The 115,343-nt window shown below is 51.6% G+C and carries 102 protein-coding genes, 1 tRNA gene, 4 pseudogenes and 1 CRISPR repeat array (1 of these 108 cut by a window edge); of the genes and pseudogenes, 47 read left to right on the top strand and 60 right to left on the bottom strand.

Annotated features, from left to right (window positions below; genetic code table 11):
* Both EO763_RS02335 and EO763_RS02330 read right to left on the bottom strand, forming a co-directional pair.
* Positions 1-485: the 5' portion of a nucleotidyltransferase domain-containing protein gene (locus EO763_RS02335; protein WP_161527962.1), read on the bottom strand. It extends 307 nt beyond the left edge of the window; the window shows 485 of its 792 coding nt (coding positions 1-485); it begins with the start codon at positions 483-485; its stop codon lies beyond the left edge, outside the window.
* Between the two features lie 4 nt (positions 486-489).
* Positions 490-1,725 (bottom strand): RtcB family protein, encoded by a 1,236-nt coding sequence (locus tag EO763_RS02330; protein WP_161527961.1) that lies wholly within the window; start codon positions 1,723-1,725, stop codon positions 490-492.
* Positions 1,726-1,916: 191 nt separating this feature from the next.
* Between EO763_RS02330 and rtcR the strand changes: the two genes are divergently transcribed.
* From rtcR to EO763_RS02310, 4 genes and pseudogenes are all read left to right on the top strand, one after another.
* Entirely contained in the window at positions 1,917-3,503 is a 1,587-nt protein-coding gene (gene rtcR, locus EO763_RS02325; protein WP_161527960.1) for an RNA repair transcriptional activator RtcR, read from the top strand.
* Positions 3,504-3,669: 166 nt separating this feature from the next.
* A pseudogene (locus EO763_RS02320) lies at positions 3,670-3,938 on the top strand (hypothetical protein).
* A 14-nt stretch (positions 3,939-3,952) separates the two neighbouring features.
* On the top strand, positions 3,953-4,297 hold the full coding sequence (locus tag EO763_RS02315) for a type II toxin-antitoxin system RelE/ParE family toxin (protein ID WP_161527959.1): 345 nt from the start codon (positions 3,953-3,955) through the stop codon (positions 4,295-4,297).
* A 515-nt stretch (positions 4,298-4,812) separates the two neighbouring features.
* Entirely contained in the window at positions 4,813-5,127 is a 315-nt protein-coding gene (locus tag EO763_RS02310) for a hypothetical protein (protein WP_039491796.1), read from the top strand.
* A 216-nt stretch (positions 5,128-5,343) separates the two neighbouring features.
* On the opposite strand, the gene EO763_RS02305 is transcribed toward EO763_RS02310, so the two are convergent.
* The 3 genes from EO763_RS02305 to EO763_RS02295 are packed head-to-tail and all read right to left on the bottom strand — an operon-like array spanning position 5,344 to position 9,354.
* Positions 5,344-6,174, bottom strand: coding sequence for a hypothetical protein (locus EO763_RS02305; RefSeq protein ID WP_040031915.1), 831 nt, complete (start codon positions 6,172-6,174; stop codon positions 5,344-5,346).
* Complete coding sequence (locus tag EO763_RS02300) at positions 6,171-7,817, bottom strand: hypothetical protein (RefSeq protein ID WP_161527958.1); 1,647 nt, start codon at positions 7,815-7,817, stop codon at positions 6,171-6,173. Before EO763_RS02300 ends, EO763_RS02305 begins: the two co-directional genes overlap by 4 nt.
* Positions 7,818-7,833: 16 nt before the next feature.
* A complete protein-coding gene (locus EO763_RS02295; protein ID WP_161527957.1) occupies positions 7,834-9,354 on the bottom strand; it encodes an OmpA family protein in 1,521 nt (506 codons plus the stop codon).
* A gap of 725 nt (positions 9,355-10,079) precedes the next feature.
* On the opposite strand from EO763_RS02295, the gene EO763_RS02290 reads away from it, so the two are divergent.
* The 6 genes from EO763_RS02290 to EO763_RS02265 all read left to right on the top strand — a co-directional run bounded on the left by EO763_RS02290 (position 10,080) and on the right by EO763_RS02265 (position 18,114).
* Positions 10,080-11,075, top strand: a complete 996-nt coding sequence (locus tag EO763_RS02290; protein ID WP_039491652.1) for a LysR family transcriptional regulator — start codon at positions 10,080-10,082, stop codon at positions 11,073-11,075.
* Positions 11,076-11,592: 517 nt separating this feature from the next.
* A complete protein-coding gene (aspA, locus tag EO763_RS02285) occupies positions 11,593-13,032 on the top strand; it encodes an aspartate ammonia-lyase (RefSeq protein ID WP_103161878.1) in 1,440 nt (479 codons plus the stop codon).
* A gap of 366 nt (positions 13,033-13,398) precedes the next feature.
* Positions 13,399-14,820 (top strand): TolC family protein, encoded by a 1,422-nt coding sequence (locus EO763_RS02280; RefSeq protein WP_039491657.1) that lies wholly within the window; start codon positions 13,399-13,401, stop codon positions 14,818-14,820.
* A complete protein-coding gene (locus EO763_RS02275; protein WP_161527956.1) occupies positions 14,817-15,815 on the top strand; it encodes an HlyD family secretion protein in 999 nt (332 codons plus the stop codon). Before EO763_RS02280 ends, EO763_RS02275 begins: the two co-directional genes overlap by 4 nt.
* Positions 15,815-16,930: an ABC transporter permease gene (locus tag EO763_RS02270; protein WP_161530324.1), complete on the top strand. Its 1,116-nt coding sequence runs from the start codon at positions 15,815-15,817 to the stop codon at positions 16,928-16,930. The genes EO763_RS02275 and EO763_RS02270 overlap by 1 nt, the downstream gene beginning before the upstream one ends.
* Positions 16,924-18,114, top strand: a complete 1,191-nt coding sequence (locus tag EO763_RS02265; RefSeq protein ID WP_161527955.1) for an ABC transporter permease — start codon at positions 16,924-16,926, stop codon at positions 18,112-18,114. Before EO763_RS02270 ends, EO763_RS02265 begins: the two co-directional genes overlap by 7 nt.
* A gap of 30 nt (positions 18,115-18,144) precedes the next feature.
* Here EO763_RS02265 and EO763_RS02260 read toward each other — a convergent pair whose 3' ends face one another.
* The 3 genes from EO763_RS02260 to EO763_RS02250 form a co-directional block, all read right to left on the bottom strand.
* On the bottom strand, positions 18,145-19,281 hold the full coding sequence (locus EO763_RS02260; protein ID WP_167521833.1) for an alpha/beta hydrolase: 1,137 nt from the start codon (positions 19,279-19,281) through the stop codon (positions 18,145-18,147).
* Positions 19,282-19,578: 297 nt separating this feature from the next.
* A complete protein-coding gene (locus EO763_RS02255; protein WP_161527954.1) occupies positions 19,579-20,700 on the bottom strand; it encodes a ribosomal protein uL16 3-hydroxylase in 1,122 nt (373 codons plus the stop codon).
* Positions 20,701-20,799: 99 nt separating this feature from the next.
* Positions 20,800-21,219, bottom strand: a complete 420-nt coding sequence (locus tag EO763_RS02250) for a GNAT family N-acetyltransferase (protein WP_161527953.1) — start codon at positions 21,217-21,219, stop codon at positions 20,800-20,802.
* Positions 21,220-22,312: 1,093 nt separating this feature from the next.
* On the opposite strand from EO763_RS02250, the gene EO763_RS02245 reads away from it, so the two are divergent.
* Both EO763_RS02245 and EO763_RS02240 read left to right on the top strand, forming a co-directional pair.
* Positions 22,313-22,633 carry a type II toxin-antitoxin system RelE/ParE family toxin gene (locus tag EO763_RS02245; protein ID WP_005971241.1) on the top strand — a complete coding sequence of 107 codons (321 nt, stop codon included), beginning with the start codon at positions 22,313-22,315 and terminating at the stop codon, positions 22,631-22,633.
* Entirely contained in the window at positions 22,623-22,907 is a 285-nt protein-coding gene (locus EO763_RS02240; protein ID WP_161527952.1) for a helix-turn-helix domain-containing protein, read from the top strand. Before EO763_RS02245 ends, EO763_RS02240 begins: the two co-directional genes overlap by 11 nt.
* 247 nt (positions 22,908-23,154) lie before the next feature.
* Here the strand turns inward: EO763_RS02240 and EO763_RS02235 are convergent, their stop codons facing one another.
* From EO763_RS02235 to EO763_RS02185, 11 genes and pseudogenes are all read right to left on the bottom strand, one after another.
* Positions 23,155-23,316 (bottom strand): CopG family transcriptional regulator, encoded by a 162-nt coding sequence (locus tag EO763_RS02235; protein ID WP_161527951.1) that lies wholly within the window; start codon positions 23,314-23,316, stop codon positions 23,155-23,157.
* Positions 23,317-23,334: 18 nt separating this feature from the next.
* Positions 23,335-24,452 (bottom strand): annotated as a pseudogene (locus tag EO763_RS02230) (tyrosine-type recombinase/integrase).
* Positions 24,453-24,851: 399 nt separating this feature from the next.
* Entirely contained in the window at positions 24,852-25,859 is a 1,008-nt protein-coding gene (locus tag EO763_RS02225; RefSeq protein WP_161527950.1) for a restriction endonuclease, read from the bottom strand.
* A gap of 75 nt (positions 25,860-25,934) precedes the next feature.
* Positions 25,935-26,765, bottom strand: a complete 831-nt coding sequence (locus tag EO763_RS02220) for a DUF4942 domain-containing protein (protein WP_161527949.1) — start codon at positions 26,763-26,765, stop codon at positions 25,935-25,937.
* A gap of 113 nt (positions 26,766-26,878) precedes the next feature.
* Complete coding sequence (locus tag EO763_RS02215) at positions 26,879-27,199, bottom strand: TA system toxin CbtA family protein (protein WP_161527948.1); 321 nt, start codon at positions 27,197-27,199, stop codon at positions 26,879-26,881.
* A gap of 35 nt (positions 27,200-27,234) precedes the next feature.
* Entirely contained in the window at positions 27,235-27,558 is a 324-nt protein-coding gene (locus tag EO763_RS02210) for a type IV toxin-antitoxin system YeeU family antitoxin (RefSeq protein WP_161527947.1), read from the bottom strand.
* A 32-nt stretch (positions 27,559-27,590) separates the two neighbouring features.
* A complete protein-coding gene (radC, locus tag EO763_RS02205; protein WP_161527946.1) occupies positions 27,591-28,061 on the bottom strand; it encodes a RadC family protein in 471 nt (156 codons plus the stop codon).
* A gap of 70 nt (positions 28,062-28,131) precedes the next feature.
* On the bottom strand, positions 28,132-28,950 hold the full coding sequence (locus EO763_RS02200; protein WP_161527945.1) for a DUF932 domain-containing protein: 819 nt from the start codon (positions 28,948-28,950) through the stop codon (positions 28,132-28,134).
* Between the two features lie 151 nt (positions 28,951-29,101).
* Positions 29,102-29,899 (bottom strand): hypothetical protein, encoded by a 798-nt coding sequence (locus tag EO763_RS02195; RefSeq protein ID WP_161527944.1) that lies wholly within the window; start codon positions 29,897-29,899, stop codon positions 29,102-29,104.
* A 443-nt stretch (positions 29,900-30,342) separates the two neighbouring features.
* Positions 30,343-31,227: a GTPase family protein gene (locus EO763_RS02190; RefSeq protein WP_161527943.1), complete on the bottom strand. Its 885-nt coding sequence runs from the start codon at positions 31,225-31,227 to the stop codon at positions 30,343-30,345.
* 203 nt (positions 31,228-31,430) lie between these two features.
* Positions 31,431-32,285: a hypothetical protein gene (locus tag EO763_RS02185; RefSeq protein WP_161527942.1), complete on the bottom strand. Its 855-nt coding sequence runs from the start codon at positions 32,283-32,285 to the stop codon at positions 31,431-31,433.
* A 481-nt stretch (positions 32,286-32,766) separates the two neighbouring features.
* Here EO763_RS02185 and EO763_RS23475 point away from each other — a divergent pair.
* Positions 32,767-33,512: pseudogene (locus tag EO763_RS23475) on the top strand (transposase); the annotation flags it as partial.
* 153 nt (positions 33,513-33,665) lie between these two features.
* Here the strand turns inward: EO763_RS23475 and EO763_RS02170 are convergent.
* The 12 genes from EO763_RS02170 to lptF all read right to left on the bottom strand — a co-directional run bounded on the left by EO763_RS02170 (position 33,666) and on the right by lptF (position 47,426).
* A complete protein-coding gene (locus EO763_RS02170) occupies positions 33,666-34,295 on the bottom strand; it encodes a hypothetical protein (RefSeq protein ID WP_161527939.1) in 630 nt (209 codons plus the stop codon).
* 57 nt (positions 34,296-34,352) lie between these two features.
* The gene (locus tag EO763_RS02165; RefSeq protein ID WP_161527938.1) at positions 34,353-35,087 is read right to left on the bottom strand and encodes a M48 family metallopeptidase; all 735 of its coding nucleotides are present in this window, start codon (positions 35,085-35,087) and stop codon (positions 34,353-34,355) included.
* Positions 35,088-35,090: 3 nt separating this feature from the next.
* Positions 35,091-38,369 (bottom strand): type I restriction endonuclease subunit R, encoded by a 3,279-nt coding sequence (locus EO763_RS02160; RefSeq protein WP_161527937.1) that lies wholly within the window; start codon positions 38,367-38,369, stop codon positions 35,091-35,093.
* On the bottom strand, positions 38,366-39,412 hold the full coding sequence (locus tag EO763_RS02155) for a virulence RhuM family protein (RefSeq protein ID WP_161527936.1): 1,047 nt from the start codon (positions 39,410-39,412) through the stop codon (positions 38,366-38,368). The genes EO763_RS02160 and EO763_RS02155 overlap by 4 nt, the downstream gene beginning before the upstream one ends.
* A complete protein-coding gene (locus tag EO763_RS02150; protein ID WP_161527935.1) occupies positions 39,409-40,566 on the bottom strand; it encodes a restriction endonuclease subunit S in 1,158 nt (385 codons plus the stop codon). The genes EO763_RS02155 and EO763_RS02150 overlap by 4 nt, the downstream gene beginning before the upstream one ends.
* The gene (locus EO763_RS02145) at positions 40,556-42,079 is read right to left on the bottom strand and encodes a type I restriction-modification system subunit M (RefSeq protein WP_161527934.1); all 1,524 of its coding nucleotides are present in this window, start codon (positions 42,077-42,079) and stop codon (positions 40,556-40,558) included. Before EO763_RS02145 ends, EO763_RS02150 begins: the two co-directional genes overlap by 11 nt.
* A 6-nt stretch (positions 42,080-42,085) precedes the next feature.
* Positions 42,086-42,664, bottom strand: a complete 579-nt coding sequence (locus EO763_RS02140) for a restriction endonuclease subunit S (protein ID WP_161527933.1) — start codon at positions 42,662-42,664, stop codon at positions 42,086-42,088.
* Positions 42,665-42,719: 55 nt separating this feature from the next.
* Entirely contained in the window at positions 42,720-42,986 is a 267-nt protein-coding gene (locus EO763_RS02135) for a hypothetical protein (protein WP_161527932.1), read from the bottom strand.
* Between the two features lie 474 nt (positions 42,987-43,460).
* Positions 43,461-44,720, bottom strand: a complete 1,260-nt coding sequence (locus EO763_RS02130) for a tyrosine-type recombinase/integrase (RefSeq protein WP_161527931.1) — start codon at positions 44,718-44,720, stop codon at positions 43,461-43,463.
* Positions 44,721-44,918: 198 nt separating this feature from the next.
* A tRNA-Leu gene (locus EO763_RS02125) sits at positions 44,919-45,003 on the bottom strand.
* Between the two features lie 231 nt (positions 45,004-45,234).
* Positions 45,235-46,311, bottom strand: coding sequence for an LPS export ABC transporter permease LptG (gene lptG / locus EO763_RS02120; protein WP_161527930.1), 1,077 nt, complete (start codon positions 46,309-46,311; stop codon positions 45,235-45,237).
* A complete protein-coding gene (lptF, locus tag EO763_RS02115; RefSeq protein ID WP_039546859.1) occupies positions 46,311-47,426 on the bottom strand; it encodes an LPS export ABC transporter permease LptF in 1,116 nt (371 codons plus the stop codon). The genes lptG and lptF overlap by 1 nt, the downstream gene beginning before the upstream one ends.
* 282 nt (positions 47,427-47,708) lie before the next feature.
* On the opposite strand from lptF, the gene pepA reads away from it, so the two are divergent.
* The 4 genes from pepA to EO763_RS02095 all read left to right on the top strand — a co-directional run bounded on the left by pepA (position 47,709) and on the right by EO763_RS02095 (position 53,499).
* Entirely contained in the window at positions 47,709-49,220 is a 1,512-nt protein-coding gene (gene pepA / locus EO763_RS02110) for a leucyl aminopeptidase (protein WP_010284628.1), read from the top strand.
* A gap of 295 nt (positions 49,221-49,515) precedes the next feature.
* Positions 49,516-49,965, top strand: a complete 450-nt coding sequence (locus EO763_RS02105) for a DNA polymerase III subunit chi (RefSeq protein ID WP_010284626.1) — start codon at positions 49,516-49,518, stop codon at positions 49,963-49,965.
* 12 nt (positions 49,966-49,977) lie between these two features.
* Positions 49,978-52,833 carry a valine--tRNA ligase gene (locus tag EO763_RS02100; protein WP_161527929.1) on the top strand — a complete coding sequence of 952 codons (2,856 nt, stop codon included), beginning with the start codon at positions 49,978-49,980 and terminating at the stop codon, positions 52,831-52,833.
* 120 nt (positions 52,834-52,953) lie between these two features.
* A complete protein-coding gene (locus EO763_RS02095; RefSeq protein ID WP_161527928.1) occupies positions 52,954-53,499 on the top strand; it encodes an RNA 2'-phosphotransferase in 546 nt (181 codons plus the stop codon).
* A gap of 73 nt (positions 53,500-53,572) precedes the next feature.
* Here EO763_RS02095 and EO763_RS02090 read toward each other — a convergent pair whose 3' ends face one another.
* The 4 genes from EO763_RS02090 to EO763_RS02075 form a co-directional block, all read right to left on the bottom strand.
* Positions 53,573-55,192, bottom strand: coding sequence for a methyl-accepting chemotaxis protein (locus EO763_RS02090; RefSeq protein WP_161527927.1), 1,620 nt, complete (start codon positions 55,190-55,192; stop codon positions 53,573-53,575).
* A gap of 409 nt (positions 55,193-55,601) precedes the next feature.
* Positions 55,602-56,681 (bottom strand): alpha/beta fold hydrolase, encoded by a 1,080-nt coding sequence (locus EO763_RS02085; protein WP_167521832.1) that lies wholly within the window; start codon positions 56,679-56,681, stop codon positions 55,602-55,604.
* Positions 56,682-57,029: 348 nt separating this feature from the next.
* On the bottom strand, positions 57,030-58,067 hold the full coding sequence (locus EO763_RS02080) for a M48 family metallopeptidase (RefSeq protein ID WP_161527925.1): 1,038 nt from the start codon (positions 58,065-58,067) through the stop codon (positions 57,030-57,032).
* A gap of 16 nt (positions 58,068-58,083) precedes the next feature.
* Positions 58,084-59,265, bottom strand: coding sequence for a YjgN family protein (locus EO763_RS02075; protein ID WP_161527924.1), 1,182 nt, complete (start codon positions 59,263-59,265; stop codon positions 58,084-58,086).
* 294 nt (positions 59,266-59,559) lie between these two features.
* Between EO763_RS02075 and EO763_RS02070 the strand changes: the two genes are divergently transcribed.
* Positions 59,560-60,063: a GNAT family N-acetyltransferase gene (locus EO763_RS02070; RefSeq protein ID WP_161527923.1), complete on the top strand. Its 504-nt coding sequence runs from the start codon at positions 59,560-59,562 to the stop codon at positions 60,061-60,063.
* Between the two features lie 95 nt (positions 60,064-60,158).
* On the opposite strand, the gene rraB is transcribed toward EO763_RS02070, so the two are convergent.
* Complete coding sequence (gene rraB, locus EO763_RS02065; RefSeq protein WP_010298271.1) at positions 60,159-60,584, bottom strand: ribonuclease E inhibitor RraB; 426 nt, start codon at positions 60,582-60,584, stop codon at positions 60,159-60,161.
* Positions 60,585-60,675: 91 nt separating this feature from the next.
* Between rraB and argL the strand changes: the two are divergent.
* Both argL and argF read left to right on the top strand, forming a co-directional pair.
* Positions 60,676-60,723: pseudogene (gene argL / locus EO763_RS23840) on the top strand (putative translational regulatory protein ArgL); the annotation flags it as partial.
* 22 nt (positions 60,724-60,745) lie between these two features.
* Positions 60,746-61,753 (top strand): ornithine carbamoyltransferase, encoded by a 1,008-nt coding sequence (argF, locus tag EO763_RS02060; RefSeq protein WP_161527922.1) that lies wholly within the window; start codon positions 60,746-60,748, stop codon positions 61,751-61,753.
* Between the two features lie 47 nt (positions 61,754-61,800).
* On the opposite strand, the gene EO763_RS02055 is transcribed toward argF, so the two are convergent.
* Complete coding sequence (locus tag EO763_RS02055; RefSeq protein ID WP_010298260.1) at positions 61,801-62,268, bottom strand: NanQ anomerase/TabA/YiaL family protein; 468 nt, start codon at positions 62,266-62,268, stop codon at positions 61,801-61,803.
* Between the two features lie 522 nt (positions 62,269-62,790).
* Here EO763_RS02055 and pyrB point away from each other — a divergent pair.
* The 9 genes from pyrB (at position 62,791) to nrdG (ending at position 71,938) form a co-directional block, all read left to right on the top strand.
* Complete coding sequence (pyrB, locus tag EO763_RS02050; RefSeq protein ID WP_039491701.1) at positions 62,791-63,726, top strand: aspartate carbamoyltransferase; 936 nt, start codon at positions 62,791-62,793, stop codon at positions 63,724-63,726.
* Positions 63,727-63,741: 15 nt separating this feature from the next.
* Positions 63,742-64,206, top strand: coding sequence for an aspartate carbamoyltransferase regulatory subunit (pyrI, locus tag EO763_RS02045; protein ID WP_161527921.1), 465 nt, complete (start codon positions 63,742-63,744; stop codon positions 64,204-64,206).
* A gap of 98 nt (positions 64,207-64,304) precedes the next feature.
* Positions 64,305-64,691, top strand: a complete 387-nt coding sequence (gene ridA, locus EO763_RS02040; protein ID WP_039491705.1) for a 2-iminobutanoate/2-iminopropanoate deaminase — start codon at positions 64,305-64,307, stop codon at positions 64,689-64,691.
* Positions 64,692-64,909: 218 nt separating this feature from the next.
* Positions 64,910-66,349 carry a circularly permuted type 2 ATP-grasp protein gene (locus tag EO763_RS02035; protein WP_039491707.1) on the top strand — a complete coding sequence of 480 codons (1,440 nt, stop codon included), beginning with the start codon at positions 64,910-64,912 and terminating at the stop codon, positions 66,347-66,349.
* On the top strand, positions 66,343-67,272 hold the full coding sequence (locus tag EO763_RS02030; RefSeq protein WP_161527920.1) for an alpha-E domain-containing protein: 930 nt from the start codon (positions 66,343-66,345) through the stop codon (positions 67,270-67,272). Before EO763_RS02035 ends, EO763_RS02030 begins: the two co-directional genes overlap by 7 nt.
* Positions 67,269-68,090 carry a transglutaminase family protein gene (locus tag EO763_RS02025; protein WP_161527919.1) on the top strand — a complete coding sequence of 274 codons (822 nt, stop codon included), beginning with the start codon at positions 67,269-67,271 and terminating at the stop codon, positions 68,088-68,090. Before EO763_RS02030 ends, EO763_RS02025 begins: the two co-directional genes overlap by 4 nt.
* Before the next feature lie 23 nt (positions 68,091-68,113).
* Positions 68,114-68,851, top strand: coding sequence for a proteasome-type protease (locus tag EO763_RS02020; protein ID WP_039491712.1), 738 nt, complete (start codon positions 68,114-68,116; stop codon positions 68,849-68,851).
* Between the two features lie 402 nt (positions 68,852-69,253).
* Positions 69,254-71,392: an anaerobic ribonucleoside-triphosphate reductase gene (gene nrdD, locus EO763_RS02015; protein WP_161527918.1), complete on the top strand. Its 2,139-nt coding sequence runs from the start codon at positions 69,254-69,256 to the stop codon at positions 71,390-71,392.
* Between the two features lie 81 nt (positions 71,393-71,473).
* The gene (gene nrdG / locus EO763_RS02010; RefSeq protein WP_161527917.1) at positions 71,474-71,938 is read left to right on the top strand and encodes an anaerobic ribonucleoside-triphosphate reductase-activating protein; all 465 of its coding nucleotides are present in this window, start codon (positions 71,474-71,476) and stop codon (positions 71,936-71,938) included.
* Between the two features lie 11 nt (positions 71,939-71,949).
* Here the strand turns inward: nrdG and EO763_RS02005 are convergent, their stop codons facing one another.
* The 3 genes from EO763_RS02005 to EO763_RS01995 all read right to left on the bottom strand — a co-directional run bounded on the left by EO763_RS02005 (position 71,950) and on the right by EO763_RS01995 (position 73,615).
* Positions 71,950-72,603: a Rossmann-fold NAD(P)-binding domain-containing protein gene (locus EO763_RS02005; protein WP_161527916.1), complete on the bottom strand. Its 654-nt coding sequence runs from the start codon at positions 72,601-72,603 to the stop codon at positions 71,950-71,952.
* Positions 72,604-72,691: 88 nt separating this feature from the next.
* Entirely contained in the window at positions 72,692-73,159 is a 468-nt protein-coding gene (locus EO763_RS02000) for a YhbP family protein (RefSeq protein ID WP_039491719.1), read from the bottom strand.
* 9 nt (positions 73,160-73,168) lie between these two features.
* Positions 73,169-73,615 carry a winged helix-turn-helix transcriptional regulator gene (locus tag EO763_RS01995; protein ID WP_161527915.1) on the bottom strand — a complete coding sequence of 149 codons (447 nt, stop codon included), beginning with the start codon at positions 73,613-73,615 and terminating at the stop codon, positions 73,169-73,171.
* 152 nt (positions 73,616-73,767) lie between these two features.
* Between EO763_RS01995 and EO763_RS01990 the strand changes: the two genes are divergently transcribed.
* The 3 genes from EO763_RS01990 to EO763_RS23720 are packed head-to-tail and all read left to right on the top strand — an operon-like array spanning position 73,768 to position 75,849.
* Complete coding sequence (locus EO763_RS01990; RefSeq protein ID WP_161527914.1) at positions 73,768-75,024, top strand: MFS transporter; 1,257 nt, start codon at positions 73,768-73,770, stop codon at positions 75,022-75,024.
* Entirely contained in the window at positions 74,984-75,421 is a 438-nt protein-coding gene (locus EO763_RS23725) for an aminotransferase class V-fold PLP-dependent enzyme (RefSeq protein ID WP_280117247.1), read from the top strand. Before EO763_RS01990 ends, EO763_RS23725 begins: the two co-directional genes overlap by 41 nt.
* On the top strand, positions 75,352-75,849 hold the full coding sequence (locus tag EO763_RS23720) for a pyridoxal-dependent decarboxylase (protein ID WP_280117246.1): 498 nt from the start codon (positions 75,352-75,354) through the stop codon (positions 75,847-75,849). The genes EO763_RS23725 and EO763_RS23720 overlap by 70 nt, the downstream gene beginning before the upstream one ends.
* Positions 75,850-75,946: 97 nt before the next feature.
* Here the strand turns inward: EO763_RS23720 and EO763_RS01980 are convergent, their stop codons facing one another.
* The 8 genes from EO763_RS01980 to casA form a co-directional block, all read right to left on the bottom strand.
* Positions 75,947-76,405, bottom strand: coding sequence for a hypothetical protein (locus EO763_RS01980; RefSeq protein WP_161527913.1), 459 nt, complete (start codon positions 76,403-76,405; stop codon positions 75,947-75,949).
* A gap of 181 nt (positions 76,406-76,586) precedes the next feature.
* Positions 76,587-77,897: a CRISPR direct-repeat array (repeat unit 29 nt; unit sequence CGGTTTATCCCCGCTGGCGCGGGGAACAC).
* An 84-nt stretch (positions 77,898-77,981) separates the two neighbouring features.
* Complete coding sequence (gene cas2e / locus EO763_RS01975; RefSeq protein ID WP_005973730.1) at positions 77,982-78,275, bottom strand: type I-E CRISPR-associated endoribonuclease Cas2e; 294 nt, start codon at positions 78,273-78,275, stop codon at positions 77,982-77,984.
* Positions 78,276-79,193, bottom strand: a complete 918-nt coding sequence (gene cas1e / locus EO763_RS01970) for a type I-E CRISPR-associated endonuclease Cas1e (protein WP_161527912.1) — start codon at positions 79,191-79,193, stop codon at positions 78,276-78,278.
* Between the two features lie 27 nt (positions 79,194-79,220).
* A complete protein-coding gene (cas6e, locus tag EO763_RS01965; RefSeq protein ID WP_161530322.1) occupies positions 79,221-79,868 on the bottom strand; it encodes a type I-E CRISPR-associated protein Cas6/Cse3/CasE in 648 nt (215 codons plus the stop codon).
* Positions 79,868-80,602, bottom strand: coding sequence for a type I-E CRISPR-associated protein Cas5/CasD (cas5e, locus tag EO763_RS01960; RefSeq protein ID WP_103183095.1), 735 nt, complete (start codon positions 80,600-80,602; stop codon positions 79,868-79,870). Before cas5e ends, cas6e begins: the two co-directional genes overlap by 1 nt.
* Before the next feature lie 9 nt (positions 80,603-80,611).
* Positions 80,612-81,679, bottom strand: a complete 1,068-nt coding sequence (cas7e, locus tag EO763_RS01955) for a type I-E CRISPR-associated protein Cas7/Cse4/CasC (protein ID WP_161527911.1) — start codon at positions 81,677-81,679, stop codon at positions 80,612-80,614.
* 3 nt (positions 81,680-81,682) lie between these two features.
* Positions 81,683-82,330 carry a type I-E CRISPR-associated protein Cse2/CasB gene (gene casB, locus EO763_RS01950; RefSeq protein ID WP_161527910.1) on the bottom strand — a complete coding sequence of 216 codons (648 nt, stop codon included), beginning with the start codon at positions 82,328-82,330 and terminating at the stop codon, positions 81,683-81,685.
* Positions 82,314-83,882 (bottom strand): type I-E CRISPR-associated protein Cse1/CasA, encoded by a 1,569-nt coding sequence (casA, locus tag EO763_RS01945; RefSeq protein ID WP_161527909.1) that lies wholly within the window; start codon positions 83,880-83,882, stop codon positions 82,314-82,316. Before casA ends, casB begins: the two co-directional genes overlap by 17 nt.
* A gap of 613 nt (positions 83,883-84,495) precedes the next feature.
* Here casA and EO763_RS01940 point away from each other — a divergent pair.
* A complete protein-coding gene (locus tag EO763_RS01940; protein WP_039535732.1) occupies positions 84,496-84,858 on the top strand; it encodes a type II toxin-antitoxin system HigB family toxin in 363 nt (120 codons plus the stop codon).
* Positions 84,859-84,861: 3 nt separating this feature from the next.
* On the top strand, positions 84,862-85,335 hold the full coding sequence (locus EO763_RS01935; protein ID WP_161527908.1) for a helix-turn-helix domain-containing protein: 474 nt from the start codon (positions 84,862-84,864) through the stop codon (positions 85,333-85,335).
* Here the strand turns inward: EO763_RS01935 and cas3 are convergent.
* The 3 genes from cas3 to EO763_RS01920 all read right to left on the bottom strand — a co-directional run bounded on the left by cas3 (position 85,325) and on the right by EO763_RS01920 (position 88,983).
* Positions 85,325-88,042 (bottom strand): CRISPR-associated helicase Cas3', encoded by a 2,718-nt coding sequence (gene cas3 / locus EO763_RS01930; protein WP_161527907.1) that lies wholly within the window; start codon positions 88,040-88,042, stop codon positions 85,325-85,327. The two genes, EO763_RS01935 and cas3, sit on opposite strands and share 11 nt — an antisense overlap.
* A 31-nt stretch (positions 88,043-88,073) precedes the next feature.
* Complete coding sequence (locus EO763_RS01925; RefSeq protein ID WP_161527906.1) at positions 88,074-88,625, bottom strand: bactofilin family protein; 552 nt, start codon at positions 88,623-88,625, stop codon at positions 88,074-88,076.
* 169 nt (positions 88,626-88,794) lie between these two features.
* Positions 88,795-88,983, bottom strand: coding sequence for a hypothetical protein (locus tag EO763_RS01920; protein WP_039470389.1), 189 nt, complete (start codon positions 88,981-88,983; stop codon positions 88,795-88,797).
* 323 nt (positions 88,984-89,306) lie between these two features.
* On the opposite strand from EO763_RS01920, the gene EO763_RS01915 reads away from it, so the two are divergent.
* The 5 genes from EO763_RS01915 to EO763_RS01895 all read left to right on the top strand — a co-directional run bounded on the left by EO763_RS01915 (position 89,307) and on the right by EO763_RS01895 (position 95,867).
* Positions 89,307-90,230 (top strand): aminoimidazole riboside kinase, encoded by a 924-nt coding sequence (locus EO763_RS01915; protein ID WP_161527905.1) that lies wholly within the window; start codon positions 89,307-89,309, stop codon positions 90,228-90,230.
* A 199-nt stretch (positions 90,231-90,429) separates the two neighbouring features.
* Positions 90,430-91,965, top strand: coding sequence for a carbohydrate porin (locus tag EO763_RS01910; RefSeq protein WP_161527904.1), 1,536 nt, complete (start codon positions 90,430-90,432; stop codon positions 91,963-91,965).
* 72 nt (positions 91,966-92,037) lie between these two features.
* The gene (locus tag EO763_RS01905) at positions 92,038-93,408 is read left to right on the top strand and encodes a sucrose-specific PTS transporter subunit IIBC (RefSeq protein ID WP_161527903.1); all 1,371 of its coding nucleotides are present in this window, start codon (positions 92,038-92,040) and stop codon (positions 93,406-93,408) included.
* Positions 93,408-94,817, top strand: coding sequence for a glycoside hydrolase family 32 protein (locus tag EO763_RS01900; protein ID WP_161527902.1), 1,410 nt, complete (start codon positions 93,408-93,410; stop codon positions 94,815-94,817). Before EO763_RS01905 ends, EO763_RS01900 begins: the two co-directional genes overlap by 1 nt.
* A gap of 30 nt (positions 94,818-94,847) precedes the next feature.
* The gene (locus EO763_RS01895; protein WP_161527901.1) at positions 94,848-95,867 is read left to right on the top strand and encodes a LacI family DNA-binding transcriptional regulator; all 1,020 of its coding nucleotides are present in this window, start codon (positions 94,848-94,850) and stop codon (positions 95,865-95,867) included.
* A gap of 112 nt (positions 95,868-95,979) precedes the next feature.
* Here the strand turns inward: EO763_RS01895 and exbD are convergent, their stop codons facing one another.
* Together exbD and exbB are read right to left on the bottom strand one after the other, a co-directional pair.
* Complete coding sequence (gene exbD, locus EO763_RS01890; protein ID WP_039354753.1) at positions 95,980-96,405, bottom strand: TonB system transport protein ExbD; 426 nt, start codon at positions 96,403-96,405, stop codon at positions 95,980-95,982.
* A gap of 2 nt (positions 96,406-96,407) precedes the next feature.
* A complete protein-coding gene (gene exbB / locus EO763_RS01885) occupies positions 96,408-97,418 on the bottom strand; it encodes a tol-pal system-associated acyl-CoA thioesterase (protein WP_161527900.1) in 1,011 nt (336 codons plus the stop codon).
* Positions 97,419-98,104: 686 nt separating this feature from the next.
* Here exbB and EO763_RS01880 point away from each other — a divergent pair.
* The 5 genes from EO763_RS01880 (at position 98,105) to EO763_RS01860 (ending at position 103,838) form a co-directional block, all read left to right on the top strand.
* Positions 98,105-99,082 (top strand): TRAP transporter substrate-binding protein, encoded by a 978-nt coding sequence (locus tag EO763_RS01880; RefSeq protein WP_044206194.1) that lies wholly within the window; start codon positions 98,105-98,107, stop codon positions 99,080-99,082.
* A 489-nt stretch (positions 99,083-99,571) separates the two neighbouring features.
* Positions 99,572-100,078, top strand: coding sequence for a TRAP transporter small permease (locus EO763_RS01875; protein WP_039491741.1), 507 nt, complete (start codon positions 99,572-99,574; stop codon positions 100,076-100,078).
* A gap of 15 nt (positions 100,079-100,093) precedes the next feature.
* Positions 100,094-101,386, top strand: a complete 1,293-nt coding sequence (locus EO763_RS01870; RefSeq protein WP_039491743.1) for a TRAP transporter large permease — start codon at positions 100,094-100,096, stop codon at positions 101,384-101,386.
* Between the two features lie 262 nt (positions 101,387-101,648).
* Complete coding sequence (gene metC / locus EO763_RS01865) at positions 101,649-102,839, top strand: cystathionine beta-lyase (protein WP_161527899.1); 1,191 nt, start codon at positions 101,649-101,651, stop codon at positions 102,837-102,839.
* A 339-nt stretch (positions 102,840-103,178) separates the two neighbouring features.
* Complete coding sequence (locus EO763_RS01860; RefSeq protein ID WP_103861613.1) at positions 103,179-103,838, top strand: DedA family protein; 660 nt, start codon at positions 103,179-103,181, stop codon at positions 103,836-103,838.
* 30 nt (positions 103,839-103,868) lie between these two features.
* On the opposite strand, the gene EO763_RS01855 is transcribed toward EO763_RS01860, so the two are convergent.
* A complete protein-coding gene (locus EO763_RS01855; RefSeq protein ID WP_161530321.1) occupies positions 103,869-104,864 on the bottom strand; it encodes an AraC family transcriptional regulator in 996 nt (331 codons plus the stop codon).
* 232 nt (positions 104,865-105,096) lie between these two features.
* Between EO763_RS01855 and EO763_RS01850 the strand changes: the two genes are divergently transcribed.
* The 3 genes from EO763_RS01850 to dkgA all read left to right on the top strand — a co-directional run bounded on the left by EO763_RS01850 (position 105,097) and on the right by dkgA (position 108,113).
* Positions 105,097-105,837, top strand: a complete 741-nt coding sequence (locus EO763_RS01850; protein ID WP_161527898.1) for an NADPH-dependent oxidoreductase — start codon at positions 105,097-105,099, stop codon at positions 105,835-105,837.
* Between the two features lie 3 nt (positions 105,838-105,840).
* Positions 105,841-107,004: an alcohol dehydrogenase gene (gene yqhD / locus EO763_RS01845; protein WP_161527897.1), complete on the top strand. Its 1,164-nt coding sequence runs from the start codon at positions 105,841-105,843 to the stop codon at positions 107,002-107,004.
* 281 nt (positions 107,005-107,285) lie between these two features.
* The gene (dkgA, locus tag EO763_RS01840) at positions 107,286-108,113 is read left to right on the top strand and encodes a 2,5-didehydrogluconate reductase DkgA (RefSeq protein ID WP_161527896.1); all 828 of its coding nucleotides are present in this window, start codon (positions 107,286-107,288) and stop codon (positions 108,111-108,113) included.
* Between the two features lie 49 nt (positions 108,114-108,162).
* Here dkgA and EO763_RS01835 read toward each other — a convergent pair whose 3' ends face one another.
* From EO763_RS01835 to EO763_RS01810, 6 genes are all read right to left on the bottom strand, one after another.
* The gene (locus tag EO763_RS01835; RefSeq protein WP_116362396.1) at positions 108,163-108,900 is read right to left on the bottom strand and encodes a GntR family transcriptional regulator; all 738 of its coding nucleotides are present in this window, start codon (positions 108,898-108,900) and stop codon (positions 108,163-108,165) included.
* 340 nt (positions 108,901-109,240) lie between these two features.
* On the bottom strand, positions 109,241-110,656 hold the full coding sequence (gene ftsP / locus EO763_RS01830) for a cell division protein FtsP (protein WP_161527895.1): 1,416 nt from the start codon (positions 110,654-110,656) through the stop codon (positions 109,241-109,243).
* A gap of 100 nt (positions 110,657-110,756) precedes the next feature.
* Positions 110,757-111,494 carry a 1-acylglycerol-3-phosphate O-acyltransferase gene (locus EO763_RS01825; RefSeq protein ID WP_161527894.1) on the bottom strand — a complete coding sequence of 246 codons (738 nt, stop codon included), beginning with the start codon at positions 111,492-111,494 and terminating at the stop codon, positions 110,757-110,759.
* Between the two features lie 150 nt (positions 111,495-111,644).
* Positions 111,645-113,915 carry a DNA topoisomerase IV subunit A gene (parC, locus tag EO763_RS01820; protein WP_161527893.1) on the bottom strand — a complete coding sequence of 757 codons (2,271 nt, stop codon included), beginning with the start codon at positions 113,913-113,915 and terminating at the stop codon, positions 111,645-111,647.
* Positions 113,916-114,127: 212 nt separating this feature from the next.
* Entirely contained in the window at positions 114,128-114,631 is a 504-nt protein-coding gene (locus tag EO763_RS01815; protein ID WP_161527892.1) for an SUKH-3 domain-containing protein, read from the bottom strand.
* 35 nt (positions 114,632-114,666) lie between these two features.
* Positions 114,667-115,317 (bottom strand): hypothetical protein, encoded by a 651-nt coding sequence (locus EO763_RS01810; protein ID WP_161527891.1) that lies wholly within the window; start codon positions 115,315-115,317, stop codon positions 114,667-114,669.
* Positions 115,318-115,343: the final 26 nt, after the last annotated feature.

Below are 115,343 nucleotides of genomic sequence, written 5' to 3'. Positions count from 1 at the left end.
TACTTTTTGAGACGTACCGTTTCATCTTGCAGGTAACCGCGAAAGTTTTTACGCGCCATCGACAGGTAGTGCCAGCGAGCCTTGGACGGAGAGAACCACGTCGGCACTGCCGCTCGCAGTGCGGACGTCGCTTCCCGATCCTCCTGATAGACCACGGGCGAATCCAGCCACTCGATCAGCGTCGGGTTAGCCCGCTTGAGCAGGCCGAGCGCTTTACGCCATTCCCAACCGCAGACGTCCAGCTCATCGTCGATGGGCAGTTCTATCACATCGCGCTGTGCTTCAACGCGCAGATACCACTCCGGCCGATGCACATAGAGGAAGCGTACGTCGTAGTCACTATCTGGGGACGCAAATCCCCAGCCACGGCTACCCGATTCACAGGCATAGAGCACTTTTACCTGATAACGTTCTTCTACATCCTGTAGGACTAATTTTATCCGCGTCCGCATAGCAGCATCGACGCGATAATCGTTTTCTATCATGATCTTATCCTTTCACACACACCACCTGACGCAGCGTATGTACTATTTCCACCAGCGATGACTGTGCCGCCATCACCTTATCGATATCTTTGTACGCCATCGGGATTTCATCGATAACGTCGCTGTCTTTTCTGCATTCAACGTGCGCAGTCGCACGGATCTGATCTTCCACGGTGAAGCGTTTTTTCGCGGCGGTACGGCTCATGGTTCTCCCCGCTCCGTGGCTACAGGAACAGAAGCTCTCTTCGTTCCCTAATCCGCGCACGATGAAACTCTTCGCTCCCATCGACCCCGGAATGATCCCCATCTGGCCTTTCTGCGCCGACACCGCGCCTTTACGAGTAATCAGCACCGACTCACCAAAGTGTGTTTCGCGCTGCACGTAGTTATGGTGGCAGTTCACGCCTTCCTGCTGCGTCGTAAACGGCTTCGTCACAATACGAGACAGCGCCGCCAGCGTATGCGACATCATCACTTCACGGTTATGACGGGCAAAATCCTGCGCCCACTCAACTGCTTCCATGTAATCGTCAAAATGCAGGCTTCCTTCCTCGAAGTACGCCAGATTACGGTCCGGCAGATTCGCAATGTGCTGCTGCATATCTTCCTGCGCCAGCTTGATGAACAGCGATCCAATCGCGTTCCCTACACCACGCGACCCGCTGTGTAACATCACCCATACACGATCCACCTCATCCAGACAGATTTCGATAAAGTGGTTACCCGTCCCCAAGGTTCCCAGATGCTGATAGTTGTTAGTGTTCAGCAGCCGTGGATACTTATCCGTCAAACGTTTGAAACGCGGTTCCAGCAGCGCCCAATGCGCATCCACCGTCTGCGGCGGATTCTGCCAGGAACCGACATCGCGTTTGGAGCGCGACACGCTACGTCCGTGCGGCACTGCCTGTTCAATCGCGCTACGCAGCCCCATCAGGTTATCCGGCAGGTCGCTGGCCACCAGTGACGTACGCACCGCGATCATCCCACAGCCGATATCCACCCCTACCGCAGCGGGAATAATTGCGCCACGCGTGGGGATCACGCTACCAATCGTCGACCCTTTTCCCAGATGCACATCCGGCATTACCGCCAGATGTTTAAAAATGAATGGCATTTTGGCCGTATTCAGCAGTTGGTTACGGGCTTCCGGCTCCACGGGCACCCCCTGTGTCCACATTTTTACTGGCGCGCTATTCACTGGTGACATCATGTCGTAAGCCTGCGTTTTCATCTCTTCCATTTTTCATTCTCTTTGTTTGTCATTGTTCACCAGCAATATTGCGAAAGGCGTACCAATTTTCTTTTTCAATCCCCAAAAAAACATAATACTTTGATAATTAACAAATAAAAAACACATCACTGAAACTGGAAACGAAACAAAAGAACAGGTAAATTTATCCTATAGGATAATAATTTATATAAAGGAATAGCATGAAGCGTCGCGTCGTTATTGGTGTGTTGGGCACCACGCTGGACAAACGGGGTAAACGGGAGAATCGCTGGACGAAATGGCGGCCTACCGTCGGCCTGTGTCAGCAGCCGGATTTTCCCGTCAATCGTCTGGAACTGTTGCACCAATCACGCAATGAAGGAATGGCACAGCAGGTGGCGGAGGATATCGCCGTGGTGTCACCGACTACGCAGGTCACGCTTCAGGCCGTTGAACTGCGCGACCCGTGGAATCTTGAAGAGGTCTACAGCGCCTTTCTGGACTTTGCGAGCCGCTACCCGTTCGATATCGAAAACGAAGAGTATTTCGTCCACATCACTACCGGTACTCACGTCGTACAGATTTGCTGGTTCCTGCTGACCGAAGCACGCTATCTGCCCGCCAAGTTGCTACAAACCGCACCGGGGGAAAAAGCAGATCGCCCAGCACCGCAAGGGATCTACTCCATCATCGATCTGGATCTCAGTCGTTACGCGACTCTCACCAGCCGCTTCCAACATGAGCAGGAGCGCTCTGTCTCGTTCCTGAAATCCGGCATTGAGACGCGCAACGCGACATTCAACACACTGATCGATCAGATTGAACGCGTCGCACTGCGATCCACCGCGCCGATGCTCCTGACTGGCCCGACCGGTGCGGGGAAATCCTTTCTGGCGCAGCGTATCTACCAACTACGTCAGTCTCGCCATCTGGTCAGTGGCCGTTTTGTTGCGGTTAACTGTGCCACGCTGCGCGGCGACAACGCGATGTCGACGCTGTTCGGCCACGTAAAAGGCGCGTTTACCGGCGCGTTGCAGGCGAGAAGCGGGCTGCTGCGTGAAGCGGACGGCGGGATGCTATTTCTGGATGAAATCGCCGAACTGGGGCTGGATGAACAAGCGATGCTGCTAAAAGCCATTGAAGAAAAACGCTTTTTTCCGTTTGGCTCGGATAAAGAGGTCAGTAGCGATTTCCAATTGATTGCTGGCACACACCGCAACCTCAGCGAGTGGATCGCACAGGGAAAATTCCGTGAAGACCTCTATGCGCGTATCAACATGTGGACCTTTCCTCTACCGGGACTGGCAGAACGTCGGGAAGATATCGAACCCAACATTGACTACGAAATCCAGCGCTTCACACGCGATCACCAAGCGCAGGTCCGCTTCGATAAAGACGCGCGACAGCGCTACCTCGCCTTCGCCTGCTCATCGCAGGCGGCGTGGCGCGGCAACTTCCGTGAACTCGGTTCATCCATCGCTCGCATGGCAACGCTGGCGGAACAAGGGCGCATCACCGTGGCACTGGTAGAGGAAGAAATCACGCGCCTGCGGGCCAGTTGGCAGAGCGACGCCCCGACAACCGCACTATCCGAGCTACCGCCCGAACTCGCCAGCATCGACCTCTTCGAACAGCGCCAGCTTGAAACCGTGCTTGATGTCTGCCGCACTTCCCATTCGCTTTCCGAAGCTGGCCGTCGCCTGTTCGCCGTCTCACGCCAGCAAAAACAAAAGCCCAACGACGCCGACCGACTGCGTAAATATCTGGCACGTTTTGGGCTGAATTGGGAGGGATTGAAGCGGGTATAAATTTATCATAAATTTATACCTTAACGGGTAGACCACGATATAATTACCCTGTTGTCCTCCGACAACGAAAGAGAGAGGATGCAAGGGTCAGCTATCGCGATCAGCAAAAGTCTATCGCTTATAGCCAAATTCTCTGTAATCAGCTGTTTTAATTAAGGTAGATGATATGAAAACCACAATGTCTCAGAAGTCGGCCCGTGAAGGCCTTGGCAACCCTGAACTGTTCCAGGGGGGGTTTATGTAACAAAAAACGGCTCCGCAGAACTCTTCGTGCAAACAGCAGCAGAACGGGAAGCTGAACTGTTGGAGAGAGAAAGAGAAAGACAATCTAACGCACTCTTGAAGCTGGTGATGACGGCTAAAAAAGAAATTAAAAATGGTCAGGGAATGTCCGCAGAAGAAGCCTTACAAAAATTACGTGAAGCACGAACGTAGAATAAGGAGTCAACTTGGCCAGTTCGTACACTATTAAAGTCGCACCTGCGGCTGTCTGGTCTTTGCAGGATGCCGAATCTTATAAATCTCACTATATCGGTATTGAACAAGCCGCTATGTGGTCTGAGTCACTGTTCTTATCCTCTATGCAGGCCATTTCTCAAGATCCTTTCCGTTACAGGCACAACGCCATACTATCCGATAAGGGAATCGCGCTCCGTGAACGTCTCTCAGTAGAAGATGACTTTCGCTGTTTGTATGATGTTGATGAAGAGAATGGGGTCATCGAAATCCTGCTTTTTGTCAGCATGAAACAGGATCTTGAGAAAATGCTTTATCGCTATTATGTGTTGAGCTGATTTCCCCCGATGAATGATGAATAACGAGCGGTAAACAGAACGTGTTCTGTGCAGTAAGAGTCATCTTATCCTCCCCTACAGGCAGCACATTTTCCTCATTTTAGGGGAAACACAGGGGGAGGTTCCCGCAGGGACGCCTCACCCCTGTGGTCGCCCCATGTATCTCGATCTGCCAGCGATGGGGCTTTCAGCCCATTTCTGCGAGTTTCATTCCAAAACGCGCTGTAATTCTACTGTAAATCCATCCACCCTCTTTCACGTTTTTCGCCGTTGGAATACAGTCACTGTGCTGCGGCAACATCCGTAGCCGGGCTTGGAACCCCGAACCTCTCAAGACTGAAAAACACTTTGTTTTTTCAGGGGCTGCGTGCACACTCTTTACGGTGACGCAGGCAGGGCAACCGCAAGGTTGACCGGTCTTCTTGAGAGCCGGGGTTCCAATCCTGTCTGTGTCACCACCCGAATTTGGAACCTTGTGTGGTGGCGGACGTAATTATCTCAAGGAAAAAATGACCATGACGGACACTCACGCCACACCCGCTAACAGTACCATTACCATTTTCCGCGATCTGATAGCCAGCCTGCCTTTCGCGCAATTGGATGACGTTCAGCTCTGCGACCTCGGCGCAATTGCCGCTGAATCGGTCGAAGGCCTGTGCCACGGCCTGCATTACCTCGGCGATACGCTGCAAAATGACGTTGAACTGCCGCAGGAAAGCCTCAGTCAACTCGGCGCGTGCCTCAACGCCACCGCACACCTGATTCCGGCACTACTGGAAATGTGTGAACAGGCAGAACGTCACGTGCGAACAGTAACACCAGTAGCATGACTTGCTTTTTACTATGCAGTAAAAACAATATGTTATGCTAAATAAGGGGACAATCACTCTCTCCCCTTACTCTCTCTTTCTCAAGGAGAGGAAGTAAGCACAGCACTTACCATTAACTGAATAAAAAAAGTAACTCATGTCGGTGATGCTGGTCAGTTGAAAATAAAAAAAGCGCTAATGTCGTTCATACATTAGCGCTTTTCTGCCAGATAAAAACTATTTCAGATCGACCGTGAGTTCAGGTGCGCCAAAGCTCACTACCGTGGCTTTCGAAGCCGCAAAATATTGCCGCCAGAAGGCTTCAAGCTGCTGCATGATCTTGCCGGATCGATAATTGTTTTTCGAATCCGTATCAATCAGCCCTGCGCCCGCGATATACACATTCGCCCCGCCAAAATCTGCCACCAGATTTTGTTTGCTGGCGCGCGCCAGCTCTTTTTCCGGCTCAAGCAAACGAATACTGTTATTGCTGTAAAAGCTGCCAAATGCGCTGTTTTCCAGCATGTCGGACACCAACAAGACCGTTTTACTGCTTGCTGGCGTTTCTTTCAGATCGTCACCAATGCGCTTAAGACTATCCATGATTTCGCTTTTGGCGATGTTATCACCGCGATCGGCGAAGCTTTCCGCCATCTTCTTCCCAATGGTTTGTGCAAAGAACTGCGTTTGTTGTACCAAACACCCATCCAGTGATTTCAGACTATCCATGCCCAGACTATTGCGCACCTTCTGGTCGGTGAACGGCATTTCCAACTTGCCGTCGAAAACACGCTTCATGTAGTTATCCTGCAACAACGCCGAGAACTGATACATCACCACATGATCGCCAGGCTGCACGTAACGTACGACTTGATTCCAGATCGATTTTTTCAGGTCAACAGGCACCTTGACCGTCTGATCGACAATCACCACCAGTTCCCGACCGCTGTCATTTGGGCGATGTTGCTCCAGCTTGGCAAAATTGTAGCAACTAGGGATATCGTTACGTTCCGCGGCCTGCGACATACAGGCGACCCCCAGCAACAGCAGCGAGAGTATCGTCCTCATACATTCTCCTTCGGACGCGCCTTATTCAGCAACGCCTGCACGCGCTGACGCTTCTGCAAGGACGCCAACGGCAGATCCAAATCGTCGGCAATTAGCTGTAGCTCTTCCTCGCTAAACAACGTCAAATCACCCAGTTCATGAATGCGCTGCTTCTCGTCATCCGTCTCTGCCGTGCTGGCTGGCGCAGCCACAGGCTGAGCTACCGAGACAACGTCAACGACAGGAGGCGTCTGTACAGGTGCCACGGGTTGGCTAACGGCCTCAACCGGCACGGACTCAATGGGCTGAACGACAGGTTGAGCAATGGATGCCTTCGGCTGTACGGGTTCACTTGTCGCCTGTAAATGTGCATTCAACTCCGCATTAGAGCGCGCTTTATCACGCAGCTTTCCGCTGATGTAATCATCAAACGTCGGCAACGTAGTAAGCGGTTCACTCTGGCCATTGGTGCGCTTCATCATCAGGCGATTTTGCAACGCAGTCAGCTTTTCTTGCCCATCGCGCTCCACACGTTCACGCCGCATTGCGTGCCATGATGCAAATTCTTCAGAGCCGCTAAAATTACCGATATATTTCGCCGCGGCTTTGGATTCAATCCCAGCAAACGAACGATAAATACCAATCAAAATACCAATCAGCTGCACACCAACAAAAATGACGGACAGAATGATGAACGTCAATTTGGAGGCGAATACACGGTTGTCCGTGATTTCTTGTGACGCTTGCGTATCCGCTCTGGCATTATCCGCCGCCGCACCAGCTGGGAGGTCAAACGGGGAGGCATCACTCGCTTGAACGACTTGTGAGAACGGCGAACCATTCACCGCCTGCGTATCCATCGCATTGATGGTCGCCGCACGAACCAGATAGGCACCAACAGAGAAGAAAATAATCAGCGCCAATGCAACCGCCGTTGCCCAGTACTGCGGCTTAACGTGAACATTGTGCGTTACGCGGTTCAACATCTGGATGTAGTTCGGATCGTTGTCATCCAGACGGGTATTTTCCAGCGAGATTTCGTGGTTCTTGCTCAACCCTTTCGCAGAGCCGCTATGACGCGCTTCTGAATACCAGTAACGGATCTTTTTCAGCAGCGTGTTTTTATGCAGTTCGGATCCCATCAGGTGGGTAGCAGGCACCAGCACCACACCAATCAGAACGGAGATGACAATCGCCGAGAACTCTGCCTGATTGGCAGAAATGTTACTCGCGATAAACGGCGAGAGCACCAAAGCGAAAATAAAGGCTTCGAGCAGAACTAACACCACACTGCAACCCCACAAGATGACGCCTGTCGGTTTGCGACCTCGCTCATCCACCTTATTCAGGTAGTTGACACAACGCAGGTAAAAATCGGCATCCAGATTAGAGGTTTTATAATACTGCCAATATTTGGCGCAAATAGCCTCTTCCGCCGGATACCAAGCCAGTTTACCCGTGCCTTGACGACGCGGTTCATTCGCACGGGACAAACGGGACACGTGGCCAATCAGCGGCAAGCTGCTCATCAGGTTAAGGAAAAAGTAGCTGACCTGATCCCACCAGCGAATAAAGACCAGTACCAACGTCATTAGTGCCAATAATGGCCAGAAGATGTAGCGATAAAGCGAAATCGCCTCGGCGATGCTTTGAAATAATTCCATGCTCAATACCTTTTAATTAACTACGCGTTGGGGTGTAGCTCGCGATGTATTCTTTGTTGTGATTGCTGTAGAACAGTTGCCCTTGCTGCGCCTTACTGGCCTTTTTCGGCACCAGTAAATCTACACAGGAAAGCGCCTGTTGTGTTTCATCTTGCAGATAAACCCGATACAGAATGCTGTCTTCGCCTTCCCACGCGTTCGCCATCGCATTTAATGGCGCATCAGCTTTACGGTTGCCTTTGGACTGGTAATCGCGTGTGACATACACCTTCGGATTTTCCACCACCGTGGCGTTATCACTCAGTACCTTAACGGGCGAGAGCGTAACCAGATGATTATTCACTAACCCTGCCCAGGCTCGACCATTCATGCCCGGCAGATATTCTCGGGTTTCGTGGGTTTCAACCGCTTTCCCGCTAGCCAGATTTTTGGCTTGCCCACTGACGCGCACATGATCTGCTACACAGCTTTTTAGCATGCTGCTGGCATTCGCTTCTGGAATCAGGCTGAACCCGCTGCTGCGTGGCTTGAGGCTCGCCGCCAGAACGGGTGTGGAGGAATTGACTGGCTGCCCGCCAAAATCAACAAAGCGCTGGCTGTTGGCTGGCTCGGCGGTTTTCTTCATGGCCGGCGCACCTGACGGCGATGGTGGGACTGATGGTGTTACCGCCGCCGTCTGCGTTTCTACTTTACGAGTTGGTTCTGCTTTACGATTTGAAGATGATGTGGCTGGTTTCGGCTTACGGCTTGATGTAGAGGAAGCACTAGCGGTCGACGTAGCCTGCTCAGCCGTGCCATAACGCAGATAAGCAAGATTACTGCCTTCCTGCTCAAGCCTCTGTTTTAACAGAATTTCATTTGCCAGGCCTACAATCTCGACCCGACGATTGGCAGTCCGCCCCGTTACCGTAGTGTTATCGGCCACCGGACGCGCGGAACCCGCCCCCTGGAAGTAAAGTTTCTGCGCACTCAGGCCAGCTTGTTCAAGCACTCGGCCGACATTCTGCGCGCGCTGTTCTGAAAGACGCTGGTTCCATTCTGCACTCCCAGTGGCATCCGTATGCCCCACAACCAGAATGACACCGCTTTGGTCTCCCTCTTTCATCGCTGTAGCAATCTTTTTGACCTGTCGTAATCCGTCCGTAGAAAGCTGCGCACTATTGGTATCGAACATGCCACTATCTTGGACCTGAGCCACCAGCCCTACGGTTGCCGTACCGCTTTTTTCCTGAGATTGCAGAGAACGCGTTGTCATCGCGATATTCTCTTCCCTAGCGATTTTTGCCAGCGCTTCCTCACGGTTCTGCCAAACGTTCCCTAATGCACAACCAGCAGCACCGCCTAACAGCCCTCCCGCCACGGCTTTCTTGGCATCACCAGTCACCAGATAGGTAATGCCGCCACCTAACGCAGCGCCACCAATACAGCCAATCGCCGTACCATAGCTGCGGCCAGCATCATGCAAGGTGGCACAGCTCGTTGTCAGAGTTACAATGGCAGTAAGCAGGCTAATTCTTCTGACTTGATAATGCTTCACTCCATACCCCTCATACTTAACCATCCCGAAACGCGAAAAATCCCGGCAAGCGGAATTTTTATCCCTTAATTAACAAATTCTTATGTCATTTTTTGAGAAAAACCGCCAAGCGCAGTGAAATATCCCACCGTAGAGTTTTCTCAATAATCAGAACGATTAATTAATTCGGCATTATTTTTTCCACACCTAACCGCCACTCAATGTGAACAAAGCAGGCAAGGTACGAAATCAGTTTTTATATTTATCTTATTGAATCAGCGTAAAAAATTAAGAAACTCACGCCTATGGATGTAAATCCGTGAGAGAGTATTTCGTATCGTAACAAAGGTGTCAACAAACTGTTAAAGGGGTACATCCCAACTTAGCTCCTTGAAATACAGGCGCATTTTTCGTCATCTTAAAAAAACATGCTTTTGTTGCCCATCACATTTCACTTACTCATTTTTTCTCAATAACAGTATCTATCCACTAAAAATACGACCCCATTTTTGTTGGGATCCTCTGCACTTCTCTATGCAATTTCATGCAGTAAAATCCCTATCAGCCATATCTTCAGATCCGCTAAAGCTAGAAATAAGAAAAAATTAATCAGTGACGCGACCTGTATTTTTTCTGAAGTTAGCCGACTATTCTGACATCAGTTAGCGAGGTCGTAGTCAGCGAGATGAGATAGACTAACGCTTCATATTTCGACGACATTCACCTTGCAGCGTAGGCAAACTCACATGGTTAAACGCACAGTGTCCGCCAATAAATCGATCGATATGTACGCCGTCTATGTTTTCGTGACGATGGCGGAAGCAGGAAGCATGACGGCAGCCGCCGCGCGGTTAGGCCTGACGCCCTCTGCCATTTCGCAAACGATCCGGTTATTGGAAGAAGATTTCGGCGTCAAATTGGTAAACCGGGCTCGTCGCCCCTTTGTTCTGACGCCCTACGGCATTGCGTTGAAAAACCGCGGAGAGATCCTGACGGAGGAGATCGCAAACCTCAAGGCACAGGTGCTGGAAGCGGGAAAAGGAATCAAACCCGACTTGCGTATCGGCCTGGTAGATTCGTTTGCCATCACCTGCGGTTCGGTGTTTACCAAGAGTTTGATGAAGAGTTCATCGCAGTTGCTGATTCGTACCGGGCTCAGCCCGCAGCAGGGTGAAGCGTTAATGCGCCGCGAGCTGGATTTGATCGTGACCAGCGACCCGTTGATCGACAGCGATAGTGTGGTGCGTCATCAGCTGTTTTCCGAAGGCTATTTCATTATCACGCCACCGGATTACCGCAAACGCATCAAAACGGTTGAGGATATCCGTGAGCTTTCCTCAGCGCTGCCGCTGGTGCGCTTTAACCGGAACTCGCAGATTGGAATGCAGATTGAGCGCTACCTGCGCCGCATCGATGTCCGCGTGCCGAACATGCTCGAATTTGATAATGCGGATACCTTAACGTCGATGGTAGCGGCAGGTATCGGTTGGGCGGTAACCACCCCGCTCAGTTTCCTGCAATCCGTTGCACATTCCCGCGAGGTGCTGACGCATATGCCGGAACCAGTGAATATCAAGCGCTCGCTTTATATTGTCGGGCACCGTGATGAATACAGCGCCTTCTTTGAAGAAGCGTGCGATGTCACACATGACATTATTAAAACCGTATTTATTCCGAAATTGAAAACGCTGAACCGTGGAATAGAAAAACTGGTTGAGATTAACCCGGATAATACGGAATAGCCATTAGGGGTATACCCTAAATAATTCGAGTTGCAGGACAAAACGTTAGCGTTTTGAACAACGCAAAGCGTTGACCCCGAAGGGGTGAGGCCACAAGGCCGAATAACGCGGCAAGAGAGAGAATCCCGATGAGCTTACTCAGGTAAGTGATTCGGGTGACTGACAAACCTGCCATAGGCAGGTTTGAACGCTGCTTGCAGCGGCCCCAACGGGGCGAGGCACACGCAAGTGTGCCGAGTAGCGTAGCCAACGCACATGCAGCTTGAAGTATGACGGGTATAACTATTAACGATTGGGAGACAGAATAATGGAGGAATATATCCACCACTAGCCATTTAACGATGCTAATTCAATGTTCGTCTCCCCGAGAACGCTTTTTAGTCATGATTTTATAAAAATCGTGATGGGTTGGTGTTACCTGAAAATTAAAAAACAGGAAAGACAAACCCTAAAAAATCATAGTCTTAATATTGAAAACGATGCTATGTACATCGAACAAGAAAAAGGAAGAAGATCCATGTCAACGAATATCCGTATTGAAGAAGATCTGTTAGGTACCCGTGAAGTCCCTGCTGATGCCTATTATGGTATCCATACGCTGCGTGCAATTGAGAACTTTTATATCAGCAATAGCACCATCAGCGATATTCCAGAATTTGTCCGCGCTATGGTAATGGTAAAAAAAGCAGCCGCGCTGGCGAATAAAGAACTGCAAACCATCCCACGTAAAATTGCCGACACTATTCTGCAAGCCTGTGATGAAGTACTAAATAACGGCAAATGTCTGGACCAATTCCCTGTCGATGTCTATCAGGGCGGTGCGGGTACGTCAGTCAACATGAACACCAACGAAGTGCTGGCGAATATCGGTCTGGAACTGATGGGTCATCAGAAAGGTGAATACCAATACCTGAACCCGAACGACCACCTGAACAAATGCCAGTCCACCAACGATGCTTACCCGACTGGCTTCCGTATCGCGGTGTACACCTCTATTCTGAAACTGGTCGAAGCGATTACCCAGTTGAGCGATGGCTTTGAGCGCAAAGCGAAAGAGTTCGAAAACATCCTGAAAATGGGCCGTACCCAGTTGCAGGACGCCGTGCCGATGACCCTCGGTCAGGAATTCCACGCGTTCAACGTGCTGCTGAAAGAAGAAAACCGTAACCTGCTGCGCACCGCCGAGCTGCTGCTGGAAGTGAACCTTGGCGCAACCGCCATCGGTACGCGCCTGAACACGCCAGATGAGTACCAGAAGCTGGCCGTTCAACATCTGGCAAAAGTCAGCGGCCTGCCTTGCGTACCGGCTGAAGACCTGATCGAAGCCACCTCCGACTGCGGTGCTTACGTGATGATGCACAGCGCCCTGAAACGCGTTGCGGTAAAACTGTCAAAGATCTGTAACGACCTGCGCCTGCTGTCTTCCGGTCCGCGCACTGGCCTGAACGAAATCAACCTGCCGGAACTGCAGGCAGGCTCATCCATCATGCCAGCCAAAGTGAACCCAGTGGTACCAGAAGTGGTCAATCAGGTGTGCTTCAAAGTCATCGGCAACGATACCTGCGTCACCATGGCGGCAGAAGCGGGTCAATTGCAGCTGAACGTGATGGAACCGGTTATCGGACAAGCGATGTTCGAATCCATCCAGATTCTGTCTAATGCCTGCTACAACTTGCTGGAAAAATGCGTCGACGGCATCACCGCCAACAAAGACGTGTGTGAAGCTTACGTCTTCAATTCCATCGGTATCGTGACCTACCTGAACCCGTTCATCGGCCACCACAACGGTGATATCGTTGGGAAAATCTGTGCCGAAACCGGTAAGAGCGTGCGTGAAGTCGTGCTGGAGCGCGGCCTGCTCACCGAAGAACAACTGGACGACATTTTCTCCATCCAGAACCTGATGCACCCAGCCTATAAAGCCAAACGCTACACCGACGAAAACGAAGCCGTTTAATTCTCGTTTGCTGTCACGCTGGCCCGGGGACAACCTGGGCCTTTGCCGACTCATTATTTATTAGAAAATAATCATCGTTATTTACATCATAAAGTCCGGCACCACAGGTACGATTCCCCTTCCAATAATTTTTCCAATTTAACCCCTTATATTATTTGAATAATTGGGGATTTAGACCAACACTAAATCATCTCCGAAAATAATACGGAATACATCACCCCCAATACGCGGTTTGTTTACCTGACGTTAGACACATTTTTTACAGCCATTCTCACGATATGCAAACAGACAAGCCTTGTGCTTTTTGCCGCGGGCTTATTTTTATCAATTTGGCGGCATTTGGGTAAAAGGATGATTTCACTTGGCATGCCTCGATTAACATACGGCAATACTCGGCTTCTGGCTTATTTCCCCGTAGCACTGCTGCTGTTGCAGTGCTGGTCGTCCACGGCATTTGGGCAAACCATCTCGTTTAATCAGGCCTGGGTCCGCCTGCTGCAAAGCGATGACAGTATTGCCGCCGAACATGCCGGGGTCGATCGCGCGCAGTTCTTGCAGGAATCCGCCAAAGGTCTCTATTGGCCGCAGGTCAACGTGGGCGCAAGCTATACGCGCCTCGATAAACCTGTCGAACTGGACGCACGCGACTTAAACCCGCTGTCGAATCACCGGGACATCTTCGCCGCGCTAAATCAGCTGATTAATATTAGCGGCAATCCCTTCGTCACCCGCTTCACAGAACAAAATGTCGTTACCAGTTCCGTTCAGGTCGTCTGGCCGTTATTTACCGGAGGCCGGATTGATGCTGCACAGTCTATCCGTGCTGCGCAGGTCAATGAGGCTGAGCAGATGCTGATCGTCCGCACGCTGGCGCAGTTTGAGGCGCTGGCACAGACTTACTACGGCGTGGTGATGGCACATCAGGTGATGAAGACGCGTCAGGATATAGAGAAAGGCATGGCGCAGCACTATGACCACGCTCGCAAGCTGGAAGCGCAAGGCCAAATAGCCCGAGTCGAGGTGCTGTCCGCCCAATCTGCTTATGACATGGCGCGTATCGAAACACAAAAGGCGCGGCGCAGTATGGAGACGACCGAAATGGTCTTCGCAAAGCTGATCAAGACCGAAGGCGCAACGCCCTCTTCTTCGCTGTTCGTCAACAAGACGCTCCCCGAACTGCCTGCGTTGGTGAAAAAAACGCTCAACACGCATCCCGGCTTAAAGGTGCTTTCTGCCAAGCGCGATCAGGCTAAAGATCTTATCCGTATTGAACGCGCCAAATACGCCCCTGACGTGTTTCTTTTCGGCAACTATCAACTCTATGAACAGGATACGCTAGCGGCAAGAACCACGCCGGACTGGATGGTGGGCGTCGGCGTTTCTGTGCCGCTCATCAGCCGTGAAGGCCGTTCAGATAATATCGCCGCCGCAAAAAGCGCAGAAATGCAGGTTAACCATCTGGAAGCTGATATGCGGCAAAACCTTGAGATAGTGGTCGAGAGCACGTGGCGAGAAGCCCAACTGGCGCTGGAAGAGTTCAATTCCCTGTCTTCGACAGAAAAGCTGGCCGAGGAGAATGTCCAGCTACGCAACAAGGCGTTTATGCAAGGCATGTCTACCTCGCTGGACGTCGTGGATGCACTAAACCAGCTAGCCGGAGCCAAGACGCAACGCGCCTCCGCCGCCTATCGTTACGTGGTTTCCATCGCCAGATTGATGGCGATTTCCGGCCAGATAAACCGCTTCTCTGACTACCAGACTCAGTACGCCATACAGGTGACGCCATGACACAGTCCTCCTCTTCTTCGCGTTCGAAACGCAAATGGATCCTTCAGGTCGTCCTGTTGATTGTGATTGTCTGGATAGCCTATCGCTTCTGGCTCGCCTATCAGCCCGAACCGATACGGCTACAGGGACAAATCGAAGCGCAGCAGTATTCGGTGTCTTCCAAAGTGCCGGGCCGTATTGCTGATGTACGGGTAGAAAAAGGCCAGCAGCTCGACGTTGGCGATCTCGTCTTTACGCTCTTGACGCCGGAACTGGACGCGAAGCTGGAACAGGCGAAAGCGGGTGAAGCTGCGGCAGGCGCAGTGGCGCTGGAGGCCAAAAAAGGCGCACGTGAGCAGCAGATCGCTGCGGCAAAAGATCAGTGGCAAAAAGCCAAAGCCGGTTCGGAGCTAAGCCATAAGACCTATCTGCGCGTGCAAAATCTCTATCAGGAAGGCGTGTTACCGCTGCAAAAGCGGGATGAAGCCAAAGCCTCATGGGATGCCGCACGCTATACCGAGGGGATGGCGTGGCAGGAATATCAAATGGCGCTGGAGGGCACACGCAAAGAAACACAGGCAGCGGCAGAGGAGAAAGTCCGTATGGCTGCCGGCTCCGTGGCAGAAGTGGAAGCCTATCTGGCAGAGGCGCGCGTCGTCAGCCCGCACACGGGCGAAGTCAGCAATGTGCTGCTGCGCAACGGCGAAATTGCGCCACAGGGCTTTCCCGTGGTTACGCTACTGGACATGAGTGACATCTGGATTCAGTTGGCGGTACGCGAAGATCTCCTTGAGCGCTTTGCGATGGGTACCGAGTTTGAGGCGCGCATTCCAGCGCTGAACAACCAGACATTCCGGTTTAAGGTGTCTTACGTTTCCGTCATGGGGGATTTCGCCACGTGGCGCGCAACAGATACCCGACAAGGATTCGATATGCGGACATTCGAAGTGGAGGCGCGTCCGATTCAACCAATTAGCGGGCTGCGCGTTGGCATGAGCGCACTGGTAGAACTGTGATGATACGCGAATGGAGAGCGCTGTGGCGTGACCGCTGGGGGATGGCTTTAGCGCTCTGGTTGCCGCTTATCACCATGCTGATTGCCTGGTGGACGCTATCCGGCGCGATTGTCCGCGAACTCCCTATCGGCCTGATCGATCTGGATAACAGCACGATGTCGCGCCAGTTTGCCAGAGAGCTACATGCTTCACCCTTTTTCAACCTGAACCATCAATTCTCGACAGTCGCGGAAGGCGCAACGTCATTGCGCGGCGGCGAGATCTACGCGCTGGTGGTGATCCCACGTCATTTTGAGCGTGATATCCGTCTGGGAACATCACCCACTCTCACTGCCTGGAATAACGGGCAGTTTGTGCTGATTGCCAAAGTCATTAACAGCTCACTAGCGTTGGTAGCGGGGACGTTCAACGGGCAGATCGCCGTGGTGCAGGCGCTGGCTCAGGGAGCAGCCATTCCCGAGGCCAAAGGGCTGGCAGTGCCGATTGGTGGACAGATTACCGCGCTGTTTAATCAAAACTCCAACTACGCCCAGTTCTTGCTGAACGCGATTATCCCCTCGATCTGGTCGATTCTGCTTGCGCTATACGGCCTGAATACGCTGGTTCGAGAGGATCGACGCGGAACACGCTGGGAACCGGAGAACCGCGCCGCCATCGGATCTAAATTCCTGACGCACTGGCTGATCGGCTGGGCATGGGGTGGCGTCTGGAGCTATGCGCTGTATAGCCTGCTTAATTACCCGCTCAACGGTTCAGCGCTGCTGCTATTTGTCTCGATCGGCGTGACCGCTGGCGCCTGCGTCGCGCTGGGCATGGCCTTCTATGCGCTGATCCGCGATCCGGCACGCGCCGTTTCCATCGTCGGGGCGTTAATGGCCCCCGGACTGGCGTTCATGGGCATCACCTTTCCGGCCGCGGCAATGGAGACCTTCGCCACGTTCTGGCGACAGCTGCTGCCCGTCGCCCACTACGGTGATATCGCGATTGCCATCACCAGCTACGGTGCCGGACTCATTCAGATCGCACCTGCGCTGGCGGCGCTCGCCCTATTCTGGCTGCTGCTACCGCTCACGCTGTGGTGCTATCGGCCAGGTGACAAGGAGGCAGCATGCTGACCTTCGCTAAACTCATCCGGTTTGAGTTGCGCAGTTTACTACGCGATCCGACGATCTTACTCACCCTGTTCGGTGGGATTCTGCTCTATTCCTTTCTCTATCCGCGCCCTTACCTCGCCCAGACGCCACGTGAACTGCCGGTGGTGCTGGTTGATGAAGATGGCACCCAGCTCTCGCGTCGTCTGGCGTTTATGGCCGATTCCACACCGGAAGTACATCTGGTAGCACAGCGCAATACGCTGGATGAAGCAAAAACGCTGCTTCTGCATGGCGAGGCAAAAGGGATCCTCTATATTCCACGCCACTTCTACCGCGATATCATGCAAGGGAAAAGCGTCACGGTCAGCTACTCGGCAGATGCCAGCTACTTCCTGATCTACGGCGCGATCGCGCAGTCTCTGGCGACAGCCGGCAGCACCGCGGGTGCACAGGTTAAAATCGCACGGCTGCTTGCTCAGGGAAAAGGCATCCCCGCCGCCAGCTCACAGTGGCAGGCAGCCTCGCTGAATGTTGTGCCGGTATTTAATCCCACCATGGGCTATGTCGATTACGTGGTTCCCGGTGTTTTCATGCTGATACTGCACCAGATTTTGCTAATGGGATGCGGCCTGCTCGGGGCCGGACAAAATCAGCGCACGCGATCTGGCGAGGTTCGCTACTGGCAATACGCGACACCGTGGCGTTTGCTGCTGGCCCGCACGCTGGTCGTTGGCGGTGCCTACCTGCTCTCACTGCTCTACATGCTCGGTTTTTGTCTTGATGCCTACGGCATTGCACGCGAAGCCAGCATGAGCCAACTACTGCTGTTTGCGCTGCCCTTTCTGCTCTCAACGCTGTGGCTCGGCGTAGTACTAGGAGCGGCTTTTACACGTAAAGATCTTCCCAGTCAGGCAGTGCTGCTGTCTTCTATCCCTATCGTCTTTCTTTCTGGCTTCATCTGGCCCGTTGAAATGATTCCCGCGCCTCTGAACTGGCTTGCGCAGTGGGTGCCCGCCGTCTTCACGATTCAGGGAATATTGCGCCTTAATCAGATGGGCGCTGACTTTGCCCAGATCGGCGCATTTTGGTGGCATTTGTGGATGTTGGCTGCACTGTACGGTCTGCTGGCGTGGGGGATGTTAGGGTATCGACAGCGGCAATACCGCCGAGAAAATCAGGCTGCATGTCGATGGTTGGGAAATTAAGGTCCCGGCAGACATGCCGGGACAAGAGGCTTACGGTTTTGCCGACCACACAAAAGGGGCCGAATTACGCAGCGAAACGTTAACCGTTTCGCTGTGATTCATGCCTTTATATTCATGTACCTCTGCTGACGTCCCTGCACTAATGACATCTTCCGCAAAGTGACGCTGCATCTTTGTAGGTACGTTAATGTCACTGGTCCCAATCCCGATGAAGACAGGTTGATTAATCTTGAGTGTGTTATAGCGCAAACTCGCGGTTTGGCTGTCCAGCAATCCCTGGATCGCAGGCTTCAGGCTATTCTTCGCATTCAGCCCCTCGGCCATCACCTTTTGCGTCAGCTCACCAATACACATCTTACGCGCGTCAGCGACAATGGCCGCCGCTTTCGGTGTGAAATAATCATCAACCTTAAGCTCTTTATTTACATCGGCCGCCGAGAGATAGATATACATCACATAAGGTATTTTTGGATCGCCGCCCTCTCCACTTTCCCCAGCAAAAAGATCTGCCGCAGAGGTCTTGTCATCAAAATAGGGCGTACCGGTCAATACTGTCGATACGATATGCAAGTTCGGCGCATAATCCGGTTGGTAGCCCGCTGTCGCAAAGGCCGCGTGCGCCCCCTGTGACTGGCCGACAAGCGTTAACTGATTACGCAACGGGAATGTACCCAGCGATGCTTTTACGCTATCCAACACACTCCATGCCTCGCCTCGTGAATTGAGGTAGTGATGCAGCCCGGCAGACCCAAGCCCCGCGTAGTCCGGTGCCACAATGGCAAACCCCAACGACAACCAGGTATTTAAATACTGCGCATCCCGCGCTGAACGTGGATTGAGAGACGGTGCGCAGGCAGCCGCCACACCTATCGTTCCATGCGTCCAGACCACGACTGGCCAACCACCTTCAGGTGTCTCACCTTTAGGGATGAAAACAGCGCCGGTGTCGTCCCGTGGACTTTTACCATCCACACCACTTCGAGAGTGATACTGGATCCGATACTGCTCAGCGGCCTCCAATAAGCCATACTCCTCACCCAACTGCACTTTTTTTACTAGCGTGCCTGGTGCCTTCGTATCTGCGGAAGAAAACGGGGCCACCACACAGGCTGATATAATGAGACTTAACGCTAAAGGATAGGGCTTTATTTTAGGCAAATGAAACATGACATCTCTCCAGAGTTATTTAATTCAGTATCACTCTAAAAGATAGTCCAATTATGGATTTACGGACGTGATAATTTTATTTTTTATCAATAAATTCAATAGCTAACTGATTATTAGGCAGAATAAGTTAACACCATAATCATCTTTATGTTGGCGTGACCGACATCAAGCTAATAGTCGAATGTTAGTAACGTGAACCTATACGCTTTTGATACAGCGAACCATGCGAATAGTAATGTGCGGCTCCCTAAGCACGTCATGTAACACGTGTTCGGAAGCCACTAAAGAGAAGGGAGTTTATTCGTCGAAGAACCAATAGCCCTGATTAACTAGCCCGGTTAGTTCAGCCACAAAAGCCGGATTCTTCAGCGCTTCCCCTAGCTCTTTTTTACCGAGAACGGTATAACGACACAGCGCATCCGCCGCTTTCGGATCGACCGTGTCCAGCGGTTCGCTGTTAATGAAGTAGCTACCGCCTACTTCCAGAACGCGCAGCCCACTCAGACGCGTCAACATACCGCCGTCCGTCAACGCGCCCACAATCTCATCCTGCTCGTAAGGCGGTTCCGCCGGAGCGATATCCAGCTCGTGGCGCGGCGTCGTCACAAAACGACCGAACCACGCTTTCAGTGCTTCCGGCTGATTAATTACGTCGATCATCATCTCGCGCAGACGGTCAAACTCATACGCTTCAACCCGGCCAGGATGCTCCCAACAGGTCAAGTCAGGATCGCTATAGTGCTCACCGCCGAGGTCGTTCTCCAGCACGTAGTCAGCGAAGCTGCTGATTAAGTCTCTGCCGTTCGGCCCACGGAACCCTACCGAGTAGTTGAGCGCGGTTTCATGAGTGAAGCCGTCGTGCGGGAAGCCTGGCGGAATATAGAGAATGTCGCCCGGCTCAAGATCTTCATCAATAATCGGTGGGAAGGGATCGACATGCAGCAGTGCTGGATGCGGGCAGAACTGACGCATCGGCAGCTTGTCACCCACGCGCCAACGACGACTGCCCATCCCCTGAATGATGAAGACATCATACTGATCGATATGCGGACCCACGCCGCCGCCCGGTACGGAAAAGGAGATCATCAGGTCGTCCAAACGCCAGTCTGGCAACACGCGGAACGGACTCACGAGTTCAGCAGACGGCGCATGCCAGTGGTTCACCGCCTGAGCCAGCAGCGACCAACCGGTTTCACCCAAATTATCAAAATGCTCAAACGGCCCGTTGCTGGCCTGCCACTGACCATTTTTATGGCTGACCAAACGACTATCGACTTCCGGTTCCATCGCCAGACCCGCCAGCTCATCCGGCGTAATTGGATCGACAAAATTCGGGAAAGCGTTCTTCAATACAACAGGTTGTTTTTGCCAGTATTTTTCTAAGAATTCGGGCCAATTAAGGTTGAGTTGGTAAGCCATGCGTCCACACCAGTGAGAAGAGAAACGGGCCTGATTATAAGGAAGATGGTGCCAGCACGACTTTGTCATTGGTCAATGGGTGGATAACTATCATGCAGCCTACATATTTTTCTTGATTAGATAGTGCCTTAACATGCCTTCCTCAGGAAAATCCGGTAAAGACATTTGCAACTGGTAACCTTGTTTTTCATAGAAAGGAAGTGCTTGAAAACTAAACGTATCTACAAGCGCATGACGGCACCCAAGACGCATTGCCTCCTGTTCCGCTCCCTTCACTAGCGCGCTGCCGAGCTTCAGACCTCTGGATTCCTCACCCACCCATAAATAATCAATGCACAGCCATAGTCCCTTACGCGTGGCAATCAGCCCGCCGGTCATGGTTCCAGCACTATTGCGGTGAAAAATACCGATTTGCCCAAAAGAGGCCGGATTAATAAACTGGCAGTTGTAGCTCCGAAGACCCGCAAAAAGTTCTTCCCGATCGCTATCGATAATGTCATGCGTCACGATTAATTCCACTCGTCTTCCCCCAGTTCCTGTTTATTAAAAATCATAAGGTTGCATGAACAACGCGCCGCTGAAAATGTGGTTTCAGGGATTCCCGAGTTTCGACACGTTGCCCAACGCAGGCACTGCGTTTCAGCATAAGCACAATCCGCATTTTGGTATATGATTCTTTTTCATGGCGATTGTTCTGATTCGTGTGGTTAAGGGAAGGTTGGATTCCTTGGTGCTGCTTGGTGCAGTTTTGAGGAAAAAGATCGGGAATCAGGTAGTTTGAACGCCGCTACGAGCGTGACGATGAAGGCCACGTTGAACTTTACTTCAAGCCCAACATTGCCGTGGGCTTACTATACACAGCCAGAGCGCTGCTTCCATGCCGTAGGAGACTGGCCGTAGCTGCAACGTTTATCGTTGTGGTGATTTCACTTCATAGGCGGCTTAAACAGCGCTTATCCACGTAAGTTCGCGTTATCACGCAGCTTCTATTTTACTCGTCTCAATGATTTGCGTCTGCGCGTGTGAACGTGCTGGCTGCGCGTTGCTATGCCGTCAGGCATCTGCTACGCGCCTGCCGGCAACGTCTGCACCGGCGTCACTTTTTCCGTGTCAACGGATGAAAGTGACGCCGAAGACCCTATCAGCCCCTGAGACATGCACCTCAACCGCCGCGTCATGAATCTGACACACCCGTTTGTGCCGGACTGATCGCTTTTTTTTTACAGGAGATTGAACCGATACCGAGGCAGGCCTAACCGCCTGAGAGGAAATCCTGCAACCGCAGGCGGCCGCACCGAGTGCCTAGCCGACACCTCCCAAGACCTCAACTGCTGTTCGCTCTGGCGCACAGGTATCGTTCAAGGCAGGTCAATTGCGATTGTTTCTGCCCTTTCCCATGCGCCAGAGAAAAGCATCCAGTTAAATTATGAGAGGTAAGTTGCATGAGTAAATTAAGTCGTGAAAATCAGGTGGGGGAAGCCGTGCTCCCTGAGTAAATGGGGGAAAGGTGGGAGATGCCTTGCTAATGTTTTACTCTGCCGATACACGCCAAATATAACTTTTGAGTTATTATAACTCATGAGTTATATTTCCCCTTAATAAGGGGCTTGACATGTATGAATTGATTTTTCACCCCGAAGCTGCAAGCGAAATTTATGACCTCGAACCGGTCATGCAAGCAAAAGCGCTTAAAGGACTTGAAAAGCTTGAAGCTAAAGGGCCCGAGCTAAGATATCCAGACACGGACATCATCGAAGGTGGGTTGTTTGAGCTACGGGTTGGTAGAAAAGACATCAGCAGAACGTTTTTTGCTTACGCAAAAGGACGTAAGATCTATATTTTAAGGACATTCGTAAAGAAAACCCCTAAGACCCCGAAAGCTGAAATAGCGCTGGCAAAGTCAAGATGGGAGGAATTGAAAGATGGCAGTTAAAGGTATCAGCTTCTCTGAAGTTAAAGCGAAAGCGATTTCTAATCATGAAGTTAAAAAAGCGTATGAGGACGAAACTCAAGAAGAAGCGCTTCGCGCTGTTCTGATCGAAATGAAGTCCAAGTCAGGTCTGACAAGTACAGAGATCGCCGCTCGCATGGGGGTAAGCCAACCTGCGGTGAGCCGCCTTGAAAGAAATGTTTCCAGTGCGAGTATCTCAACCTTACAACGGTATGCCGCTGCTTGCGGAATGCAGCTTAAGCTGTCACTGGGTTAAGATTAACGCTGTATTTATAAGCAGGATTTTGCACTGGCTTGTCGGCTAGCATCGGTGCTACAGGTTCCGGCTTGCTACTTCTATACGGTGGAAAACGATCTGGTGGAAATGATACTTGGGTATGATGAACAGCAGGAAAAATCATCTACATAAGAACAATGAGCGCCAGCCCCTCCCAAAAAAGGGGCTAGCGCGGCGCTTAATGCATAGGATTTCGATACAGGATACGGCCCTGTATTTCTATTGATTATGCTTGCTTCAGTCTGGTGATGAATGCCTGCATATCAGCGTGATTCACAACACGCCCTGCATCAACATCAGCAAGTCCCTGTAAGACTCTCTGATGACGCCGTCCTGCCTCTTCAATCAAAGAAGTAAGCGCCACCGTTGATTTTTTTGTTTTTTTCATCGTTAACTCACTAATGAATCAGATCTTTTTAAACTCATATGGCACCACATACTCTTCCCGATTGGCATCCAGATAATCCGCCCACCAGTGCGCTACAGGCCATCGTGCGAAAGCCGTGTCCGCAAACTTCAGTGGTGGTGTCATAGCCCATGGTTCGTAATGCGTTGTTGACGGTGTTTTCACTCATCGGTTTGGTTGGCCGACGATCGCCGGGGAAGATCAGTTCATGAGCGCCACTGATGACCTTAATCTCTTCCAGCAACGCTAAAGCCTGTCGGGATAACGGCACCAGATGTTCAGAGCGCATCTTTGCGCCGCGCTGTGAGTGCTTCACGCCAGGAATGGCTTCACGTTCAGCCGGTATCGTCCACATGGCACGTTTAAAATCGATTTCCGGCACGTAGCTCGCTGGAGCGGATAAAAACGCACAGCGTGAGTTTTAAGGCCAGTCTGGTTAGCGCCCGCCCTTTGTGGCGTTCAATCCTTGCCAGAAAATCCGGTAGCTTGTTCAGCTTCAGGGCTGGCCGATGGGTAGCTTTTGGTGCGGCTATCGCCCCGGAGAGGTCTTGCGCGGGGTTGCGCTCTATCAGATCGTTTTGCACCGCATAACGCATAATATCGGTGACGCGCTGGCGCAGCCGTGACGCCAAATCAAGATGACCGTTCTGTTCGACGACTTTCAGCGGCTCCAGCAGGTCTTTAGTTTTTAGGTCAGCAATATGGCGATGCCCGATAGCAGGCAGGAGATTTCGTTCCATATCACGCCATACCCGTCCGGCGTGCGTTTCTGACCATCTGTTTTGGCTAATGTTTCGGTGCCAGTCCTGCGCGACCTTCGCAAAAGTATTCAACGCCTCTTGCGCCTGCTCTTTTTCTTCTTCACGCTTTTCCGTTGGGTGGATGCCCTCCAACAACAGCAACCGTATCTCATCACGCTTCTCTCTGGCCTTCGCCAGCGAGATCAGCGGATAGGCACCGAACGCAATCCGGCTTTCCTTACCTTCAAAGCGGTACTTGAGATACCAGCGCTTAGAGCCGTTAGGACTCACCAAAAGATACAGGCCGTGCGCGTCAGCGAGCTTATAGGCTTTTTCGCGAGGCTTGGCAGTACGGGCAACAACGTCGGTCAGCGCCATAATTTGGGGGGCAACTCATAATCGAAGTGAATTGACCCTCACCTTGCCCCCCAAATAATCTGGATGTCAATGGACGAAGAAAGACCACTGTGGATAAAACAGACAAAAACGCAGAGAGGGAAATTAAATTAAAATCTTTATTTTACAGATAGATATGGACGTTACTGGACGATTTTGGACATAAAAAAAGCCACCATAAGGTGACTTAATTTTCATACAATGGTGAAGGCCGGACTCGAATTTAAAACCTAATAGACTGATATAAATGTAGTTTATAAGCAGGAATAAATAGTTATACCCGCACTTGTACCCACAAGTTAAAATCCGTATAAAAATAGACATCACGAGTGGGTATAAAGCCATACCAGTAGAACACCGATATGGCTATCAAAGCAAGATTCAGGCAGGTAGGAAAGTTTTCTTCAGAGGCACCAAAAGTTTGGTCTCGATATCGACTTGCTCGTAGTTCTCAATAAGCGCACGGACGAGATCATCAAGCGTCCAGAGCGTCAGTGGTATCGTCGAACGATCGGCCTCATAGCGAGCATCTTTTGTAAAACCACCGGTACTGACATAAAGCCCGCGATCGTCTTTATGGCGACCGCCGATAAAGCTGCGTATCTGTTGGCTTCCCATCTGTTCTCTACGATGTTTTACCTCAACGACAATACGTGGATTCTCAAATCCAAATCCATCAGGTGAAGCAATGATATCCTTCCCACGATCTGGACCCACAGGAGACACCTGTGTTTTATATCCCATGCTGCGTAAAACACCTGCAACCAGATACTCCATCTCCTTCGGCTCGAGCCCATTAACTCGATCTTTAATACCTTCACGCGCCAGCGACTCCACATCGCGAAGCGGATCAGAAACGACCTCATCTTCATCTGTCGCTGTTGGATTATGAGTAATAGCGTCTACAGTGGGTTTCTTATCCTGCAAAAGCTCCTCTAGAGCATATTCTGGAAGCTGGAAGACCGTCAGCGTAGAACCCAATGTGTTTTTGGTAGCAACAGACAGTCGATCGCGGTCGATTTCTTGAGTATTCCATTTAACCTGCCGAGCGATACCCATCCCCTCTTCCACCCATTCAGGATGATATTGGAAGTCTGAAGTAACTTTGCCTAACAAATAAGTACGGTTGGCTGGCGAATAGGTAATAACCCAATCACCCTTTTGGATCTCATTCACAAAACGCCAGACCTGCGATGCACCAGAACGCGCAGTTCCCAGCTTTGTTAAGGGATCTGCCTCCTGGTATAAGGCAAGTAACTGGGCTCGGGACAGGCCAGGTTTAACTAATGGGGCTAGTAGAGACCAACCGATGCCTACAATTTGCTTATCGCGAAAATCGTCATAGAGCTTGCCGCCGTCACCGCGAATCATCCACATTCTGTTGCCCATACTCGTCCCTTCATGAGGAAAGAAATTATGCTGAATCATAAGCTTGTTAGGCGTAGGCGTCAAAACTCTCCAAAATTACTTCACTAACATTCCTGGGTAGTGTTTAGCGATAATATCGTTCATCTTCTCGACCAAATCCAGGCGCTTAAAAGTCAAGTGCGCAGTACCCTTCTGAAAGTAGCGAACGCGGAATAACTCATCCTCATAAACATCCTTATCCGGGTTATCTCGAATATGCGCCATCAACCGAGTAGTTATATCGCTACGGTTGTCAGGTATTGATTTACCACTCAGTAAAAACAGCATTCGCTCCAAGTCAGCCAACTGATCCCTACGCCAACCCCAGTTAAGGCCAAAGCCCCAGCGGTTGTGAGTTACCAAATTATTAATGATTATCTTCTTACCAAAGCTGCAGGGACTATTGGTTTTGTAATCCCACGACAGTCCTTTGAAGACGTTAATGATCCCGCGCTCAAAGACTTCCATTTTGTTCAGATGTAACTGTTCAAAAGTACTGAGAATATTCGCCTCACTGATAGCAGGAAGATCGCCCTCCTCCAAGTTCTTGTGCCACTGGTCTCGAGCCTGCGCATCCATCAAGGCCATCATGCCGGACTTCAGCATCAAATCGCGCCAGATACAGCTGTCAATATTGCGGGTGATGGCAGGCATCGCTTTATCAGCCTTCTCAGTCAGCCAACTATCGTAGCGGTGTCCTGACTTCATAGCCCAGTCTTGCGCCGTACCACCACCAATTTCTGAGGTTAGCCTTGAAATGGCATCAAGCTGCTGGATGAGCAGTTCAATCTGCAGCAGTGCTGCATCGCGGCCAGAAACTACTCGTTCGATATTGGTCGAAAGGATGAGTTCATTGTGTTCCGTTAACACGTCAGGTTCTGTTTGCATCGTTTATCTTCCATAAAAGCAAACACGCCTGCCGGGAGTGGCAGGCGCATTATGCGATGAATAAAAAAGGTGGAAAATTCAGAGGTAAAAATCAGGAATGAGGCTCGAAGAATTCAAGTATTTATTAATCCAGTAGCTCGCCTGGCTCTAAGAATGTCGGTGGCGGTCAAGAACGGTGTCTGCTCCTGCCAGGTGAACCCCTTACGGTCAGTGCGCACCAGTTCATAACGCTCCACGAGGAAATTAACCGCATCGGCAAGCGTTATTCCCGCCTCGATATGTTCCAGAATGGCCGCATCGTCGTGGAATGGCGTATCGTTAAGTGTCAGGCCGTAATGGTGCTCAAGCAGATACGTTAACAGTTGCTGCCAGACCTGTACGGGCGACAGGCGTGACGAAACCGGCACCGTGGCCGGTACAGTTGAAATGTGCATGTGTAGAATCCTGAGAAAAAAGAAGAGAGAAGGTGTTACGGGGTTGGATAAATAGAAATGTAAACGTAACCGCAGCTTCCACGGGGATCAGCTATACAGGTTAAACTCGCAAGTTGAATGTTCACCTGACGTTGCTGATGTGGATTTAGTTCGCCAGCACGCAGCATATCTTCCAGTTGTTCTACAAACAGCGGGAAATCTTGGTCCAATTTCTGTAGTTGCTCTGGGGTAAAACACCCCGTCAATCCAGCCCTGTCAGCCAGGTAATGCAGACGCTTGCCCTCCTGTACCAGCCTTGCGCCAAAGCGGGGGGTAATATCACTTTGCAGTCCCCATTGGGGAGAATCAGATAACGACATAACAGTTTCCTTTTGTTGATATTTTGCCGGACCTACAGCCAACCACGCTCTGCAAATGACATCACGTCATCCCCTACCACGAGGTGATCCAGCACACGCACTTCGACCAAGGCCAGTGCATTCACTACCCGCTTTGTGATGTGCCGATCTGCCTGGCTGGGCTCCGTTTCGCCGGATGGATGATTGTGGGCCAGAATGACCGCAGCGGCGTTATGGCGTAGAGCCGCTTTGACCACTTCGCGGGGATGTACCTCCGTATGGCTGAGCGTGCCGGTAAACAGCGTTTCACGCTCCAGCAAACGAAGCTGGTTATCGAGGTACAGGACGATAAAAAATTCCCGCTCAAGGCCCGCCATTTGCAGCTGCAGCCAGGTTTTAGTGAAGCTGGTTGAGGTAAACGACTCTCCCGGCAGGCGCTGATATTTCTCCAGCAGACGCAGGGCTCGACGGATAATGCGTTGTTCGTTAACCGGAAAAACGGGAGATAATGCAATTTCGGACATCACAGTTCCTTAAAACAAAAAGCCTCGCCGGTTTATTGGCAAGGCCTGAGGGAAGGGATAATAAAAAGGTTCATGAAGCAAGCTGCAGCATATTCTCGGCCATCACCCAGAGGGCGCGATTAAGCTTCACATCACCGTCGATACCTTTTACAGCACGGGTTTGGGCACGTTTGCCTTTAGTCGTTCGTCCAGACAGACCGCCTTTAATCAGGTTTTCCTGAATACGCTGGTAAGTGGTCCACAGGTCGTTGCTCTCATCCTGCCAGCGGCGCGGGGAAAGGATTTGCGATTCCGTCACCGGCTGATGCTCTTCTCCAAAGCGATAGGTTAATGCCCCTTTCGCCATTGCCTGCTGAGCAGGTGGCGGCAACAAAAGCGACTGCATGGCATCGCGTTTCTCTTCGACGCGGTCAAATATCCCCAATACTTCGTATGCCCCTTCGATTACTTTCTCTACTACGTTGCCTTTATGTGGAACACGTACCTCCCCAAAGCTTTCGCCACAGACAAGGCCATTCTGACAAACAAAGCGAAACAGGCCCGGCAGCATCTGGTATGAACTTGAGCCGTCGTGGCTGTTCAGCAGAATAATTTCCGGTACCTGCTTGCCTGTAATTTGTCCCTCACGGCGCAGGCGAAGCATGTGTTTGGTGTGTTCACGTTTGCTTTGATCGCGCACGCGGGTTTGACAGGCAAAGAAAGGCTGAAAACCCTCACGCTGCAGATTCTCCAGCAAGGTAATGGTGGGGATGTATGTGTAGCGGTCTGAACGTGACGCATGTTTATCTTCCCCGAACACGCTGGGGACAACCTGCATCATCTCCTCACGAGTTAACGGACGGTCGCGGCGTATCTGGTTGATTTGCCCAAAACGGCTGGCTAATTTCATTAAAAAATTCCTTATAAAAAAAACAAAAGGCCATGCCCTTACGGGTCATGACCTTTTCGTTTTCTGGCGTAGTTATATCAAAGAGTTAATGATAGTGCTGATACCGAAATCACTTGCTCAGTAAATGAGTGAAACAACAGATACGATGGCATCATTCAGGTTTAAATGTGAACGTACCTTTGTTTGTCTCCACAACCAGTTCAAGTAATTGACATTTCGTAAAATTTTCATCCGTTGTCACATTAAACTTAAGCGTATCACCAAATTTCAGTGGAATATTAAAGCGGTCACCATTCCCGTTCGGGCGAAGAGTGCAATTACCGCGATTCATAACTGCATTTTTTACAATGATATTATTACCAACACTGGTCAATGTAATACGCCAGTTCGGGAACTGGTTAACAAGATAGAAATGCTCTGTTGAAACTTTAATGACAGGCTGATCACTCACATCTTCATCTGGCGTATCATTCGTCGTATCCCCGGTATGTGACACCTGTTTCTCCATGCCGGTAATGCCGCTCGTTAATAATCCGTTCGCTACTTTAATGGTGCCCGGCTTACAGGCGATATTTTTGGTTTCATTACCCAGTAAATTTATCTCCGTATAGCCTGCCGATTTAACCCCCTTATGTTCGGTATAAGATACGGCAATAGCCCCTTCAATCTCTTCTCCGGTACCACGGAGGTTGAAAAACTGATCGTGAAAAACAGGCCGGGAGCCAACGGTTTGAACTGCTTCTCCCGATGGCACATCTAACTTAATGACTGCTCCTTCACTTTCTACATCTCCTGGATTTGTAAATCCGATATAGACAGTCTGAGCACTGTGTGAAAGCGTCATGACACTGTTATCAGCCAGCGTACATTTCAGATCAAAATCAGCGGCAGCACAGGCAGTGGTAAACAGAGTAGACAGGGTAAAAACTACTGTAGGTAGGGTTTTCACAGGGAAATTCCTTGTTTGATTAAAAGCCATCTTGTTCAACAACATCGTCATTCTGAAGGTCATAACTGATTACATTGACGACACGACAGGCCCGAGAGGAATATCAGCTTTGCGATGGCCGAATTAAGACTCTCCCCGTTATACGGTGAGGCTGGCAATGAATAGCCACCTCATTACTGATTTCCGCTCAAACCTGGTAGCGGACATGTATGTCTCCTCATAAAGGTGAGTCAAAATGCGTATCTGGTGACCAGACACATCAGTCAAATTTAATTATTTACAGATAAAACAGTAAGTTGCACTTACCTCGTTAAATCTTATATCCCTTCGGATTGAAGGTATAATGAGATAATCAGATCGTATCGATCGACAAAATCGATCATTGATAAACAAACTTGTAAGTAAGAAGAGGGACTAGCGAAGAAAAATGTCACAGGAAGGCATTAGAAGAACCAGTGCCAGAGTGTTGAAGCAGCGCTGGTCAGACTTTCACGGATAGCGTGGAGTCGGTCCTTTAGTGCTTCTGGTAATGGCACCGCGTCAATAATGCGGCTAAATAACTCCCCCACCAGTTCACCAAAGTCCTGTCGAACCACCTGCTCGGCTTCAGATGTACGATGAATTTCTTTAATCTGGCAGAACACACCGCTGCTGGCTGATGCTGGCAGGGCACTGACAAGGGTTTCGACCAGAAGGGGCAGGTTATAACCGGTGCTGGCGGAAACGGGATGCACCGGATGAGGGGGGCGAAATTGTTGTGATACTGCATTGCACCTGACGGCAAGAGTCAGTAATTGCTCAGCCGAGGGAGTGGCTGTTTCACGACACCACTCCAAAGAGGGTTCAGCCTTATCGGCCTGATTGATTACAAACACAATGCAGTCTGGAGAGACGCCGCATTCCAGCAGAAACTGATAAAACGCTTCGTCAGTGGAGCAGGCCCGATCATCGGCTTTCATTACCCAGAGAATAAGGTTGAGGTCCGGTAATATCGACTGATAGAGCGTACGATATTCTTTGTCATACGCGATGCTTTCCCCAGCCCCTGGTAAATCAATCAATGTCATCTTCCGCTCTCCAACTTCAAATTTGAAATGGAGAGCCTCGCGCGTGCAGCCAGTACTATTGCTGACCGTGCTCAGTGGGTGCTGAAAAAGGGCATTAACCAGACTGGATTTACCAGTACCCGTTTTGCCCATAATGCCAATGACAGGTTCATAATCGATAACGTGCTGCAAACGATCGATAAAAGCTTGAGTAATATAATCTGGGATTACAGAGAAATGTTGTTTCATGGTATTAAAACCATTCCTAATATTTTTTGGCATAAAGCCTCCGCATGGGAATGTAAAGGATCAGACATCAGAATCTGATATAACCACACAGATATTAAAGGGCTATAAATAAATATATTTTAACAAAAAAACCTCATCATTTAAAAAAGATAATAAACATCTCATCTGGCCCATTTAAAATGAAGCCAGATTCTTTAAGAGTTATCAAATAAAAACCCACCCAATAACACCTGTTCCTATTGCGTTTTTTTCTGGCGAAGGTTTTTTATTTTTTTAATCCTAGTTTCGTTCATAGGTCTAATGTCAACGCGGTTTTTAATTTGGTCAATGAAACCACCAACAATCAGCGGTCCTTTACGGGAAATAAAGCCAGAGGGGAATTTTAATGTGTTAGAACTCACAGGTATAAAGTACGCACCGGTATTATCCCTGGTTGTAACCTCATTTACTTTACATAGACCTTGCCCTCCATAAAACTCGGTCACCTCAGCATATTTCATGTATTTTATTTTTCTGAAGTCATATTTTCCATCATATTTATCCCATAACTTACGATCGACACGTATAAGCTTCCACTCTGCCAGAAACTCACCATCAAGAGTTACATTCCCACCGATGAAATCATGATAGTTACACTTTATATATTTTATTATTATAATCGAGAAGGAATCCACATTTGATCTAATCGCCGAAGCGTCAGGTAAATTCCGGTAATCAAGAATAATTTGATCAAGAATACCCTCACGAATCATTTTCAATCGCTTTCTTTTTTCAGAGATGATTTTCTCTTCCCCAGACGCTTCTCGCATATACTCCTTTACTAAATCCAGGGAACTGAAAGATATATCCCCTTTAGTTATATAATCTGTCCCACCTAAAAATTTTGGATAGAACATTGCTGATGGTTTGGATATTTCACTGGCACATTTGTCATCAGCATCATTGTTTATACGTTGCCTTTCACGACTCACAAGAGTGTATAGATAATTTGAGCCTGAATTTTTCCCACCATACAGACTAATTTGTTCTTCTAAAAATAACCGGGTGCTTTCATCCGCATAGTACATCGTTAACTTATTCGGACTTGCCATTGTGAATCCCTCCTTATGAACCCTTCAAGAGATGAATAGATTTGGACTTATGGTAACAAACTATCGCCATTTTACAGCAACGTTCCTGTACCTTACATGTGGACAATTAATAACCACTCAATCCTAAAGTGACCTACTTTTACACCGAGCTAACTGGCATAATGGAACGAACATATGGTAGGTCACTTTTCTCCCGATGACCATTCATCAAGCAACTAAGGATACTTAAAAACCATTCAACTTGTCTGTACGCTGGAACACGCTCATGGTTTCTTCTAATCAGTAAAAAAAAACTGGCATACCTATTATGCGTAAGACAGATCACCCACACCCTTCCGGATTAGCCATAAGAAATGATGGAGTTAGGCATGAACAAGTTGTGAACCCAGTTCAGGCGAGGATGTGACTGTAGTAGCCCCCATTTAAACCGGACACTTCATCAATAAGACATAGGCATAGACCTATGTTTAAGGAGTGTCTTGTGCAAAGAATCGAAGTGATCACTGGCGAGCAGAAGCGACGCCGTTATACTGCCGAAGAAAAATCCCGTTTTGTTGCGCTGTCCATGCAACCCGGCTATTCCGTTTCTCTGGTTGCCCGGCAATATGGCATTACACCCAGTCTGCTTTTTAAATGGAAACGACTTATGAACGAAGGTGGCCAATCTGCGATCGCTGCTGGCGATGACGTTGTCAGTGTTGCTGAAGTTAAGGCACTGGAAAAAAAGGTAAAACAGCTTGAGCAGATGCTGGGACGTAAAACAATGGAAGCCGAAATCCTCCGCGATGCGCTGGAGATAGCGCAGTCAAAAAAGTTGATATCGCGCATGCCATTGCTGCCACCGGACGATATCCCCTAATCCGGATAACACAGGTACTGCAGGTATCACGCTCTAATCTTTATGAACGCCTGAGTGGGCAGCGACTGCCCCGTATGGCGCGTTACAGCAAAGAAGCGGATGAGGAATTATTGCCATCAATCAGACAGATATGCAGCCAGCGCTCGACAAATGGCTATCGCAGGGTCACCGCACATCTGAATCGCAGGTTAAAGGAAGACGGTCGCCGGGTAAATCCAAAGCGGATATACCGGATCATGAAACACCATAACCTGCTGCTGGCAAAATCGGGTCATGAGAAAAAACACCGCAACCATACCGGTAGTGTGATCACACTGAAACCGGATACCCGGTGGTGCTCTGACGGCTTTGAAATCCGCTGCTGGAACTAAAATTAAGATAAAATTCACACACCATTAAAGCGAGCAGCTCAGTCAGATTAGTTCTAGCCCTGTATCGTGACGGTATCAGGTCTAAGCTAATACATCAAAACACAGTGTTTTTGGCCTGCTTCGCTTTTTGAACATAGTGCGCACGGTATATTATCTTTTTCCTAGGGAAGGTAAACCGCCGGATACAACAATCCTACGCCCGCCAATGTATTGGTCCATAATGTCTCGTGAACTGACATTTCTGGTCTTTTTCCCCTTCGCCGTTACTTTCTTGTTTTTGCTAGATTTGCTTTTTGCAGCAAGCCTTTTCTTGGCATGGGCAAGCAGAATGAGCCGCCCTGACATCAAACTCTGTCTGGAAGTATCCGCCGCATCATAGCCATTCACGATGGCCATTATTTCTTTTTCGATTTCAGATAACGTTTTTTCAGCAACGAATTTCTCTACTACAGCGGAGTATTTTTTATCGAGCGGTTGAGTTATCGCCCATTGATAGGAAATCGTCGTTACACTGTTTTTCTTTGAAGGATTACTACTGATGGAAGAAGAGCTTCGTCTTTCTGAATGGGCTTTATTTATATGCTTTTCTAATCTTTTCGCGTCTTTGAGAGAAACGTTACATACTGGACATTTGCAGGTTTGACGGGCAATAAGCGGTGCCTCAGCTACCGGCTTAGCAAGATGAGGTGCCATCTTCCAGCCATGATTGGTTAGCAAATGACTGGACAGCACCGTCACCTCAACTGCAGTATTACACAGAGCACATATGATTTTTTCCATATTCTCCTCCCTCAAGCGATGGATGTTGCAGGACAGAAGCATCGCACGCCATTATGTTTAGCTTGTCATTATCATCCCAGCCATCCCATCCAAACGCTTCTTGATCTTCTCCCAGTCAGGCATTACCTGCCCCATGAGCCGGTAGAAACGTTCACTATGGTTATGCTCCGCCAGATGACATAGCTCATGCAAAATAACGTAATCGATGCACTCACGCGGGGCCTTTACCAGATTGGGATTCAGGGTCACCCTTCCATTGGGGGAACAACTCCCCCACTGAGTCTGCATGGTAAGAATACGCAATGGCGGTGAGTCACTGACCCATAACGCTTGCTCCAGCATAGCGCTCAGCCTTTTGGCGAAGACTTCGCGGGCCCGAGCCTTATACCAGTCAGTCAGCAACTGCAGAACCTTTTCAGCGCTCTTATGGCGTAAGGTGACTTCCAGCTTGCCACGCAACATTTTTACGCCCTGAGCCTCAGAGGGAGCCACTATCACCTTAAGCATGTATTGTTTACCCAGGTAATAGTGGCTCTCGCCGCTGATATACTGTCGTGGGGTGACATATTCCAACTGCTTGCGGAAATCCCGCAGCTGCTGATAGATCCAACGACCGCGCTTTTCAACAGCGTTCAGAACCTGTTGATCATCGGTATCCTGCGGCGCGGAGACCACAACCCGGCAGTCAGGATGAACTTTTATCAGAATGCGCCCATTCACCAACGGTCGGGGTTTACGCTCGAAGGTAATGCGTTCATCACCGTAGATGAAGCTAATGGATCTTTCGCCCATGCTTTAAACTCCGCTCAGCCCTACACGAGTTATCTGGACAATCATTTCCACAATCTTTTTCGCCTGGTCCATTCCGCCACCTATTGCCTTACACTCTTTAAACATCATCGGTAAAAGCTTCTTGCGAATATCAGCCTCGATATTTTGCGGATTGATCGAGTTCTCAGCCACTGAGATATCAACAGCCTGGTCTACTTCAAAAGCAAGCTTCACCCACTTATCGATAACCTGAGAATCGGTAATGGCAAAAACCTCCGGCAGTACTTTTTTGTACACGCCGAAGTAAGCCTGTGCATGGTGGTTACCAGCAAATACGTCGGGTATTTCGTTCAGCCGCCGTTCCTGTACTTGCTCCTCAAACTCACGAAATAGCATGTACTGCTTGAGAGGGTGATCAAACAGTTTTTCGGCCTCTTCAATAGCCAGACGCAGTAACTTCGAGAAGGCTTCCTGGGCATAAGGATCATCACGTAAATCCTGCTCAATCATCCGGGTTACGCGGGTTTTAATAATATCCGTTTCGTTGCGAGTTTTATCCTCACTCCACTCTTCGGGCCGTTGTCCCATTTTGCTGACTTCATACACTCCATCAGGCTCGCGGACTTCTACACCAACAACGTGTTTATCCAGCAGCTTTTTAACCTGTTCTGTGTACTGATCATAATCTACCGTCTCACCGGCATCCTGCTTCACCAGCTGGCGTAAGCTGGTAAATTGCCTCAGCGTCTCTTTGTAGTGCTGGCGATCATCTTCGCTGAAACTCTTATCCTCAAAGAAGGTAGCTGACTGCAACGCCACTTTCAGGCAGCTGGCAAATTGCGTGAGTGCCTCATAAAAGTCCTCACGGACTTTAAGATGAACATCAACCATTTCGCCATACTTTTCTTCCGTGCGCGGCACCAGCACCTGACGAAGCTGCTCAATATCGTTTTTGTTTTTTACACCGGCGAAAATTGCCCACAGATTTTTATACAGCTGGGGAAGCCGCTTGTACTCTGTACTCATCTGACCATATAACCCGGCCAGATCGTCAATATCAAAACCACCCTGCGTGCGGGATGCCAGCTTCTGATAATCCTCAATGGTGGTATCCAGATCTCTAAGGATGCCCCGATAATCAATTAACAGACCAAATTTTTTCTTAGGGTGGAGGCGGTTAACACGAGCTATGGCCTGAATCAGATTATGCCCTTTAAGAGGTTTATCGATGTAAAGCACGACATTTTTGGGTTCATCAAAGCCGGTAAGTAACTTATCGACAACAATCAGTAGCTTCAGCGAATCATCTTTATCAAAACGATCAATGACATTGCGTGTGTAAACCTGTTCATCCTGAGAGCCAACATTATCTTTCCACCATTTGGTCACCTCAGGGATGCTGGATTCATCCACCTCGGTATTCCCTTCCCGCGTGTCAGGCGAACTGATCACCACCGCAGACTCAAATAGCCCGGCTTCATCAAGATACTTTTTGTATTTGATTGCAGCTACTTTGCTGTCACAGGCGAGTTGCCCCTTCAAACCATCGTCGATATTTTTGACAAAATGGTTGGCGATATCCAGTGCAATTAGGTGAATACGATCGTCAGCATTATAGACCTGCCCTTTGTTAGCTGACTTACGCTTCAAATCGGCTTTTTGTTTTTCCGTTAACCCCTCGGTGATACGGTCAAACCAACTATCTATCGCTCGTTCATTCACGTTCAACTCGGGTCGTCGCTCCTCATAGAGAAGCGGAGTGACGGTCTTGTCCTCCACCGCCCGCTGCATGGTGTAAGCATGAATAATGGGGCCAAATTTATTCGTGGTCTTATCATCTTTCAGCAACGGTGTACCGGTGAAAGCAACAAAAGCTGCGTTGGGTAGAGCCAGCTTCATACGTTGATGACTCTCACCGCCATGGCTACGGTGGCCTTCATCAATCAACACTATGATATCAGAGCTGGTATTCACGCACTCGGGCAGGCGGGTGGCCGTGTTAAATTTCTGAATCAACGAGAAGAGAATGCGCTCAGTCCCCTTGCCTATCTGTTCGGCTAAACGTCTGCCTGAGGTGGCAATGGCATCGGCTTTATCCCTTTTACCTGCCAGTTCCCCGGTTGAGATAAAGGTGCGACTGAGCTGGTTTTCCAAATCGACGCGATCGGTTACCACGATGATGCGGCACTGCTTGAGAGTTTCACTCAGAATCAGCGCCTTGCTGAGGAAAACCATCGTCAGCGACTTACCAGAACCCGTGGTATGCCAGATAACCCCACCATTGCGGCTGCCATCAGGGTTCTTCGTTTCTATCCGCTGTAGCAGCCGTTTGATACTGAATACCTGCTGATATCGGGCAATAACCTTACCGGCTCTCTTATCAAACAATGTGAAGAAGCGAGCCATATCCAGCATGCGCTCGGGTAACAGCAGGCTTATAAGCAACTGATCCTGGCCCGTTAAAGCTAGCTCGCTCCCTGCGATCAGGTTCTGATACCATTCCAGGCATGTAACCGGGCGGTGGCTGAAGATTGAATCCATCTGCTGCGCGGTAAGCTTACGGTTTTTGATGGCAAGCATCTCTAGGTCGGAGATATCTTCTTCCCGCCATGTCGCCCAAAACTTAGTCGGTGTTCCGCAAGTCCCGTATCGCCCATCATGACCATTTATCGACAGTAAGACCTGGCTATAGGCAAACAGTCGCGGAATTTCATCATGACGCTGGTTCCGCAGGCTTTGTGAGATCCCCTCGTCAATAGTCGGTCCTTTTTTAGCATTGCCGTCCGGGCGCTTAGCCTCAATGACTACCAATGGAATACCATTCACAAAGCAGACAATATCTGGCCTGCGCACCTCAATGCCGTTAGCGCGTGTCACACTGAATTCTTCGGTGAAAACAAAGCTGTTGTTTTGCGGGTTGTTCCAGTCAATCAACGAGATTGTTGGGTTCACCCGCTTACCATCGATAAATTCCGTCACTGAAATGCCGTACAACAAGTGGTTGTACAAATGTTCATTGGCGGTAATTAATCCCTGGTTCAATGCAGGGCTGTTAACTTCGGCGATAAGGCTCTCAATCGCTTTGTCGGAAATGACATGCTCTTTACCGGCATAGATAAACGTTCTCTTGGCTAACTGTTCACGCAAAATCTGGTTTAAAACCACCTGATCTGCCTTGCCTGCTCGCGCAGACATGGCTTGCTGAGGTGAAATATACGTCCAGCCTAAATTGCTCAAGAGAGCCAGCGCCGGGAGCTTAGCACTGTACTCTTCCTGGAATTTTGGCGCGATTTGCATGCTCATGATGTTCCCTTATCTTTATCGGCTTTCCAGTGCAGTAGCTCGGTAATATCCTTTTCACCCTCGGCCTCTTTTAATAAACGCCGTTGCTCTGCAAATCTTGCATATTCACCCTGAGCTTTTTCATCTGCCATTTTCTTACTGACAGTGCCAGCACCCTGTAGCACATTGCGGTCGTTGAACTGCAGGAATTGATCCAGCTTCTCCTGCCAGTCCTGTAAAAAAACCTGCTGACGTCGCAGCGCCTGATCTTCGGCATAGTCCAGCCACATATTCACTACACGGTTCAGCTCACTGACCTCTTTTTGGGTCAGGTAATTCTTAGCAACCGTGACATCGCCTTTTCGCACGTCACTGCCTTTATAGCTGGTGAGCCCCATATGAGGCTGGCTGGCATCTGCCCGCTGGTGGATCAGCTCAGCGGCTGTACGCCCAGTGCAGGCAAAATGCAGTTTGTTCTGGATGGTTTGAAAGAAGAGGGTGGTCTCTTTCAGAGTCGGCTGATAATCAGCAGCCAGCGCGAAAATCTCCCGCACACGCAGATAGACGCGCCGCTCGCTGGCACGAATATCTCGGATACGTTCCAGCATCTCGTCAAAGTAGTCGGGCACCACAGAAGAGCCAACGGGCGGATTCTTCAGCCGCTCGTCATCCATCACAAACCCTTTAATCAGATATTCCTGTAGGGTTTGCGTGGCCCACTGGCGGAACTGAGTCCCCCGAACTGAGCGAACACGATAGCCTACGGCCAATATGGCTTCGAGACTGTAGTGCTCTATCTCTCTGGAAACCTGACGTTTTCCTTCCTGGCGAACTATCCGGAATTTCCGGATAGTTGAATTTTGACCAAGTTCACCTTCAGAGAAGATATTGATCAAATGTTCGTTGATAGTACGAACATCTTTATCGTATAGCTCAGCCATGGATGCCTGAGTAAGCCAAAGCGTATCTGACTGAAAGCGACATTCAACGCGTGCGCGACCATCCTCGCTTTGAAATAGCAGGAATTCACCTGCTGGTGGTTGAGGTAAGTTTTTATCAGTCATGCAACCTCCATATTCACCCGGCGTTTACCGGTGAGCAGTTGCTGCATCAGGGCTTTCTTTTCTTGTTTAAGATGGTGGAGTTTTTGTTGTAAGAGTTCAATTTCCTGATCTGCACACGAAAGGATGGAAGCGATCTTTTTTTGTTCCGCTAATGTTGGCAAATGCAACTTCATCTTTTGAAACATAGGCAAACGTAGAGATTTTACCGTTGAACCTACCGCTTGAGATAAAAAGTGAGCCCTGAAGTAGTGAATAGCATAGAAAAGATATTTCCCGTCACAGGTTGGAAAATCCATAATTGCGTATGTTCGCTGGTGAAGATCAAATTTACCAACGAAATATTTTGGAATAAAATCCTGACCTTCACCAGGAACGATGATAGCTTCACCATCGAACAAATATCTGTCACTAGAGCGTATATCTTCTGAGCGATCGAAAAATGTATACTCGCCTTCCAGGGTAGAGTCCTGCCGATTAGAGCTACCAGTTGTAATTTTTGCTATATCACCTAAGAAAACCATCTCCCATTTCTTACTACAGTTTTGAAATCGTCTTTGACCTGTGAGTAATTGTTGCATCAACACTCTCTTCTGCTTCTCGCTAATGGTCAGAAGTTTTTTGGTAGTAGCTATTACCTTATCCCAAGCATAAAGAACTTTGGCTATTTTTTTTTGTTCTTCTAAAGGTGGAAGTAATAAAGGTGTTTTTTCTAAAGATTTTTTATTAATTTTCACCATCGAGCGACTACTTCCAGCGGCGCTGTTTCTGAGATAATTCCTGACATCATAGCTTTTTAATTTTTGTTCAATAAAAAGTGGGTCAACTTTATTCTCATCAACTCGAAATCGCATCATCAGATCTGGATATGAACAGTTTTCTATCTCCCCTTTAAATAGTATTGAACGGCCAACTTTTTCGGGGGTGTTAGAACGACTAACTAAAAAATCCCCTGGTTTAAGAAGTGTTTGCATCACTTTTACATTAGGTTCAACTGGTTTAACACCTAAGAGATTAATACCATCATCACCTAATGCAGCAAGGCTAAGAATCCAATAACCAGTATCGACTCCTGCGGGTAGAGGTGAGTATCCATTTCTGATCGGCCCAAATAAAATATCTTCAAGATGTCTCTTTTCCCACCCATTAGGCACCATAGCCAAGCTCCTCTAAACACTTAGCCATTTCAATCTCCAATTCTACAAGTTGAGCATTCAGTTGTTCTCGCTCGACTCTTAAAACTTGCAAATCAATTATTTCTTCTGGCTCAGAAACGTCGACATAGCGTGAAACATTAATGTTGTAATCGTTATCTCGGATTTCTTGCAGACTGGCAAGATAAGCATATTTATCAATGCTATCTCCATTTTGATAAGCTTTAACAATATCTTTAATGTTGTCACTAGTAAGCTGATTCTGATTCTTACCCGGTTTAAACTCACGGCTAGCATCTATAAACAGTACCTTATCGTCGATCTTTTGCTTTTTGAAAATCAAAATTGCTGCGGGGATACCAGTACCAAAAAACAGTTTTTCGGGTAACCCAATCACCGCATCAAGCAAGTTTTCTTCAATTAACTTCTGACGGATTTTGCCTTCGCTAGAGCCACGGAATAGCACACCATGAGAAACCACTACGCCCATACGCCCAGTCTTTGGCTTCATGGTTTCGATCATATGCAGAATGAACGCATAATCGCCCTTAGTTTTAGGTGGCAGGCCACGGCGGAATCGTCCAAAATGATCGTCAGAAACATCCTCAACCCCCCACTTCTCCAGTGAGAATGGTGGGTTGGCAGTAACCACATCAAACAGTATCAGATTGGCATTTTTATCAAGTAACTTGGGGTTACGGATCGTATCCCCCCACTCAATTTTATGATTATCCTCGCCGTGCAGAAACATATTCATTTTAGCCAAAGACCAAGTTGAACCTATTGCTTCCTGCCCGTAGAGCTCATAATTCTTGCTATGGTACTGTTGAGTTATCCACTTTCCACACTTCATTAGTAGTGAAGCAGATCCACATGCCGGATCGCAGATGGACTCCCCAGGCTTCGGATCAAGCAAAGCAGCAAGCAAATCTGAAACCTCAGGTGGTGTGTAGTATTCTCCAGCTTTTTGTCCACTGTTCGCAGCAAATCTACCGATGAGATATTCGTAAGCATTACCAATCACATCCAGACCACCAACACGGCTTGGTTTTAAATTCAGCTCTGGATCAGTGAAATCCTCAAGAAGTTGTTTAAGAATAGAGTTCTTTTGTTTCTCTTCACCTAATTTATCGGTGTTAAAAGAGATATCTTGGAACACGCTTTTTCCGCCATCTTTTAGTTTGGTTCCGTTGGCTTCCTCAATAGCGTGTAATGCTTGATCGATGCGTTCACCGTTTTTGGGTTCATTTCGACGCTTAAGAAGCTCATAAAAATTAGCTTCTTGTGGGAGAACGAAACGCTCCGTCTTCATCATTTCTGCAATTAACTCAGACTCATTCTGATACTGAGACTCGTATTCATCATAGTGATCCTGCCAAACATCCGAGATGTACTTCAGAAACAGCATAGTAAGAATAAAATCTTTATAAGTATCAGGGCTGATAGTGCCACGGAAAGTGTCACATACGCCCCATAGCACGCGGTTGATGCGGTCCTGATCGATCATATTGCTCATAACAAGTTAATCCTTAAGTAATTTTTGCAAAATACCAAGCTCAAGCTGATGGCGATTTTTCTGTAACTTATTGATAAGTTCATCTTCTTTCTGCCATATCCGTTGGAGCTCGATAAGCTGTAATTGAGTTTCAAGAGGGGGAACCGGGATAGCTACATCCAGCAGCGCTGATTTAGTTATTAACTGAATGTTGGTGCCACTCCGATGAAACCATTGCTGGATCGTCGGATGGTTTAGCAACCAACACAGGTATTCGGGGACAATCTCACGCTCTTGTCTTCTGAGGCTAACAATCAGGAACTGGCTGGTAGCAACCACAGGAACCGGGCCACGATATACAACTGCCAGATTACGATTCCCTCTGGCGGCAACAACAATCTCCCCCTGTTCAAGAAATGGGGGAGAGATGCGTTGTTCCCATACAACAGTAGGTAGTGCTTTGTGATTGAACTGCCAGTCCTGATCGAGGTCTTTAATCTGTAACAGACGCACATCTCCTTCAGGGTCAGGCGTGATTGCTCCCCTTAGAGTGTGGCCTGAACGGATGCCTGCAATTTGGCCTAACTTTTTTAAAGATGTTGGCATACGGGCCCCTGATTCATTGCACCATCCCTGGCGCATCTATTCTTAAGCGTGGCGATTATAAGTTGTTTTTAAGCCATTGAGATATCTTGTCGGGAAGCCCATACCACGCACCGTCTCCCCGCAAACCAGTGACGAGTAAACCATCATCGTTATCTATAACGGCTTTGAGATAATCGCGAACTTGAGTTGCCGTTTGCTCGGTGACAATAATCCAGGTTGATTCCAGAGGATGACACCAGGTCCCATAAGACTTGATGCGCTCAATGAGCGAGGCATAATCTTTCTGCTTTCGCAGATCGTAAGAAATTTGATAAGCTGGCATAGATTTGATCTCCTAATTTAGACGTTTGGGTTTGAGTCAACGCGACAGATTGCAGTCTGTCGCACCTCATCACTCAAATCTGTAGATCTCGTACAGAGTTAAAAGTGATTTGGTAAAGCTATGATTGAGCAAAAAGAACAGAATGTAAACTAAAAAATAATGCAGTAGCAGGTCTACAGATAAGCGTCATCATAATTTATGTGCAAAAAAACCGTTCTTTCGCGGCTTAACTAATTGATTTTATATAAATTAAAAAAAACCAAACAAGAATGAAATATGCGCAAATATTTTTAAAGACTGGGCACTTTTATGCAATTTTGTTAAATAATCTGTGTGATATCACTTAACATTGACGCAAGCTTGTCTCATACACGTGCACCATCTCCCTTCTTACCTCCAGATAGAGCGCATATTTATACATGCCACAAATGGCTTTCCGTTTGGTGGATACCAAATCGTTCTCGTTTGCTAAATTTACACAGTCTTCAACTTAGCAAAGTCAAACGGACTAATTGATTTTTCTCGATTAATATCCAGATAATCCGCCCACCACTGCAACATCAACCTCCTCTCCCCCAAATGCTCCGCCTTATGAATGTAAGCCGCACGCACTGAGTTACGTTCCTGGTGACTCATCTGCCGCTCTACCGCATCTCTTGACCACAATCCCGACTCAATTAATGAACTACAAGCCATTGTTCTAAAACCATGACCACATACTTCAACCTTCGTATCGTAGCCCATGACTCGTAGTGATTTATTAACTGTGTTTTCACTCATCGGCTTACGCGGATCATGATCACCAACGAAGATCAGCTCACGGTTTCCACTCATGCTTTTGATCTTTTCCAAAATGGCGAGAGCTTGACGCGACAAGGGAACAAGATGAGGCGTACGCATCTTCGAACCACGCTGAGAATGCTTGACTCCTTCCAGTGGCTCACGCTCGCCTGGAATCGTCCACATGGCCGTTTCAAAGTCTACTTCTGACCAACGGGCAAAATGCAGCTCACTTGAACGGATGAAGACCAACAAAGTGAGTTCAACAGCCAATCGAGTTAAGGGTCTGCCAGAATAGTGATCTATGCGATGAAGTAATTCTGGAATACGGTTCAGTTCAAGAGCAGCACGATGCTGTCTTTTCGCCGTAGCAACCGCACCGGCAATATCTTGAGCGGGGTTGTAGTCGATTAACCCACTCTGCACAGCAAAGCGCATAATCGCGGTAGTACGCTGTTGTAAACGGGCGGCGACTTCAAGGCGTCCGGATGACTCGACTGCTTTGATGGGTACAAGTAGGTCTCGCGTTTTCAGTTCTGCTATGTTCCGCTTACCAATGGCAGCAAAGAGATTATCTTCGAGACTTTTTAATACACGAGCGCTATGCGATGCAGACCACTTTTGATTGCTGGCGTGCCAGTCTCTGGCAACCACTTCAAACGTTATTGCCTCTTGCTCCTCCTCTACCTTAACGGCTTTCTTATTCTCACTGGGATCGACACCATTAGCTAACAGCTTACGGGCTTCATCCCTGCGTGCTCTGGCATCCGCCAGCGAAACTTCAGGGTATTTCCCCAGCGCCAGCATCTTCTCCTTACCGCCAAAGCGATAACGAAGCCGCCAATATTTGGAACCGTTAGGGTGAACCAGCAAAACCATGCCTTCACCGTCAGTCAGTTTATAGGCTTTTGCTTCAGGCTTAGCCGAACGAACCTTCACATCACTCAGAGCCATAGTGAGTATCCTTTCAAGGATTCTGTGTGGGTACAAACATTATCGAACCGGGAAATACCCGCAGTTGTACCCGCATCAGTAAGTTGATGTAGATTGAATCAGGTTGACTTAGGTTGAGTGAAAAAGCGAGGAAAGCCTTGCGGATACTGGATTTCAGGCACAAAAAAAGACGTCCGTTGACGTCTATTGATGTTCCGATGGTGCCGAAGGCCGGACTCGAACCGGCACATCTTTCGATGGTTGATTTTGAATCAACTGCGTCTACCGATTTCGCCACTTCGGCACAGAAGTCGTATGCGGAAAACGGGTGCATTATACCGTTTGACAGCCCACGCGCAACGTTAATCCACTCCGTGTTCGGTTAAGTGATGAAAAAATCATCTCTAGCAACGTGTTATGACTTTTTTACCTTCAAGATTGTGCGGTAATGGATGTTGCCGAGGGCAATTTTTCACGACCAATAAAAAAGCGCCGAGGGGTAATCCACTCGGCGCTTTCTCTGATTTATTGGGTGCTATCGGCGTTTAAGCAGCAGCGCGACGCTGATGAACAGAAACACCGAGCTCGGCAAGATCGCGCCCAGGATCGGCGGGATGCCATAGACCAGGCTGAGTGGGCGGAAAATCTCATTCAATAGGTAGAAGAGGAAGCCGAAGCTGATACCTATCACGATACGTGAACCTGCCGACACGCTGCGCAGCGGGCCGAAGATGAAAGAAACTGCCATGAGCATCATCACCGCCACTGAGACTGGTGCAAAGATTTTGCTCCACATGTTCAGTTGGTAGCGATTCGACTCTTGCCCGCTTTGTTTCAGGTATTTGGCGTAATTATGTAGCCCACGGATCGACAGCGCATCTGGCTCCAGTGCCACCACACCCAGCTTATCGGGCGTCAGGTTGGTTTTCCATTCGCCGCTGAGCGTCTGGCTGCCGCCAATCTGTTTGCCGTCGCTCAAATCGGATTCATCAACCTGTGAGAGCTTCCAAACATTCCGATCCTCTTCAAACTCGGCGGAGGCCGCATAGCGCACAGATAGCAGCTTGTTCTTATCGTCGAAGTGGTAGATGTTGACGCCAGACAGTTCTTTATCGCCCGTCACCCGTTCAATATAAATAAAGTCATTGCCGTCTTTTGCCCACAGTCCGCCCTGCGTAGAGATCATCGACCCACCGGAGATCATCTGAGAACGGTAATTACGCGCCATCTGTTCCCCTTGCGGAGAAACCCATTCGCCAATCGCCATCGTCAGCAGCACCAGCGGGATCGCGGTTTTCATCACCGCCGTCGCAATCTGCAAGCGGGTAAAGCCAGAAGCCTGCATCACCACCAGTTCGCTGCGGGTCGCAAGCTGGCCCAGCCCGAGCAATGCGCCGAGCAGCGCCGCCATTGGGAAGAAGATCTCAATATCTTTAGGTACGCTGAGCAGCGTGTACAACCCAGCGCCCAGCGCCGAATACTCGCCTTGCCCAACTTTACGCAGTTGGTCGACAAACTTGATGATGCCGGAGAGCGACACCAGCATGAACAGCGTCGTCATGATGGTGGTAAAAATCGTTTTGCCGATATAGCGGTCTAATACACCAAACATCAGGCCGCTCCTTGTGTTCTAAGCGTACGAGGCTTAAAGCGGGCACGCACTTTCCGCATCGGCACGGTATCCCATAGGTTAAGCATCACAGCAATACCGAAGTACGTCAGGTTGGTCAGCCAGACCCATACCATCGGATCGATCTTGCCTTTACTGGCGTTAGAACGCAGCGAGCTTTGCAGCAGGAAGAAAATCAGATACAGCAGCATAGCGGGCAGCATACTCAGCACCCTCCCCTGACGTGGATTCACCACACTCAGCGGCACCACCATCAGCGCCATGATCAATACCGAAATAATCAACGTCAGCCGCCAGTGGAACTCTGCACGTGCATCGTGCGCATCCGAATGCCACAGAGTCTGCATATCCATTTGCTGCACGTCACTATTATTTAGCGTCACGCTCTGGTGACCAATCACGGCCTGATAGTTGGTGAAATCCGTGATACGAAAATCACGCAGCAGCGCCGTACCTTCATAACGCGAACCGTTATCCAGTGTCACGACCTGCGCACCGTCTTCGTTTTGCTTGATATGACCGCGATCGGCCACGACGACAGAAGGCCGTGCGTTACCGCTGGGGCGCAACTGTGCCAGAAAAACGTGCTCAAACTCCGAGCCTTTGACATTGCCGACAAACAGCACCGCGTTGCCGCCCTGTGCGGACTGGAACTGCCCTTCTACCAATGCCGCCATGCCGGGGTTCGCCTTCGCTTCCGCCAACACTTCTTCCTGATGCCGGGACGACCACGGGCTGAGCCACATGACGTTAATGGTTGCGACAATGGCAGTGAACACCGCCAGGACCAGCGCGGCTTTCAGCAACACGCGTTTGCCTAGCCCACAGGCGTGCATGACGGTGATCTCGCTTTCCGCATAGAGGCGGCCAAACGTCATCAATACGCCAAGAAACAGACTTAATGGCAGGATGAGCTGCACCATTTCTGGCACGCCCAATCCCAACAGGGAGATAACCAAATTTGTCGGGATTTCACCATCAACAGCGGCACCCAGTATCCGTACCAATTTCTGACAAAAGAAAATCAGTAACAGAATGAAAAGGATGGCCAGTTGGCTCTTAAAGGTTTCCCGTACCAGATATCGAATGATGATCACGCTTAATTACGCCTGTGAAAACTTGTCTTTTTGCAGGAAAATCGATAGTTTCTTCGCTAACGCGCCATTTATACTCATTTTTGGCTGCCCTCTTAGCTAAAACTGTATTACAACACACTGCGTTTGAGCTGTTGTATCAGAACCTGCTTATTAGTCACTAAAACAGGTTCGTTACGTCGTTAAGATTAACACAGGTTATGTTAACGCAACGGCGGGAAGTATTACGGAGTGTCACATTCTAGCCGTTGCCCCCGTCGTTGTCTTTAAGATTCAGGAGAGTACATGGAGTTCAGCGTAAAAAGCGGTAGCCCGGAAAAACAACGCAGTGCCTGCATTGTCGTCGGCGTGTTTGAACCGCGTCGTCTGTCCCCTATTGCCGAACAACTCGATAAAATCAGCGACGGCTACATCAGCGCGTTGCTTCGCCGTGGTGAATTAGAAGGCAAAGTGGGGCAATCACTGCTCTTGCACCATGTACCTAACATTCTTTCCGAGCGCATTCTGCTGATTGGTTGCGGTAAAGAGCGCGAACTTGATGAACGCCAGTACAAACAGGTAATTCAGAAGACGATCAACGCCCTGAACGAAACCGGCTCTATGGAAGCCGTCTGCTTCCTGACCGAGCTGCATGTGAAAGGCCGTAACACGTACTGGAAAGTGCGTCAGGCGGTCGAAACGGCAAAAGAGACGCTATATACCTTCGATCAGCTTAAGAGCAATAAAGTCGAGCTGCGCCGTCCACTGCGCAAAATGGTATTCAACGTACCGACACGCCGTGAGCTGACCAGCGGTGAGCGCGCTATTCAGCACGGTCTGGCGATTGCAGCGGGCATCAAAGCCGCGAAAGATCTCGGCAACATGCCACCGAATATCTGTAATGCCGCGTATCTGGCTTCGCAAGCGCGTCAACTGGCCGATACCTACAGCCAGAACATCATCACGCGTGTGATTGGCGAACAGCAGATGAAAGAGCTGGGCATGAATGCCTATCTGGCCGTGGGTCAGGGCTCGCAGAATGAATCGCTGATGTCCGTGATCGAATATAAAGGCGATCCGAACCCGGAAACCCGCCCGATTGTGCTGGTAGGTAAAGGCCTGACGTTCGATTCAGGCGGCATCTCCATCAAACCTGCCGACAGCATGGACGAAATGAAGTACGACATGTGCGGCGCGGCCACGGTCTACGGCGTGATGCGCATGGCGGCCGAACTGGCGCTGCCATTGAATATCATCGGCGTGCTGGCGGGCTGTGAAAACATGGTCGATGGCCGTGCATACCGTCCGGGTGACGTGCTGACCACGATGTCCGGCCAAACGGTAGAAGTGCTGAACACCGATGCAGAAGGCCGTCTGGTCTTGTGTGATACGCTGACCTACGTTGAGCGTTATGAGCCGGACGTCGTCATTGACGTCGCGACGCTGACCGGCGCGTGCGTGATTGCGCTGGGGCACCACATCACTGGGCTGATGGCGAACCACAATCCGCTGGCGCACGAACTGTTGAGCGCGTCCGAGCAGTCTGGCGACCGCGCATGGCGTCTGCCGCTGACCGACGAATTCCAGGAACAGCTGGAATCCAATTTTGCCGATATGGCGAATATTGGTGGTCGTCCGGGCGGTGCGATTACCGCAGGCTGCTTCCTGTCGCGCTTTACGCGTAAGTACAGCTGGGCGCATCTGGATATCGCGGGCACCGCCTGGCGTTCTGGTAAAGCCAAAGGCGCAACGGGTCGCCCGGTCGCGCTGTTATCACAGTTCCTGCTTAACCGCGCCGGACAGAACGACGTAGAATAAGACTTTCACGTCAACGGCGATGACCAAAGCCAGCGATTGCCTTTGTTCTTATATACTCTAAATAATTCAAGTTTCAGGCAGGCGGCAAGAGAAGGAGTCCCGATGAGCTTACTCAGGTAAGTGATTCGGGTGACTGACAAACCTGCCATAGGCAGGTTTGAACGCTGCTTGCAGCGGCCCCAACGGGGCGAGGCACACGCAAGTGTGCCGAGTAGCGCAGCCAACGCACATGCAACTTGAAGTATGACGAGTATAATCGGGCCGGATATTCCGGCCCTTATCAATAGTGTAAACAATGAAAAACGCAACGTTCTATCTTCTCGAACACGACAGCAAAAGCGGTGAGCTCAGCGCCCATGAGGCACTGGCATGCGATCTGGCGGCAGAACGTTGGCGAGCAGGAAAGCGCGTGCTGATTGCCTGTGAAGACGAGCAACAGGCCATCAGACTGGATGAAGCATTATGGCAGCGCGATCCCAACGCATTCGTGCCGCATAATCTGGCAGGCGAAGGGCCGCGTCACGGCGCGCCGGTCGAACTGGCCTGGCCGCAGCGGCGTGGCAACGCGCCACGGGATCTGCTGATCAGCCTATTGCCACAGTTCGCAGATTTTGCCACCGCTTTCCATGAAGTGATAGACTTTGTCCCTTACGAAGACTCCTTGAAACAGTTGGCGCGCGACCGCTATAAAACCTATCGCAGCGTCGGCTTCCAATTGACCACGGCTACGCCGCCAACTCACTGAATTTTGAGCATAATGGAAACGAAATATAACCCGCAAGATATCGAGCAGCCGCTCTACGAACACTGGGAAAAGCAAGGCTACTTCAAGCCGCACGGCGACACGAGTAAAGAAAGCTTCAGCATCATGATCCCGCCGCCCAACGTCACCGGCAGCTTGCATATGGGTCACGCTTTCCAGCAAACCATTATGGATACGTTGATCCGCTATCAGCGCATGCAGGGCAAGAATACCCTGTGGCAGGCGGGTACTGACCACGCGGGTATCGCCACGCAAATGGTCGTTGAGCGCAAGATCGCCGCAGAAGAAGGCAAAACTCGCCACGATTACGGCCGCGAAGCGTTCATCGACAAAATCTGGCAGTGGAAAGGCGAATCCGGTGGCAACATTACCAATCAGATGCGCCGTCTGGGCAACTCCGTTGACTGGGAACGCGAGCGTTTCACCATGGATGAAGGCCTGTCCAACGCGGTGAAAGAAGTGTTCGTCCGTCTGTATAAAGAAGACCTGATTTACCGCGGCAAGCGTCTGGTGAACTGGGATCCGAAACTGCGCACCGCGATTTCCGATCTGGAAGTAGAAAACCGCGAAGTGAAAGGGTCGATGTGGCACCTGCGCTACCCGCTGGCCGATGGCGTGAAAACCGCCGACGGGAAAGACTATCTGGTCGTCGCGACCACCCGCCCGGAAACCGTGCTGGGTGATACCGGTGTCGCCGTTAACCCGGAAGATCCGCGTTATAAAGATCTGATCGGCAAAGAAGTGATCCTGCCGCTGATTGGCCGTCGAATTCCGATCGTTGGCGACGAACACGCCGATATGGAAAAAGGCACTGGCTGCGTGAAGATCACGCCAGCGCACGACTTCAACGACTACGAAGTCGGTAAACGCCACGAGTTACCAATGGTGAACATCCTGACGTTCGACGGTGATATCCGCCAGAGCGCTGAGATTTTTGATACCAATGGCGAAGCCAGCACCGCTTACAGCAGCGATATTCCCGAAGCCTTCCGGGGTCTGGAGCGTTTTGCCGCACGTAAAGCGCTGGTAGCCGCATTCGATGAGCTCGGCCTGCTGGAAGAGATCAAAGCGCACGATCTGACCGTTCCTTACGGTGACCGTGGCGGTGTTGTGATTGAGCCGATGCTGACCGACCAGTGGTACGTGCGTGCTGCCGTGCTGGCTAAACCGGCAGTGGAAGCGGTGGAAGATGGCCGCATTCAGTTCGTACCAAAACAGTACGAAAACATGTACTTCAGCTGGATGCGCGACATTCAGGACTGGTGTATTTCCCGTCAGCTGTGGTGGGGTCACCGCATTCCGGCCTGGTACGATGCCAATGGTAACGTCTACGTCGGTCGCACCGAAGCGGAAGTACGCAGTGAAAACAACCTCGCTGACGATGTCGTTCTGAATCAGGATGAAGACGTACTGGATACCTGGTTCTCATCCGGGCTGTGGACATTCTCTACGCTGGGTTGGCCAGAGCAAACGCCCGATCTGAAAGCTTTCCACCCAAGCAGCGTGATGGTCAGCGGCTTCGACATCATCTTCTTCTGGATTGCCCGCATGATCATGCTGACCATGCACTTCATCAAAGATGAAGACGGCAAATCGCAGGTGCCATTCCACACCGTTTACATGACCGGCCTGATCCGTGATGAGGAAGGCCAGAAGATGTCTAAATCCAAAGGGAACGTCATCGACCCGCTGGATATGGTGGACGGTATTTCGCTGGAAGCCCTGCTGGAAAAACGTACCGGCAATATGATGCAGCCGCAGCTGGCGGAAAAAATCCGCAAGCGCACCGAGAAACAGTTCCCGAACGGCATCGAACCTCACGGTACAGATGCCCTGCGCTTCACGCTGGCGGCACTGGCCTCTACCGGTCGCGACATCAACTGGGACATGAAGCGTCTGGAAGGTTACCGCAACTTCTGTAACAAGCTGTGGAACGCCAGCCGTTTTGTGCTGATGAACACCGAAGATCAGGATTGCGGCTTTGGCGCCGGCGAGAAAGTGCTGTCGCTGGCCGACCGCTGGATTCTGGCAGAATTCAACCGCACGGTGAAAGCCTACCGCGAGGCGCTGGACGGCTATCGCTTTGATATTGCGGCCAACATTCTGTACGAATTCACCTGGAACCAGTTCTGCGACTGGTACCTGGAACTGACGAAGCCCGTCATGAATGGCGGTTCAGAAGCGGAACTGCGCGGTACGCGCAATACGCTGGTTACTGTACTGGAAGCATTGCTGCGTCTGGCGCATCCGATTATTCCGTTCATTACCGAAACCATCTGGCTACGTGTTAAAGCACTGAAAGGCATCAGTGCCGACACAATCATGCTGCAACCATTCCCTGAGTTCGATGCCGCGCAGGAAGATACGCTGGCGCTGAACGATCTGGAGTGGATCAAGCAAGCGATTATCGCGGTGCGTAACATTCGTGCAGAAATGAACATCGCGCCGGGCAAACCGCTGGAAGTCTTACTGCGTGATGTCACTGCTGAAGCACAGCGTCGCGTGGAAGAGAACCGCAGCTTTATCCAAACGCTGGCGCGTCTGGAAAGCATTACGCTGCTGCCTGCGGGCGAAAAAGGTCCGGTTTCCGTCACTAAACTCATCGAGGGTGCCGAGCTGTTAATTCCGATGGCAGGCCTGATCGACAAAGCAGCAGAGTTGGATCGTCTGACGAAAGAAGTGGCGAAAATCGAAGCCGAGATTGAGCGCATCGAAAGCAAGCTGTCCAACGAAGGCTTTGTGGCTCGTGCACCGGAGGCGGTCGTAGCCAAAGAGCGTGAGAAGCTGGATGGCTACGCCGTAGCGAAAGCCAAACTGCTGGAACAGCACGCGGTCATCGCTGCGCTGTAACGCTCACCGATTTTCTAATGGTAGTACGGCAAGTACGAAAGCCTCGTTGCAAAACGGGGCTTTTTATTTTATTCACTTCACACTGATTCACCTCACAAAATGCATGAAGGGAGTAACACAATGAGCAACACGAATCATGCTGAGGTCAGCAAGTTTCTTAGCTACGTTTTACGGCACAAGCCCGAAGCCATTGGGCTAACGCTAAGCAGCGAAGGCTGGGCAAATATAGCTGAACTGATTACTGGTGCGGCAAAAGATGGACGGCTTCTTACCAGAGAAGTGATTCAGTCTGTCGTTGATAACAGTGACAAAAAGCGGTTTTCTATTTCGCCGGATGGGTTATCGATCCGTGCAGCGCAGGGACACTCATCATCGCAGGTCGATATGCACTACGAGCCCAAAGCGCCACCCGAGTTTCTTTATCACGGCACAGCAACCCGATTTGTCGACTCGATAAATCAGCAGGGTTTGCTTCCCGGTTCACGTCAGTATGTGCACTTGTCTGCCGATGAAGCAACGGCAATAAACGTCGGCCAGCGACATGGCAAACCCGTAGTGTTAAAAATAAGGGCGCAGGAAATGCATCAACAAGGGATAATTTTTTATCAGGCGGATAACGGCGTCTGGTTAACCCTGACGGTTCCCGTGCCGTTTATCGATGAATGAATACGTGTATGAATCACCTGTCTTCGCTGTTCATATAGCATTAACGAAAACAGGCGATAAGGTCATTTAACGATTAGCGAGAATCGGCCAGCGTAATATTCTGGCGCAAGCTGGGCAACACATTACCCAGTTCTATGTTTTCTCTTGCGATCTGGAAACGGGAAACGGACTGTTGCAGATTAACAACCTGCTCCTGAAGTGAATTCGCTGACGTCGCTACTTCGGATACCAAGGACGCATTCTGCTGTGTCACACCATCCATCTGGTTGATAGCGATATTGATCTGCGAAATGCCGCGACTCTGCTCGCTGGAAGCCAGCGTGATCTCATCCATAATATCGACCACTTTTTTCACATCCATCAGCACTTCATCCATAGTGTTACCCGCGACTTCAACCAGCCCCGCGCCCTTTTCAATACGGCTGAGAGAGTCATCGATCATGGTGCCGATCTCTTTCGCGGCCGTCGCACTGCGCGCAGCCAGCATCCGCACTTCGGAAGCAACCACCGCAAAGCCTTTACCGTATTGACCCGCACGCGCAGATTCCACCGCCGCGTTCAGAGCCAGCAAGTTGGTCTGGAAAGCGATGCCGTCGATTACGCCAACAATGTCGGAAATCTTGGCAGAACTCTGCTTGATGGAACGCATGGTATCAACCACTTCGGAGACAACATTCCCGCCGCGAGACGCAGAATTAGAGGCTTTTAGCGCCAGATCGTTGGCCTTACGCGTGTTGTCTTCGTTGTTTTTCACCGTCGACATGATCTGCTCCATACTTGAAGCGGTTTCATCCAACGAGGCTGCCTGCTGCTCGGTACGGCTGGAAAGATCGATGTTGCCGGAGGCAATTTCCTCGACACCTACACTTATTGCATCGGTACCGTTACGCACTACGCGCACCATATTTTCCAGCCCGTCACGCATACGTTGAACCGCAGCAAACAGCTGTGCAATTTCATTTTTTCCGCTGCTATCAATCTGTGCCCGCAGGTCGCCTTCGGCGATGCGATCAAAGACGGAAATAGCCTGATTCAGCGGTTTCACGATCATGTTGGTCACCACAGACCAGACCAGCACCGCCAGCAGCAACGCACAGGCAATCGCACTGTAAAGGATGGTTTCCATCAGCTCGACGCGTCCATTTGAATCTGCATAGGCTTCATCGATACTCTTCAGCTTGAAGGCAACCAACGCTTTAGAGGATTTATCAAACGCAGCATACAGCACCGTTGATTTCCCGGCACGCTGACGATATTCATCCAGATTCCCTGCGTTAAGCGCTGCAAATGCCGGATCGATAAACTCCTGCATCAGCGTATTACGCTTTTCAGCCATGTCCGCAGAAATGACTTTCTCCGCTTCGGACTGCGGGTATTTCAGGTATTCCTGCCACTTTTCACTGGCACCGTCGACCTTGCCTCTAGCACGTCCCAGTGCGACTTTAGCCGCCTCAACGTCCCCTTTCCCCATTAATGACTCGTACAGACGCAAATCCAACCGACCACGCAATAGCAGTTCAGAGCTGTCGTTCAGCGCAACCAGCCCTGGCAGCACTTCCATATCAACGCGAGCAAATGATTTATTCCCTGACTGAACGGCAACCAACCCTAACACGCCGACGAAAAGCAGTAACGCCGCTAAAGAAAACACCATCATGCTGAGTGCCGTACGGATCTTTATCTTACGAAACATAAATTATCCCTATAGTCTGAAAATAAGAAAGGATGAGCGCCAGCTCCGGAGCAGAGCCGTTCAGTTATTTACGTAATAATCGTTATATTTCACTTTCTAGGCGTGTTAACCCCCACAAACTGAAATAAATTCGTCATCTACACTAAATAATTCAAGTCTCAGGAAGGCGGCAAGAGAAGGACAAATTCGTCTGGAACGAATTTGACCAGCCAACGGCTAGCCTTCGGTGAGAGACAGGATGTCTCTCATTTCATCCCGATGAGCTTACATGAGTAAGTGATTCGGGCGACTAAACGCAGCCAACGCACATGCAACTTGAAGTATGACGGGTATAAAACTGTAATAAAATAAAGAAACGTATAAAGAAAAAGATGGCCGGCAGAAATAGATTTCCTGCCAGCCATGAGTTTTATTTTTTATTACTGTTCTGAGACTGATTCTTTTCTAAAAAACGTTGCAATTCATCTTTATAAAACCTCGCCGACATCATCGTGCCATGCCCACTGGTATCTTTACTGGCAGGAATAAGGAACAACGTCGCCTGCTTAATTTTCTTAAGCTCATTATCCAAGATGCCTGTTTCAATAGGATTACGCTCATCATCTGCAGAGTTAATCACCAGAACAGGTGCCTTAATTTTATTCAGTTCCGGTGCCGCGTTATAATTTGCAGACGAGCCCCAGATATAAATAAAGTCGTTGGCATCGCTGGTCGACGGTGCCGCAAGGCGATCTTCTACCAGTTTGTCAGCCTGTGCACGCGTCGGTGCTTTGCTCTGATACGCCAGCGTTCCGCCCGTGGTGGCGATACTGAACATAATGTTGGCCGTTTTCAGCGTTGGCGGCTGCTGTGTGTAATCACCGTTATTCCACACCGGATCGTTCTTGATGGATTCAATCAAAATGCGGCGCATCATCCAGTTACGACCGGACAGCTCATTCGGCAGCGATGCCATTGGTACCAGCGCATCCATCATGTCCGGGAATTTCTCACCCCAGAGCCAGGTTTGCATGCCGCCCATGGAATATCCCATTACCAGGCGCAGGTGATTAATGCCCAGCCCTTCTTTGATTAAGCGATATTGTGCCTGCACCATATCGTTATAATCGTACTGCGGGAATTTCATCCGTAAGCCGTCTGACGGTTTGGAAGATTTTCCAGAACCGATGCTCTCCGGCATGATAATAAAGTATTTGCTGCTATCCAGCGCCTGACCCGGCCCGAACAGCTCTCCACCAAAGCCATTTGCTAACAGTGATTTAATCGGCTGGTTTGTTCCATGTAGCAATAAGACAGCGGGCTTGGTTTTATCACCGATCGTGTAGTAGTGAATACGCAGATCTTTTAATTTTTCGCCACTGTTGAAGGTAAATTCTGGCGCAATCCAGTCGCCTTCTTTAGGCTCTGGGAAATTGGCCTGTGCATGCGTTAATGGTGACAGCATTAACAGAAATGCGCCCACCACCCCTGATAGTATTCGATTAATCATAAATAACTCTTCGGTAATCATGAAGTCGTGAAGCTGTGATTTTAATGTCTATTAGGAAAAATCCCAATAAACATAAGCAAATCAATAATAAAAAGAGATTATTCTCTGTTTTTTTTATTTATCGCGAGAGATTCTACAGATAGTTTTTAATAGGATGATATTTAACATATTCCTGTTAATCGTCTGGCTACTCGGCTGATATTTTTCGCTCGACATTAGCGTTTATAAAAACAGCAAGATGCGTTTTTTTGCTCAAATATCTAATCAGAAGGAGATCGTGTGCGGTGACACCACACACGATTGACACAAGGCAGGATTAGGTCAGCGTTGAGAATCGAGAGCTGAGGATTAGTGCTTATGCATCTCGCTTTCAATCGCTTTCAGCCGCTCATCCATATCGGGGTGCGTACTCAGCCAGTCAGGTAAATCCAGAGAATCAATTTCATCATGACTACGGTCGTTATTGATCAAGGCCCGATACATCGCCTGCATCGACTGGAGCGAACGCCCTTGCTGCTGCATTTCGGCTATTGCCCATGCGTCGGCTTCCCGTTCCATATCGCGGGAAAACTGCATCTCGTTGATAAAGGCAGCAGACTGCAACACCGTATCTCCCACGCCACTGACATCTCCCGTCATCCACATGAAGGTCAGCGATACCAGCGATGAACGCACCACCATGCGCATTGGGTGGCGATAGGCGTGGTGTCCCATTTCATGCAACATCACGGCAGCCAGCTCGTTGTCATTTTTCGCCAGTTTCACCAGATCGTCACTGATAATCAGCGTGCCATCCGCCAACATAAAAGCATTCGGCCCGATAGGTGCGGACATGATCTCCAGGCGCAGTGGCGTTTTGTCTTCCCGCATGGCAGCAGGCATAACCTGTTGAAACAGCGTTTGCATCGCCTGCTGGCGCTCAACAGGCAGTTTAGAAGGCTTAAAATCACTGTAGCGTAATAACTTCAGCGTATGTTGTCCCAGTTGCTGTTCGATAGCAGTAGGAATGCGTAGCGCCAGCGTGGAACTTGCCCATGGCAGTACCACGTAAACATAGTTTATGACTATCAATACGGTGGCGAATAACGTGAGAATGACGCCACACTTATGGCGTTCCAGGCGGTGTACAAGTCCCGGTTGGCGTCTTGCGGAATACCACGCGCGAAAGGCGGGGTCGTCGGCAGGAACAAAACGGCCGCCGTCAGGAAAGGTTAACGTCAGAGGAATGGAGCCCAATGCATCGGAAATCGTGACCTGCTCCAGCGCAAACGTCGTGTTCGATGACCCGGTATTTAGCACCATCGTCGAACCGTTATCCGTTAAATGAAGAGAAGCGGCCACGCGGGCCGCCAATCCGGGGTATTGATAATGCCCCTCAATATTCATATTCCTGCCTTATAACTTACAGGCCAACACCCAAATCGAGCGCCTGCACGGCTTCTTCGGCCAGTGCGCTGTTTGCTGTGTCCTGGTGTGCCTGAACGTGCAGCAGTGCCAGATCGCCTTCAATCGCTGTCGCATTCGCGATATAGCGTGCGTGACGAATCTCTGCCACCGGTGCTGCCCAACCCAACGAAAAAATAGTAATCAGGCTATTGGTTATCAGTAATCCCATGTAAGACAGCGTTTGCATAGAAGAGTGCAATTTCACACCGCCATTCAGCGACGTTTGGTTAAACAGATAGTTACGCTGTGCAACCGCCACATAGCTGCTGGAAACCAGCGCGCCTAGCAGCATCACAATCACCATCATCACCAGATTAAAGATATTGCTTAGCAGCATCATGAGCACAGTATCTTCATTGCCACCGCCCATCATCACGATCTGGAACAACGTGAAAAAGAACGAGCCCATGAATGACAGCGATGCGATCAGGAAAGGAACAAAAATCAGCAGGCTAATCAGGGAAAATTTAATAAACGCCGCTTTCGTCAGTTCTGCTTTAAATGCCGTTTTACCGAAGAACAGGTTATTAACATAGAAATCAAGCTGCATCATTTTCATGATGCCATTTACCGCAGCAAACCCTGGAATAGCAATCGCCAGCACGATAAATCCAATCAGAATCGGACTATCGCTCTGCGACCCAATCAACCCCGCCACAACCAACGCGGCATAAAAAGCCAGCAACAGCAAAATAGGGCAAAACAGTAATACCCAATAGGCACGGCCCGTCTGACAATGGTAATTAAAACGGACGCCGCGGTAGCTGGACATAATAGCGTCATAACGCCAGTTGCGGATCACGAGAATCGGAATAAGTGCCGAAAATGCCAGAGCGATAAGCGTTCCGAGCGTTGGTGACATCATCATCACGATATAAAACAAAATGATACCGGCGATAACCAGCAAACGCCCTTTAAGGATCTGAATAGGCTGTGCGTGGTAATCAAAACGGTCACCATTAATTTCTGTGTTACCGTAGAAATAACGACGGCGACGCACGGTGGCCCAGGCAGAATAAATACCTAAGGTGATCACCGTTAATAACACATTCACCAGCCAAATTGAAAAATATTCCCCAGCCTTACCGTGAAACTGCACGCGATGCTGCGTGTTATTTTCTGAAGTATTGGTAGTCATAAACCTTTCATCCTAAAAGAAATAAGCCTTATAAACGCGTCGTTCGACACGTTATAGGCAACAAAAAGCGGCTTATTTAAGCATGTCCTGTTAATGACAACAATAAAAGTTAACAGCAATTAAACAAACCAATGTACTTATTAATTACAGGGAATAGGGAAAGCCACCGAAAAACCAACATGGAAGCAACCTGAAGTATGATGGGTATAGACGTTGCATCCATGTGGTCTGAAATGGTATTACAATCGGCCAAGATCATTACCCTCGTAAACCGTAAGAACAAGAGTACGTATTATGACAACCGCGACCTCCGCCAATCTTCAGGTACGCCCAATCACCGAGCAGGATGATGCAGCCATCGCACAGGTCATCCGTCAGGTCTCTGCCGAATTTGGTTTGACAGCCGATAAAGGCTACACCGTCTCCGATCCCAATCTGGACGCGTTGTTTGCCCTGTATAGCCAGCCGAAAAGCGCCTATTGGGTTGTTGAATATGAAGGCCACGTCGTTGGCGGTGGCGGCATTGCACCACTGCTGGCGGGCGAAGAAGATGTGTGTGAATTACAAAAAATGTATTTCCTACCCATCGTACGAGGCAAAGGACTGGCACGTCAGTTGGCGGTACAAGCACTGGATTTTGCTCGTCAACATGGCTTCCGCCGCTGCTATCTGGAAACCACTGGCCACCTGACCAGCGCGATCCGACTGTATGAGTCACTGGGCTTCGAGCTGATTCCCCACTCAATGGGCAACACGGGCCACACCGACTGTGAAGTGACGATGTTGAAGGTACTGTAATAGGCTGAAAGTACGGTAATAGCACGTTGTCATACCGAATAAAAAACGCCGCAGGATCTTCCTACGGCGTTTTCCGTAAACGGTTCGACGAGGGATTAATGGCGTTTGCCGTCATCATCTTCGTCGTAGAAATCTTCATCATCCCCGTCTTCTTCGCCTTCACCATCCGGATCTTCGAAGTAGGTGCCCCAACCGTCGTAATTCACGCCGTGGCGTTCTGCCAGCGCCAGCAGTTGTTCTACCTGTGCGTCGATCAGTTCCGCTTTCAGCGCGACTTCACTGATGGCATCGCAGCACATCAGCAACACGCCATCTTCCACTTCCAGCTCTTCCGCATCTGTCACTTCATAGCCCAGCTTGAAGGCTTCTACAGCGACTTTTTCCAACACTTCAAACTTCTCAGCAGAGAAATGGTGTTCAATGGTATAGAGCGCGTCAGGATCGCTGCCATCATCCAACAGTTCTTCAATGATCAGGCGTGTCTCTTCCCGTTGCTCTTCCAGTAATTCGCGGTTTGCCATGCCTCAGTCCTCATTAAACGACGTAATATTACTTATTGTCCCACAGCCCTGCGGCTTGCTCCACCACAAAGTTTGATATCACCACTTGAATTTGAATAATTACACATATAAAGTGAATTTTAATTCAACCAATGGTGTTGAGCCACATGGAGAGGTACATCATGCAACCGTTCTATAAGCGTCATTTTTTAAGGTTAATGGATTTTACACCCGCAGAAATTGCCCATCTTTTAGCCCTGTCAACGAAACTGAAAGCCGATAAAAAAAACGGGACAGAAGCCCGCCGTCTGCAAGGTAAAAACATCGCACTCATCTTCGAAAAAGATTCGACTCGTACTCGCTGCTCTTTCGAAGTTGCTGCATACGATCAGGGCGCGCAAGTGACCTATCTCGGCCCAAGTGGTAGCCAAATCGGCCATAAAGAATCCATCAAAGATACCGCTCGCGTATTGGGAAGAATGTACGACGGGATTCAATATCGCGGCTATGGCCAGCAAATTGTCGAAACGCTGGCGCACTATGCGGGCGTGCCGGTCTGGAACGGGCTGACGAACGAATTCCACCCTACGCAACTGCTAGCGGATCTGCTGACGATGCAGGAACATTTACCGAGTAAACCGCTGTCAAAGATGACGCTCGTCTACGCTGGTGATGCACGCAACAACATGGGCAACACCATGCTGGAAGCGGCGGCGCTGACTGGGCTGGATTTACGTCTTGTGGCACCAAAAGCCTGCTGGCCGGATGCCGGTTTGGTGGCTGAATGTCAGGCGGCGGCGAAACAAACCGGTGGCAGCATCACGCTGACGGAAGATATCGCTACGGGCGTCGCGGGCGCAGATTTCATTTATACCGACGTTTGGGTTTCCATGGGGGAACCGAAAGAGACCTGGCAAGAACGTATCGCGCTGCTGAAACCGTATCAGGTGAACATGGCGATGATCGCCGCGACGGGTAATCCGCAGGTGAAGTTCCTGCACTGCCTGCCTGCCTTCCACGACGATCAGACGACGATGGGACAACAAATGGCGGAGCAGTATGGTCTGCACGGTGGAATGGAAGTCACGGATGAAGTCTTTGAATCCGCACACAGCATCGTGTTCGATCAGGCGGAAAATCGCATGCACACCATCAAAGCCGTGATGGTCGCCACGCTGGTGCAGGATTAAGGCTTTCTTCCCTCCCCAGAACGGGGAGGGAGAGATTTTCCGGCAGTTTACACCACCAGCGACGCGTCGATTTTCACCACGGCTTTGCGCACGTGCGCCGGTTCGCCGACGGCACACAGCGGTTTGTGCACTTCGCCTGGGAAGAAGACGACAAAATCCCCTTCCTGCATCACAAACTGTTTTTCCTGCTCGCCCGCAGGCAGGAAAGCGATGTCTTTATCCGCCAGCCAATCGGTATCCGGCTTACCCGCTGGCAGGTTACTGAACGTCATCCCTTCCACACCGGACAGCACGATCTGAATGTCCAGATATTTGGCGTGATACTCGGCGCGACGTTTTTCCAGCAGGTCGGTGCTGTCGTTGGAGATCAGGACGAACACACTGTTGCCCTCGATATCATGCTTGCCCAGCGGCGTGTCTGCCGTAATGTTTTGCTTCACGTATTCAATCGCTTCACGCAGTTTGGCAGGCAGATAAGGGACCAGTTCAAGGTGGTGGACGTTGCCAGTAATCATAAAAAACCTCGCTAATATAAAAATGAAACTCTGTTTTATAATCCTTATACTCTCCAAGTGTGACGCCCGCCAGCGTGTTAATACGAAAAAGTGAACTGCCCACCACTCTTCTCAATCGGCCTTCTTTCACTGACGAACGTTATGCATACGGCACGCGAACCGCAACCGATTGCGATGCGTAAAAAACCACGTTTTCTGCTTGAAATAGCCTAGTCGGCGCGTATAATTCCCGACAGTTTGCTGGGAGGGGTCATGCACCGTTACACCAAAAAATCCGCTGCTTATGTTGGTTCTCAACGACAACTGCCATCCGGCAGCCAGCTAGCGTTTTCCTTTCCGTTGCTCAATGATTCCATTAAGAAAGCCCCTCAATGAGGGGCTTTTTTTTGTGCCCTATCGTCCACAACTGCGCCCTTTCAGGGCATCATTTTGTGGCATCAAAGAGCGATTCAGGTATTTTTTGCCGACAGCTCGGGCAGCCAGATACGACATTTCCTGTTTACTCGTTAGGAGAAAGACAACATGGTCAATCCGCTCTATCAAAAACATATTATTTCGATTAACGACCTCAGTCGGGAAGATTTGGAACTAGCGTTGCGTGTCGCTGCCAGCCTGAAAGCCAATCCTCAGCCTGAGTTGTTGAAACATAAAGTGATTGCCAGCTGCTTCTTCGAGGCCTCCACCCGGACGCGTTTATCCTTTGAAACCGCAATGCATCGCCTCGGCGCATCCGTCGTCGGTTTCGCTGACAGCAACAATACGTCGCTGGGGAAAAAGGGCGAAACGCTGGCCGACACCATTTCTGTCATCAGCCAGTACGTTGATGCCATCGTGATGCGTCACCCACAGGAAGGCGCTTCCCGCCTTGCAACCGAATTCTCCAGCGGTATTCCGATTCTGAACGCCGGCGACGGTGCGAACCAGCACCCGACGCAGACGCTACTCGATTTGTTCACCATTCAGGAAACGCAGGGCCGACTGAATAACATCAATATCGCGATGGTCGGTGATTTGAAATATGGTCGCACCGTGCATTCACTCACGCAGGCGCTGGCGAAATTTGAAGGCAATCGCTTCTACTTCATCGCCCCAGACGCGCTGGCGATGCCGGACTATATTCTGAGCATGCTGAAAGAGAAGAATATTGCTTACAGCCTGCACAACAGCATCGACGACGTTGTCGGCGAGCTGGATATTCTGTACATGACGCGCGTTCAGAAAGAGCGGCTGGATCCGTCTGAATACATCAACATCAAATCCCAGTTTGTCCTGCGCGCCGCCGACCTGCACAGCGCCCGCACGAATTTGAAAGTGCTGCACCCGCTGCCACGCGTCGATGAGATCACCATTGATGTGGATGCCACGCCTCACGCCTATTATTTCCAACAGGCAGGCAACGGTATTTACGCCCGTCAGGCGCTGCTGGCGCTGGTCCTGAATCGCGAACTGGTTCTGTAAGAGGAAGAAACCATCATGACACACGATAATAAATTACAGGTTGAAGCGATCAAACGTGGCACGGTGATAGACCACATTCCCGCACAGGTGGGTTTTAAGCTGCTAACGCTGTTTAAACTGACCGCGACAGACCAGCGCATCACCATCGGCCTAAACTTGCCGTCCAACCACCTTGGGCGCAAAGATCTGATTAAGATCGAAAACGTGTTTCTAACCGAGCAACAAGCGAACCAGTTAGCGATCTACGCACCGCAGGCTACCGTCAATCAGATTGATGAATATGACGTGGTGCGCAAGCTGGTGCCGACGCTGCCAGACCATATTACCGGCGTGCTTACCTGCCCGAATAGCAACTGCATCAGCCGCAGCGAGCCGGTTTCGTCATCATTCAGCGTGAAGCAGCGCGACGACGACGTTCACCTCAAGTGTAAGTACTGCGAGAAAGAGTTTGAGCGCCAGGCAGTGCTGCAAGATCGCTAGTTTTCCGCGTTGCCCCGCAATGGACATTGCCTGTCGCGGGGCTTTTTTGAATAATGGTAGCGTTCGCGTTCCTTTTACGCCCCCATCAAGGAGATACCATGTCACGCATTATCAGCACTGAGCACGCCCCAGCCGCCATCGGCCCTTATGTTCAGGGCGTCGACCTTGGCAGCATGATCTTCACATCCGGCCAGATCCCTGTGAATCCGAAAAGTGGCCTGGTGGCAGATAACATCACCGCTCAGACACGCCAGTCACTGGAAAACGTTCAGGCGATTGTGGAAGCCGCTGGCCTGAAAGTTTCCGATATCGTGAAAATGACCGTGTTCGTAAAAGACCTGCACGATTTCACTCTCGTGAACACCGCGTATGAAGCCTTCTTCAACGAACATAGCGCACCGTTCCCGGCTCGCTCTTGCGTTGAAGTCGCACGCCTGCCAAAAGACGTGAAGATCGAGATCGAGGCGATCGCCGTTCGTCGCTAAATTTCGTCATTGATCCCACTCCCACAAGGCGCACCATCATGGCTGCGCCTTATTGATTTTTAGTCCCTTTCTGCCCTCATTCCAGTGCACGCCCTCCTTCTCATGCACCAATAAGGGGCAAAACGCTGGCAGTGTTCCAACAGCAGCGTGCTTTTTCAAAATGGCGCATTTTATGCATTGTCCTACTATCGCTATTCAGTGTGATACTGGGGATGACAATGATAAAAACAAGGCTTCCAACTGCACCCTATTACGACGAGATGATCTCGCCCGAAGGCAAGCAACGTCAGCACTACAATTCCTATTGGCAATGGCTACAGCAAACCGACCAGCAGGCTATTCAGCAAAAGAAGGAACAGGCTGAGCTACTCTTTCACCGAGTCGGTATTACCTTTAACGTTTATGGCGAAGAAGGCGGCACTGAGCGCCTCATTCCGTTCGATAGCGTACCGCGCATTATTCCCGCTCACGAATGGCAGTTGCTCGACCGCGGTATTCGTCAGCGGGTACAGGCGTTAAACGCTTTTCTCTACGATATTTATCATCAACAGCACATCCTCAAAGCCGGCATTATTCCCTATGAACAGGTGCTGGCGAACGAGCAATATCAGCCCTGTATGCAGGGAGTGAACCTGCACAACAACATTTACGCGCACATCACCGGAATTGATATGGTGCGCAATAGCGACGGCAATTATTACGTGCTGGAAGATAACCTGCGTACCCCGTCCGGCGTCTCTTACATGCTGGAAAATCGCAAGATGATGATGCGCCTCTACCCAGACTTATTTGCCAGCCAGCACATCGCTCCCGTCGAACGCTATCCCAGCTATCTGCTACAAACTCTGCGAGAAAGCACGCAGGTTGACGATCCCACCGTGGTTGTGATGACACCGGGACGTTTCAACAGCGCCTACTTCGAACACAGCTTTCTGGCACAGCAAATGGGCGTCGAACTGGTAGAAAGCGCAGATTTGTTCGTCAAAGCAGGTGCCGTCTATATGCGAACCACAGAAGGCCCTTGCCAGGTCGATGTGATTTATCGCCGCGTCGATGATGCCTTCCTTGACCCGCTGGCATTTCGTGCTGATTCCATGCTTGGCGTGCCCGGCCTCCTGTCCGTCTACCGCAAGGGCGGCGTCGTTTTAGCGAACGCCATCGGTACTGGCGTCGCCGATGATAAATCCATTTATCCGTATGTGCCGGAGATGATCCGCTTCTATCTGTCGGAAGAACCGATCCTCAGCAATATTCCCACCTGGCAGTGTCGCGATCCGAAAGATCTGCGCTATGTCCTCGACCATCTGGACAGCATGGTGGTGAAGGAAGTCCACGGTGCGGGTGGTTACGGCATGCTGGTCGGCCCGTGTGCCACGCGTCAGGAAATCGAGACATTCCGCCAGCGTTTACTCGCACATCCGCACAATTATATCGGCCAGGAAACGCTGGCACTTTCCACCTGCCCGACGTTTATCGATGATGGTTTGGCGCCTCGTCATATCGATCTTCGCCCTTTCGCACTATCCGGTGAGGAAATCCGGCTGGTTCCCGGCGGCCTGACGCGTGTCGCGCTTACTGAAGGATCTCTGGTCGTCAACTCGTCACAAGGCGGCGGCACCAAAGACACGTGGGTCATGGAGGGGGGAGAATCATGCTAAGCCGTACTGCCAGTGAACTGTATTGGATGGCTCGCTATCTGGAGCGGGCAGAAAGCCTTGCCCGCGTACTGGATGTCACCTACAAACTCTCGATGATGCCGAGCCACAGTCAACAGCAACACGATCTGGCGTTGCCGCTGAACCTAACGATGACCCATGAGTTATTTCAGCAGCGCTACGCCCACTTTTCCATGAACAACCTGCTGAATTTCTTCGCGCTGGACAGCCAGAACCCAAGCAGTATCTACAACTGTATCGAAATGGCATGGAATAACGCACACGCCGTGCGCGGCAGTCTCTCTTCCGAGGTCTGGGAGTGCATCAACGCCACCCGTATCGACATTCGCAACCTGCGGCATCAGGGCGTGGATAAAATCGGTATTGATGCGTTTTTTGATTGGGTAAAAGAGCGCTCTCATCTGTTTCGCGGCGCGATGTTCGGCACCCTGCTGCGCAATGATGCCCAGTGCTTCATCCGTCTTGGCACGCTGATTGAACGCGCTTATGCAACCGCGCAGTTGCTGAATGTCAAACATCAGCAACTCACTAACGACCCCGACCCGGTACGTGAATATTATCGCCTGGATACCCTGTTACGGGCAGTGAGCGCACGCGAGGCTTATCACAGCATCTATCGCCAGCCAATCAGCTCGGAAACGGTGACCGAACTGCTCGTCTTGCGCGAGGACGTACCGCGTTCTCTGCACGCCTGCGTCGGCGATCTGGTACTGCAACTGGAAGCCATCGGCAGCCAGCGAGCCAGAGTGCCGCATCGGCTTGCCCACCTGCTGCACGTCGAACTGCGTTTCAGTACGCTAGACGACATTCTGGCGCAGGATTTACCGACCTATCTCAACCACTTTATCGGCAAAATCAACGAACTGGCTGACAGCATTCGTCATACCTATCTGGAGGCGCTATGAAACTCACTATCAACCACCTTACACACTACCGCTATGATGAAGAAGTGAAGTTCAGCACCCAGTATCTACGCCTGACGCCGCAAAACTCCGCCTATCAGAGAATACGGGAATGGACACTGACGCTGCCCGTTCCGGCGGTTCAAACCACCGATGCCTATGGTAATGTATTGCATGTGCTGACACTCGACCACCCTCACCATGACATTACGATTCATGCACAAGGCGTGGTTGATATCATCGACAGTGACGAAGAAGAAAACCCAAACGCACAGGACGGCCTGTCACCGCTGGTTTTTTTACGCATGACGCCGCTGACCCAAGCCGACGCCAGTATTCGGGCATTTGCACAACGTTATTATCGGCAAGACGCACCGGAAGAGAGCCTGAATACGCTGATGGCAGAATTGCAGTTAAAAATGCCGTATACTCCCGGCGCGACACAGGTTCAGGACACCGCTTCCGCCGCATTTGCCATGCAAAAAGGCGTTTGTCAGGATCACACCCATGTCTTTCTGGCATGTTGCCGCAGCCTGAATATTCCAGCGCGTTATGTCAGCGGTTACGTATACAGTCAGGACACACAGCATGTTGCGATGCATGCCTGGGCGGAGGTCTGGCTGAACGGGAAATGGCAGGGATTCGACATTACCAATTGTACCCGCCAACTCCACCAGCACCTGTGGCTGGCCGTAGGGATGGATTATATGGATGCCTGTCCGGTACGCGGTGCGCGACTGGGAGGGGGATGCGAAGAGATGTTTTCAGAGGCTGAAGTCCATCTGTTTGCGCGCCAACAGCAGGTACAGCAGCAACAGTAGAATTTTTAACGAAAAGGTACTTTATGACTTACTGTGTCGCCATGTGTCTGTCTGACGGTCTGGTTTTTGCTTCTGACTCCCGCACCAATGCTGGCGTTGATCACATCGCAACATTCAAAAAGCTGCATGTCTTTCAACACGACGCAGAACGGGTATTTGTTGTCCAATGCGCGGGAAATCTGGCAACAACACAAAGCATTATCAGCCTGCTCAGCGCCCGAATGACTGCACAACACACGCCAAACCTGATGCAGATGGGATCGATGTATGATGCCGCCATGTTGCTTGGGGAAACCGTGCGGGAAGTCATCCACCGTGACAGCAGCGCGCAGCAGAATGGCAGCAACACTGACTTCGGCTGTAATCTTCTGTTCGGCGGTCAGATCGGCGGCGACACACACCGGCTATTTCATATTTATCCAGAGGGCAACTTCATCGAGGCCACGCAGGATACGCCCTATTTCCAAATCGGCGAAAGCAAATACGGTAAACCGATTATCGATCGCGTATTGACTATGGATACGCCGCTGGATCAAGCCATGTGCTGTGCGCTGATTTCCATCGACTCTACCCTGCGCAGTAACCTGTCTGTCGGCCTGCCGTTGGATGTCATGATTTATCGCACCGACAGTTTTGACAGTAGCGAGCAGCAACGCGTCACTGAAAACAACGCCTATTTCTCTACTATTCGTAAAGCATGGTCTGAAGGGTTGGTGAACACTTTCCGTCAACTTCCCCCCTTCCCTGATATTCAACAGTAACCACTCCCTCGTTAACATTCGATAGTCACCCTCACGATTTACTATCGAATACCGAAAAAACAGCATCTGGCTTTCAGATATTTCTGTCTTTTCACACGCTCGCTGACAATAAAAACCCCTGATAAGCCGCCAGACCGCGTACCGCAAGCCTTCACGGACACTGCACCCAACTTGGTTGATTTTCGACCAAGCTCGATTTATCTACTAGGTAGGAATTTCTTTGCTCTACATCAATTTTGCAGCGATAAAAGCGCAAACACCCCTATGCAATTTCAATATATAGTGCCTATCCTGTAAACATGAACTACATATAGTGTTTATCCACAGTGTCATCCACAGCCCCCTGTAACCCTTGTCAGTTACGGTTTTCGTCTGTGGATAACCTTTCCAGAGGAAGAAAACGTGAAACCAGTAGTGATTAAACGGGACGGTTGCCAGGTGCCTTTTGATGAAGTACGTATCAAAGAGGCGGTCGAACGCGCGGCACATGCTGCTGGTGTCAATGATGCAGACTACTGTGCAACTGTGGCCTGTGCGGTCGCTCAACAAATGCAGGATAAATCGCGCGTGGATATCCGCGATATTCAGGACGCGGTCGAAAACCTGCTGATGTCCGGCAATTACAAGCAGCTGGCACGTACCTACATCGAATACCGCCATGACCGAGACATCGCGCGTGAACGCCACGGTCGGCTGAATCAGGAAATTCGCGGTCTGGTCGAGCAGAGCAACATGGCGCTGCTGAACGAGAACGCCAACAAAGACAGTAAAGTCATTCCCACCCAGCGCGATCTGCTGGCTGGTATTGTCGCCAAGCATTACGCCAAACAGTACATCCTGCCGCGTGATGTGGTACTGGCGCACGAGCGCGGTGAGATTCACTATCACGACCTCGACTACTCACCCTTTTTCCCGATGTTTAACTGCATGCTGATCGACCTGAATGGCATGCTGACAAACGGCTTCAAAATGGGTAATGCGGAGATTGAGCCGCCGAAGTCAATCTCAACCGCTACCGCCGTCACGGCGCAGATTATCGCGCAGGTCGCCAGCCATATTTATGGCGGCACCACGATTAACCGCATTGATGAAATTCTGGCGCCGTTTGTCACCGCCAGCCATGCGAAACATAAAGCGGTGGCAGAAGAGTGGCAGATTCCTGATGCGGAAAACTATGCCTTAACCCGCACGGAAAAAGAGTGCTACGACGCCTTTCAGTCGCTGGAATACGAAGTCAACACGCTCCACACCGCTAACGGCCAGACGCCGTTCGTGACCTTTGGCTTCGGGCTCGGCGTCAGTTGGGAATCGCGTCTGATTCAGGAATCGATCCTACGCAACCGCATTGCCGGGCTGGGTAAAAACCACAAAACAGCGGTATTCCCGAAACTGGTTTTTGCTATCCGCGACGGTCTGAACCACAAAGCGGGCGATCCAAATTACGATATCAAACAGCTCGCGCTGGAGTGCGCCAGCAAGCGCATGTACCCAGATATTCTGAACTACGATCAGGTCGTGAACGTCACCGGTTCGTTTAAAACGCCAATGGGCTGCCGCAGCTTCCTCGGCGTTTATGAAGAGAACGGCCAGCAGATTCACGACGGACGCAATAACTTAGGTGTGATCAGCCTGAACCTGCCACGCATTGCGCTGGAGGCCGAAGGCAGTGAAACCCGCTTCTGGACGCTGCTCGACCAGCGTCTGACGCTGGCGAAGAAAGCACTGATGACGCGAATCGCGCGGCTGGAAAGCGTGAAAGCCCGCGTTGCGCCAATCCTGTATATGGAAGGGGCTTGCGGCGTGCGTTTAAAAGCGGACGATAGCATTGCAGACATCTTCAAGAATGGGCGCGCTTCAATTTCACTGGGCTACATCGGCCTGCATGAAACGATTAATGCGCTCTTCGGTAGCCAAACGCACGTGTTTGATGACGAAGCGCTGCGTGCCAAAGCTGTGGCCGTTATCACTCGCCTGAAAGCCGCCACCGAGCAGTGGAAAGACGAAACGGGTTACGGCTTCAGCCTGTACAGCACGCCGAGTGAAAACCTGTGTGACCGTTTCTGCCGTCTGGATACCGCCGAGTTTGGCGTCGTGCAGGGCGTGACGGACAAAGGGTATTACACCAACAGCTTCCACCTTGATGTGGAGAAGAAGGTGAACCCTTACCAGAAAATCGACTTCGAACTGCCCTATCCGCCGCTGGCTAACGGTGGGTTCATTTGCTACGGCGAATACCCGAACCTGCAACACAACCTCAAAGCACTGGAAGACGTATGGGATTACAGCTACAGCCGCGTGCCTTACTACGGCACCAACACACCGATCGACGAATGCTATGAGTGTGGCTTCACTGGTGAATTCGAGTGCACCAGCAAAGGCTTCACCTGCCCGAAATGCGGCAACCACGATTCGGCCCGCGTTTCCGTCACGCGCCGCGTGTGCGGCTACCTCGGTAGCCCAGATGCACGCCCGTTCAACACGGGTAAGCAGGAAGAAGTGAAGCGTCGCATCAAGCATTTAGGCAACGGTCAACTAGGGTGATCCCTTCCGGGCCGCAACAATGCGGCCCCACTTTCGCGGCACCGTCAACACGCGCCCGCTTCATAACATGGGCTCTATCGTATGAATTACCACCAGTATTATCCCGTTGATGTCGTCAACGGCCCCGGCACCCGCTGCACGCTGTTTGTCGCTGGCTGCGTGCATGAGTGCGTAGGGTGCTACAACAAAAGCACCTGGCGGCTAAACTCCGGTCAGCCGTTTACACAAGAACAAGAAGATCGGATCATCGCCGATCTTCAGGATACCGAAATCCCCCGGCAGGGAATTTCGCTGTCTGGCGGCGATCCGCTTCACCCTCAGAATGTGCCTGACATCCTGCGGTTGGTCGAGCGGATACGCGCGGAATGCCCAGGCAAAGATATCTGGGTCTGGACAGGCTACATGCTGACGGAACTCATGCCGGAGCAACAGCGGGTGATCGATCTCATCAACGTGTTAGTCGATGGAAAGTTTGTGCAAGATCTGAAAGATCCCGCACTGATCTGGCGCGGCAGTAGCAATCAAGTTGTCCACCGACTGCGTTGATCGACAGGAAGCTACTGAAGCGCCTGCTGCTTACCCAGTGAACGTAATTGATCGGATTCCAGGACGGTGATCCGCGCTTTGGGCTCGGGTGAGAACGCCTGATTCAGCAACGCCTGCGCGACCGTTTTCCCCTCAATGGCTCGCCACTTTGCTGGGAACAGGCGGAACAGTGGGGCGGCCAGACTTTCTAGCGGACGGCTATCCTCTCTTTCCCCTAGCAGCATCGACGGCTGTGCCAATGTCAGATGTTGCCAGCCTTGCTGGCGCAGCGATTTTTCCGCTTCTCCCTTTACTCGCGAATAGAAGAAAGGCGACGTCGCATTCGCACTCAGCGAACTGACGACCAACAGGTGCGTCGCACCCAGCGCCAGCGCCACTTTTGATCCTTCCACCACCAGCGTGTAATCCACATAGCGGAACGCCTGCTTACTGCCTGCCGTCTTGAGCGTCGATCCCAGACAGCAAAAGGCGATGTCGACAGGGTCGGTCAACTGCGCCAGCGCGGCAGACAGGTCGGGATCGTGCGGATTGATCACTTTCTCCGACGGTGCCAGCGGCTTACGGGTCGGCGCATAGATCGTCTCAACCCGATTATTGGCTTTCAGAAGATGTAACAATTCGTGCCCCACTAACCCCGTTGCACCTAATAACAGTACTCGGCTCATCGGTTTTCCCCCTTGCTCTATGTCTTTCACTATCCCATCTTTTTACGTTTATGTTCTTATCTATGACACCGCAATCCCTGAAGAACGATTAGCGCTGAAGAGCCTGCTCGTCGCGCTGCCAGTGGCGTTTCTTACCAAAGCCCAGCGTATTGTCCGTCATTTTGATTTCTGTCAGATCGAGCCGCCAGATCGGCGCTTGCGATGCCCGGGCAATAGGGAAACGCGCGTTGTACCGCGCTCTGGCCTGCTGCGCGTCATCCCCCTCCAACTGCACCGCCTGTGCCCGAAACTGCACACCTTTAATTAGCATCACACTCTTCGGCTGGCCGCTGACCGTGCCGGCCACCTGCGGCAACCTTGCCATGATTTCACCGTGGCGCGTCTGCAACTCCGTCATTAGATAGAAGGCTATTTGTTGCTCGTCATAAGTATAGAAGCAACTCGCACACCATAATTCCGAATTTTCACCCACGCATAACGTCAGTACGTGCAACTTCTTCAAATAGCGGGAGATTGCCTCAAGATCGCTGCTTATTTCTCTCGGTTCTTTCTGCATTACGCTGCCTCAATCCACTTTCTGAACGAACGTATCCTGCCCGACCAACCGTTGCCCTTCCGCAGAATGCGGCAGCATGGTTTGCAGAGGCTTGCCGGTGTGTTTATCCAATAGCAGGGAATGAGGTTCCCCCTCCGCAAACAGCTGTTGCTCCCCCCACTGGCGTAGCGCCACGACGAGCGGGAATAGCTGTTCGCCTTTTGGCGTCAGGATATATTCCTGATAGGCCGAGCTTTCGGAAACGGGCTGAACGGACAAAATGCCTTCCTCAACCAGGGTACGCAGACGATCGGTAAGAATATTTTTAGCAACACCCAAACTGCGCTGAAAATCGCCGAAACGGCGGCGATTATCGAAGGCATCGCGGATAATCAGCAACGCCCAGCGATCGCCAACCACATCCAGCGCGCGGGCGACGGGACACGCATCCTCTTTCAGACTTTTGCGCTTCACCATGAATACTTCCTCCCCTTTTTCCTGTGCATCCTGCCTGCCTTACCCACAGGCTGAAAACTGACCGTGTGTTTTTGGTTGCAGAATAAAACCAGAATATTTATGCTTCAATTGGTTTTATTTTGAAACCAAACTGAATAACGAAAGCCAATACGATGAAAACAAGCCCTATTCATACCACGTCATCCGCCACCGAAGGCGATCTTTACAGCACGCAGACGACATTGCCGCGCGCTCTGGTTTTGCTGTTTGCCTGTGCCAGCGCCCTCAGCGTCGCCAATGTCTATTACGCACAACCGCTGTTGGATGCATTATCGGTAGATTTTCACATCAGTATCGCTGCCGTTGGCGGTGTGATGACCGCAACACAGCTTGGCTGTGCGCTGGCATTAATGCTGCTGGTGCCGCTGGGCGATATCCTCAATCGGCGCTATCTGATGCTGGCCCAGTTGGGTGCGCTCATCGTGGCGCTGATTGCCGTTGGGCTATCCACCACGTCCCTGTCTTTATTGATCGGCATGTTGGCCGTGGGCATGCTCGGCACGGCAATGACTCAGGGACTGATTGCTTATGCCGCGACGGCTGCCGCCCCGCAGGAGCGCGGGCGCGTGGTGGGTGCCGCACAGGGCGGCGTGGTGATTGGGCTGTTGCTGGCGCGCGTGCTATCCGGCTTCATCGCCGATCTAGCAGGCTGGCGCAGCGTATACTTTTTCTCCGCGCTGCTGATGCTCCTGCTTGCCGTTCTTTTATGGCGCGCACTACCGCATCAGCCACCAGCCCGGCAACGCCCGCGCTATTCCGCGTTGCTGATTTCTATGCTGACCCTGTTGCGTAAAGAACGGGTGTTGCAAATACGTGGCGTCATCGCTTTACTGATGTTTGCTGCCCTGAGCATTTTCTGGAGCGCGTTAGTTCTGCCGCTGAGTCGCGAACCGTATTTCTTTTCTCATACGGTTATCGGTGCATTTGGTCTGGTCGGTATTCTCGGCGCACTGGCGGCCGTGAAAGCGGGTTCGTTGGCCGATAAAGGGCGAGAACAGTGGGTCAGCGGTATCGCCCTGTTACTGTTGCTGGCATCGTGGCTGCCGCTGTCGCTGGCGCCCTATTCTCTCTTCGCGCTGGTGGTCGGCATCATCGTGCTCGATCTGGGCGGACAGGCCATTCACGTCACCAACCAAAGCATGATTTTCAAGACGCATCCTGATGCACACAGCCGTCTGGTTGGCTGTTATATGCTGTTTTATAGCATCGGCAGCGGGCTGGGTGCGATGGCAACCACCTCGGCGTATGACGCTGCTGGCTGGTCAGGCGTGTGCCTCCTTGGTGCAGCCGTCAGCCTGTTAGCCCAACTCTTCTGGAGAATGACGCTGCATGTTTCGGCTCCGTCACCGATCGCCTCCATGCCATCGTGATAGCGGAACAACGCTCACCGTCAAGAAAGCGCTGCGCGTACTCGGCTTTGGGCTACGCCATTTACGCATCGCGTCCGTGAATGCGTTTGGGCAGATTGATGTATCGCAGCTTCCTCCGCTGGACGATCGTACGATTCTTTGTTTGCAGGCGGGCGAGGTAAACACGGGCGAGTTCGATGACTTTGCGCAGATCATCCCCATTGCGAAAGCAGCGGGTGCCTGGGTTCACGTTGATGGCGCATTCGGACTGTGGGCCAGAGCCTCATCCCACGCGGTGCTCACCGACGGTATCGAACTGGCCGACAGTTGGACAACGGACGCGCATAAATGGCTAAACCCCCCTACGACTGCGCGATGGCGATTTGCCGCGATGCGGACGTGCTGGCCGAGGCGATGAACGCAGATGCGGTTTACTCCAGTGCGGCACGCGATGCGCAAAAGAATCTGACGCTCGAATTTTCCCGTCGTACGCGCGGCATTCCGGTGTGGGCGGCACTGCGTACGCTGGGGCGTGATGGCGTAGCAGAGATGGTCGAACGGCACTGCCGACAGGCGACATTCATCGCCGACGGCCTGCGCCATGCGGGATTTGAGGTACTGAATCGGGTTGTGCTCAATCAGGTTCTGTTACGTGGAGAAACCGACAGCCAAACGACAGCGATACGAGAGGCGTTACAGGCGTCGGGCAAAGCATGGTTTGGCGGCACCGTCTGGCAGGGGCGTCCGGCATTGCGCATCAGCGTGTCATCCTGGCGCACGCAGGATGACAACGTACAGGCGTTGATCGCACTGCTGACGGAGATCAAAGCTCAGGCCCCACGCTGAACGAAGCCTAAAACGATGAGCGCGGTATAAAACGACAATCCCCGCAAGCGCGGGGATAGAAAAAGGGACTTCATCAAGTTATGCGCGCCGAAATGAGTTAGACGTAAACGCTAATGCTGGAAACCTGCCCCTGAAAGCGGTTTAGCGCTTCTGCGGCACGCTGTAGGCTTTCGGTATTTTGCACTTCGCTACGGGATGATGCGCCCGCGACACCTTGCTGAATGGTGTCGAAAACATTAATCGGCTGGAACACATTGGAAGGCGGAATGCTTCCTCCTTCGGCTCTCGGCGATGAGACAAAACCCAGCAGCGCGGACCCTTCTTCACGTCCCAGCCGACCACTGCTGACAAGGCCTTCAACCGTTTCATACAGTTCGGCAGGGCTAATTCGGGTGAAATCATACCGCGTCGTCTCACCAACAGGAACAGCTCCGCTGCCCGCCTGATAAGACTGAAGCTGTTCGGACAGCGCCGCTTTCTCTGCATGCTCGGTAGAACGCTTCGCCATCACCTGCTGGCTGGCAAAAACGGACGACTCTGCGGCTTCAACTTTCATATCACCTCCTTACGGTAACGTATGGAAGACAAAATCATTGGCATAGCGCCTCACCGTGACGGTGGGTGCAAAACTGGCGTGCTTTAATACTGACACGCAATCCCCCATCGCGCCAGCCCAAAGCGGGATTTGCTCCCGTGCGGGGGATATTTAGACCAACATGCAACAAGGGGTATAAGCCCAGTTTATCCCCGCTGACACGAGGAACACACGTCACAGTCCTGTTCGATTTGCCCTGTATCCGGTTTATCCCCGCTGGCGCGGGGAACACCAGCAACGTAGCTCCGGTAATCAAAGTTGGCGCGGTTTATCCCCGCTGGCGCGGGGAACACTCTTCCCGCACAACATGGAACGGTAAGCCAGCCGGTTTATCCCCGCTGGCGCGGGGAACACATCATGAGAATCCCAATCTTTAATAAGCTCTACGGTTTATCCCCGCTGGCGCGGGGAACACCACGGACGAGTTCGGCTATCACAATCTAGTGGCGGTTTATCCCCGCTGGCGCGGGGAACACTTGTACATAACCACGGCTGCTGGTTTGCGCAGCGGTTTATCCCCGCTGGCGCGGGGAACACAACAAACTGCGCGGAGGTAAATAACATGAATACGGTTTATCCCCGCTGGCGCGGGGAACACATCGAAACGGCAAATCTCTGAAAGAGATAACGCGGTTTATCCCCGCTGGCGCGGGGAACACCATCATCAAATAAAGCTATAACCTCTCCTAGGCGGTTTATCCCCGCTGGCGCGGGGAACACAAAGCTGTTATACCCAAAGAGATTTAAATTTGCGGTTTATCCCCGCTGGCGCGGGGAACACCAATGTCAAATCAGTAACATTAACCCACGCGCCGGTTTATCCCCGCTGGCGCGGGGAACACCTCCCACGCCAGTTACAACACCGCCGACGATGCGGTTTATCCCCGCTGGCGCGGGGAACACAATCACAGCGCAAATCGTTGTCGATTTTCGTGCGGTTTATCCCCGCTGGCGCGGGGAACACAATCGTCGGGGCAGGTTTTTACGCTGCTCTGCCGGTTTATCCCCGCTGGCGCGGGGAACACGTAGACCGTTTTACTATTCGACAGGGCCCGTTCGGTTTATCCCCGCTGGCGCGGGGAACACATATTGGAATGCGCATGCTCCAACCGCATGAACGGTTTATCCCCGCTGGCGCGGGGAACACTCAGTCATGTGACCTGTCTCCCCGGAACTTTACGGTTTATCCCCGCTGGCGCGGGGAACACACATTGTGCTGGGAGTCGGTGAGTTGCCAGTGCGGTTTATCCCCGCTGGCGCGGGGAACACGACCTGAACCAAGAGCGGCTCACGTAATTCCACGGTTTATCCCCGCTGGCGCGGGGAACACCAAACCAAAATTTCCAGCGGGCAAGTCTAGAACGGTTTATCCCCGCTGGCGCGGGGAACACCTCTGGAGAACCGATGAACAACTTAATGATTGACGGTTTATCCCCGCTGGCGCGGGGAACACTCTAAAAGTAGAGATTTGTTTTATAACACTTTTTTCGGCATAAAAAATTCTACCGATTTTTCCATGTTGTTAAAGATCGCTAACTTATTGATTTTCAATAGGTGAAAAAGAGACTAACCGCAGGCCATCCAGATCTACCGGCATTCGGCGGTTTTCGCCCCAAGTTTGGAACTCAAAACCGGATTCCGTATTCGTCGCCCACGCCATCACCACGTTGCCCTGTTCTGCCAGTTCGATAATCTGCTGCCAGACCATTTCTCTCACCCGCTGTGAGGTATCACCGACATACACTCCCGCGCGGACTTCCAATAGCCACACCGCCAGCCTGCCGCGCAAACGCGGCGGGACATTTTCCGTCACAACCACCAGCATGCTCATTTAACCCTGCCCCCGGTGGCCGCTGTCACCAAACGGTTTCGGTTCTGGGATTGCTGGCGGCTGTGCATCGTCCGGCGGTAGCGGCGGCGTAATGCCCCCCGCAGACAAGACTTCCTCAATCAAGGGAATCAGTTTGCTCAGCGTTTTCTGGCTGCGGAAAATATCACGACAGGCAAGCCGAACTTCACGATCCGGCTCGGCAGGGTTGCGCGCTGCAATTTCAAAAGCTTTCGCCACCACACCCTCGAATTTGATGATGTCGGCAATGTCGTAGACAAAAGAAAGCGGTTTGCCGCTGTGGACAAACCCGATTGCTGGCGCATAGCCCGCCGCCAGCACGGCCGCTTCCGTAATACCGTACAGGCAGGACGTTGCCGCGCTAATGCACTGGTTGACCTTGTCGCCTCGTTCCCAGTCTTTCGGATCGTAACGTCGGCCATTCCATTTCACGCCATACTGCTGCGCCAACAGCGTATACGTTTGGCGCACGCGGGCACCCTCAATCCCCCTGAGCTGATCGACCGAACGGCGGCTCGGCGCAGGTTCACCAAAGCGTAGCTCAAACATTTTGCGCACCACTTTCAGGCGCAATTCCTCATCCAACGCCAGCTTGGCCTGATAGAGCAATTTGTCCGACCGCGCACCACCAGGCTGGCCAGACGCATACAGCCGTACACCAGCTTCGCCGACCCACACCAGCAGCGTCCCGACCGTTGCCGCCAGTCGCACGGCAGCATGAGAAACCCGAGTGCCCAGCTCCAACATGATGCAGGCAACCGACCCCACGGGAATATGCGTGCGCACGCCGGTTTTATCCACCAGCACAAACGCACCGTCAATGACATCAATCTGCCCGTATTGCAGAAAGATGAGTGAAACCCGATCCTTGAGCGGGATCGGGTTAAGCGGAACATACATCGTCAACTCTCCCTGTAACGGGGCAGACTACGCCCGTTTCAGCAGCAGCAGGCCGCACCCCAATGCTTTGCTTTTTCCTAACCCTTGTCGGGCAGCCGTCGCAAAACGTTCAGCATCCGTAATGTGAAGCACGCCGTCATAATCCACGCTGCTGAACATAATCGCCGCCGACTGGCCGGGCTTATTCAGGCGATGGCGCTGATAGCCATCGACCCGACACGACGACACCGCAAAGCCCGCGTTTTCCCCTTGGCGTACCAGCCAATCATGGGCACGCTGCTGTTGGTGCCGCCACAGTTCTACGCCAGATAGCCCGGCAGCTTTCGCCTGATGACGCGCATCCATCAGCACATCGCTCCGCTTGCCGTCTCGCGTGACCACTGGATTAGCACGTAGCGAAAATGCCAGCGTCATGCCGTTATGCCACTGCGGTTGATAGGGCTTGGTTTCCACCTGAAACAGGTTATGACCCGCCTGTGGAGCCTGTTCAGAAAGCAGGTAAAACAGGCTTTTGGTTTCATGCGCCTCTTCGCGGAACAGGAACGAACGCTGAAGCTGTTCAGGGAAAAGCTGCCAGAGCCATTGGTGGCTGGCATAGCCCCCTGCATGCAGCCGCTTTTCCGCCATCACACGCGGCAACGCATTGAGTTGCAGCGTTATTCTGGAAAAATACATCATTCCTCTCCCTTTTCACTGCCGACATATTGCACGCGGGAGGTGAACTGCCAGCGCCCTCGATCGGCGGGCTGATCGTTTCGTGAGACCCGATATTGCTCCGTTAGCCCTGTGTCAGTTTCCTGCTCCCAGTAGCACACGCCCTCGGCACGGCCGATCGTCTCTAACGCGAGATCGTTCAGCGCAGGTGTCTGCTTTGCTAACTGCCACACCTCAGCCAACGTGCCAGCAAACAGGTGCGGCGCCAACGGCAGCGCAGGCGGACAGCTTTTACGCCCGAAATAAAGCGTAAACACCGGTGATAACAGTGCATCCCGCAGCGCACTTAACGAGTAAGGTGCATCCGGCGTGGCGCTAATGGCGATGTGGTAATAGGCATCACAGCGGTATTCGCGTGAGGTCAGCATGGTTTCGAGCGATTGCCCTGCCTCCGGCCGCAATTCATCACGCCTTGTATAGCGCGGCACCTTGCGGTTTTCTTTCGGCATCTGCACCGTATGGTAGTCATTCAACCAGGTTTCACGATCGGAAAGCGGTCGCACCGCAACATGGTAATGTTGGTTAAAAACCGTCAGCGCGGCTCGATCGTCGCGCCGGATCCCCAGCGCCGCTGCCAGCAGCCCCAGCAGCGCCGAACGGCTGGGTACCGTCGAGGTATGGCGCACCTCACCGACCGCCACTTCCCCCCACGACACCAGCGGGGCATAGATCTGGAAGACCAGATAGTTATCCATAGCGCGCTCCTACTGGCTGATGAAATCCAGTAACCCTTGCAGCGAACCGCCCTCGCTGTCAGCTTCCACGTTCAGTTCATAGGAAGGAACGCTGCCCGCAGAGGCGTACACCCGGTCAAATTTGTTTTTTTGTTTACGCAACAGATCGATGGCGTCATTGACCTGATCGTCACTGCGAATAGGTTTGAAAAACGCGACCGACAAGGTACGCGGCTGATCGGTGCTCTTTTCTGCCAACGCATAGGTTGCCAGCGCCCGACTGGCAAAGCTGTTCTGCTTGCCGCCCGGCGATACGGTCAGCACCGTTTCCGTCAGCGCACGCAAGGTCCGTGCCACCAGCGCTTCATCGTTCTTCAGATTTTCCAGCAGCAGATCGCGGTTAATGCAGACATAGTGATAGAACAGCGCTGAGGCAAAGCTCTGTTCGCCCATATGCGCCGATCCGCTGTCAGCTGCCGTATTCAGGTCATCCACCGCCGTGAAAAAGTCATCTTCGATGGTTACAGCACTCACGCCCAGTGCGTGCGCCACCTGGCAGGCAGCTTCGACATTAAATTCCGGCTCGGCGGCCAGCATCCGGCCAAACAGCGCGATATCGACGCTGGCGGCATCCTTACGCAGCAGTTTTAGTTCTTCGCTATTCGGCTTACGCGACTCTGCAATCAGGCGAGCAACCAGCTGATCGATCAACGCCCTTTCCCGCACGCTGAAATGAGCGAGCTGTTCGATATCATATTTTTCCAGCGGTTCTTTACTGCCTTTTTCTTCTTTCTTCGGTTTACCGAATTGTTCAGCAATGCTCTTCGCCGCTTCATCGGCCAGCTTTTCACTCATGCCTCCGGCAATCATCGCAGCATAGATATCACGCCCAATGCGGCGACTGCGGGTGCCGATATGGCCGTCCATTGCAGATTCAAACACCTCAGAGGTACGCCATGCACGTTTCAGGCTCTGCGAGGACACCCGCAAACGCTCGACGCCACCAACGATGGCGGTTTTCGGACGTCCCGCGTCATCACGGTTCAAGTTGGAAGACGGATAAGCGGTTAAAAAATGAAGCTGGATAAAAGTGGTCATCAGTTATTCCTTGTCTGAAGCGGTCGTTGACGTTTCTGTCGTTAACATTGCTGTCGTGTCTGGCTCATCGGCGGTGATATTTTGTGACGCCTGCGCATACTCGCACGCCCAGCGCACGGCGTTGCGTCGTAAAGGATGAAGCGTCGGCGCACGGTTTTCCTGCCGTGCCTGCCACTCATCCATCCACAGGAAAATACCATCCGCCAGCGAAGGGAGGTTTACACCTGCCTCACCGCGTATTTGTACCGCGCGAAAAAGCTGGCGATGCAGTTCTTCCGGCGTTTGCGCCCGCTGTAGCCGTTCAAAACGCAAAGGGGAAAGAAAAGGACGGTCACCGCCCTGCTTTTCACCTAGTTGGGCAGCGAAGCTGGTCTTCAACATGTTTTTCGCCGCATGTGCCACGACAGAAACAAAAATCGCCAGCGCCACGATGTGGTGTTCCTTTTCCAGCCGCGCTGTGAGCTTCCCCGCCAAATCGTGATATCCCTGACAGGTCAGCACGCCATAAGGCGGTGCAGCGCGGCGCAACTCTGCCCGACGCGCACGACCATTGCCCGCAGCGCTGTGGCGATTTTGTAGCGCCTCGAACCAGTCACTAATCTTTTTTGCGTCATCCTTGTTGATGACCAAAAAATCAGCCGTGTTTGCCATCCACTGCCTCCTGCATTTGTTTAATGGTTTCTGCCGCTTTTTGCTTATAGAAAAACGCGCTCAACTTTTTCCGTGTTCCCGCCGCTTTAACCAGATCGCGGTGTTCGTCTGGGTTGCTAAACACGCGGGCATCGTAGTTCTCCAACAGATAGCGATAGAGTGCCTTTTGCCACGTTTTCAGCGCCGTGGCGGGGGCGTCACCCTGAGCCAACGACTGATACAGCCGCATAAAATTGGGCTGCGTTTCCTGCCAGAACGCAACATCAATGGCGCTGAAATCCCCTTTTGCGTCCTTCGGGCGCGAAAACCAGGCTTCCTTAATCATCTGACGCAGCAGCGTGGCACTGTCCCGCGCCAGTTCCACCGCCAGTTGCAAATAATCTTTATATTCACGCAACGCTAGGGGATCATCACGAAAACGGGCAGAAGCAAACAACTGCGGAACATGGTGCTCATACCAGCAGCGCGCCTTCATGTTGTCCATATCGTAGCCAAAACACCACAGCCCCGATTCTCTACGCAGTTCATCTCGCTGGGCATTGTGCTGCACGACCGTGGCGGGAAAGGTGCTATTAAGCTTATCTTCCCCTTGAACCAGCAGCCCCAGCCAGTCACGGTACGCCAGCCCGCCCGGCTGCCCTTTCACCGACAGAAAAGGAGCATCGCCTTTCAGCGCATGACGATAGGGAGTGAGCGGGTGCCGCCAACTGTCGTACTGAATGCCGTAATTTTTGGTGCGATACTGTGTGAGCAATGCGGTCGATTTCGTGCCGCACAGATCGCATTCACCCGTCTGTAGCGTGGTGAAATCCAGCTCGATGCGGCGAGGCATACCCCAATAGGCTTGCAGCCGATGTGCATTTTCTGGCGTCACGGGCGGGTGAGCGCCATCGCTGGTGGGCGTATCCACTAACCATGGGAATACCGTGGCATCGGGTTTACCCTTGGGCATCACCTCTTGCGTCACCACGTTCATCCAGAGCTTTTTCCACAGCGGCAGACTGGTATCTTCCGGCATAAGCAGCGTCGTGATCGGCCCGCCACCGCGCATCCCAGTGCGATGCCCCTGCCCGCCGGATGGCGCATTGGTTTGCAGTGTGAACAACGCCATTGCCGCACAGTGTGGGCACACTGCGTTTACCGTACCGCGCTTGATGAAGTGATCTTTATTCAGCTTGAGCGTATTGCCACCGGGGGCATCGATCAGCAAGCCGGAAATCGGCGTCGAGTCGCTGTCGAGCGTGGCAAAATCCTGCATAAATGCGGGTTTCTGTGCGCCAAACTGCATCGCCAGTGCCAGCGTGGCTAACGCCTGCGGGAAATCGGATCCAAGTCCTTCTTCCCAGATTTCACTCCAGTCATCGTCATCAGCGGGCGCATAGGCGGTTTGCAGCAGGCCGATAAGAAGCTGATAGCCCGCCCCCTGCAAATCGGCACGCGGCCAGGCAAGATCGATAATAGTGTCGTCGGGAAGTTGCTGCGGGGAAATGTTACCCATCCGACCATCCGCAAAGACGGCGGGTAACCAAGGTTCTTCAATCAATGAAAACATCGTACCTCCTGTGTGCGCCGCGTCCCTGCGGCAAGCCGATTACGGCTGGTTCTACAGTCTCTTTTTTAACGCATTCAGCCCGCGACGCCAGAGAGATGGCTCACGTTTGTGGCTGAGGATACTGCTGTACTCGCACTCGTTTGCTGTATGTCAAAGTAGTGAACATTTCGTGCGCCACTATTTCACTATTCTTAAGCCACTTCATCGCACGAAACCAGCATATTCCTTGCAAATAGCTAACCGATAAACACCCCAATTACGGCACCGCTCGCAAAAGCCCCTATTCGTGCGATAAGAGTGGAAGCTCCCATTTGCCTGCTTCTGACGTCTGGCGATATAGTTGCTTCGCTGCCGCAAGATCGGCTTCTAGGGGTGAGAATCCGAATGACTTCAAAACGATAACGGGAATGCTACGCATGGCGTCAGCCAATCGTTAAGCGATTGTCAGACTCACTCATCAAGCACTATTTAATTGGCACAAAACACAGGGAATAGCAGAAAAAGATCTTCCGCAACAAGGGATATTTTGTATGTTAACAGCGCGCTCTGTGGGGTACCGAATACGCCGTACTTTTGCAATTATCGCAATTTGCGATATTATTAGGGAGCAAGAATGAGAGTCATCTCAGCCAAGGCCATCACCGATGCGATGAAAAAGCATGCGAAATGGAAAGTTGGTTTGAAGTTATGGCTGGATGTTTTTGACAAGCCATCGCTGCGGTTTGAGTCCTACGAACAGTTATGTCATGTATGGCGAAATACATCTTGCTGGAATGTCGATCGCATACCTTTCGCATTGCTAGAAAACGAAAGCCGCAAAGGACCACTTGATATATATGTATTTGATATTAATGGTAACAATTGCAGAATCATAGCATGGTTAAACCCTAATACGGGTTCTTTGTATGTGAAAGACGTGTGCTCTCACGCAGAGTACGATAAGTGGTGGAAAGCTCAAACGAAGACAAAAAGGTGAATTATGCGAAATACATCTCTGGGTTCTAACCGTTCTGTAGGAATCAGTGGGCTCATCGAAAATTTACCTCTTCTGCTTCAGGAAGCCTCTGAGCAGCTTAACAGCCTGTCTGTTTTACTCTCTGCCTGTATGGAACCTATTGAAGACGATAACGATCTTCAGGAAAGAATGGAGTGCATCAATCAACTTTACCTCTATTCCTCTGATGTCAGTGATATTCCAGCCACTTTTGCAGAGCTCATCGCGGACAGAGTCTATGAATATGAAAAGAAACACCGAGATGTGCCCCACGTCAGTCAGGCTGATGCCTTAGCTTTTTTTATTGAAGAAAGAGGGCTGAAACAGTCAGACTTAAAGCAAATTGCAACACAAAGCGTCATCTCTGAGATTATTAACGGTAAGCGAACCATGACATTACAGCAAGTTAAGGATTTTTCTCGCTACTTTAATGTGCCTGTTGAGACATTTATTGACTGAGCATCAACCCCACCCGCTCGCTATAAAACGCGTGGGTTTCACCCCGATTCAGCAGCAGCACCTCAGCCTGTGGGCGGTGTAATTGCTGCCGAAACTGTTCCAGCGCGTCACCTTCCAGTATCGGTAATCCGGTTTTACGCTTCTGCCACCAGCTTAACCGAACCTGCACGCGGCTTTGCTCCCAGCCGAAGGTTTCCGATGTGGCGTACGGCTGCGGGAGTTCACCATCATTTTCCGGTTTCCATGACAGATACAGATCCAGCGTTTCCTCTCCTATGCGGGTGGAGATATCCACCGCATCGCTCCAGCCAGAATCGCTGGATTGAGCACAGTAACCGTGTACCAACGCCAACGATGACTGACCCGCAACTGAACGCTGGCCATATCGTTCTCCCAGAACCTTGTTGGCTATCGCTTCCAAAGCAGGAGGCACCGCGATCTGTTCTTCATACACGCAGTTGATCAGCTGTCGCGCCGCTTCTGGCATTTTTATCGCACCGTGTTCGCGTAATATCGCCTGCGTGCGCCACAGCGCGGCATGATCGGGATAAACGTAGCCGCTGTTGCGCAGTTCATCGCCCAGCCAGTCGGCTCCTGCTTCCGGCAGCCAGACCGGTGCCATAATGTGCAGCACCGCCGCCGGGCGCTCATCCATTAGTGGTGCCGTGTCCATTTCAGTTTTACGACGCCCGTCGAGAAACCGGATATGCCGCTGTAGCCGCCCTGCACGCTGAATCAGCAGATCGATCGGCGCAAGGTCGCTAATCATGTTATCAACATCAATATCCAGCGATTGCTCGACAACCTGCGTGGCAATCAGCACCTTGCCAGCACGCTGCTCCGGCGTACTGTCTTTGCCAAACCACGTCAGCGCCTGTTCCTCGCTCGCCATGCGATCGCAAAAGGCGAAACGACTATGGAACAGCAACATATTTTCCTCAGCAATACCCGCCTTAATGAGCTGGCGATACACGGCGATGGCGTCATCCACCGTATTCCTGATCCAACAGATCGATTGCCCCGCCGCCACGGCAGCTTTCACACGTTCAATGCCCTGCAACCGTTCCGTCAACCAGCCAATCTTGACCTCGCGTCGCACTTCCGCCCGCGTATCCAACCGCGTTTCCAGCAGACACTCCCGCGTTACCTGCGTCATCCACGGATAATCCGCGTCGGGATTGAGCTGTACAGCTTCACACGCAATCCCCTGCGCGAACGCCCACGTCAGCTTTTCCCGCAGATTAAGCGGCAACGTCGCCGTGAGGATAATCACGCTGCCGCCCTGCTGCGCATGGAAGCCAATCAACAGTTCGATCAGCTTGCTCATATAGGCGTCATACGCGTGCACTTCATCCAGAATCAGCAGCTTGTTCTGTAGCCCCAACACCCGTAATGACTGGTGGCGAAATGGCATCACCGCCATAAGCGCCTGATCGAGCGTGCCCACGCCGATATCCGCCAGTAGCGCTTTCTTGCGCGAGTCCGCAAACCAGATGTTGCAGTCTTTGCTGGCGGCGTTTTCCTTCTTGTCGTACTGCGCCTGCCCCTGACTGTCGCCTTCCCACAGCGATTGCATAAAGGCTGACGACATATGCCGCGCCCCGTGCGCCAGCATCAGCGAAGGGTTGTGCTCCGGTGAATATAATGCGCGGTAGGCTTCGGCAAGCCGCAGATACATAGCATTCGCTGTCGCCATCGTCGGCAGGCCGATGTAAATGCCGCTCGTTTTTTGCTGCGCCATCAGCCTGTGCGCCAGTACCATCGCCGCTTCTGTTTTCCCCGCGCCGGTCACGTCTTCTAAAATGAAAAGCTGCGGCCCGTCAGCAGAAATATCAGCCTCCAGCGCCTGCTGTTGCAGCGGCGTTGGGCGTTGGATAAACGGAAAGAGCTGTTGGATAGAATGGAAAGGAGCAGTAGACGGGGTTCGTGGCAAACGCGAGACGGCCTTTTCTGCCGTCGGCAGCGCGTGTTCACGCCAGTAGGTTTCAAGCGGCATCGGCGTGCTGCAATAGCGGAAATCCTGCTGGCGCGAGCCCAGCCAATCCGCCAGTACGGTCAAGCCAGCCAGCGCCCAGCTTTGCTGCTTCAGCCTGTTTCGCCAGCCTTTATCAGCGAAACAGGCAGGGAACGCAGACGCGTCGGGAAAACACGTTTCCAGATCATGCAGGTAATGTTCTACCGCCAGATAATCATCACGATGAAAAGCCAGACTGCCTTTGCATTCCGCCGCCGGTTTGCCGTGGTGTCCGGTAACAATGTTCAGCCAGATCTCCAGCGTATTTTTCACCACCGAAGTGGGCTTTTTCGTCCCTAAAGGAAATAAATTGGGAATGTCATCACGCATCGTCCATAGCCAGAAGCCCAGATCGTCATGCCTGTCCCTCCCGGACTGCCCCGAATACTGGACTAACGGGGAATCAGGGTTGGCATATTTGCCCTGAAAACCACGGGCAAATTTTCCGATATCGTGCCAAGCCAGAAAATACGCAAACCATGCGGCGACATCATCATCGCCAAATACCAGTTCACGCAGCACATGGTTAGCCTGAAAATAGTTTCCCTTTAATAAGAAATAACCGCAGGCCGCCACATCCAAACCGTGATAAGGCAGCAGATGATAATCATCCCCCTCCAGCGCATCCGCGGATCTTTTTGCTTTTCCCCAATACTGAAAATAGCGCCGGTCGATGATATCTTCCTTGTGCATAGGCGTTACCTGTCAGAATGACCTTACGACGTCACGCCGTTGGCGCATTGCTCGCTAGCGCCACGACATTCTCTTGCTCTACGGGTGCTTTGCCGGTTTTCTCTTTTTTCTTTTCCACGTAGGTCAGTTTTTCCTGGCTCTGCGTTGGCGGGGTCAGCGGGTGGGATTGGCCGGTGAAGGCGCCGCCTTTTTCGATGGAGAGCTCATCGGTGAAAATATCGCCGAACACTTTTCCCTGCGCCAGAATCGCCACAACGCTGGCGACTACGCGCCCTTCCACACGGCCATTGATGACGATCTGCTGCGATTTCATTTCGCCGTTGACCTGACCCGTGTGTTCTACCTTAATCGTGTTATCACACTGCACATCACCTTCTATCTGACCTTCTACGGTGATGTTGCCCTCAACGGACAGAGAGCCGGTCATACGCGCCCCCTGAGAAATGAAGGTGTCCTTTTTCACGCGCACAGGGTTCACTGAATTAATCAACTCGTTCGATGGGGGAATAGCGGGAGAGCTGTTTATTTCACTGCGCCCTTGCGGTTCTTTTACGTCTTTCTTGTTTTTATCAAATGAAAACATCGTGTTATTCCTTTTAACAGTATAGAAAAATGCAATCACGGCACTTGCGGCGAGTACAGCAGCCACTCCCTGACCGTAATAGAGAAGGGGAATTTCGCTATAAATATCAACAAGCCAGGCGATAACCAATAAAGCCCATATCGCCCATATTCCCCAAAGCAGGTTGTAATTACGCACGATCGGAACGCCGATTAAATTCAATTTCCAGGGTGGAAATATCAGGAATAGTAATACGAAGTGTTTTACGTCCTCCTTCCAGATAGCGTATGTCGATCTGAACATCAGCACTATCGCCGACGTGCTGTTTAACCACGGTCTTTAATTCATCCAACATGTTATCCAAGATTTTATGAGCCATGCCCTTCTCTCCTTCTTGGTATCTTCCTTGGTGACAGTCACGCTGTACTGCCAAACGACATAGAGAGTATCGGGCAAGAATGTATTTTATTTAGCCCGCGATTTCAAAAACCCGCTCTCGTTCACTTTCCTTTCTTTACACGACTATGTCAAAAAAACATGATTATCCAAACACTTAATATATTCCTGTAACTAACTGCCTCTCCCTCTGCTTATTTCCTCGTTGTAGGTAATTACGCAGACATTTTCATAATGACGTTGCGTAGCTAAACCGATTCTTCTATTTTAGCAAACAGTCTAATTATCATTGATAAGAGTAACGTTATGGCAAACAGAATTTGGGTCATGGGTGACGCGGTTGTCGATCTCATCCCGGAAGATACGGAACGCTATCTGAAATGCCCTGGCGGCGCGCCCGCTAATGTTGCGGTCGGCATTGCCAGACTCGGGGGAAACAGTGCCTTTGTTGGTCGCGTCGGCGACGATGTTTTTGGCCATTTTCTAAAAACGGTTCTGGAACAGGAAAGCGTTGATACCCGCTACATGACACACGACAGACTCCATCGAACCTCAACCGTGGTCGTGAGCCTCGATGAAACAGGGGAACGCACCTTCACGTTCATGGTGCGCCCGAGTGCCGATCTGTTTTTACAGTCGGAAGACCTGCCGGTGTTCAACCAGCGAGAATGGCTGCACCTCTGCTCGATTGCACTCTCGCAGGAGCCCTCGCGCAGTACCGCATTTGAGGCGATGCGGCAGGTGAAAGCCGCACAGGGACGCGTCAGCTTCGACCCGAATATCCGTGACGATCTCTGGCAAAGCGAGGAGGAACTGCGCGACTGTCTGACACAAGCGCTGATGCTGGCCGACGTGGTGAAGCTATCGCGTGAAGAGCTAGCCTTTCTCTGTTCAACACCGGATGTTAAAGCGGGGATTCAGCAGTTTATGCAGCGCTACCCCACCCAACTCTTGCTGGTGACACTAGGTAGCGAAGGCGTCTGGCTGCACGACCGCCACCAGCTACGACACTTTGCCGCACCGTTGGTAACGCCCGTCGATACGACTGGTGCGGGGGATGCCTTCGTCGCCGGTTTACTGCACGGCCTGGCGCAGTATGACGACCTGTCACAGCCGCTTAGCTGGGACCCGATTATCGCGCAGGCGCAGCGGTGCGGTGCGCTGGCCACCACAGCAAAAGGCGCGATGACCGCACTCCCCTATGCGCAGCAGTTGCACGCCCTCCCGTAAACAAGCACTAAAGCCCTTCGCTTAATACGGTTACCGCCCGGTTTTGTAGTCAGGATCACAGTTACAGAATCGGGCGAGTGAAATTTCTTGCTAACCCTTCTGCTGGCTTTTATTTTTCTCATGAAAAACCGGTTTAGCAATTCAGCTAAACACGAGAAATCCAAAAACAATAAATCTCCTTCACGACGAGAACGAAAAAATGAAACCAAGCCACCTTGCTGTGACGATAGGATTATTACTTTCCTCCCCCTTTTATGTTTCCGCTGCCAACACCGATAGTATTGAAGCCCGCCTGAACGCCATGGAACAGCGTTTGCAACAGGCTGAAGCCCGTGCACAAGCCGCCGAGGCCAGAGCCAATGCCGCTGAAAAGCAAACCCAGCAGCTAGCGACCCGCACGACCCAAACCGAACAAAAAACCCAGCAGGTGGAACAGCGCACGACGGCGTTGGCCAAGCAGAAATCGTTCGCTGATGGATTTGAATTCCACGGTTACGCGCGTTCTGGCCTGTCGATCAATGATTCTGCCACCAGTTCCAAAACCGATATCGGGCCGGGCATGTCCCCTGCGGGTCAGACTGGCGGACATATTGGCCGTTTAGGCAATGAAGACGACACCTACGTCGAGATCAAACTGGAGCACAAACAGAAGCTGGATAACGGCGCAACCACCCGCTTCAAGGTGATGATGGCGGACGGCCAGCGCAGCTATAACGACTGGACGGCCGCCACCAGCGACCTCAACATTCGTGAAGCTTTCGTCGAGCTGGGTTCACTGCCAACTTTCACCGGTGCCTTTAAGGACACCACGTTGTGGGCGGGTAAACGTTTCGATCGCGATAACTTCGATATTCACTGGCTGGACAGCGACGTGGTCTTCCTCGCGGGCACCGGCGGCGGGATCTACGACGTGAAATGGGCGGATAGCGCCAAGAGTAACTTCTCGCTGTATGGTCGCAGCCTCGGCGAAATTACCTCGCTGGATAACGACATCAAAAACTACGTCTTTACCGCTAATAACTACGTCGGGCCATTCCAGTTCATGCTGAGCGGATTAACCGCGAAGAACAACGATGTAAAAGAAAATACCGGTACCAGCCGCGATAATCTCACCGTCACCAATACCAATGCAGGCGACAAAGGCTATCACGCGATGGTGGCTTACCACGGCGACAGCTTCTATGGCTTACGCGACGGGACATCGAAAACCGCGATCCTTTACGGCCACGGGCTGGGCGGTGAAGTGAAAAACATCGGTGCTGACGGCAACCTGACTAACGATGCCAACACCTGGCGCTTTGCGACCTACGGCACAACAGCACTGAACAAGACTTGGAGCTTCGCGCCGTCCATTCTGGCGCAAACCAGCAAAGACCGTTACGTCAACGGCGATAGCTACGAATGGATCACCTTTAATGCGCGCCTGATTCAGGAAATCACCGAAAACTTTGCACTGGCCTATGAAGGCAGTTATCAATACATGGACCTCGACCCACGCGGCTATCGGAGCCTGAATCAGGTTAGCGGCGGCTTCTATAAGCTGACCTTCGCACCGACATTCAAGGTCGGCGATATCGGCAACTTCTTTAGCCGCCCTGAACTGCGTGTGTTTGCCAGCTACATGGACTGGGATAAACGCCTGGATAACTACTCCAGTGAAGATACCTTTGGCTCCACCGGCTTTAAAGCAGGCGGCGAATGGAACTTCGGTATCCAGATGGAAACCTGGTTCTGATAATTGCCTGACCTTGGCGTCGATTACGCGCTAATCGACGCCAAAGAAAGTGCATATATAGAGAGGAATAACATGGATATCAACACAACCGCCGCAGCACTGATCCCCCTTCTCGGCGGGAAAGAAAATATCGCCAGCGCTGCCCACTGTGCGACTCGCCTGCGTCTGGTGCTGAATGACGACAGTCTGGCTGACAAGAAAGCGATTGAGAACGTCGACGGCGTGAAAGGCTGCTTCCAGAATGCCGGGCAAATGCAGATCATTTTCGGCACCGGGTTGGTTAACAAAGTGTATGCCGAGTTCATCAAAGCGGCAGGCATCAGTGAATCGAGCAAATCTGAAGCCGCCTCCATCGCGGCGAAAAAGCTGAACCCGCTGCAACGACTGGCGCGTCTGCTCTCGAATATCTTCGTCCCCATCATGCCAGCGATTATCGCGTCTGGTCTGTTGATGGGACTGCTCGGCATGATCAAGACCTACGGCTGGGTCGATTCCAGCAGTGCGATCTTCGTCATGTTGGATATGTTCAGCTCCGCTGCATTTATTATCCTGCCTGTTCTGATCGGTTTTACTGCCGCGCGGGAATTCGGCGGTAACCCCTATCTGGGCGCGACGCTGGGCGGCATCCTGACTCACCCAGCGCTGACCAACGCCTGGGGCGTCGCTGGGGGCTTCCAGACCATGCACTTCTTCGGCATGGACATTGCCATGATCGGCTATCAGGGCACTGTGTTCCCGGTACTGCTCGCCGTCTGGTTCATGAGCATCGTGGAAAAGCGCCTGCGTAAAATCGTACCGGACGCACTGGACATCATCGTCACGCCGTTCCTGACCGTCATCATTTCCGGTTTTGTCGCCATGCTACTCATCGGCCCGGCTGGACGTGCGCTGGGCGATGGTATTTCTTTGGTTCTCAGCACATTGATTGCTCACGCTGGCTGGTTGGCCGGTTTGTTGTTCGGCGGCCTCTATTCCGTCATCGTCATCACTGGCGTCCATCACAGCTTCCATGCGATTGAAGCCGGACTGCTTGGCAACCCGAATATCGGCGTCAATTTCCTGCTGCCGATTTGGGCGATGGCGAACGTGGCGCAGGGCGGCGCATGTCTGGCGGTCTACTTCAAAACGCGTGATGCCAAAACCCGAGCGATTGCCGTTCCTGCCGGGCTTTCTTGTCTGCTGGGTATCACGGAAGCCGCGATATTTGGTATCAACCTGCGCTTCATTAAACCGTTCCTGGCAGCACTGGCAGGCGGTGCGCTCGGTGGCGCATGGGTGGTCTTCAATCACGTCAATATGACGGCCGTCGGGCTGACCGGTTTTCCGGGGCTGGCTATTGTGCAAGGGGGATCGATGCTTAACTACCTGGTCGGGATGTTAATTGCGTTCGGTGCCGCCTTTATCCTTTCCTTACTGCTGAAATATAAAACGGATAGCGAATAATGAAGGAAGTCCACTTACTAAAACGCATGGCGCACGCCCTGATGTCAGGCCAGTCACGAAAACAGGAAGATCCTTATCGCCCAGAATGGCATCTGTCACCGTATGTTGGTCTGCTTAACGATCCGAACGGATTTATTCATCACAACGGGCGTTACCATCTGTTTTATCAGTGGAATCCTTTGGCCTGTGCCCACGGAGCGAAATTCTGGGGGCACTGGAGTTCCGCCGATTTGGTGAACTGGAAGCATGAACCCGTCGCGCTGGTGCCAAGCGAAAGCTATGAAAGCCACGGCTGCTACTCGGGTTCTGCTGTGGTAGATCACGGTGCGATCACGCTGATTTACACCGGTAACGTCAAATACGATGACGGTTCGCGTACCGCGTTTCAGTGTCTCGCCCGTGAGAACCCTAACGGTGAATATGACAAGCTGGGAGCAGTTCTGACGCTCCCTGACGGCTACACTGGGCACGTCCGCGATCCCAAGGTGTGGCGTCATGACGACCACTGGTACATGGTACTCGGCGCCCAAGATCTCTGCCTGCAAGGTAAGGTGCTGCTCTACCGTTCTGCCGATCTGCTGGCGTGGGAGAAGATCAGCGAGATCGCCGGTTCCCGTTTAGGTGGCCTCGGTGATTTTGGCTATATGTGGGAGTGCCCAGACTTGTTCCTGCTGGATGGCAAAGACGTACTGGTTTGCTGCCCGCAGGGCGTTCCCGCTGAAGACGAACGCTACCTGAATACCTTTCAGGCGGGCTACTTCATTGGTTCACTCGACTACGAAAGTGGCGCTTACCCACATCAGGATTTCCACGAACTGGATCTCGGCTTTGAGTTTTACGCACCGCAAACAACATTGAGTGAAGACGGGCGACGCCTGCTGTTCGGTTGGATGTCGATTCCTGACGACAATGAGTTTTTTGAACCCACGATCGAACAGGGCTGGATCCATACCATGACCTGTCCGCGTGAACTCACGCTGCATGGCGATCGCGTTTATCAACGTCCTGCGCGCGAATTGCAACAACTGCGCAGGCAGCATTACACCTGGCATGGTGCCGCAGACTACGCGCCTCCGCTTCACACTAGCAGCGCAGAAATCCTCATCGCCGTACAGGGGGAATTTCAGTTCAACCTCGCCTCTCAGCTGGTTCTCTGTTGGGACGGTGAACGCGTCACGTTGAGCCGACGTAACCGCCGTACCGGCGAACCCGAGCATCGCTACTGGCGCGGTGACCTGAGCCAATTGCAGATCCTGTGCGATCGCTCCAGCGTTGAAATTTTCATCAACGACGGCGAAGCCGTGATGTCTGCACGCTATTTCCCGGAAAGCGAAGCAACCATGACATTCAGCGGCTCTGGGCGATTAACGCTACAGCACTGGCTGTTAGCGCCATGCGTGATAGAATAACTTCCCTTTTTTCTGATAGCAGACCTCGCGGTGAAACCGACTAAACGCATAACAATCAGTGACATCGCCGCGCTGGCCGGTGTATCAAAATCCACCGCTAGTCTGGTGCTTAACGGACGCAGCAAAGAGTTTCGCGTTTCTGATGAAACCCGCGACCGCATTTTAGCCGTCGCGCACGAACAACGTTATCAGCCCAGTATTCACGCCCGTTCGCTGCGTTCCTCACGCAGCAACACGTTGGGGCTGGTGGTGCCAGAAATGACCAACTACGGCTTTGCCGTGATTTCCCGCGAGTTGGAAATGTTGTGCCGTGAAGCGGGGCTACAGTTGCTGATTGCCTGCACCGACGAAAACGCCAGTCAGGAGATGATGGCGGTCAATAGTCTGGTGCAGCGTCAGGTCGATGGCCTGATTGTCGCTTCCAGCCTGTTAAGCGATGTCGAATATCAGAAAATTAATCAGCAGTTGCCCGTCGTACAGTTTGATCGGGTAATTGGTGATTCAACACTGCCGATGGTCATTTCCGAAGCAGTAGAATCCACAGCGGAGATGGTCGAGCATATCGCCCGCCAGAATCGTGATGAGTTCTATTTCCTTGGCGGCCAGCCGCGAATTTCCCCCACTCGCCACCGTCTGGAAGGCTTCCAGCTTGGACTAACGCGCGCAGGTATCGACTGCAAGCCAGAGTGGATTATTCACGGCAGCTATCACCCCAGCGCGGGTTATGAAATGTTTGCTCAGCTGTGTGCCACGCTGGGTCGTCCGCCAAAAGCGCTGTTTGTTGCCGCCTGTGGCCTGATGGAGGGTGTGTTGCGTTATATGAACCAGCATAACCTGATGGAAAGCGGCATTCGACTGTGCTGCTTTGACGATCACTATCTGTTTGATTGCTTGCCGCTGAAAATCGATACCGTGGCGCAGGATTGTGAGAACTTGGCACGCAACAGCTTTGAAATGATTACGAGCTTGATTGCGCAACAGCCGCTTGAAGAAGATCGACGCTATATCCCGACGCGTATTCACTGGCGTCATCCAGACTCGCGGGCGTAGGCTAACGCCCAAGCGCCGAACCATCATCTAGACGTAAACCTACAGACGTAAAAAAAGGAACGCGGTTTGAATCCTCACCCCGCATTCCTTCTTAAAACACAACCTTCAACCGTTATTTAGCAGCAGCGGTTTCCGCACCGACCAGACCCACCTTGAGGTAGCCCGCCTTACGCAGTGAATCCATCACGCTCATGATGGTTTCATAATCGACGCTTTTATCCGCCTGAAAGAAGATAGTCGTTTCTTTGTTAGCACTGGTTTTTGCATCCAGTACCTGAGCCAGCGACTGCTCATTAATCGCCTCTTCCCCCAGGAACATTTGCTTATCCGCTTTTACCGTCAGGTAGAGCGGTTTTTCCGGCCGCGGCTGCGGTGCTGCCGATGACGCAGGCAGATCGACACGAATGTCCACTGTGGCCAACGGGGCCGCTACCATGAAGATAATCAGCAGAACCAGCATGACGTCAATGAACGGCGTGACGTTAATGTCATGCATTTCACCGTCATCACTCACGTCCTCCTTCAAATGCATCGCCATGATTAACCCACCCGCAGTTTATGCGCTGCTGAAGACGCCCGGTTATCGTTGCTGGCAGCCACGTCAAGATCGCGGCTTTGCAGCAACAGCACTTGTGCAGCAACATCGCCGACCATCGCTTTGTAGCTGGCAATCGAGCGTGCAAAGACGTTATAGATAACCACCGCAGGAATTGCAGCAACCAGACCAATCGCCGTCGCCAGCAAAGCTTCTGCGATCCCCGGTGCGACCACCGCCAGATTCGTGGTTTGCGTCTGTGCGATACCGATGAAGCTGTTCATGATGCCCCATACCGTACCAAACAGCCCCACGAACGGTGCAACCGCGCCGACCGTTGCCAGATAGCCGTTACCACGTCCCATGTGACGCCCGGTAGCCGCTACGCGACGTTCCAGACGAAACGCGGTGCGCTCTTTAATCCCATTGTTGTCATCAGAACGCGCGGAAAGCTCCAGTTCGTTCTGCGCATCCACCAGCAGTTGCTGTGCGACGCTGCCTGCTTTGAATGCGTCAGCGGTTTCCAGCGCGTCGTCCAGCGTCTTCGCCTGTTCCAACGCCAGATACTCACGGCGCAGACGACGTTTCGCGCCAGACATCTCAACGCTTTTACTAAAGAAGATCGCCCAAGTAATCACGGAAGCCAGCAGCAAACCGATCATCACCGTTTTCACCACGGCATCCGCGTGCTGGTACATACCCCAGACGGACAAATCGGTTTTCATCAGGTTATTGGTGCCCGGTGCCGCGCTGGCAGGCAGCGTGAGCGCTGATGTCGGGGCTTGTGCATCGGTCGTCACAGGAGCAGAAGGGGACGCAGCAGCAGGCTGCGCGGCTGGCGCTGCATTCTCTGTCGATAACGGTGTCGTTGCCGGAGCCGCAAACGCATTTCCACTTAGTCCCGCCGTACACAGCAGGATAACCAGCACGCTACGGGAAAATGCGCTGAACGCGCCACGTTTTTTTTGCCAGGTTGATAACACCTGTTGAGTTGTATTATTGACAGCCGTCTTCACGCTGTGCCTCCACCATTCGTTCTGTACAATCATCTGTTCTGTACAATATCCGCACATACCCACAGGTATAATGCCGCAATAACGCAGCCTGAAATGATACCAAACCCTGAACGAATTGATAGTCGTTCTCATTATTATTTACATCAGATAACGCACTTTCCTTGCGTTTTGACAGGATTTCAGAGGGTATTGCTCGCACATCAGCAGGAAAAGCATAAGAACGGCAAGAATAATAGCATTCAGGAATATATCAGGCGGGAGATCCCCCTAAAACACAGTGTTAACCAAAATTTTTACGATCGGCTTTTTGTGATCAACATTAAGTTATCACACCATTTCATGATAACTGGCGATAAGTTTACTGAAATAAATAGATATATATGTACATAATAAGATAAATAAAAACACCAAGTTACGTATATTCCTATAAGTCAAATAGGAATAAAGTCCATATAAAATAGCATTTCATATTAGCTTTTTCTTTTGTGACACGAGTCATTCTACGAAGTTGTATAATAGGTTAGCTTAACTCGCAGAGAATACTGACACACGCCACAATAATACGTAATAGGCGGTCGTCTTCTCATCATTAAACCCACTCTTCATTACACTATTTTTCATGGGTTTATATTTTTAAATCGCCATTTGATTATCGATACTGTCACCCTACCTCTGGAGATAACTCAATGAAGCTGTCGAAAACATTGATCGGCGTTTGTCTCGGTTCTACTGCACTCCTGATGAGCCAAGCGATTCAGGCACAACAAATTAAAGCCTCCGATGTTCACCCTGAAGGTTACCCTAATGTCGTTGCTGTACAAAAAATGGGAGAGAAATTAAAGGCCGCTACTAATGGCAGGCTGGAAATTAAAACCTTTCCCGGAGGCGTATTAGGTGATGAAAAACAAATGATTGAGCAGGCGCAGCTCGGCGCGATTGATATTATCCGCGTATCAATGACGCCCGTCGCCGCTATTTTACCAGAAATAGAAGTCTTCACTCTGCCCTATATTTTCCGTGATGAAAATCATCTTCACAACGTGCTGGATGGAAAAATTGGTCAGGAAATTGGTGACAAAATTACCCATAGCAGTAAATCAAAATTGATTTTTCTGGGCTGGATGGACGCGGGAACGCGTAATTTAATCACCAAGCAGCCCGTTGCAAAACCTGAAGACCTCAAGGGCATGAAAATTCGCGTACAGGGTAGCCCAGTCGCGCTGGCAACGCTAAAAGCGATGGGGGCCAACTCGATTGCCATGGGCGTCAGCGAAGTCTTCAGCGGTATGCAAACCGGCGTGATTGACGGCACCGAAAATAACCCACCAACATTTGTCGCACACAACTATCTGCCTGTAGTGAAAAACTATACCTGGAGCCGCCACTTCATTATTCCTGAGCTGTTCCTGTATTCCAAAACCAAATGGGACAAACTTTCTAAAGAGGATCAGGATCTTATCCTGAAGCTGGCGAAAGAAGCACAGCAAGAACAGCGCGTGCTGTGGAATGAATATACTCAGCAATCTCTGGATAAAATGAAAGCCGGCGGCGTTCAGTTCCATGACATCGATACCGAGTACTATTTCAAAGCCACGCAGCCCGTCCGCGATCAGTTTGGTGCCAAATATCAGGATCTGATTAAAGCCGTCGCTGACGTTCAATAATCGAGACCGCTCCCAGCGGATAAATAGAAGACGATTGACGAACCGACTTGCGAAATGAAAACGGTGATAATGGAAGACTTATCCATTATCACCGCTCGACGGATTTGTCAGCGATTTCATATGCCCTAAATAATTCGAGTTGCGTGACAAAACGTGAGCGTTTTGAACAACGCTCTGCGTTGGTCCTTTAGGACAAGGCCGCATGGCCTTGTAATGCGGCAATCGCACGACAAATCGGTTCTAACCGATTTGAACAGCGCTAGCGCTGGCCCGAAGGGTGAGCTTCATTTATGAGGCTCATTAATTCCCAGGAGCTTACTCAGGTAAGTGACTGGGGTGAGTAAGGGCAGCCAACGCACAAGCAATTTGAAGTATGACGGGTATAACTAATTATCTATTTATCCGCCACCATTAATGGCCTGATATCAATAATCAGCAAGATTGATTCCTCTTCGCTTATCACTCAGCGGAGTGAATATAGGTGGAAAAATGGCACAGTCTTATCTTTCCAGCATGGATGTACTCTATCGTATTGCCATGTGGGTTTCTGGTCTGGCGTTATTAATTATGACGCTTGTTATTCCTGTCGGTATATTCGCACGCTATGTTTTAAATGCTGCGTTATCCTGGCCTGAACCCATTTCGATTATTTGTATGGTGACGTTTACTTTTGTCGGCGCCGCAGTCAGTTACCGTTCCAACTCACATATTGCCGTCAGTATGTTGACCGACAGATTGCCAGAAGCCGGTAAGAAGGTTTGCGTTCATCTGGCGAACCTCCTGATGCTGTTAATCAGCCTGTTTATTCTCTATTACAGCACCGTGCTCTGCATGGAATTATGGGAACAGCCCGTCGCGGAGTTTCCATTATTAACCGCAGGTGAAAGCTATTTGCCGCTACCTATTGGCTCATTAATCACCGTGCTGTTCATCATCGAAAAAATGTTTTTCGGCCCGCAGGATAAACGCCCTGTGGTAATGCTTGGCAGTTCTTAATTCGGAGCCAATACCATGGATGCATTTATTCTTATTGCCACGCTGGCCGTGCTGTTGGCGGTCGGCGTTCCCGTCGCCTACGCGGTAGGGTTGAGCGCTATTGTTGGTGCCTTCTGGATCGATCTGCCGCTTGAGGCGGTCATGATCCAGATTACCAACGGCGTGAACAAATTTTCGCTGCTGGCAATCCCCTTCTTCATTCTGGCAGGTGCCATTATGGCCGAAGGCGGCATCGCCCGTCGGCTGGTCAGCTTCGCTTACATCTTTGTCGGCTTTATTCGCGGCGGCTTGTCGCTGGTTAACATCGTCGCCTCGACGTTTTTCGGCGCGATATCCGGCTCCTCTGTGGCAGACACCGCCTCTATCGGTTCGGTGATGATCCCGGAGATGGAGAAGAAGGGCTACCCGCGTGATTTCTCTGCCGCCGTCACCGCCAGCGGCTCCGTGCAGGCAATTCTGACGCCGCCGAGCCACAACTCTGTGATCTACTCGCTGGCAACCGGCGGCACCGTTTCGATTGCCTCGCTGTTTATCGCAGGGATCTTGCCCGGCCTGCTGCTCAGCCTGACCCTGATGGTGATGTGCGTCGGCTTCGCACATAGGCGGGGCTATCCCAAAGGCGAACGCGTACCGTTCCGTCAGGCGCTGAAAATTTTTGTCGATACCCTGTGGGGATTGATGACGGTGGTCATCATCATGGGCGGGATTTTGTCCGGTATTTTTACCGCGACCGAGTCTGCGGCCATCGCCTGCCTGTGGTCCTTCTTCGTGACCATGTTTATCTATAAAGATTATAAATGGTCAGAACTGCCCAAGCTGATGTACCGCACGGTAAAAACCGTCACGATCGTGATGATCCTGATCGGCTTCGCTGCCGCATTCGGTGCCATCATGACCTACATGCAGCTGCCAAGCCGCATTACCGAGTTTTTCACCTCCATCTCAGATAACAAGTACGTCATCCTGATGTGGATTAACATCATGCTGCTGCTGGTCGGTACGCTGATGGACATGGCACCGCTGATCTTGATCCTGACGCCCGTTCTGCTGCCTGTCGCCCACTCGCTCGGCATCGATCCGGTGCATTTCGGTATGATCATGCTGGTGAACCTCGGGATCGGCCTGATTACACCGCCGGTGGGATCGGTGCTTTTCGTCGCCAGTGCGGTGAGTAAGCAGAAAATAGAACAGGTCGTTAAAGCGATGCTGCCCTTCTACTGCGGACTTTTCTTTGTGCTGATGCTGGTCACCTATATTCCAGCCATCTCGCTCTGGCTGCCCAAATTCTTTGGCGTTCATACGGGTTAAGGCACGCCCAATTGCGCCATGTCGTTCAACAATGCAGAACAACATGGCGCTTTCCCTGCATTTTCTTCCTGAAATGTTTTCATCTACACCCGATCTTATCCCACTCAAGCCCACACGCCGACCAAGCCGTGATAACGTAGACCTCATCAATCGAACGCTTATAAATCCAATCATGCCCCCGCGATTCCCCACCATTCACTGTCGGGAATAGTCGGCGTAGTGAGTCATCCGGCAGGACTGAACAGAAAAGGTGATAGTGGTTATGACAAGCAAAAAAACGGCAACAGCATTAGTCGCCGCAGGACGCAGCAAGAAATTCACCCACGGCTCCGTCAACCCCGTTATTCAGCGCGCGTCCTCTTTGGTATTTGATACCGTACAGGACAAAAAACACGCCACGATTAACCGCGCCAAGGGTGCGCTGTTCTATGGTCGCCGTGGCACGTTGACCCATTTCTCGTTTCAGGAAGCCATGGTGGAGCTTGAGGGCGGCGCAGGCTGTGCCTTATACCCCTGCGGCGCAGCCGCCGTTTCTAACGCGATCCTCTCTTTCGTCGCGGCAGGCGATCACATCCTAGTGACAGAATCAGCCTATGAGCCCACGCAGGATTTCTGCACGAAAGTGCTCCACAAGCTGAATGTCAGCACTACCTATTTTGATCCGCTCATCGGTGCAGATATTGCCGAACTGATCCAACCCAACACCAAAGTCGTCTTTCTCGAATCGCCGGGCTCCATCACGATGGAAGTACACGATGTACCCGCCATCGTCCAAGCCGTACGCCGTATCAATCCTGAGATCGTAATCATGATTGATAATACCTGGGCGGCAGGCATTTTATTCAAGGCGCTCGACTTCGATATTGATATCTCTATTCAGGCCGGTACGAAATATATCGTCGGCCATTCTGATGCCATGCTAGGCACCGCGGTCGCTAACGAGCGCTGCTGGGCACAGTTGCGTGAACACTCTTACCTGATGGGACAAATGGTCGATGCCGACACCGCCTATGTCGCCAGCCGCGGCCTGCGCACATTGGGCGTTAGACTCAAACAGCATCAGGAAAGCAGCATCCGCATTGCAAAATGGCTAGCGGATCAACCCGAAGTCGCGGTGGTTAACCACCCAGCCTTACCAGAGTGCAAAGGGCATGAATTCTACGTACGCGACTTTAAGGGCTGCAACGGCTTGTTCTCTTTTGTGCTGAAAGAGAAATTGAGCAAAGAAGCGTTGGCGCACTATCTGGACAATTTTGAGCACTTCAGCATGGCGTACTCCTGGGGCGGCTTTGAGTCGTTGATTCTGGCGAATCAACCGGAAGATCTGGCCGCCATCCGCCCTGCTGGCGGTGTGGATTTTACCGGCACACTTATTCGGTTACATATTGGACTTGAAGACAGTGACGATCTGATCGAGGATCTGGCCGCGGGCTTCAGCAGACTGGGAGCCTAGCACGTCGTCAGCTGACTCAACGTAGCCAAATGACCAGCAGGAAACAAAATAGAGAAAATGTGACGGCCATAAAGCCGCCGTGCCTTGATTTCTCCTGCGGCGCGGTGGGTAATGCGTTATGATAATCATGAGTCAACGTTGACCAAAAAACCGCGTTACCTTAACCAAAATTTAGCATTAAGCCCTGTCGCATTCTCACAATGCGGCAAGGCATTTGGCCCCATACCGATTTTAGGGCTTGATAGTTTTAAGGCTTGATAGACAGTAGATTTCAGGTAACCCAGCGTTTCATTGCCGCAGCCTGAGAGATAGTGAATATCGTCACTGGCGGGAAGTAATATGAGTGTGGTTCACGACATTATTCAGGCGCTCTGGCAGCAGGATTTTAGTGCTCTGGCCGATCCCCACGTCATTTGGGTGATTTACGGCATTTTATTCACGACGCTGTTTCTGGAAAACGGCCTGCTACCTGCTTCTTTTTTACCCGGCGATAGCTTGCTGTTGCTCACAGGCGCCATGATTGCCAAAGGCGTGATGAGCTTTTTCCCTACGATGATTCTCCTCACCATCGCCGCCAGCCTCGGCTGTTGGCTCAGCTACCTTCAAGGGCGCTGGCTGAGCGATACTCGGTTGGTAAAAGGCTGGTTGTTACAGCTTCCCGCCCATTACCACCAGCGCGCCTATCATCTGTTCCACCAGCACGGTCTGGCGGCGCTGCTGGTTGGCCGCTTTTTAGCGTTTATCCGCACGCTGCTGCCAACGATGGCGGGGATTTCGGGGTTAAACAATACGCGTTTTCAGATTTTCAACTGGCTCAGCGGGCTGCTGTGGGTCGGGGGGATTGTCACGCTCGGCTATGCGCTCAGCCACATTCCGCTGGTCAAACGCTATGAAGATCAGGTGATGACCGCGCTGATCCTGCTCCCGATTATTTTGCTGGTTAGCGGCCTGATCGGCATGGCTATCGTGGTGTGGCGCAAAAAACGTGCGGTCGCCTAAATCGGGCAACGGCACGCTTTCTTAGCGTCTTCAGCTTTCCTCAACCGCCATGTTACCGGCTTTTACTCTCGTGACTTCATCGCTCGGCGTCGCACCGAAATAGCGCTTAAATTCCCGGCTAAACTGCGACATGCTCTCATACCCGACGCGTGCCGCGGCGACGCCCGCTCTCAGCCCTTCGTTGATCATCATCACGCGCGCTTTATGCAAGCGGTAGGATTTCAGGTACTGCAACGGCGATGTGTTGGTAACGGCCTTAAAGTTATGATGAAACGCCGAGACGCTCATGTTCACTTCAGCCGCCAGCTGTTCCACATTCAGGCTATCGGCATAGTAGTTTTCAATACGCCGCAGAGACTTGGCTATTTGGCTGAAATGCGTGTGTCGATTCACCAACGCCTGTAACGCCGCACCGCGTTCGCCGCAAAGCATATGATAGATAATCTCGCGCACAATCGCCGGGCCCAGCACACGGGCATCACGCGGGTTATTCATCGCATCTAGCAGCCGTTCAACGGCGCACAGAATCTCATCGGTCAGCGGCGCGCTGTTCACCCCACACGTGCAGGAACAGGGGCGGATCGCGCTGTCATCGTCACCGATGTCGATCAGCAAATCTTGAAGCATCTGGATATCGATACGGATCGCCATCCCCACCAGCGGGTGCTCAACGCTGGCTATCGTTTCACATTCGAACGGCAGCGGCACAGTCATCAACAGGTAGTTTTCCGGGTCATACTGGAAAGTTTTTCCGCCCAGATAGCCAATCTTTTGGCCCTGAAAAATGATGACAATCGTCGGTTCATACATCACCGGCACACGCGGATGATGCTGCTCCGTATAAAGGATTCTGACCTGTGACACGAGCGACGGCGTAGCCCAGCTTTTGGTTGAACAGCGTATTGCCTGCTGCACGATACGCTGCCGCACCGCCTGTTGCGGCTCAATCTGTTGCAGCTCTACCTGTTTCTGAACAAGCTGCTCGCATTGGCTTTCTGTCGACATGACTTGGCGTTCCGTCAACATGCATTGGGTCTGCGTCAAAATAGTGTTATCCCGCTACTGGTTCGTTTTTCCTGCCCGAAGCCTCTCTCCTGACAGAAGAAACAAAATGACATACTTGCGAATTATTATCACCCTTTTCTCCTGCATTTTGGAGAAATAGGCAATAACCAAATAGAAATGTGCATTGAACGTCTTCCCTAGATTGATGACAATACTGAGCATATATTTGCCCTCTCATTACTCGGGAAAAGACATGAATAACACGATTGAACTGTTCACCTCACACCGCAGTGAACGTAGCTATCTTGATAAAGCGATTCCCGATGACGTGCTGGATGCCATTATTCAGTCCGCCCATCTGGCACCGACGTCCGTCAACTCCCAGCAGGTCTCGCTCATCGTCACCCGCGACCCGGAACGCAAAGCACACATTGCCGAATTGGCTGGCGGCCAGCCGTGGATTGCCCAGGCACCCGTCTTCATTACCGTGGTGCTGGATATGCACAAAACACAGGTCGGGATTGCCATGAGCGACAAGCAGCAGCACGCGCATGAAAGCCTCGAAAGCCTGATTTCCGGCACAACGGATGTCGGCATCGCGCTCGGCACGCTGATGGCCGCCGCACGCTCATTTGGGCTGGGCATTGTCCCGATTGGCGGCATTCGTCGCGACCCACAGGCGATGATCGACTTTCTGGAACTTCCTGAACTGACGTTCCCCGTTGCAGGCGTCGCTATCGGCTATGTCGATATCCCTGCGTATCAGAAACCGCGCCTGCCGCTGAATTCATTCCGCCATGATGAAAGCTATCATGAGGAGGTTCTGCCTGCGGCGATTGAGCAATATAACCAAACGCTGGTGGCACACTGGCAGCAAGCCGGTCGCGCAGATGGCGACAACTGGGGTGATAACACCGCCAGTTACTATCAGCACATCTACTTCCCGAAAGTTTTGCCCGCGATCCTCCAACAGGGCTTTAAGCTGGACAAATAACCTATGCTAAATTTCACACTCCATACCCCTACCAAGATTTTGTTTGGCGAAGGCCAGATTGCTGAATTAGGCAAAGAAATTCCTGCCGATGCCCGCATCCTCATCACCTACGGCGGCGGCAGCGTGAAGCACAATGGCGTGCTGGATCAGGTTTATCGCGCCTTAGAAGGCCGCAACGTACGCGAGTTTGCTGGCATTGAGCCCAACCCGACTTACGAAACGCTGATGAAAGCCGTTGAGGTCGTCCGAGCGGAGAAGATTGATTTCCTGCTGGCGGTTGGCGGTGGTTCTGTGGTTGATGGCTCGAAATTTATCGCTGCCGCCGCAGATTATCAAGCCGCGCAGGACCCGTGGCATATTCTGCAAACCGGTGGCGCGGAAATCGATCGCGGCATCGCACTGGCAGCCGTGCTCACCCTGCCTGCGACCGGTTCTGAATCCAACAACGGCGCGGTCATCACCCGCAAATCGACCAACGATAAGCTCGCTTTCCGCTCACGCCACACGCAGCCGCTTTTCGCTGTGCTCGACCCAGTCGTGACGTACACCCTGCCCGCTCGCCAGATCGCGAACGGCGTGGTCGATGCCTTCGTTCACACCGTTGAGCAGTACCTGACGTATTCCGTCGATGCCAAAGTACAGGATCGTTTTGCGGAAGGTTTGCTGCTGACGCTGGTTGAAGAAGGCCCGCGCGCGCTGGCTGAACCGGAGAACTACAAGGTCAGAGCCAATGTGATGTGGAGCGCCACCATGGCGTTGAACGGCCTGATTGGCGCAGGCGTGCCGCAGGACTGGTCAACCCACATGCTGGGACACGAATTAACGGCGCTGCACGGTCTTGACCATGCCCAGACGCTGGCCATCGTTCTGCCTGCCATGCTGGCGGCAAGAAAAGCCCAGAAGCGCGACAAGCTGTTGCAATACGCCGAGCGCGTCTGGAACCTGCGTGACGGTAGCGAAGATCAGCGCATCGACGACGCGATTGCTGCCACGCGTGACTTCTTCGAGAAAATGGGCGTGCCGACCCGCATGTCTGACTATCAGTTGGATGGCAGTTCCATTCCAATGCTGGTCACCAAACTCAACGAGCACGGTCTGACTGCGCTAGGCGAGCACCGTGACATCACGCTGGAAGAAAGCCAGAAGATTTACGAGGCAGCGCGTTAAGCCCCTCGGATCCCAATCCTTCGAGTGACAGGAGAAAACGCTATCGATTAAACACCCCTATATCACGCGATATACCCTCAAAGCTGTGTCTGTTAAAGGGAGCCAATCGGCTCCCTTTATCATCAGGTAACGTATAGCCAACGAATTTTTCTACTAGAATGAAATCATATGCCTGTTCCTGCTAGGGATCACGTTCCGCTATGTCCGTGATATGAACAGGTCGCCCATCCAGTTAAGCCCATGATATGTTTATGGATTAACGGATATAAAAGGAGAATGAGATGACGCAACCGAAAGTTAAGCTGGCGGACGGCAATATCATGCCCCAGTTGGGCCTTGGTGTCTGGCGAGCAAGCAGTGAGGACACGGTGATCGCCGTGACTGAGGCTTTGTCCATCGGTTATCGGGCGATCGATACCGCCGCGATTTATAAGAACGAGGAAGCCGTCGGTCAGGCACTGAGTTCCGCGAATCTGCCGCGTGAAGACGTGTTCATCACCACCAAGCTCTGGAATGGCGATCACACCGATCCCCAAAAAGCACTGGAAGAGAGTCTGAGAAAACTTCGGTTAGATTATATCGATCTCTACCTGATTCACTGGCCGCTCCCGCAACAGAACACCTTCGTGGATGCTTGGCGCGGGCTCATCAAACTCCAGGAACAAGGTCTGGCGAAAAGTATCGGCGTCAGTAATTTCCATACTCACCACTTACAGCGGTTAAAAGAAGAAACGGGTGTCTTGCCGGTCATCGATCAGGTCGAGCTACATCCTCTTCTCCAGCAAAAGCAACTTCATTCCTGGAACGCCACGCACCATATCCAGACAGAATCCTGGAGCCCGTTGGCGCAGGGTGGCGAAGGCGTCTTCGACCATCCCATTATCCGTAAACTGGCGAGCAAATACGGAAAAACGCCAGCACAGATCGTGATCCGCTGGCATCTGGACAGCGGGCTGGTGGTGATTCCTAAATCGGTGACGCCTGCACGCATCAAGGAAAACTTCGAGGTGTTTGATTTCCGTCTGGATAAAGACGAACTGGGGGAAATTGCCAAGCTGGACAGCGGGAAGCGTCTGGGTTCGGATCCTGATGAGCCGAGAAACGACTAAGAGCTAACCCACCGTCGATGCCAGCATTCAGCGTGCTGGCATTGTTCTTCTAATCGGCAAACTGAATCTCATACACATCGCTACGGCAGTGTGCTTCGCTGTATTCCAGCAGTTCACCTCGTTCGTTATAAACATGCAGTTGGCAGTACAGCGCGGGTGCCTCCGCCGCAATACCAAGAAGCGTGGCGATGTCTGCCTTACAGGCAATCGCTTTGAAACGATAGCGTTTTTTGTCCGGCGTGATGCCACGCGTCACCCAATATTGATAGAGAGACTGCTCAAGCGCTTCCGGGTCGGGTAGGAATTTTTGCGGTATCCAGGTCGTTTCCAGCGAAACAGGCTCACCATTGCTGAGCCGGACGCGTCGCAGATAAGTGACGGCCTCGCCTTCCGGTAGAGACATTTTTGCGGCGATGGCAGCAGGCGGAACCTGTATTGCCTTTTCTAACCAGAGGCTGCCAGCGACGCCGCCTTGTTTCAATATCAGCGCGGTGAATCCTTCATCCTCGGCGCTCAACGCGTAGTTAAGCCGTTGAGCTACACGGGTTCCCACCCCCTGCTGGCGTACAATCAGCCCTTTTTCTTCCAGCAGTGACAGGGAACGGGAAACCGTTACGCGCGATAATCCCAACTGCTGCGCAATCAGCCTTTCGGCAGGTAAGAACTGGCCGGATAACGTCTTACGGCGGCCGATTTCTGATTCAAGCAACGACGCGAGCTGCATATAGCGAGGCGCCGACGGCGCTCCAGCCAGTTGATCCCTGACCCAAAGCAGTAATTCCCGCATAGTGCAGCCCTTTTAGTGACGCAGCGTTATGGCTGCGTAAAGGTTAAAACAGAAAGTGAACCGATTTCATAGCGAAGCGAAACGCTCTGACTCTGACATTGTTGTAATAAGAAATGTTCTTTTAGCCCCCATCAGACCCGAAACAGTACGCGACGCAAAACGCCATTCACCCTTAATTAATAGCAACATCAATATATAAGATATCGTCCGCACGCCTTCGCATCTTTAATTTTGGTTTGTCTGAATAGAGGTGGATCACATTAAGAAACAGATAAGCATCGCCGTCACATTTGTCACGGCGGAGGGTAACGCGGAGAAGCTGGCAGGGCTATGGGTTGGTTTACATCGCAGATTGTACGATGAGCTGTCCCGTCGAGCCACGATCGGCCAGTTCCAACGTCTGGCTGTAATACAGGAAGGGGAACGCCATTGAGGAAGGTTGAGTGAAATAAACCAGCAGCTCGACATCGCTATCTACCCACACCGTATCTTTCCAGCCGCTGTCTTCCACCGCTGGCGGACGACCACTCGCGCTGCGCACCAGGAATTTGACGCCCTGAATGTGGAAAGCCTGCGGCGTGTCGGCGTGGATAATCCAGCGCTCACAGCGGCCAAGCTGGGTTTGCACATCGGCCCGCGTCATGTCCCACATCGCGCCGTTGATGCCGGGTAGACTGTCACCCAGACGGAATTCGCGCGTGCGGCTGATGCTGCCTTCAATGATGTTGTCGGCCAGCAAACGCATCGGCAGGTTGTCCGTGACTAATGGCAATAGACCGGTCGGCTTAAGCGTGAGTATTTGCGTCGAAATCAGGATGCTGGAAGGCTCAAACAGCCCGCGCAGACGATCCATAATCCCGGCTGACTCGCCTGCCGTCAGCGTGACCTCTTCGCCTTGTGACATGTCGATCAGAATTTCGCGTCGTTCGCCGGGCGCGAGAGAAAGCTGGTTAACCGCCATTGGTGCCGGTAATAGCCCTTGATCGCTGGCGATCACATGCATTGCCCGGCCATCGCTCAGCCGCATCACATAACGCCGAGAGTTCGACGCGTTCAGCAATCTCAGGCGAACCCAGCCACGGGACACTTCAATAAAGGGATTTTGCACACCGTTGACGAGCAGCGAGTCCCCCACAAACCCGCCGTTAGAAGGTGGATTGTAGAGAGGAACACCAAAATTATCCAGCCGTTTATCCTGAATAATCAATGGGAAATCATCAACACCATAGTGATTGGGAAGCGGCAGGGATTTACTGGCGCTGTCTTCCACCAGCCATAGCCCAGCCAGCCCGTTATAGATATGCGGAGCCATGCGGTTCGGCGTATTGGCATGATACCAGCAAGTCGCCGCTGGCTGACGAACGGGCAATACCGGTGACCAGTCAGTTCCGGGAGTGATGATACGAGCCGCGCCGCCCATCAGCGGCCCCGGCACCTGCAACCCGCCGATCGTCATCGCGACAGGCTCATTCAGGCGGTTACTGTAAATCAGCTTAACGTCGTCGCCGTCATACACCCGCACCGTCGGCCCCAGATAATGGCCGTTGATTCCCCAAATGGAGGTCTTGCGGCCACCGGAGAATGCCCAATGGGCACGTTGCATGGTCAGAAAAAGCGGCTGGCCTCGGCGCGACTCCAGTAATGGCGGTATCGGCAATGCGGCGGAATTCCCACTGGCTTTGGCTGCCAGTGGCGTCATACCCGCACATAACGCAAGGCCCGATGCCTGAATAAACTGACGTCGGCTGAGTGACATAATGACTCCGTAAATCCATTAACCGTAAGCAAAGTTTAACTTCCAATTCGTTCTTGAATAGACAATCGGAAGAAATAATCGCGTAACCCGAGGGGGAAACTTATTTTTTGTGTGCTGTTTCGCGCGCCGTCACTTCCGCATCCAGCGCCGCAATCTTGGCAGCCATCACATCATGGCAGTGTGTCGCCAATTCACGAACCTGATCTTTGGTATATGCGCGGGTATCAATAGGCGGCAGCATTTCGACAATAACGAGGCCGTTATTCCAGCGGTTCAATTTCACCTTATTACTGGTCGTAGAAACACAAATCGGCACAATCGGTACTTCTGCGCTAATGGCGGCATGAAAGGCACCAGTTTTGAATGGCAGCAGTCCACGTCCACGGCTGCGTGTACCTTCGGGGAACATCCAGATAGACGTGTTGCGCTCTTTAATATGCTTCACGACCTGGGCAATGGTGCCATGCGCTTTAGCGCGGTTTTCACGGTCAATCAGCAAGTTACCCGTCAGCCAATAAAGTGGCCCGAAGAACGGGATCCACAGCAGGCTTTTCTTGCCCACGGTAACAGTACGAGGCTGAACTGCGCTGGATACCGTGACCATATCGTAGTTGTTCTGATGATTCGCGATATAGATGCAGTTGCCGTAATGCGCCGCTTCTTCCGGTATCCGCATTTCTACTTTCAGGCCAAACACGACGGACAAGCGACCAAAAAGATGGCCGAAGGTCGCGACATGGCGGGGATTTCGAGGGCTGAACAGGCAGTAAAACAAGCCAAAAATACAGATCAAAATCGAAAATATAACGACAATAAAAAAACGCAAAATGGATAACATAGCAACCTCATGAGCCGACAGCCGCCGCTAGTATAGCGATTTCGCGCTAAAACACACGGTGATTCAATTTGCGACGGGATGGCAACCGGAAACTAAAGAAAGGCGGTATGACACCGCCTTTCTCAACATGCACATGACAATACGGAGGCGTTATTCTTCGCTGCTGCCGGTGCTAATTTGCTGCGGTGCATCCACCTCAATCCGGTCGATACGCTGTAGCCCACGCAGCAATGTGCCTTTCCGCCCGCGTTCGCCCTGATACTTCTGAAGCTCGTTTGGACGCAGCACCAGCTTACGCTTACCGAAGTACAGCGTGACTGAAGCCTGTGGTGGCAACAGATAAAGCCAGGTCAGACGGTCTTTGCCTGCCGCAAAATCAGCCGAGGAGATGGATACAATCTTGTTGCCCTTGCCTTTCGACAACTGTGGCAGATCGGAGACAGGGAACAGCAGCATTCTGCCTGCGGCGGTGATCGCCATCAGCAGGTTATCGTCGCCGTTGATCTCGATCGGTGCCAGCGCCTTCGCATTATCCGGCAGCGTAATAATCGCTTTACCCGCGCGGTTACGCGCCACCAGATCGTTGAAGGTACAGACGAAGCCGTAGCCCGCATCGGATGCCATCAGCAACGACTGATCGTCCGCGGCCATCAGCACCTGTTCAATCGTCGCGCCCGGCGGCGGCGTGAGTTTACCCGTCAGCGGTTCGCCCTGACCACGTGCAGAAGGCAGCGTGATCGGATCCAGCGCATAGCTGCGACCAGTGGAATCAATGAACACCACAGGCTGATTGCTCTTGCCTTTAGCGGCGGCGCGGAAGCTATCGCCCGCTTTATAACTCAGTCCACTAGGATCGATGTCATGCCCTTTCGCGCTACGTACCCAGCCCATTTCTGACAGCACAATGGTAACCGGTTCGGACGGCACAAAGTCGTGCTCGCTCATCGCTTTCGCTTCGCCACGTTCACGCAGCGGAGAACGACGATCGTCACCATAGGCTTGCGCATCTGACTGAATTTCTTTCTTAATCAGGTTGCTGAGCTTACGATCGGATGCCAGCAGCGCTTGAAGCTGATCGCGCTCTTTTGCCAGATCGTCCTGCTCACCGCGGATTTTCATCTCTTCCAGCTTGGCCAAATGACGTAATTTCAGCTCTAGGATCGCTTCAGCCTGTGTTTCACTCAGGCTGAACTGGCGCATCAGAACGGGCTTCGGCTCATCTTCCGTGCGGATGATATGAATGACTTCATCAATATTCAGGAACGCGATCAGCAAGCCTTCAAGGATATGCAGGCGCTTGAGCACTTTTTCCAGACGGTAGTTCAGACGGCGGCACACGGTGTCGCGACGGAAGACCAGCCACTCGCTCAGGATCTCGACCAGCCCTTTCACACTCGGACGGCCATCCAGACCGATCATGTTCATGTTAACGCGATAGCTTTTTTCAAGATCGGTCGTGGCGAACAGATGGTTCATCACCTGATCCATATCGATCCGGTTCGAACGCGGCACCAGCACCAGACGGGTTGGATTCTCGTGATCGGATTCATCGCGCAGGTCTTCGACCATCGGCAACTTCTTCGCGCGCATCTGGCTGGCAATCTGCTCCAGCACTTTGGCACCGGAAACCTGATGCGGCAGCGCGGTAATCACGACATCACCGTCTTCTTTCTTCCAGACCGCACGCATACGCACGGAACCACGGCCATTCTGGTAGAGTTTACGCACTTCATCGCGTGGCGTGATGATTTCGGCTTCCGTCGGGAAATCCGGCCCTTGAACATGCTGCAACAACTCGTCCAGCGAGGCCTTTGGGTTTTCCAGCAGCATCACTGCGGCGGCGGCGACTTCACGCACGTTGTGCGGCGGTATGTCCGTCGCCATCCCAACGGCAATACCGGTGGTGCCGTTCAGCAGAATATTAGGCAGACGCGCAGGCAGCATCTTCGGCTCTTGCATCGTGCCGTCAAAGTTCGGGGTGTAATCGACCGTGCCCTGCCCGAGCTCGGACAGCAACAGTTCTGCATATTTGGACAACCGCGATTCGGTATAACGCATGGCGGCGAACGATTTCGGATCGTCCGGTGCCCCCCAGTTCCCCTGACCATCCACCAGCGGATAGCGGTAAGAGAACGGCTGCGCCATCAGCACCATCGCCTCATAGCAGGCGCTGTCGCCGTGCGGATGGTATTTACCCAGCACGTCACCCACGGTACGGGCAGATTTTTTAAATTTGGCGCTGGAATTCAGTCCCAGCTCGGACATCGCATACACAATGCGACGCTGCACAGGCTTCAGGCCATCGCCAATGAACGGCAATGCCCTATCCATGATGACGTACATGGAATAATTTAGGTATGCATTTTCGGTAAACGTGCGCAGCGCAAGGCTTTCTGCGCCGTCATGAGTCATCTCACTCATTTATCTCACTTCCCTCACATCGCGGCGCGATGGTTACGCTTTCCGGCACGCCATAGCGGCGGTATGTTTGGCGGGAATAGTACCTTATCTGATGAGGTGATGTCACAGGGAACCATTCACAGGAAATCGCGCCACAGAGAACACTGTCGTCTCAGAAAATCATCACACCGGACGATTATCGGTGTGAACCAGACAGTTGCCAGAGAAGGTGGCTAGCGGTAGCGATGAACGCTCGGATGATCTGCGGTAATCGTTTCGCCATACACAGAAATTGACGGCTGGTCTGGTCGCAGCATCGGTTGCCCCTTGCAGCCCAGCAGAATGCGTTCAACGGCGGCACCGAAAGTTGCCCCTTCAAACCAGAATGCATCATGGATAAAGCTCATCCCGTAGCAGGCTCCCGTGCTATCCATCAGCAGAGCACCGTGAGAATGGTGGGTTTCACCGACAAGAATTAACGTCGAGCTCAAAATACCTTGCCACTCGAGCAGCGTTTCATCGTCCTGCAAATCCTCACTGCCGCCAAAAGCGATGTCGCCACTGGCACATGCTTCTCCTGTGCCACACTGCCCGACCGTCAGCCCACTGAACGCGCGCAGGATAGCGAAAGCCGGATGGTTCTCCGGCACAAACGGCGGAATTGATTGTGCTTCAGCACGCGGCCAGCCTGCCGCGTGAAACAGTGGAAGAACGGATTCAGGTATTTCAATCGACATCGTGGGTCATCTTGCAGTAGCAGCGAAGGAAAAAGTCAGCGTGTATTTCGCAGTCGCTGACGAATAGCGCGTATTGCGCTCATCCTTATCGTGTCATTGGGCGGAGCCAGATCGTTCTGGTTTGCCAGCAGATCCAGAGAGGATGAATCGCCAACGCCACGCAGCGCACAGAATATCAGTAAGGTCTGATGTTCCGTCGTCGCCAGCGGTAACAGCCGCATCAGGAAAGTGCGAACGGCGGTTGCCTGCTCATCCGTCGCCACAACGCTGCCTTTGATGCTCAGGAGTAAGTTAAAGGTAGAAGTAAGACGCCATGCCGTGTCGGGTGCCTGTTCAGGAGCCTGCATGACACCAGCAAAGAAAGCGATCAGCGCATCCACCGCGGCATGAGACCGAAGCTCTTCCAGTAGGTCAATCACATACGCGACATTGTCGGGTTCAGCCACCAACACGCCGAGTGCTTCAATCCCTTCCTCGGCATAAGCGCCTGCAATTTCAGCCCATTTCGCTAACGGAACAACGTGTGTACCGTCGGGCAAGTACGGTGAGTGAGACCAGTTAAACTCAGCGGATAGCCGATTAAGCTCATCGCGCAACCCCGGCAAGCGCGCTTTCGCCGCCGCAAGAATATGCTCGACTTCCAGCGTGTTACGCCGAGCCTTCGACCTAAGTGCAGCAATCTTCATCGACAAATACCCTATCAACCATCAGA

Source organism: Pectobacterium odoriferum, from assembly GCF_009931295.1.
Classification (GTDB): Bacteria; Pseudomonadota; Gammaproteobacteria; order Enterobacterales; family Enterobacteriaceae; genus Pectobacterium; species Pectobacterium odoriferum.
The sequence above is the reverse complement of the archived record's forward strand: the minus strand, read 5'-3'. Positions and strand labels throughout refer to the sequence as shown.

Excerpts from the sequence above, each read along its gene's own strand:
- EO763_RS02330 (WP_161527961.1), bottom strand. The coding sequence starts at position 1,725 with ATGGAAGAGATGAAAACGCAGGCTTACGACATGATGTCACCAGTGAAT.
- rtcR (WP_161527960.1), top strand. The coding sequence starts at position 1,917 with ATGAAGCGTCGCGTCGTTATTGGTGTGTTGGGCACCACGCTGGACAAA.
- EO763_RS02310 (WP_039491796.1), top strand. The coding sequence starts at position 4,813 with ATGACGGACACTCACGCCACACCCGCTAACAGTACCATTACCATTTTC.
- EO763_RS02305 (WP_040031915.1), bottom strand. The coding sequence starts at position 6,174 with ATGAGGACGATACTCTCGCTGCTGTTGCTGGGGGTCGCCTGTATGTCG.
- EO763_RS02300 (WP_161527958.1), bottom strand. The coding sequence starts at position 7,817 with ATGGAATTATTTCAAAGCATCGCCGAGGCGATTTCGCTTTATCGCTAC.
- EO763_RS02290 (WP_039491652.1), top strand. The coding sequence starts at position 10,080 with ATGGTTAAACGCACAGTGTCCGCCAATAAATCGATCGATATGTACGCC.
- aspA (WP_103161878.1), top strand. The coding sequence starts at position 11,593 with ATGTCAACGAATATCCGTATTGAAGAAGATCTGTTAGGTACCCGTGAA.
- EO763_RS02280 (WP_039491657.1), top strand. The coding sequence starts at position 13,399 with ATGCCTCGATTAACATACGGCAATACTCGGCTTCTGGCTTATTTCCCC.
- EO763_RS02275 (WP_161527956.1), top strand. The coding sequence starts at position 14,817 with ATGACACAGTCCTCCTCTTCTTCGCGTTCGAAACGCAAATGGATCCTT.
- EO763_RS02270 (WP_161530324.1), top strand. The coding sequence starts at position 15,815 with ATGATACGCGAATGGAGAGCGCTGTGGCGTGACCGCTGGGGGATGGCT.
- EO763_RS02265 (WP_161527955.1), top strand. The coding sequence starts at position 16,924 with ATGCTGACCTTCGCTAAACTCATCCGGTTTGAGTTGCGCAGTTTACTA.
- EO763_RS02260 (WP_167521833.1), bottom strand. The coding sequence starts at position 19,281 with ATGTTTCATTTGCCTAAAATAAAGCCCTATCCTTTAGCGTTAAGTCTC.
- EO763_RS02255 (WP_161527954.1), bottom strand. The coding sequence starts at position 20,700 with ATGGCTTACCAACTCAACCTTAATTGGCCCGAATTCTTAGAAAAATAC.
- EO763_RS02245 (WP_005971241.1), top strand. The coding sequence starts at position 22,313 with ATGTATGAATTGATTTTTCACCCCGAAGCTGCAAGCGAAATTTATGAC.
- EO763_RS02240 (WP_161527952.1), top strand. The coding sequence starts at position 22,623 with ATGGCAGTTAAAGGTATCAGCTTCTCTGAAGTTAAAGCGAAAGCGATT.
- EO763_RS02235 (WP_161527951.1), bottom strand. The coding sequence starts at position 23,316 with ATGAAAAAAACAAAAAAATCAACGGTGGCGCTTACTTCTTTGATTGAA.
- EO763_RS02225 (WP_161527950.1), bottom strand. The coding sequence starts at position 25,859 with ATGGGCAACAGAATGTGGATGATTCGCGGTGACGGCGGCAAGCTCTAT.
- EO763_RS02220 (WP_161527949.1), bottom strand. The coding sequence starts at position 26,765 with ATGCAAACAGAACCTGACGTGTTAACGGAACACAATGAACTCATCCTT.
- EO763_RS02215 (WP_161527948.1), bottom strand. The coding sequence starts at position 27,199 with ATGCACATTTCAACTGTACCGGCCACGGTGCCGGTTTCGTCACGCCTG.
- EO763_RS02210 (WP_161527947.1), bottom strand. The coding sequence starts at position 27,558 with ATGTCGTTATCTGATTCTCCCCAATGGGGACTGCAAAGTGATATTACC.
- radC (WP_161527946.1), bottom strand. The coding sequence starts at position 28,061 with ATGTCCGAAATTGCATTATCTCCCGTTTTTCCGGTTAACGAACAACGC.
- EO763_RS02200 (WP_161527945.1), bottom strand. The coding sequence starts at position 28,950 with ATGAAATTAGCCAGCCGTTTTGGGCAAATCAACCAGATACGCCGCGAC.
- EO763_RS02190 (WP_161527943.1), bottom strand. The coding sequence starts at position 31,227 with ATGCCAAAAAATATTAGGAATGGTTTTAATACCATGAAACAACATTTC.
- EO763_RS02185 (WP_161527942.1), bottom strand. The coding sequence starts at position 32,285 with ATGGCAAGTCCGAATAAGTTAACGATGTACTATGCGGATGAAAGCACC.
- EO763_RS02170 (WP_161527939.1), bottom strand. The coding sequence starts at position 34,295 with ATGGAAAAAATCATATGTGCTCTGTGTAATACTGCAGTTGAGGTGACG.
- EO763_RS02165 (WP_161527938.1), bottom strand. The coding sequence starts at position 35,087 with ATGGGCGAAAGATCCATTAGCTTCATCTACGGTGATGAACGCATTACC.
- EO763_RS02160 (WP_161527937.1), bottom strand. The coding sequence starts at position 38,369 with ATGAGCATGCAAATCGCGCCAAAATTCCAGGAAGAGTACAGTGCTAAG.
- EO763_RS02155 (WP_161527936.1), bottom strand. The coding sequence starts at position 39,412 with ATGACTGATAAAAACTTACCTCAACCACCAGCAGGTGAATTCCTGCTA.
- EO763_RS02150 (WP_161527935.1), bottom strand. The coding sequence starts at position 40,566 with ATGGTGCCTAATGGGTGGGAAAAGAGACATCTTGAAGATATTTTATTT.
- EO763_RS02145 (WP_161527934.1), bottom strand. The coding sequence starts at position 42,079 with ATGAGCAATATGATCGATCAGGACCGCATCAACCGCGTGCTATGGGGC.
- EO763_RS02140 (WP_161527933.1), bottom strand. The coding sequence starts at position 42,664 with ATGCCAACATCTTTAAAAAAGTTAGGCCAAATTGCAGGCATCCGTTCA.
- EO763_RS02135 (WP_161527932.1), bottom strand. The coding sequence starts at position 42,986 with ATGCCAGCTTATCAAATTTCTTACGATCTGCGAAAGCAGAAAGATTAT.
- EO763_RS02130 (WP_161527931.1), bottom strand. The coding sequence starts at position 44,720 with ATGGCTCTGAGTGATGTGAAGGTTCGTTCGGCTAAGCCTGAAGCAAAA.
- lptG (WP_161527930.1), bottom strand. The coding sequence starts at position 46,311 with ATGTTTGGTGTATTAGACCGCTATATCGGCAAAACGATTTTTACCACC.
- pepA (WP_010284628.1), top strand. The coding sequence starts at position 47,709 with ATGGAGTTCAGCGTAAAAAGCGGTAGCCCGGAAAAACAACGCAGTGCC.
- EO763_RS02105 (WP_010284626.1), top strand. The coding sequence starts at position 49,516 with ATGAAAAACGCAACGTTCTATCTTCTCGAACACGACAGCAAAAGCGGT.
- EO763_RS02100 (WP_161527929.1), top strand. The coding sequence starts at position 49,978 with ATGGAAACGAAATATAACCCGCAAGATATCGAGCAGCCGCTCTACGAA.
- EO763_RS02095 (WP_161527928.1), top strand. The coding sequence starts at position 52,954 with ATGAGCAACACGAATCATGCTGAGGTCAGCAAGTTTCTTAGCTACGTT.
- EO763_RS02090 (WP_161527927.1), bottom strand. The coding sequence starts at position 55,192 with ATGTTTCGTAAGATAAAGATCCGTACGGCACTCAGCATGATGGTGTTT.
- EO763_RS02085 (WP_167521832.1), bottom strand. The coding sequence starts at position 56,681 with ATGATTAATCGAATACTATCAGGGGTGGTGGGCGCATTTCTGTTAATG.
- EO763_RS02080 (WP_161527925.1), bottom strand. The coding sequence starts at position 58,067 with ATGAATATTGAGGGGCATTATCAATACCCCGGATTGGCGGCCCGCGTG.
- EO763_RS02075 (WP_161527924.1), bottom strand. The coding sequence starts at position 59,265 with ATGACTACCAATACTTCAGAAAATAACACGCAGCATCGCGTGCAGTTT.
- EO763_RS02070 (WP_161527923.1), top strand. The coding sequence starts at position 59,560 with ATGACAACCGCGACCTCCGCCAATCTTCAGGTACGCCCAATCACCGAG.
- rraB (WP_010298271.1), bottom strand. The coding sequence starts at position 60,584 with ATGGCAAACCGCGAATTACTGGAAGAGCAACGGGAAGAGACACGCCTG.
- argF (WP_161527922.1), top strand. The coding sequence starts at position 60,746 with ATGCAACCGTTCTATAAGCGTCATTTTTTAAGGTTAATGGATTTTACA.
- EO763_RS02055 (WP_010298260.1), bottom strand. The coding sequence starts at position 62,268 with ATGATTACTGGCAACGTCCACCACCTTGAACTGGTCCCTTATCTGCCT.
- pyrB (WP_039491701.1), top strand. The coding sequence starts at position 62,791 with ATGGTCAATCCGCTCTATCAAAAACATATTATTTCGATTAACGACCTC.
- pyrI (WP_161527921.1), top strand. The coding sequence starts at position 63,742 with ATGACACACGATAATAAATTACAGGTTGAAGCGATCAAACGTGGCACG.
- ridA (WP_039491705.1), top strand. The coding sequence starts at position 64,305 with ATGTCACGCATTATCAGCACTGAGCACGCCCCAGCCGCCATCGGCCCT.
- EO763_RS02035 (WP_039491707.1), top strand. The coding sequence starts at position 64,910 with ATGATAAAAACAAGGCTTCCAACTGCACCCTATTACGACGAGATGATC.
- EO763_RS02030 (WP_161527920.1), top strand. The coding sequence starts at position 66,343 with ATGCTAAGCCGTACTGCCAGTGAACTGTATTGGATGGCTCGCTATCTG.
- EO763_RS02025 (WP_161527919.1), top strand. The coding sequence starts at position 67,269 with ATGAAACTCACTATCAACCACCTTACACACTACCGCTATGATGAAGAA.
- EO763_RS02020 (WP_039491712.1), top strand. The coding sequence starts at position 68,114 with ATGACTTACTGTGTCGCCATGTGTCTGTCTGACGGTCTGGTTTTTGCT.
- nrdG (WP_161527917.1), top strand. The coding sequence starts at position 71,474 with ATGAATTACCACCAGTATTATCCCGTTGATGTCGTCAACGGCCCCGGC.
- EO763_RS02005 (WP_161527916.1), bottom strand. The coding sequence starts at position 72,603 with ATGAGCCGAGTACTGTTATTAGGTGCAACGGGGTTAGTGGGGCACGAA.
- EO763_RS02000 (WP_039491719.1), bottom strand. The coding sequence starts at position 73,159 with ATGCAGAAAGAACCGAGAGAAATAAGCAGCGATCTTGAGGCAATCTCC.
- EO763_RS01995 (WP_161527915.1), bottom strand. The coding sequence starts at position 73,615 with ATGGTGAAGCGCAAAAGTCTGAAAGAGGATGCGTGTCCCGTCGCCCGC.
- EO763_RS01990 (WP_161527914.1), top strand. The coding sequence starts at position 73,768 with ATGAAAACAAGCCCTATTCATACCACGTCATCCGCCACCGAAGGCGAT.
- EO763_RS23725 (WP_280117247.1), top strand. The coding sequence starts at position 74,984 with ATGTTTCGGCTCCGTCACCGATCGCCTCCATGCCATCGTGATAGCGGA.
- EO763_RS23720 (WP_280117246.1), top strand. The coding sequence starts at position 75,352 with ATGGCTAAACCCCCCTACGACTGCGCGATGGCGATTTGCCGCGATGCG.
- EO763_RS01980 (WP_161527913.1), bottom strand. The coding sequence starts at position 76,405 with ATGAAAGTTGAAGCCGCAGAGTCGTCCGTTTTTGCCAGCCAGCAGGTG.
- cas2e (WP_005973730.1), bottom strand. The coding sequence starts at position 78,275 with ATGAGCATGCTGGTGGTTGTGACGGAAAATGTCCCGCCGCGTTTGCGC.
- cas1e (WP_161527912.1), bottom strand. The coding sequence starts at position 79,193 with ATGTATGTTCCGCTTAACCCGATCCCGCTCAAGGATCGGGTTTCACTC.
- cas6e (WP_161530322.1), bottom strand. The coding sequence starts at position 79,868 with ATGTATTTTTCCAGAATAACGCTGCAACTCAATGCGTTGCCGCGTGTG.
- cas5e (WP_103183095.1), bottom strand. The coding sequence starts at position 80,602 with ATGGATAACTATCTGGTCTTCCAGATCTATGCCCCGCTGGTGTCGTGG.
- cas7e (WP_161527911.1), bottom strand. The coding sequence starts at position 81,679 with ATGACCACTTTTATCCAGCTTCATTTTTTAACCGCTTATCCGTCTTCC.
- casB (WP_161527910.1), bottom strand. The coding sequence starts at position 82,330 with ATGGCAAACACGGCTGATTTTTTGGTCATCAACAAGGATGACGCAAAA.
- casA (WP_161527909.1), bottom strand. The coding sequence starts at position 83,882 with ATGTTTTCATTGATTGAAGAACCTTGGTTACCCGCCGTCTTTGCGGAT.
- EO763_RS01940 (WP_039535732.1), top strand. The coding sequence starts at position 84,496 with ATGAGAGTCATCTCAGCCAAGGCCATCACCGATGCGATGAAAAAGCAT.
- EO763_RS01935 (WP_161527908.1), top strand. The coding sequence starts at position 84,862 with ATGCGAAATACATCTCTGGGTTCTAACCGTTCTGTAGGAATCAGTGGG.
- cas3 (WP_161527907.1), bottom strand. The coding sequence starts at position 88,042 with ATGCACAAGGAAGATATCATCGACCGGCGCTATTTTCAGTATTGGGGA.
- EO763_RS01925 (WP_161527906.1), bottom strand. The coding sequence starts at position 88,625 with ATGTTTTCATTTGATAAAAACAAGAAAGACGTAAAAGAACCGCAAGGG.
- EO763_RS01920 (WP_039470389.1), bottom strand. The coding sequence starts at position 88,983 with ATGGCTCATAAAATCTTGGATAACATGTTGGATGAATTAAAGACCGTG.
- EO763_RS01915 (WP_161527905.1), top strand. The coding sequence starts at position 89,307 with ATGGCAAACAGAATTTGGGTCATGGGTGACGCGGTTGTCGATCTCATC.
- EO763_RS01910 (WP_161527904.1), top strand. The coding sequence starts at position 90,430 with ATGAAACCAAGCCACCTTGCTGTGACGATAGGATTATTACTTTCCTCC.
- EO763_RS01905 (WP_161527903.1), top strand. The coding sequence starts at position 92,038 with ATGGATATCAACACAACCGCCGCAGCACTGATCCCCCTTCTCGGCGGG.
- EO763_RS01900 (WP_161527902.1), top strand. The coding sequence starts at position 93,408 with ATGAAGGAAGTCCACTTACTAAAACGCATGGCGCACGCCCTGATGTCA.
- exbD (WP_039354753.1), bottom strand. The coding sequence starts at position 96,405 with ATGGCGATGCATTTGAAGGAGGACGTGAGTGATGACGGTGAAATGCAT.
- EO763_RS01880 (WP_044206194.1), top strand. The coding sequence starts at position 98,105 with ATGAAGCTGTCGAAAACATTGATCGGCGTTTGTCTCGGTTCTACTGCA.
- EO763_RS01875 (WP_039491741.1), top strand. The coding sequence starts at position 99,572 with ATGGCACAGTCTTATCTTTCCAGCATGGATGTACTCTATCGTATTGCC.
- EO763_RS01870 (WP_039491743.1), top strand. The coding sequence starts at position 100,094 with ATGGATGCATTTATTCTTATTGCCACGCTGGCCGTGCTGTTGGCGGTC.
- metC (WP_161527899.1), top strand. The coding sequence starts at position 101,649 with ATGACAAGCAAAAAAACGGCAACAGCATTAGTCGCCGCAGGACGCAGC.
- EO763_RS01860 (WP_103861613.1), top strand. The coding sequence starts at position 103,179 with ATGAGTGTGGTTCACGACATTATTCAGGCGCTCTGGCAGCAGGATTTT.
- EO763_RS01855 (WP_161530321.1), bottom strand. The coding sequence starts at position 104,864 with ATGTTGACGGAACGCCAAGTCATGTCGACAGAAAGCCAATGCGAGCAG.
- EO763_RS01850 (WP_161527898.1), top strand. The coding sequence starts at position 105,097 with ATGAATAACACGATTGAACTGTTCACCTCACACCGCAGTGAACGTAGC.
- yqhD (WP_161527897.1), top strand. The coding sequence starts at position 105,841 with ATGCTAAATTTCACACTCCATACCCCTACCAAGATTTTGTTTGGCGAA.
- dkgA (WP_161527896.1), top strand. The coding sequence starts at position 107,286 with ATGACGCAACCGAAAGTTAAGCTGGCGGACGGCAATATCATGCCCCAG.
- EO763_RS01835 (WP_116362396.1), bottom strand. The coding sequence starts at position 108,900 with ATGCGGGAATTACTGCTTTGGGTCAGGGATCAACTGGCTGGAGCGCCG.
- ftsP (WP_161527895.1), bottom strand. The coding sequence starts at position 110,656 with ATGTCACTCAGCCGACGTCAGTTTATTCAGGCATCGGGCCTTGCGTTA.
- EO763_RS01825 (WP_161527894.1), bottom strand. The coding sequence starts at position 111,494 with ATGTTATCCATTTTGCGTTTTTTTATTGTCGTTATATTTTCGATTTTG.
- parC (WP_161527893.1), bottom strand. The coding sequence starts at position 113,915 with ATGAGTGAGATGACTCATGACGGCGCAGAAAGCCTTGCGCTGCGCACG.
- EO763_RS01815 (WP_161527892.1), bottom strand. The coding sequence starts at position 114,631 with ATGTCGATTGAAATACCTGAATCCGTTCTTCCACTGTTTCACGCGGCA.
- EO763_RS01810 (WP_161527891.1), bottom strand. The coding sequence starts at position 115,317 with ATGAAGATTGCTGCACTTAGGTCGAAGGCTCGGCGTAACACGCTGGAA.